Raw genomic sequence first — 98,794 nt, 5'->3', positions numbered from 1 at the left:
GGATATCCCCTAAGTTGAAAGCCGGTGAGGCAAAAACAAGCGGCCATTGTAGCGACCAGACGCCGACTTATCCACACGTAGCGTGTTCACCACCCAAGAAGAATCAACGCTTTATACGGAAAAAAGACGACCAATGGTCTGTGCATAAGCTCTGTGGATAACCGGGTCTAAGGGCATTGCACAAGTGGGGGGTAAACTCGGTGGATAACTCGCCTGTGGATAACAAGGCCTTTCACACACAGCTTATCCGACAGCGCAGCACAGGGTTACCACCGTTTTCCACTGTAGTTGTCATTCTCTGTACAGCTTGTATTTCAAGGCCTTGAGGTAGTTATCCACAGATGATCGCTTCCCTAGCTTTTATAAGCTTTACAGAAAAGCTTTAAATAATTCCCTTCTTTATTTCTATATCTAACGAACGACGATGCTGCACAAAACGCCTGGAGATCTATTTATAAGGAAACGCTGGTTGGAAATTGACCTAGAGGCTTGCTTTCTCTAGAATCCCCGGTCTCTTAAAACGGGGGCCATTCCGGCCCGTTGTGGACGAACCAGGTAACACGACAATGAAACGTACTTTCCAACCAAGCACTATCAAACGCGCTCGTACCCACGGTTTCCGTGCTCGCATGGCTACCAAGAACGGTCGTGCCGTCCTGTCGCGTCGTCGCGCCAAAGGTCGTGCGCGTCTGGCAGTTTGATAATCCGGCACTGGAGGTGAGTCAGGACTTCAGTCGGGAAAAGCGTCTGCTTACTCCCCGGCATTTCAAGGCAGTCTTTGACTCCCCTACCGGCAAGGTTCCGGGGAAAAATCTCCTGCTCCTTGCGCGCAACAACGATCTTGATCACCCCCGTCTTGGGCTGGTTATCGGGAAAAAGAGCGTAAAGCTCTCCGTCGAGCGCAATCGCCTCAAACGTCTGATGCGCGAATCGTTCCGTCTGCACCAGGATTCACTGGTCGGCTGGGACATCGTTATCGTCGCGCGCAAAGGTTTGGGTGACGTAGAAAACCCCGAATTGATTCAGCATTTCGGCAAACTCTGGAAGCGTCTGGCACGCAGCACGCCAGTACCAGCAGTCAAAGCCGAAACTGTAGGGGTAGACAGTCCCGATGCGTAAACTGGCACTCGTTCCGATCCAGTTTTATCGCTATGCCATTAGTCCCCTGATGGCCAGTCACTGTCGTTTCTACCCCAGTTGTTCCTGCTACGCGTATGAAGCCATAGAAAATCATGGCCTTCTGCGCGGTGGCTGGCTGGCCTTTCGTCGTTTAGGTCGCTGTCATCCGTGGAATCCCGGTGGTTTTGACCCGGTTCCATCTATCCCTACCTCCCGTTCTTCTTCGATGGCCGAGTAATCATGGATATCAAACGCACGATCCTGATCGTCGCCCTGGCAATCGTGTCCTACGTTATGGTTCTTAAATGGAACCAGGACTATGGCCAGGCTGCCCTGCCGACTCAGAATGTTGCTTCCAGTACTACCGCACCGGGCCTACCGGACACGGCGACTGGCAATAATGCTTCTGTCAGTGACGACATTCCACGCGCCGCAAGCGACACCAGTGCAACTGCACCTGCTGAAACGCCAGTAGCTGCAAGCAAAGACCTCATCCAGATCAAAACGGATGTGCTCAACCTGGCCATCGATCCACAAGGTGGCGATGTTGCCCAGTTGACGCTGCCGCTGTATCCACGTCGCCAGGACCATCCGGAAATCCCTTTCCAGCTGTTCGATAACGGCAACGAGCGGACTTATCTGGCTCAGAGCGGTTTGATCGGCACCGACGGTCCGGACGCAAGTCCTGCCGGTCGTCCGGTTTACTCCTCGGAGAAGAAGATCTACCAACTGGCTGACGGTCAGGACCAATTGGTCGTGGACCTGAAGTTCAGTAAGGACGGCGTCAACTACATCAAGCGTTTCACACTGAAACGCGGCCTGTATGACGTAACCGTTTCTTACTTGATCGATAACGAAAGCGCCAAGCCTTGGTCTGGTGCGATGTTTGCGCAATTGAAGCGTGACGCCAGCTCCGATCCTTCTTCCAGCACTGCCACCGGCACCGCGACTTACCTGGGCGCCGCCCTGTGGACAAGTAACGAGCCGTACAAGAAAGTGTCGATGAAGGACATGGACAAGGCTCAGCTGAAAGAAACCGTCAACGGTGGTTGGGTTGCCTGGTTGCAACACTACTTCGTGACCGCGTGGATTCCGGCGAAGGGCGAAAACAACGTCGTCCAGACCCGTAAAGACAGCAAAGGCAACTACATCATCGGCTACACCGCTCCGGCATTGACCGTTGCTCCAGGTGCTAAAGCCGAAGTCAGCGCTGTTCTGTATGCCGGTCCGAAAAGCCAGGCGGTGCTGAAAGAGTTGTCCCCAGGTCTGGAACTGACTGTCGACTACGGCATCTTGTGGTTCATAGCCCAGCCAATCTTCTGGCTGCTGCAACACATCCACGCGATTGTTGGTAACTGGGGCTGGTCGATCATCTTCCTGACCATGCTGATCAAAGGGCTTTTCTTCCCTCTGTCGGCAGCCAGCTACAAATCCATGGCGCGTATGCGTGCAGTGGCACCGAAACTGGCCGCGCTGAAAGAGCAACATGGCGACGACCGGCAGAAAATGTCGCAATCCATGATGGAGCTGTACAAGAAAGAGAAGATCAATCCGCTGGGTGGTTGCTTGCCAATCCTCGTGCAGATGCCGGTATTCCTTTCGCTGTACTGGGTTCTGCTGGAAAGCGTTGAAATGCGCCAAGCGCCGTTCATGCTGTGGATTACTGACCTGTCGATCAAGGATCCGTTCTTCATTCTGCCGATCATCATGGGCGCAACCATGTTCATCCAGCAGCAGCTGAACCCGACACCTCCGGACCCGATGCAGGCCAAGGTGATGAAGCTGATGCCAATCATCTTCACCTTCTTCTTCCTGTGGTTCCCGGCTGGTCTGGTGCTGTACTGGGTTGTGAACAACTGCCTGTCCATCACCCAACAGTGGTACATCACTCGTAAAATCGAACGAGCTACCAAAGCAGCCGCTTGATTTACACTGTGGATAACCACTCAAAACGCCCCCTAGTGGGGCGTTTTGCTATCTGTCACTTTTGTCTGGATACCGGTTTATGAGCGTTCCTCGTGAAACCATCGCCGCCGTTGCCACCGCTCAAGGTCGTGGCGGTGTGGGCATCGTCCGTATTTCCGGGCCGTTGGCGAGCGTCGCAGCCAAGGCCTTCAGCGGTCGTGAACTCAAGCCAAGGTTTGCCCATTACGGCCCGTTCCTCAGTGAACACGATGAGGTACTGGACCAAGGCATCGCGCTTTATTTCCCGGGGCCGAACTCGTTCACCGGCGAAGATGTGCTGGAACTCCAGGGGCATGGCGGCCCGGTCGTGTTGGATATGCTGCTCAAGCGTTGCCTGGAGCTCGGCTGTCGGCTCGCCCGGCCAGGGGAATTCAGCGAACGCGCCTTCCTCAATGACAAGCTCGACCTTGCCCAGGCCGAGGCAATCGCTGATTTGATTGAGGCAAGTTCTGCACAGGCTGCACGAAATGCACTGCGTTCCCTGCAGGGCGCATTCTCCGCGCGTGTACATAACCTCACCGAGCAGTTGATCGGGCTGCGGATCTATGTCGAAGCGGCCATCGACTTTCCGGAAGAAGAAATCGACTTTCTCGCCGATGGCCATGTGTTGAGCATGCTCGATAAAGTGCGCGACGAGTTATCCACCGTGTTGCGGGAAGCCGGGCAGGGCGCCTTGTTGCGAGACGGCATGACTGTGGTTATCGCCGGTCGGCCAAATGCCGGCAAATCCAGCTTGCTGAATGCCTTGGCCGGTCGAGAGGCGGCGATTGTGACCGAGATTGCCGGCACGACCCGGGACATTCTTCGTGAACATATCCACATTGACGGGATGCCACTGCACGTCGTCGACACCGCAGGCCTTCGCGATACCGATGACCATGTGGAGAAAATCGGCGTTGAAAGGGCATTGAAAGCCATCGGCGAGGCTGATCGTGTGTTGTTGGTGGTCGATGCAACCGCACCCGAGGCGCTTGATCCGTTCGCGTTGTGGCCGGAATTTCTGGAAACTCGCCCGGACCCCGCGAAAGTCACACTGATCCGTAACAAGGCAGATCTCACGGGTGAGCCGATTGCCCTGGAAGTCAGCGACGATGGCCATGTCACCATCAGCCTCAGTGCGAAGTCTGCCGGCACCGGTCTGGAATTGCTGCGCGACCATCTCAAGGGCTGCATGGGCTACGAACAGACTTCGGAGAGCAGCTTCAGTGCCCGCAGGCGTCACCTGGAAGCGTTGCGACATGCCAGTGCGTCCCTCGAGCACGGCCGTGCGCAATTGACCTTGGCGGGGGCCGGTGAACTGTTGGCCGAAGATCTACGTCAGGCTCAGCATTCTTTGGGTGAAATCACCGGTGCCTTCAGCTCCGATGACCTGCTTGGACGAATCTTTTCCAGCTTCTGCATCGGTAAATAATCCAAAACGATGTCCACAGACAGGCCATTCGTGCCTGTCTGCCCCCCTCCTTTTCTAAAATTCCCCCCAATGCCGAGCAGATTCTTACTGCTTGCTCGGATTTTCTACGCCCGAAATTTGCTCAACGAGCATTTTTCTGTGGATTAAGCCCTGTGAATAACTGCCGCTAAGGGCAGTTGATAACAGGGCCTGAAAACTGAAGATAACCGCCTCTGTGGATAACCACCCCTTTCATCCACAGGCTTAAACTGGTTATCCAAGGGCCTCATTGGCACATGACCACAGGGTTTTGAATCTCTGTACATATTGAATTTAAAGGCCTGCATCAATCTATCCACAGAAAGCAGGCTCAGTAGAAATAAACATAAAAACAAAGATTTAATAAATTTCTCTCTTTTTAATTTCTATAACCCCGACTTCTCCACAGCTGGTTAAATTTTGTGCAAAGGGTTCTTTAGGAAGGGCGAAGTCCCTATACTTGCCGACCTGGTCCAGAAACCCGGGCTCAAACTATTCCTGAATTACCTACTTAAGCAGGCACGAGGTGCGTGGTGGATTTCCCTTCCCGTTTTGAAGTGATCGTCATCGGCGGCGGTCATGCCGGTACCGAGGCAGCACTGGCGTCAGCACGCATGGGGGCAAAAACCCTGTTGCTGACGCATAACGTGGAAACCCTCGGGGCCATGAGCTGCAACCCCGCCATTGGCGGCATCGGCAAAAGCCATCTGGTCAAGGAAATCGATGCCCTGGGCGGCGCGATGGCCATGGCGACCGATAAAGGTGGTATCCAGTTTCGCGTGTTGAACAGCCGCAAAGGCCCGGCCGTACGAGCGACTCGTGCTCAGGCAGATCGGGTTTTGTACAAGGCCGCTGTCCGCGAAGCATTGGAAAACCAGCCGAACCTGTGGATATTTCAGCAAGCGGCAGATGATCTGATCGTCGAGCAGGAACAAGTGCGCGGTGTTGTCACCCAAATGGGCCTGCGTTTCTTCGCAGACTCAGTGGTGTTGACCACTGGTACGTTCCTCGGTGGACTTATCCACATCGGAATGCAGAATTATTCCGGCGGTCGCGCCGGTGATCCGCCCTCTATCGCACTGGCTCACCGTTTGCGTGAATTGCCATTGCGGGTGGGCCGTCTGAAAACCGGTACGCCGCCGCGTATCGATGGGCGTTCCGTGGATTTCTCGGTGATGACCGAGCAGGCAGGCGATACCCCGATTCCCGTGATGTCGTTCATGGGTTCCAAAGAGCAGCATCCGAAACAGGTCAGCTGCTGGATTACCCACACGAACGCCCGCACCCACGAAATCATTGCCGCCAACCTTGATCGCTCGCCGATGTATTCCGATGCAGGGTTGATCGAAGGCATCGGTCCACGGTATTGCCCGTCGATCGAAGACAAGATTCACCGGTTTGCCGACAAGGACAGCCACCAGGTCTTTATCGAACCGGAAGGCCTGACCACTCACGAGCTGTACCCGAACGGGATATCCACATCCCTGCCGTTCGACGTGCAATTGCAGATCGTGCAATCGATCCGCGGCATGGAAAACGCGCACATCGTTCGCCCGGGCTACGCCATCGAGTACGACTACTTCGATCCGCGCGACCTGAAATACAGCCTCGAAACCAAAGTCATTGGCGGCCTGTTCTTCGCCGGACAAATCAACGGCACTACCGGTTACGAAGAGGCCGGCGCCCAGGGTTTGCTGGCCGGGGCCAACGCGGCACTGCGTGCACAGGGCAAAGATGCCTGGTGCCCACGCCGCGACGAAGCCTACATCGGGGTGTTGGTCGACGACCTGATTACGCTCGGAACTCAAGAGCCGTACCGGATGTTCACATCCCGTGCCGAGTACCGTTTGATCCTGCGAGAAGATAACGCTGACCTGCGCTTGACCGAAAAAGGCCGCGAATTGGGTCTGGTCGATGACGCGCGTTGGGCGGCTTTCTGCAAGAAACGCGAAAGTATCGACCTCGAAGAACAACGCCTGAAAAGTTTCTGGGTTCGCCCGGGCACCCAGCAGGGCGATGCCATTTCAGAGAAATTCGGTACGCCGCTGACCCACGAATACAACTTGCTCAACCTGCTGAGCCGTCCGGAAATCGACTACGCTGGCCTGATCGCCGTGACCGGCGGGGGCGCAGAAGATCCACAGGTTGCCGAGCAGGTCGAAATCAAGACCAAGTACGCCGGTTACATCGATCGTCAGCAAGATGAAATCGCGCGTTTGCGGGCCAGTGAAGACACAAAACTGCCTGTGGATATCGATTACACGAACATTTCGGGTCTCTCCAAAGAGATTCAGAGCAAGCTCGGTGCGACCCGCCCAGAGACTTTGGGCCAGGCGTCACGCATTCCGGGTGTCACGCCGGCAGCGATTTCGCTGTTGATGATTCATTTGAAAAAACGCGGCGCGGGCCGTCAGTTGGAGCAAAGCGCTTGAGTTCGTTGGTCACCTCGCAACACGCCGAAGAGTTATCCACAGGTGCGCGCCAGCTCGGTGTCACTCTGACAGAAGCCCAGCACGGTCAGTTGCTGGGTTATCTGGCCCTGTTGATCAAATGGAACAAGGCTTACAACCTGACCGCGGTGCGCGATCCGGACGAAATGGTGTCGCGTCACCTGCTCGATAGTCTGAGCGTGATGTCGTTTGTGGAAAACGGCCGCTGGCTGGACGTTGGCAGTGGCGGCGGCATGCCCGGTATTCCGTTGGCGATCCTGTTTCCAGAGTCTCAAGTGACCTGCCTGGACAGCAACGGCAAGAAAACCCGCTTCCTGACCCAGGTCAAACTCGAACTCAAACTGGATAACCTGCAAGTTATCCACAGCCGCGTCGAAGCTTTCCAGCCTGCAGAGCCGTTCAGCGGGATTATTTCCCGGGCGTTCAGCAGCATGGAGAACTTCAGCAACTGGACTCGCCACCTGGGGGATGCCGATACACGTTGGTTGGCAATGAAGGGCGTTCATCCGGCCGATGAGCTGGTAGCATTGCCGGCAGACTTCCACCTCGATAGCGAACACGCCCTGGCCGTACCTGGTTGCCAAGGCCAACGCCATCTGCTGATACTGCGCCGCACGGCATGATTGGGAACACAAGCAAGAATGGCTAAGGTATTCGCGATTGCGAACCAAAAGGGTGGTGTGGGTAAAACCACCACCTGTATCAACCTCGCAGCTTCCCTGGTCGCCACCAAGCGTCGGGTGCTGCTGATCGATCTCGATCCACAGGGCAACGCCACCATGGGTAGCGGTGTAGATAAACACGGGCTGGAAAACTCGGTCTACGACCTGCTGATCGGCGAATGCGATCTGGCCCAGGCCATGCACTACTCCGAGCATGGTGGTTACCAGCTGTTGCCGGCCAACCGCGATTTGACCGCGGCTGAAGTGGTCCTGCTGGAAATGCAGATGAAGGAAAGTCGGCTGCGCAGTGCGTTGGCGCCGATCCGTGAAAACTACGATTACATTTTGATCGACTGCCCGCCGTCGCTGTCGATGTTGACGCTGAACGCATTGGTCGCCGCCGATGGGGTGATTATCCCCATGCAGTGCGAGTACTTCGCGCTCGAAGGCTTGAGCGATCTTGTGGATAACATCAAGCGCATCGCCGAATTGCTGAACCCGAACCTGAAAGTCGAAGGCCTGTTGCGGACCATGTATGACCCGCGACTGAGCCTGATGAACGATGTTTCGGCGCAGCTCAAGGAGCACTTCGGCGAGCAACTCTACGACACCGTGATTCCACGCAACATTCGCCTGGCCGAAGCGCCAAGCTATGGCATGCCGGCATTGGCCTACGACAAAACCTCGCGGGGCGCGATTGCCTATCTGGCATTGGCGGGCGAGATGGTTCGCCGTCAACGCAAAAACTCACGCACCGCCGCTGCTCAGGCAACTTAAGGAATCCCCATGGCCGTCAAGAAACGAGGTCTCGGACGTGGACTGGATGCACTGCTGAGCGGTCCGACTGTCAGCTCGCTGGAAGAACAAGCCGTACAAGCCGATCAGCGTGAACTGCAACACTTGCCCCTGGACCTGATCCAGCGCGGCAAGTACCAGCCACGCCGGGACATGGATCCTCAAGCACTGGAAGAACTGGCGCAGTCGATCAAGGCCCAGGGCGTGATGCAGCCGATCGTGGTTCGCCCGATCGGCAGCGGTCGCTTCGAAATCATCGCTGGCGAACGTCGCTGGCGTGCCAGCCAGCAGGCTGGCCAGGAAACCATCCCGGCGATGGTTCGCGATGTACCGGATGAAACCGCCATCGCCATGGCGCTGATCGAGAATATCCAGCGCGAAGATCTGAATCCGATTGAGGAAGCGGTGGCGCTGCAGCGTTTGCAGCAAGAATTCCAGCTGACTCAGCAACAAGTGGCCGAAGCGGTGGGCAAGTCCCGCGTAACCGTGGCCAACCTGCTACGCTTGATCGCGTTGCCGGAAGTTATCAAAACCATGCTCTCCCACGGCGATCTGGAAATGGGTCATGCGCGTGCTTTGCTGGGTTTACCGGAAAATCAACAGGTTGAAGGGGCGCGACATGTTGTCGCACGGGGGCTGACGGTGCGCCAAACTGAAGCACTGGTTCGCCAGTGGTTGAGTGGTAAACCGGCACCTGCTGAACCGGTAAAGCCGGACCCGGATATCGCAAGGCTCGAACAGCGTCTGGCCGAGCGCCTAGGCTCTGCGGTGCAGATTCGCCACGGTAAAAAGGGGAAGGGGCAGTTGGTGATCGGCTATAACTCGCTCGATGAGCTTCAAGGTGTGCTCGCACACATCCGCTGAAACATTTCCTCATGTAGCGTGCAGTCGGAAATCACTACCTGACAGTTGAATAGGGGCAGAACCGCCCCTATACTCTGCGCGCATTTTGTCGGCACAAATTATGCCAAGTTATTGAATTCTGGCAGCCGATCATTGGGGAGCAAAAACGATGGAGAGCCGCACGCCAAACCGCTTGCCGTTCCATCGCCTGGCAGTTTTTCCGGTGTTACTGGCTCAATTTGTCGTTTTGGTACTGGCCGCTTTGGCGCTCTGGTACTGGCATGGAGTCGTTGCCGGGTACTCAGGACTTTGCGGAGGCCTGATAGCCTTGCTGCCTAATGTTTATTTCGCTCACAGGGCATTTCGGTTTTCCGGCGCCCGAGCAGCTCAAGCCATCGTCCGGTCTTTTTATGCCGGCGAGGCGGGCAAACTGATTTTGACGGCAGTGCTCTTTGCATTGACGTTTGCAGGTGTGAAGCCATTGGCGCCGCTAGCTGTATTCGGCGTCTTCGTGTTGACCCAACTGGTCAGCTGGTTTTCGCCCCTGCTGATGAGAACAAGACTTTCGAGACCTTAGGGCGTTTGAGGCAACCATGGCAGAAACAACCGCTTCGGGCTATATCCAGCACCACTTGCAGAACCTGACCTTCGGGCATCTTCCTAACGGCGGATGGGGCTTTGCTCACACCGCAGCAGAGGCCAAAGAAATGGGCTTCTGGGCTTTCCACGTCGATACCCTCGGCTGGTCGGTCGCGTTGGGTCTGATCTTCGTTCTGATTTTCCGCATGGCGGCAAAGAAGGCGACTTCGGGTCAACCTGGTGCTTTGCAGAACTTCGTTGAAGTATTGGTCGAATTCGTCGATGGAAGCGTGAAAGACAGCTTCCATGGCCGTAGTCCGGTGATTGCACCGCTGGCACTGACCATCTTCGTCTGGGTCTTCCTGATGAACGCCATCGACCTGATCCCGGTCGACTGGATTCCTCACTTGGCCATGTTTGTCTCCGGTGATGCGCACATTCCGTTCCGTGCCGTATCGACCACTGACCCGAACGCTACCCTGGGCATGGCCCTGTCGGTGTTCGCGTTGATCATTTTCTACAGCATCAAGGTCAAGGGTATCGGCGGCTTCATCGGCGAACTGACCCTGCACCCGTTCGGCAGCAAGAACATCTTCGTTCAAGCCCTGCTGATTCCGGTGAACTTCCTGCTGGAGTTCGTGACGCTGATCGCCAAGCCAATTTCGCTGGCACTGCGTCTGTTCGGCAACATGTACGCCGGCGAACTGGTCTTCATTCTGATTGCTGTGATGTTCGGCAGTGGTCTGCTCTGGCTTAGCGGCCTGGGCGTAGTTCTGCAGTGGGCGTGGGCTGTGTTCCACATCCTGATCATCACCCTGCAGGCGTTTATCTTCATGATGCTGACCATCGTTTACCTGTCGATGGCGCACGAAGAGAACCATTAAGACCAGTCTCGACTAGTCTGATGTCCCACTCGGTCAAACGAGTGGGTGCCCGAACAGGGCTATGAAACGATTTGTTTTACCGCTTTAAAATCTAAAAAACCTAAACCATACGACGTAAAAGTCGGGAGGAAAGATGGAAACTGTAGTTGGTCTAACCGCTATCGCTGTTGCACTGTTGATCGGCCTGGGCGCACTGGGTACCGCAATTGGTTTCGGCCTGCTGGGCGGCAAGTTCCTGGAAGGCGCAGCGCGTCAGCCAGAAATGGTTCCAATGCTGCAAGTTAAAATGTTCATCGTTGCCGGTCTGCTCGACGCCGTAACCATGATCGGTGTTGGTATCGCTCTGTTCTTCACTTTCGCGAACCCATTCGTTGGTCAACTCGCTGGCTAATTACTCGAATCGTCGAGTAATTGGTGTGATGTGTAACGAACGAGCGAGGTGTTGGCGTGAACATTAATGCAACCCTGATTGGCCAGTCCGTTGCGTTCTTCATTTTTGTACTGTTTTGCATGAAGTTCGTGTGGCCTCCGGTCATCGCGGCTTTGCACGAACGTCAGAAGAAGATCGCGGATGGACTGGACGCTGCCGCCCGAGCAGCTCGCGACCTGGAATTGGCCCAAGATAAAGCGGGTCAACAACTGCGCGAAGCAAAAACTCAGGCAGCTGAAATCATTGAGCAAGCCAAGAAACGCGGTAATCAGATCGTTGAAGAGGCTGTTGAAAAAGCCCGTATCGACGCTGACCGTGTGAAGGTTCAGGCTCAGGCCGAGATCGAGCAGGAACTGAACAGTGTCAAAGACGCGCTGCGTGCCCAACTGGGTAGCCTGGCAGTCTCTGGCGCCGAGAAGATCCTGGGTTCCACAATCGATCAAAACGCGCACGCGGAGCTGGTAAACAAACTGGCTGCTGAAATTTAAGCGAGGGCGATCATGGCAGAATTGACCACGTTGGCCCGACCTTACGCTAAGGCAGCCTTCGAGCACGCCCAGGCCCACCAGCAACTGGCCTCTTGGTCAGCCATGCTCGGCCTGGCTGCAGCAGTGTCGCAAGACGACACGATGCAGCGCGTGCTCAAGGCCCCGCGACTGACGAGCGCAGACAAGGCCACCACGTTTATTGACGTGTGTGGCGACAAGTTTGATGCCAAGGCACAGAACTTCATTCACGTCGTTGCCGAAAACGACCGTCTCCCGCTTTTGCCGGAGATATCCGCTCTGTTCGACCTGTACAAGGCCGAACAAGAGAAGTCGGTAGACGTTGAAGTGACCAGTGCTTTTGCATTGAACCAAGAACAGCAAGACAAACTCGCCAAGGTTCTCAGTGCACGACTCAACCGGGAAGTGCGCCTGCAAGTCGAGGAAGACAAATCCCTTATTGGGGGCATTGTCATCCGCGCCGGCGACCTGGTTATCGATGGCTCGGTTCGCGGCAAACTCGCGAACCTTGCCGAAGCATTGAAATCTTGAGTTTGAAGGGGCAGCAGAGCAATGCAGCAACTCAATCCTTCCGAAATAAGTGAAATTATCAAGGGCCGCATCGACAAGCTCGATGTGACCTCCCAAGCCCGTAACGAAGGCACTGTCGTCAGCGTGTCTGACGGTATCGTGCGGATTCACGGTCTGGCCGACGTCATGTACGGCGAGATGATCGAGTTTCCGGGCGGCGTCTTCGGTATGGCTCTCAACCTGGAGCAAGACTCCGTAGGTGCCGTTGTATTGGGCTCCTACCAGTCTCTGGCTGAAGGCATGAGCGCCAAGTGCACTGGCCGCATCCTCGAAGTTCCGGTGGGTAAGGAACTGCTGGGTCGCGTAGTCGACGCACTGGGTAATCCGGTTGACGGCAAAGGTCCACTGAACAACACCGAGACCGATGCGGTCGAGAAAGTTGCTCCAGGCGTGATCTGGCGTAAGTCGGTAGACCAGCCTGTACAGACTGGCTACAAGGCTGTCGATGCCATGATCCCTGTCGGCCGTGGCCAGCGTGAGCTGATCATCGGTGACCGTCAGATCGGTAAAACCGCTCTGGCGATCGACGCGATCATCAATCAGAAAGACAGCGGCATTTTCTGCGTCTACGTAGCGATCGGTCAGAAACAATCGACCATCGCCAACGTGGTTCGCAAGCTGGAAGAAAACGGCGCACTGGCTAACACCATCGTCGTTGCAGCGAGCGCTTCGGAATCTGCAGCACTGCAATTCCTGGCACCGTACTCCGGTTGCACCATGGGTGAATTCTTCCGCGACCGCGGTGAAGACGCGCTGATCGTTTATGACGATCTGTCCAAGCAAGCAGTGGCTTACCGCCAGATTTCCCTGCTGCTGCGCCGTCCACCAGGCCGTGAAGCTTACCCAGGCGACGTGTTCTATCTCCACTCCCGTCTGCTGGAGCGCGCATCCCGCGTTTCGGAAGAATACGTAGAGAAGTTCACCAACGGCGCAGTGACCGGCAAAACCGGTTCCCTGACCGCACTGCCGATCATCGAAACCCAGGCTGGCGACGTTTCCGCGTTCGTTCCGACCAACGTGATTTCCATCACCGACGGTCAGATCTTCCTGGAATCGGCCATGTTCAACTCCGGGATCCGTCCTGCTGTGAACGCCGGTGTTTCGGTATCCCGTGTGGGTGGTGCCGCTCAGACCAAGATCATCAAGAAGCTCTCCGGTGGTATCCGTACCGCTCTGGCTCAGTACCGTGAACTGGCGGCATTCGCCCAGTTCGCTTCTGACCTGGACGAAGCGACCCGTAAGCAACTTGAGCATGGTCAGCGCGTTACCGAGCTGATGAAGCAGAAGCAATACGCACCAATGTCGATCGCTGACATGGCGCTGTCGCTGTATGCCGCTGAGCGTGGGTTCCTGACTGACGTTGAAATCGCCAAGATCGGCAGCTTCGAACAAGCGCTGATTGCTTTCTTCAACCGCGATCACGCCGATTTGATGGCGAAGATCAACGTGAAGGGTGACTTCAATGACGAAATCGACGCTGGCATGAAAGCCGGTATCGAGAAGTTCAAGGCCACCCAAACCTGGTAAGCCGCAGCGGGAGCCGCAAGGCTCCCGCTTGCTAACCTGATAGGTGTTACATGGCAGGCGCAAAAGAGATTCGCAGTAAGATTGCGAGCATCAAAAGCACGCAAAAGATTACCAGCGCCATGGAAAAAGTGGCGGTCAGCAAAATGCGCAAGGCACAAATGCGCATGTCGGCTAGCCGTCCTTATGCGGAGCGCATCCGCCAGGTTATTGGTCATTTGGCCAACGCTAACCCGGAATATCGCCACCCATTCATGATCGACCGTGAAGTAAAACGCGTCGGTTACGTTGTGGTGAGCAGTGACCGTGGTCTGTGTGGTGGCTTGAACACCAACCTGTTCAAGGCCTTGGTCAAGGACATGGCGAAAAACCGTGAAAACGGCGTCGAGATCGATCTGTGTGTAGTGGGTAGCAAGGGTGCGGCTTTCTTCCGCAACTTCGGCGGTAACGTCGTAGCAGCTATCAGCCACCTGGGTGAAGAACCGTCGATCAATGATCTGATTGGCAGCGTCAAGGTGATGCTGGATGCCTACCTGGACGGCCGTATCGACCGTCTGAGCGTTGTGTCCAACAAGTTCATCAACACCATGACGCAACAGCCTACCGTGGAGCAGTTGATTCCATTGGTGGCAACCCCGGATCAAGAACTCAAGCACCACTGGGATTATCTGTACGAACCGGACGCCAAAGAGCTGCTTGACGGCTTGATGGTCCGCTACGTGGAGTCGCAGGTCTACCAGGCGGTGGTCGAGAACAACGCGGCTGAACAGGCTGCGCGGATGATCGCGATGAAGAACGCTACCGACAACGCCGGTGATTTGATCAGCGATTTGCAGCTGGTCTACAACAAGGCGCGTCAGGCTGCGATCACCCAAGAGATCTCGGAAATCGTCGGCGGCGCTGCCGCGGTTTAACGGTTCAAATATTCAGAGGATCCAGCTATGAGTAGCGGACGTATCGTTCAAATCATCGGCGCCGTTATCGACGTGGAATTCCCACGCGACAGCGTACCGAGCATCTACAACGCTTTGAGTGTAAAAAGCGATGCAGGCACCACCCTGGAAGTTCAGCAGCAGCTGGGCGACGGCGTGGTTCGTACCATTGCGATGGGTTCCACCGAGGGCTTGAAGCGCGGTCTGGAAGTCACTGACTCTGGCGCAGCCATCTCCGTACCGGTCGGTAAAGCGACTCTGGGCCGGATCATGGACGTTCTGGGCAACCCGATCGACGAAGCTGGCCCGATCGACACCGAAGAGCGCTGGGGCATTCACCGTCCTGCGCCAACCTTCGCTGAACAAGCGGGCGGCAACGACCTGCTGGAAACCGGCATCAAGGTTATCGACCTGGTTTGCCCGTTCGCCAAGGGCGGTAAAGTCGGTCTGTTCGGTGGTGCCGGTGTAGGCAAAACCGTAAACATGATGGAATTGATCCGTAACATCGCCATCGAACACAGCGGTTATTCCGTGTTCGCCGGTGTGGGTGAGCGTACTCGTGAGGGTAACGACTTCTACCACGAGATGAAGGATTCCAACGTCCTGGACAAAGTGGCACTGGTTTACGGTCAGATGAACGAGCCGCCGGGTAACCGTCTGCGCGTAGCACTGACTGGCCTGACCATGGCCGAGAAGTTCCGTGACGAAGGTAACGACGTACTGCTGTTCGTCGACAACATCTATCGTTACACCCTGGCCGGTACTGAAGTATCCGCACTGCTGGGCCGTATGCCTTCCGCAGTAGGTTACCAGCCGACCCTGGCCGAAGAGATGGGTACTCTGCAAGAGCGTATCACTTCGACCAAAAACGGTTCGATCACCTCGATCCAAGCGGTATACGTACCTGCGGATGACTTGACTGACCCGTCGCCAGCGACCACTTTTGCCCACTTGGACGCCACCGTCGTTCTGTCCCGTGACATCGCTTCCCTGGGTATCTACCCAGCGGTCGATCCACTCGACTCGACTTCGCGCCAACTGGACCCGAACGTGATCGGCCAGGACCACTACGACACCGCTCGCGGTGTACAGTATGTTCTGCAACGTTACAAAGAACTGAAGGACATCATTGCGATCCTGGGTATGGACGAGCTGTCGGAAACCGACAAGCAGTTGGTAAACCGTGCTCGTAAGATCCAGCGTTTCTTGTCGCAGCCGTTCTTCGTGGCTGAAGTCTTCACCGGTGCTTCGGGTAAATACGTTTCCCTGAAAGACACCATTGCTGGCTTCAAAGGCATCCTCAACGGTGACTACGACCACCTGCCAGAACAAGCGTTCTACATGGTCGGCGGCATCGAAGAAGCGATCGAGAAAGCCAAGAAACTGTAATCCCGGCGCCCGGCAACGGGCGCTAATTTAGGTTGAGGCAATCAGATGGCTATGACAGTCCATTGCGATATCGTCAGCGCGGAAGGGGAAATCTTTTCCGGCCTGGTCGAGATGGTGATTGCGCACGGTGCACTGGGTGATCTTGGTATCGCCCTGGGTCACGCGCCGCTGATCACTAATCTCAAGCCGGGTCCGATCCGCCTGGTCAAGCAGGGCGGGGTAGAGGAGGTGTTTTACATCTCCGGTGGTTTCCTCGAGGTTCAGCCGAACATGGTCAAGGTTCTTGCCGACACCGTGCAACGTGCTGCCGACCTGGATGAAGCCTCCGCTCAGGAAGCCGTTAAGGCTGCCGAGAAGGCCTTGCATGAACGTGGCGCAGAATTCGATTACGGTTCTGCTGCTGCACGTCTGGCCGAAGCTGCAGCTCAGCTGCGCACCGTCCAGGCGATCCGCAAGAAGTTTGGTCACTAACAGGCCGCTTGTTGCGCGATTGATTAAAAAGGGTAGCCTCGGCTACCCTTTTTTCTTTTCCGACGTTTATAACCTTGGTCGCAGCCGTTGACCATCCAGGATTGGTAGCCTGTCATGTCTCTTGAAATCGTTATTCTCGCTGCTGGCCAAGGCACACGCATGCGTTCGGCGTTGCCGAAAGTGCTGCACCCGATTGCCGGCAACTCGATGCTCGGCCATGTTATCCACAGCGCCCGGCAACTTGATCCACAACGCATCCACGTGGTGATTGGACATGGTGCGCAGACAGTGCGTGAGCGTCTGGCGGCCGATGATCTGAATTTCGTCCTGCAGGACAAACAACTGGGGACCGGTCATGCGGTAGCGCAGGCCGTTCCGTTCATCAAGTCCGACACCGTGCTGATTCTCTACGGTGACGTGCCTTTGATTGAAGTGGAAACCTTGCAACGTCTGCTCAAAAAAGTGGCGCCGCGACAATTGGGACTGCTTACCGTTGAACTGGATGACCCGACCGGCTACGGCCGTATCGTCCGTGATGCCTCTGGCAAAGTGACCGCTATCGTTGAGCAAAAAGACGCCAACGAAACCGAGCGCGCCATCACCGAGGGCAACACCGGTATCTTGGCGATGCCTGTTGAAGGACTGGCCGGCTGGATGAGTCGACTGTCCAATCACAATGCCCAAGGCGAGTATTACCTGACCGATGTGATCGCCATGGCGGTCAGCGATGGCTTGGTGGTTGCGACCGAGCAGCCTCACGACGCCATGGAAGTGCAAGGCGCCAATGACCGCAAACAACTGGCCGAGCTTGAGCGTCACTACCAATTGCGCGCCGGCCGTCGTTTGATGGCTCAGGGCGTGACCTTGCGTGACCCGGCCCGTTTTGATGTTCGCGGTGAAGTCACCGCCGGTCGTGATGTACTGATCGACATCAACGTGATCCTCGAAGGCAAAGTTGTCATCGAAGATGACGTGGTGATCGGTCCGAACTGCGTGATCAAGGACAGCACCCTGCGTAAAGGCGTGGTAATCAAGGCCAACAGCCACATCGAAGGCGCGATACTCGGTGAAGGCAGCGATGCAGGCCCATTCGCGCGTTTGCGTCCGGGGACTGTGTTGGAGGCTCGCGCCCATGTGGGTAACTTCGTTGAATTGAAAAATGCTCATTTGGGCGAAGGCGCCAAGGCCGGCCATCTGACTTACCTTGGCGATGCCGAGGTCGGTGCACGGACCAACATCGGTGCCGGCACCATCACCTGCAATTACGATGGCGCCAACAAGTGGAAAACCGTGCTGGGTGAAGATGTGTTCATCGGCTCCAATAATTCGTTGGTAGCGCCTGTGGATATCTCTAACGGCGCAACTACAGCGGCCGGATCGACGATTACCCAGAATGTGGATAACGCACAATTGGCTGTTGGCCGTGCGCGTCAGAAGAACATCGACGGCTGGAAGCGGCCGGCGAAGATCAAAAAGACCTGAGTTATCCACAGCGTCCAAGATCAAAAGATCGCAGCCTTCGGCAACTCCTACAGAATTCGCTGTAGAAGCTGCCGTAGGCTGCGATCTTTTTCTTGACGAAGTTTCGACAATAGGGTTTTATTGCTTTCGTTATCTTTCGAATCGAAACATACCTAGCCATGTCGAAACGCAATACACCCCAACGACGTCACAATATCCTCGCTTTGCTCACTGAGCAGGGCGAAGTGAGTGTGGATGAGCTGGCAAAGCACTTCGAAACGTCGGAAGTCACCATTCGCAAGGATCTGGCCGCACTCGAAAGCAACGGCTTGCTGCTGCGTCGCTATGGTGGCGCGATCACCCTGCCGCAGGAACTGGTAGCCGACCTCGGTCAACCGGTCTCCAAATATAAGCAAGCCATCGCTCGCGCCGCCGTCACGCGGATTCGTGAACATGCGCGGATCATCATCGACAGCGGCAGCACGACCGCGGCGATGATTCCTGAACTCGTCCAACAACCGGGTCTGGTAGTGATGACCAATTCCCTTCATGTCGCCAACGCCTTGAGCGAACTCGAACACGAGCCTGTCCTGTTGATGACCGGCGGTACCTGGGATCCGCACTCCGAGTCCTTTCAAGGGCAGGTGGCCGAGCAGGTACTACGCTCTTACGACTTTGACCAGTTGTTCATCGGCGCCGATGGTATCGACCTGGTGCGCGGCACAACCACCTTCAACGAATTGCTGGGACTCAGCCGGGTCATGGCTGAAGTCGCCCGTGAAGTCGTCGTGATGGTGGAGGCTGACAAGATCGGCCGCAAGATTCCCAACCTGGAGCTGCCATGGAGCAGCGTCCATACCCTTATTACCGATGATCGCCTGCCGCTCGAGGCACGGGATCAGATTCAGGCCCGCGGAATCACGTTGATTTGCGCGGCTGTCAGTCAGGAGAAATAGCATGTGTGGAATTGTTGGCGCGGTCGCAGAACGTAACATCACCGCCATCCTGCTCGAGGGCCTGAAGCGCCTGGAATACCGTGGTTACGACAGCGCCGGCGTGGCGGTTTTCACCAACGATGAAAAGCTTGAACGCGTGCGTCGTCCGGGCAAGGTCAGCGAGCTGGAACTGGCGCTCGCTGCCGAGCCGTTGGTCGGGCGCCTCGGTATCGCCCACACCCGCTGGGCCACTCACGGCGCGCCGTGTGAGCGTAACGCTCACCCGCATTTCTCCGGAGATCTGGCGGTGGTGCACAACGGCATCATCGAGAACCACGAAGCCCTGCGCGCACAACTGCAAGCCCTGGGTTACGTGTTCACGTCAGATACCGACACTGAAGTGATCGCCCACCTGTTGAACCACAAACTCAAGGACCTGCATGATTTGACCGTGGCCCTCAAGGCTACCGTTAAAGAACTGCACGGTGCTTACGGTTTGGCCGTGATCAGTGCCCGGCAACCGGATCGCCTGGTCGCCGCCCGCAGTGGCAGCCCGCTGGTGATCGGCCTGGGCCTGGGGGAAAATTTCCTGGCTTCCGACCAGCTGGCGCTGCGTCAGGTCACGGACCGTTTCATGTACCTGGAAGAAGGCGATATCGCCGAAATTCGCCGCGACAGCGTGCAGATCTGGGACGTGCACGGTAAGAGTGTTGAACGTGAAGCGGTGCAGTACCGCGACGGTGCCGAAGCCGCCGACAAGGGCGAATTCCGCCACTTCATGCTCAAGGAAATCCACGAGCAACCTGCGGTTGTGCAGCGCACCCTGGAAGGTCGCCTGAGCGCGAACGGCGTGTTGGTGCAGGCCTTCGGTCCACAGGCTGCGGAGCTGTTTGCCAAGGTGCGCAATGTGCAGATCGTTGCGTGTGGCACCAGTTACCACGCTGGCATGGTCGCCCGTTACTGGCTCGAAGAGTTGGCTGGCATCCCTTGCCAGGTCGAAGTCGCCAGCGAATTCCGCTACCGCAAAGTGGTGGTGCAGCCCGACACCCTGTTCGTGACCATTTCCCAGTCGGGCGAAACCGCCGATACCCTGGCTGCGTTGCGCAATGCCAAAGAACTGGGCTTCCTCGCCAGCCTGGCAGTCTGCAACGTCGGCATCAGCTCGCTGGTGCGTGAGTCCGACCTGACCCTGCTGACCCAGGCCGGTCGCGAAATCGGCGTGGCCTCGACCAAAGCGTTCACCACGCAACTGGTCGGCCTCCTGTTGCTGACCCTGTCCCTGGGCCAGGTTCGCGGTACGTTGGCCAAAGGCATCGAAGCCACGCTGGTCGAGGAATTGCGTCGCCTGCCAACCCGCCTGGGTGAAGCCTTGGCGATGGACGGCACCGTCGAGAAAATCGCGGAACTGTTCGCCGAGAAGAACCACACCTTGTTCCTCGGTCGTGGCGCGCAATTCCCGGTGGCAATGGAAGGCGCGCTCAAGCTCAAGGAAATCTCCTACATCCACGCCGAAGCTTATCCGGCTGGCGAGTTGAAGCACGGTCCATTGGCACTTGTGGATAACGACATGCCAGTGGTGACCGTGGCGCCGAACAACGAACTGTTGGAGAAGTTGAAGTCCAACCTCCAGGAAGTCCGCGCCCGTGGCGGTCAGCTGGTCGTCTTCGCCGATGAACAAGCCGGCATGACCAACGGTGAAGGCACACATGTTGTGAACATGCCGCACATCCACGACATCCTGTCGCCGATTCTCTACACCATCCCGCTGCAACTGCTCTCGTACTACGTCGCCGTGTTGAAAGGCACTGACGTCGACCAGCCGCGTAATCTGGCGAAGTCGGTGACGGTGGAATAAGTTATCCACAGGTAGCCTAAAAGATCGCAGCCTGCGGCAGCTCCTACAGGGATCGACGTTCACCTGTAGGAGCTGCCGCAGGCTGCGATCTTTTGATTTCAAATGAGGACATGGCCCATGGACCGCTTCCAGGAAATGCAGGTATTCGCTGCCGTCGCCCAAGAGCAGGGTTTTTCGGCGGCGGCGCGGCGTTTAGGCATGTCGGCGGCCAGTGTCACTCGGGCGGTGGCGGCGTTGGAGAAACGCATTGGCACCCAGTTGCTGACGCGCACTACCCGCAGCGTGCATTTGAGCGAAGCGGGTCAGCGTTATCTTGAAGACTGTCGGCGGATTCTTTCTGAGGTGCAGGAAGCGGAGGATTCGGCCGCAGGCAGCCACGCTCATCCTCGTGGGCAACTGACGGTCACCGCACCAGTATTGTTTGGCGAATTGTTCGTCACACCGTTGATGGTGAGTTACCTGACTCAATTTCCTGAGGTTTGCATCAACGGGCTATTGGTCGACCGAGTGGTGAGCATGGTCGAGGAGGGCATTGATGTAGCGGTGCGCATCGGTGAGCTGCCCGATAGCAATCAGCATGCGATTCATGTCGGTGAAGTGCGGCGGGTCGTCGTTGGATCGCCGGGGTTTCTGGCGGCCCATGGGCGGCCTCGGCATCCGCAGGACCTGGCGCAGGCGCCGATTATTGCGACATCTTCCATCGGTCAGTTGAAAACCTGGCCTTTTCTTGAATCGGGCGAGCCACTGGGCGTTCGTACTGAGCCGCGACTGGTGCTGACAGCGAATCAAGCCGCCATTACCGCGGCGTGCATGGGGCTGGGGTTCACCCGGGTCCTGTCTTATCAGGTGGCAAAAAAAGTCGCGACTGGCGAGTTAGAAATCATCCTGGCTGACTTCGAATTGCCGCCATTGCCCATCCATGTGGTGTATCAGGGCGGGCGCAAGGCCCCGGCGCGGGTTCGCAGCTTTGTGGACTTCGCGGTGAATGCGCTGCGGGAACATCCAGATTTGTAGCGCTGCCGGGTTATTGCGCTGGTTGAAATAATGGATTGCGTTTACTGGTCATTCTGTTGTTTTGGGGATGGGTGGATGATAGCCCTCATCGGCGCCGCTCCCTCTTGAACGGCGCCACCCCCAGCGGAGTCGACCATGCAAGCGATCAAACTCTACAACTTCCCACGTTCTGGCCATGCTCATCGTGTGGAGCTGATGCTGTCTTTGCTGCAGCTGCCGACCGAACTGATTTTTGTCGACCTGGCCAAAGGCGCGCACAAACAGCCGGATTTCCTTGCGGTGAATCCGTTCGGACAGGTTCCGGCCATTGATGATCAAGGCATGGTGCTGGCCGATTCCAACGCGATTCTGGTGTATCTGGCGCAAAAATACGGTAACGGTCGCTGGCTGCCAACCGACCCGGTGGGCGCGGCGAAGGTTCAGCGGTGGTTGTCTGTTGCCGCCGGCCCCATTGCCTTTGGTCCAGGCCGGGCGAGGCTGATCACGGTGTTTGGCGCACCTTATAACGCTGAAGAGGTGATCGCTTACGCCCACGTCTGGCTCAAATTGATCGATCAGGAACTGGCCAATTCGGCTTATCTGGCCGGCAGCGAACCGACCATCGCCGACGTCGCGGCCTACAGCTACATCGCCCATGCACCAGAAGGCAATGTGTCGCTTGAGGACTACGCCAACATTCAAGCGTGGCTGGCGCGCATTGAAGCCTTGCCAGGGTTTGTCGGCATGCCGCGCACCGTGGCTGGCCTGCAAAAAACAGCCTGATAATGACAGCCCGATTCTATCGGGCCGTTCACACTGCGCCATCGGCGCGGGGAGAAGCCGTGATGGATCGTTCACCGTGGCACGCGGGTGAGAAACAGTTGCAGGCACATGTGGGCGTTGCTGAGCGAATGGAGGTGCTGGGTCGTAGGGTGGTTCGTAGCGAAATGCCGGATCAGCACCGGTCGTTCTATCAGCAACTGCCGTTCATGCTCTATGGCGCTGTGGATGCCGATGGCAGTCCATGGGCGAGCATTCTTGAAGGGTCGCCGGGCTTTGCTCACTCGCCCGAACCGGGTCTGCTGCAGTTCAACAGCCTGCCTGGCGCGGACGATCCTGCGCAATTGACCGATGGCGCGGCGATCGGCCTGCTGGGCATCGAGCTTCACACCCGGCGCCGCAACCGCATCAATGGTCGGGTCGGTGCAGTGACGGCGGGTGGCTTCGGTGTGGCGGTGGAACAGTCCTACGGTAATTGCCCGCAGTACATTCAATTGCGCCAGTTCCGCTCAGTGCCGTTGGCTGACCCGTCGACTCGCATTGCCCAACACCTGAATGAGCTGGATGATTCGGCCAAAGCCATGATCGCGTTCGCCGATACTTTCTTTGTCGCCAGCTATGTAGACGTCGATGGCCAACGTTCGGTGGATGTTTCTCACCGTGGCGGGCAGGCCGGTTTTGTTCAAGTAGAAGGCAATCGCCTGACCATTCCGGATTTCGCTGGCAACCTGTTTTTCAACACGCTGGGCAACCTGCTGCTCAATCCCCGAGCCGGCCTGCTGTTTATCGATTTCAATTCGGGAGACTTGCTGCACCTCAGTGGCCGCACCGACGTCATTCTTGAAGGCCCGCAAGTCGAAGCGTTTCAAGGGGCTGAGCGCCTGTGGACATTCGACGTGGAGCAGGTGGTTCGTCGACCGGCGGCACTGGCTCTGCGCTGGCGCTTTGATGGAGTGTCGCCCACCAGTTTGCTGACCGGGACGTGGCAGCAGGCCAACGCTCGTCTGCAAGCCCAGGCATTGGGTGATCGTTGGCGACCACTGCGTGTGGTGCGCATCGAAGCCGAAAGCCACAACATCCGCTCGATCTATCTGGAGCCGGCCGATGGCGCCGGGTTGCCGGTATTTCAGGCCGGGCAGCATTTGCCATTGCGGTTCAATATTGGCGGTGAGGTACATATCCGCACTTACAGCCTGTCGAGTGCGCCGTCGGATGATTTTTTCCGTATCAGTGTGAAGCGCGAGGGGTTGGTGTCTTCGCACCTGCATGAACAGATTCGCGTGGGTGATCTGTTGGAGGCCCGCGCACCTCAAGGGCACTTCACCGTGGCGCCCCATGAACGTCGACCGCTGGTGTTGTTGTCGGCCGGGGTCGGCATTACGCCGCTGCTGTCGATGGTGCGGGAGGTGGTGTATCAAGGCTTGCGCACTCGGTCCATTCGGCCGACCTGGTTTTTCCAGAGTTCGCGAACGCTGGCCGATCAAGCCTTTCGTCCTGAACTGAATCGCCTGATCGAGGGCGCTGGTGGCGCAGTGAGAGTGCTGCGTTTGCTCAGTCAGCCGGAGCCCGGGGTGTTGGAGGGCGAAGATTTCGACCTGACCGGACGCATCGACACCGAATTGCTCAAGACCATTGTTGATGTCGAGGACTACGATCAGCTGGATTTTGTTCTCTGTGGCCCAGGCAGCTTTACCCAAGGGCTGTACGACAGCCTACGGAGCCTGGACATTCATGACTCAAGGATTCACGCTGAAACCTTCGGCCCATCTACCTTGCATCGCCAGCCTGATTCCGATGCGGTGGTCATCGAGCAACCTCCGGCGGCCACCACGTCTGTGCCGGTGGTATTCGAGCGCTCGGCCAAGGAAGCTCGCTGGCAACCCGACGGCGGCAGTTTGCTGGAGTTGGCGGAAAGCCGGGGTTTACGCCCGGAGTTCAGTTGCCGGGGCGGTTCTTGTGGGACCTGTAAAACGCGCTTGATCAGCGGCCAGGTGAATTATCCACAGCCTCCAGCGGAAGTACCGGACGACGGACATGTCCTGATTTGTTGTGCGATTCCGGCACAGGGCGCGCAGCCTTTGGTGCTTGACCTGTAGGACCGGTCCGCACTTGACTTGTAGCAGCTGCCGAGCTTGCGAGGCTGCGTCCGGCTGCGAAGCAGTCGTAAAATAATACGCCGCGGTGATTCAGAAAAACCGTGCGTACATTATTTACGACTGCTACGCAGCCGGTCGCAGCCTCGCAGGCTCGGCAGCTGCTGCAAGGGAGTTGATTCGACCCTAGGAGCGTTATGGTTTTTCTCGCTCGTCTTTCGGCCTTGTTGGCGGTGTTGGTGCTGCTCAATGCGTGCGAACGGCAGGACACACCGCCCCTCGATCAGCAACTGTATGTCTGGCAACGGCAATGGACACCCGTCCACGAAGCTGCGCTCAAGGACAGTCACGCCGACTTTTCGACCCTGCGGGTGCTGGCCTTGCAGGCTTTTCCTCAGGCCGGTTGGAGCCGGGCGCGGATCGACCCGACATTACTCAAGCGTGATGGTCGCCCACTGATCGCGGTGATTCGCCTCGATGGCCAGCTCAAGTCGCTGGATCAGGACGAAGTCACTGCGCAGATTCAGCAGGTGCTCAGTGATTGGCAAGGACGGGGACTGGTGCTCTCCGGAATGGAAATCGACCACGATGCGGGTAATGCTCGCCTACCGGTCTATCGCGACTTTCTCTCGCATCTGCGCGCCGTTCTATCAGCCTCCATACCGCTGAGTATTACTGCGTTGCCGGCCTGGCTCGACAGTCCAGAATTGCCAGCGCTGTTATCCACAGTCGACAGCAGCGTGTTGCAGGTGCACGCGGTGAGCGATCCGCATCGCGGCTTGTTTGATGTGGATCAGGCGAGAAAATGGGTGAAAGCCTGGAGCCGAATCACTTCGAAACCCTTTTATTTGGCGTTGCCGGCTTATGGCGTGGCGTTGTTTTCGGGGGCCGGCGACGCCCCCATTGTGGAAAGCGAAACACCCCTCGAACGGGGTGGTCAGCGCCGGGAATTAATGGCTGACCCGCAGCAATTGAGCAAGCTCGGCACCGAGTTGCGCAATGATCCGCCGGCTCATCTGGCCGGCCTGATCTGGTTTCGGTTGCCGTTGACCAATGATCGCAGGGCCTGGAGCCTGACGACGTTGCGCGCGGTCGCGCGGGGCGATGCGCTCGACAGTCGCCTGATATTGAAGCTCACGGCGAAGGACGGCCTGTTTGATATCAGTCTCAGCAACCAGGGCAATCTCGACACTGCCTGGCCCGAACGGCTGACGCTCTCGGTCCGTGGCTGTGATGGCGCCGATGCCCTGGCCGGTTATGCATTGCAACAGAGCCCCGATCTGCTTACCTTCACCCGCCTGCGCGATGGTCGACTGCCGGCCGGCGGGCGGCGCGCCATCGGTTGGGCCCGCTGCGCAACGATTGACCAAGGAGCTTTGAATGTTCATCCATAACTGGCCCCGCCATTTGCTTTGCCTAAGCCTCAGCTTGCCGCTGGGTTCGGCGTTGGCCTGCGGGCCGGACTTCCCCATGCGTCTGCTCGACAATCGAGACCAGTCGCTGGCGGAGCTGCCGGAAGGTAACTTCAACTTCGAGATCAATCGCCTCGGGCATGCCATCGCCGGATTGAAAAACATCAACCAGGCCGCTGCTTACGGCATGGAGGCTCCCGACTACGCAGAACAGCGGGACATTGCCGAGCAGGCCGGTTTGACCGCTGAGCAACAAGGGCTGGTGAAGCAACTGCGCACGTTGACCGATGTTCGTCAGGTTGAAGAGCAGGGCGCGCTTTTACCCGCTGAACTCAAGTTCTATCTGGCCGGCGCCGTGGCGTTCAATGCCGGTGACCATGGGCTGGCGGCCGAGTACTTCCGGAAGGTGCTGGCGCTGCCAGAGGATCAACGGGCATTGCGCAGCACGTGGGCCGCTTACTCATTGGGACGGGCGCTGTTTGCCATGAGTGCCGAAGCGGGTGCTGGCGCCGACTTGCTGGCTCAGTCCCGTCAGGCCTTCGAGCAAAGCCGTCAGCTGAGCGTCGACGGCTTCAGCGACCCACTGGAACTGGGCGTTGCCAGCCTTGGCGAAGAAGCTCGCGTGGCCCGCACCGCTGGGGATTGGGACAGCGCCATTGAGCTGTACGCCACACAAAACCTTCATGGTTCGGCGGTGGGGTACACCTCTCTGAAGCTGTTGATGGCCGATCTGGCCGCGATGCCTGAGGACCAACTGGCCGTGTTGCTCAAGGGCAAACCGGTTCAACAATTGGTGACAGCGTCGTTGATCAGCCGGCTGGGCTGGTCATTTGGTGATCAACCGCCAAACGAACAGAAACTAATCAAACTCCTGCAAAACAGCACTCGCGGCAACCTCGACAACGCTGATCGGCTGGCTGCGGTGAATTATCAACAGGGCGATTACGCCAGCGCCAAGTCCTTCCTCGAGCAGGCTGGCGACGGTGGTCTGGCGTGGTGGCTGCGGGCAAAACTGGCGATGCGCGATGGCGATAAAGCGGCCGCCGCCGCCGCGTATGCCAAGGCTGCGCAGGCTTTCCCGCAGAACGAATCGTGGGGTGAGCGACGGACGCCAGAGTGGAATTTCGAAACGCTTCAACCCAAATGCCGGGTCGAGGGCGAAAGCGCCATTCTCGCCCTGCAGCGTGGGGATTACCTGCGAGCGTTCGATCAGCTGTATCGCAGCAATGGCATTTACTGGTTCGACGCCGCCACCGTCGCCGAGCGGGTGCTGACGGTCGATGAGCTCAAGCATTACGTCGACACCCAAGTGCCGGCACCGCCAGCGCTGACTCAGCAGGATCGCGATAACTATGTGCCGTTGCCGGTGGCGGCAAAGTTGCGCGACTTGCTCGGGCGGCGTTTGCTGCGCGAAGAGCGCTACGAAGAAGCGCCGGCGTACTTCGACAACTCCACGTTGCAACAAAAGGCCCGGTGGTATGGGGAGTTGCGCCACGACGCTGAATCGAAATGGTGGCCGAGCAAACGTGCATTTGCGTACTACCACGCGGCGACACTGGCTCGTTTCGACGGAATGGAGCTGTTGGGTTACGAGATGTCCCCGGATTACGCCACCTTCGGTGGCAATTACAGTCTGGAAAGCAACGAACTCAAGGTCGGTCCGTTAGTGGCAGAAGAGGAAGTCAAACGCCAACAGGCCAGCACTGCTCAACCCGATCAGCGTTACCACTATCGCTATGTCGCCAATGCATTGGCCAGCCGCGCCGCTGATTACTTGCCTCATACCAGTCAGGCCTTTGCAGCCGTGCTGTGTGCGGCGACTGGGTGGAATACTGGTCAGGAAGAAAAAAGCGCCTTCTATCAACGCTACGTCAAAGAAGGCCCTTACGTGGATTGGGCACTATTCTTCGGCGAGCGCTGCCCTTATCCGGATTTTCAGAATGCAGACAAACGCTACGCAACCCAGGCTGTGGCTCCGCTCCGAACTGCGCTTCGGCCATACAAAAAGTGGCTGGAAATGGGCGGCGTCGTGGTGTTTACGGCAGCCGTCCTGTTGTTGATCAATCGTCGCAAGCGCAACGCACGAGCGTAATCACGCTTGTTGAACAAAGGTCAGCCGCACCGCAAAACCAATCAACAGGCTGCCAAACAGCCATTGCTGCAAACGTTGAGCCGATGGGCTGCGTTGCAGCCAACGGCCTAACGCAGCACCGGCCAAGGCATACGCGCTGTCGAACAACAAACCGACGCCGACCAGCACCACGCCCAGGGTCGCAAATTGCGTGAGCACTGGGCCGGTGCGAGGATCGATGAACTGTGGCAGCAGTACCGAGCAGAACAGCAGCGCCTTTGGATTGAGCAGGTTGGTCAGCAAACCGCGCTGGATCGCTTCGCGCCAGTGAGGGTTTTCGACGGTTGTTTGTGCACTGTTCAGCGTCGGCAGCATCGTGTTTCGCAGGCACTGAATGCCGATCCAAAACAGGTACGCGGCACCGGCCAGCCGAACGACGTCGAAGGTCCAGGGTGCCGCTTTGAACAACGCCGCGAGCCCTAGCGCCGCGAGTGCCACATGACAGCCACGCGCCACGCCCAAACCCACCGCAGTCGCCAGCGCCGCACCTTTGCCCTGACGTGCGCCAGTCTGCAACAGCAGGATCATGTCCGGGCCCGGCAACAAATAAACCACCGCCAATGCCATGAAAAACAGCCAGAGACCTGCCACGTTGCACCCCCTTCGTTGTCGATTTGGTAGGGTCAGTCTAGGTCTGAAGGGCAGGGCAGATGGTTGCGTAGTTTGCTTCTAAATCGTTCGTGGTTGGCATAACCTGCTACGTCATTGCGCATCAATCATCAGGATCTGCCAACTCATGAAACTGGACGCCTACGACCGCAAAATTCTCGCAGCGCTGCAACGGGACGGTCGCCTGAGCAACGTGCAATTGGCTGAGGAGATTGGCTTGTCCGCGTCGCCGTGTTTGCGCCGGGTGCGGATGCTTGAAGACGCCGGGGTGATCCGGGGTTACCAGGCTAATCTGGACCGCGATGAGGTAGGGCTTGGGTTGACGGTGTTTGTCGGGGTCAAGGTCGAGCGCCACAACGATGAGCAGGCGGAATCCTTCCGATTGGCGGTGACGGCGTTGCCGGAAGTGATTTCGGCGTTTCTGGTGTCAGGGGAATCGGATTTTCTGCTGCAAGTGGTGGTGCCGGATCTGCGCGCCTATGACCGCTTTCTCACGGGACGCTTGCTGAAGCTGCCAGGCGTTAGTGACATTCGCAGTAACTTTGCGATTCACACGGTGAAGACGCCCGGGGCTTTGCCACTCGAGCATTTACCGGATTGAACAGCGAAAAGATCGCAGCCTTCGGCAGCTCCTACAAGGGTTATGTGAACACCTGTAGGAGCTGCCGAAGGCTGCGATCTTTTGATCTTTCCCGACACGGATCTACATCTGCGTCGCCATCCCTTCCACATTCATCGCCGCCTGGCGCAAAGCCTCGGAGCGGGTCGGGTGTGGATGACACGTCAGGGCGATGTCTTCGGCGGAGGCGCTGAATTCCATGGCCACGCAATATTCGCCAATCATTTCACTGACGCTCGGGCCCACCAGGTGTACCCCGAGAATTTCATCGGTGCGCTCATCGGCCAAGACTTTGGCGAAGCCTTCGGTTTCGTGATTGATCTTTGCCCGGCTGTTGGCGGTGAAGGGAAACTTGCCGACCTTGTATGCGCGTCCTTCGGCCTTGAGCTGTTCTTCAGTTTTGCCGACGCTGGCCAGTTCCGGTTTGGTGTAGATCACGTTAGGAATCAGGTCGTAATTGACTTCACCGGCCTTGCCGACGATTTGCTCGACGCAGGCCATCGCTTCGTCTTCGGCCTTGTGCGCGAGCATAGGCCCCGAGGTCACGTCACCGATCACCCAGACGCCGGCCGCCTCAGTGCGGTGCCCCTTGTTGGCTAGCATGCCGCGTTTGTCTGTCGCGAGACCTACGTTTTCCAACCCCAGTCCCTGGGTATAAGGCCGACGCCCGATGGAGACCAGCACGTAATCGGCTTCAAGGATCTCGGCGGTGCCACCGGCAGCCGGTTCGACACTGAGCTGAACCCCGGTGGCGGACGTTGTGGCAGTGGTGACTTTAGCGCTCAACTTGAAGCTGATGCCCTGTTTGCTCAGAGAGCGTTGCAGGGTTTTTCCAGCTTCGCCATCGACACCCGGGCAGATCCGGTCGAGAAACTCGACGACAGTCACCTGGGCACCCAAGCGCCGCCATACCGAACCTAACTCCAGACCGATCACGCCGGCGCCAATCACCACCAGGTGCTTCGGCACTTCAGCCAGCGACAGTGCGCCCGTGGAATCGAGGATGCGTTGGTTATCAATCTCCACGCCGGGCAGGGGAGTGGGCTCGGAACCGGTGGCAATAATGATGTCCTTGGCGCTGAGCTCAGTCTTGCCGCCCTGATTGTCGGTCACCGTGACTTTGCCTGGCCCGTCGATGTGGCCCCAACCCTTGATCCAGTCGACTTTGTTTTTGCGAAACAGAAATTCGATGCCCTTGGTCAGCCCGGTGACGCTTTCATCCTTCTGTTTCATCATCTGCGCGAGATTGAGTGTGGGTTTGACTTCAATCCCCAGGTTGGCGAATTCCGCACCCATGGCTGCGTCGTAGAGTTCGGAGGCATGCAGCAACGCCTTCGACGGCATGCAGCCCACGTTCAGGCAGGTACCGCCGAGTGTGGCGCGTCCTTCTACGCAAGCCGCTTTCAAGCCCAGTTGGCCAGCGCGAATGGCCGCGTTATATCCGCCCGGACCTCCGCCCAGAATCACGACGTCATAAGTGCTCATGGATGTACTCCTGCGTGGGAACAGACTGGATGGGTAAAAGTAGTTCCTAGTGAAAATTACGAACGTAATATGTGCGTTGCAGGACATTTCGGTCAAGGCTTCAGGTAAGCGACAGGTTGAGCGCCTTTAGATAGAGCATTTACGAACGGAACTTTCACGACTTTCGTTATACCGTAACGAATTGCACTGTGAGCAACGATAATCCCTGGGGTGGTATGCAAGTCGATCTCGATGTCGATGGAACGCAGGTAGCCGGGCTGCCGCGTTTTCAGCAGGCGGTTTTTCAAGGGCGACGATTACGTCAGCTCGCCATTGGCCTGGGTGCTCTGGCGGCCTCTGGATGGGTGCTGGCGTTGTTTGTAGGGCTGTTTGCGCCGCAGTCGCTGTGGCCTGCTTTGTTGGTCAATCAGAGCGCCGGGTTGCTGGTGCTGATTGCCGGTTTGCAATCCGCAGGGTGGATTACCCAGTGGCGTGCACGGGCGATGAACCCGGTTGTGCAGGAAGTCGTTGCAGACGAAATGCTCATCCCCGTGGGCTGGTACGAACAGTTGCTGGACCGGCTCAGCCAACGCTGCCTGCGCATGCTGGGCCAGATTGGCGCGGCGACGCTATGGCTTGGCGGTTGGGCGCTTCTGACATTGCTCAGCATCGAACAAGTTTGGAACCTTGCACTGCCGCCCGCCGTGTTGGGTGTGTCGGCCAGTGTCGGCGCGGCAATTTCGTTATTAGTGGCGTTTGGATTGCTGGTGCTGGAACGTCAACTGGCCCAGGAAAACAATGCGCAATGGCCTGAAGCCGGGGCGCTGGCACAGCTGACCCGAGTGGCGATCATTTGCCTTGTGCTCAGCGCTCTGTGCCTGTTGTTCGCTAACGAAGCCTCGGTATGGCCGGTGCGCCTGGCCGTGGTGATTGGCGTGCTGCCCGGTTTGGTCGCCGTTGAGTTGTTGATGCGCGCGGTGCTGTCATTGTTCACACCTCGCCGTGAACACCTTGAACCGGTGTTGCTGGCGCGAAGTTTTGTCGCCGATATGCTGCGCTGGCCACCGCAGCCATTGCTGGCGTTACAGCACGAATTGCATAACCGCTTCGGCATCGACTTGCGGCAGATCTGGGCCTTCACGTACATACGGCGCGCGTTTTTGCCGGTGATGGCGGTGGTGTCGATTGTCGGCTGGTCGTTAACCGGGATCCACGAAATACCCTTGCAAGGGCGAGGGATCTACGAGCGTTTCAGTAAACCGGTGGAAGTGTTCGGCCCAGGGTTACACGCGGGTTTGCCGTGGCCGTTGGGGCGAGTGCTGAGTGTCGAGAATGGTGTGGTCCATGAGTTGGCCACCAGTGTTGGCGAAGCAGCGACGCCAACCGCTGTCGAACCGGCAGAAGGGCCGGCGCCGGCGATTGCCAATCGGTTGTGGGACGCGAGCCATGTGAATGATAAATCGCAAGTCATCGCCAGCAGCCGTTCCGACAAGCAGAGCTTCCAGATCGTCAACATGGATGTGCGCTTCGTCTACCGCATCGGCCTGACTGATCAGGAGGCGCTGGCCGCGACTTACAACAGTGCCGACGTGCCAACGCTGATTCGCAGCACCGCCAGCCGCATTCTGGTCCACGACTTCGCCTCGCGAACCCTCGATGGTTTGCTTGGAGAGGACAGGGTAGGGCTGGCTGAAGAGATTGGCCGCGCAGTGCAGGCGGACCTGAAAAAACTCGACAGCGGTGTGGAAATTCTCGCCACTGTGGTTGAGGCGATTCACCCGCCGGCGGGTGCGGCCAATGCGTATCACGGCGTGCAAGCAGCGCAGATTGGCGCCCAAGCGTTGATCTCCCGTGAGCGCGGTGCGGCGGCGGAAGCGACCAATCAGGCGCAATTGCAGGCCAGCATTGCTCGCGATCAAGCGACGGCCACTGCTCGGGAAATCAACGCCACGGCCCAGGCGGCAGACTTGAAATTCAGCGCCGAACAAAAGGCCTACGCCAGCGCCGGCCAGGCCTTTGTGCTCGAGCAGTACCTCAGTCAACTTTCCCAGGGCCTGGCCAACGCCAGGTTGCTGGTTCTCGACCATCGACTGGGAGGCAACAGCAACGCGCCGACCATCGACCTCCGTACGTTCACGCTGCCGGCTGATCCTGCCTCGGCGCGCAAAACTGCTCAGCCAGGAGCTGCCAATTGAGCCAGTCGCACACTCACGATCACGACGACCACACTGGCCATGATCACGGCCATGGTGGGCATCACCACGGACATCACCATCATCACCACGGCGATCCACAAGCGGCGGGTCCATTTCCGTGGAGGCGCATGGGCTGGGCGGCATTGCTGGTGGCGTTCGCCATCGCGGCGGCAAGTCTGGTTCAGGTTCGATCAGGGGAAGCCACGGTGATCACACGCTTCGGCAATCCGTCGCGGGTATTGCTTGAACCAGGTCTTGGCTGGCGTTGGCCTGCACCTTTTGAAGCGGCAATACCCGTCGATCTGAGACTGCGCACTACCTCCAGTGGATTGCAGGATGTGGGCACGCGGGACGGTTTGCGCATTATCGTTCAGGCCTATGTGGCCTGGCAGGTGCAGGGCGATCCGGACAATGTGCAGCGCTTTATGCGCGCAGTGCAAAATCAACCGGATGAAGCGGCACGGCAAATTCGCACGTTTGTGGGCTCGGCGCTGGAAACTACAGCCAGTAGTTTTGATCTGGCCAATCTGGTGAACACCGATGCCAATCAGGTGCACATCGCCGACTTTGAAGCGCAGCTGCGCCAGCAAATCGATCAGCAGTTGCTGACCACGTATGGCGTGCGCGTGCTGCAAGTGGGCATTGAACGCCTGACGTTGCCGTCAGTTACCCTGACGGCCACTGTCGATCGCATGCGCGCCGAGCGCGAAACAATCGCTACTGAACGTACCGCGATCGGCAAACGCGAAGCCGCGCAGATACGTTCCGCCGCCGAGCGCGACGCACGAATCGTACAAGCGGATGCGACGGTCAAAGCGGCAGACATCGAAGCGCAGTCACGGGTCGAAGCTGCACAAATTTACGGCCGCGCCTATGCCGGTTCACCGCAGCTTTACAACTTACTGCGCTCGCTCGACACCTTGGGCACCATCGTTACGCCTGGTACAAAATTGATTTTGCGCACCGATGCGGCACCGTTCCGGGTGCTGGTGGAAGGTCCGCCGTCCTTGGATAACAAGCCCGGGTCGCAGCCATGAATTTGGTTCCACGTGGAACAAATGAGTTAAGTAGCCCCTGGATTCAAGCCGGGCGCTTGGCTTTTCTTGCGTTGTACGCGGTGACAGTGCTGGCCGCGTTGGCTTGGGTGTTCTCTAATGTCCGGCAGATTGATCCGCAAAATCGTGCGTTGGTTTTTCACTTCGGCGCGCTGGATCGCATCCAGAATGCCGGTTTGCTATTGGCTTGGCCGCGGCCGTTTGAGCAGGTGATTTTGTTACCTGCGGCGGATCGGGTGATTGAGCGCCGGGTAGAAAACCTGCTGCGCACGGATGCGGCGGTGCAGGCCGATCGAGTGGCGAGTTTTGCTACGCCGATCAGTGATGCGCTCGCCGGTTCCGGTTATCTGCTGACGGGTGATGCGGGCGTGGTGCAACTCGATGTGCGAGTGTTCTACAAGGTGACTGAGCCGTATGCCTTCGTTCTCCAAGGCGAGCATGTGCTGCCGGCGTTGGATCGACTAGTGACGCGCAGCGCGGTGGCGCTCACGGCCGCGCGCGATCTCGACACTATCCTGGTCGCGCGTCCGGAACTGATTGGCGCCGATAACCAAGCGGCGGAACGACGCGAACGGCTGCGCGGCGATTTAGTGCAAGGTATCAATCAACGTCTGGCCGAACTGACGGCAACCGGCCAGGGGCTCGGGATCGAAGTGGCGAGGGTCGACGTGCAATCGAGTCTGCCCGGACCTGCGGTCAATGCGTTCAATGCTGTTCTGACGGCGAGCCAGCAGGCCGATAAAGCCGTGGCCAACGCGCGCACCGAGGCCGAGAAACTGACACAGACGGCCAACGAGCAAGCCGACCGTGCGCTGCAGGTCGCCCATGCTCAGGCGAGCGAACGACTGGCCAAAGCCTCTGCCGACACGGCGACCGTGTTGAGTCTGGCCAAGGCGCAACAGCAGGGCACCGACCCGCAAATGCTATTGCGCATTTACCGCGAGCGAATGCCGAAAATTCTCGGTCAGGCCGGTTCGGTCACCACGGTCGATCCGAAAGATGATTCCCGCCTGATCATTCAGGGAGCTGCCCAATGACCGCGCAAACCGCCGCTGCACCGAGCATGTTGTCCTCCGCTGAGCAGCGCAGCGCCGCCCGCCAACTGACCCTCGCGATGCTCGCACTGGGCTTGCTCGCGTTAGGTTTGATCTGGCGCTGGCTGTCGCCGGAGCAGAACGGTGTCAGCCAATTGCTGCTGGGTTTTGCTTCCGTGTTGGTGGCCTTACCGGTCATGCGTTCGGCCTGGTACAGCCTGCGCTTTCCGAGTTTGCACGGGATAACCGATCAATTGATCGCCCTCGCGATGCTCGGTGCATGGGCCACGGGGGATTTGCTTACGGCGGCATTGCTGCCGATCATCATGATCTTCGGCCACGTGCTGGAAGAGCGTAGCGTGATCGGTTCACAGGAGGCGATTCACGCGTTGGGCAAATTGACCCGCAGCCATGCGCGCAAAATTCAGGCGGATGGCACCATCGTCGAAGTCGACAACGGCACCCTCAAGGCGGGTGACCGTGTTGAAGTGCGAGCGGGTGATCGAGTGCCGGCGGATGGTCGAGTGTTGTCCGGTCAGGCGAGCCTGGACACCGCTTCAATTACCGGTGAGTCGGTGCCGATGGAGGCGGGCGTCGGCATGCCGGTGTTCGGTGGGGCGATCAACCTCGACGGTCTGTTGCGCATCGAAGTGACGCGCACCGGCAACGAATCGACCCTCGGCAAAGTCATCGCGCTGATGCAAAGCGCCGAACGTTCCAAACCGCCGATCACGCGTTTGCTGGAACGCTACGCAGGCAGCTACATGGTGCTGGTTTTGCTATTGGCTGCAGTGACCTGGTTTGTCACCAACGACGCTCAAGCGATGCTTGCGGTATTAGTGGCCGCCTGTCCTTGTGCGCTGGTGTTGTCCGCTCCAGCCACGGCGATTGCCGGTGTGGCAGTGGCCGCTCGTCACGGGATTCTGATTCGCAGCTCGGCGTTCCTCGAGGAGTTGGCGGACCTGACTTCACTGGTGGTCGACAAGACGGGAACCCTGACATTCGGCACCTTGCGTTTGCAGTCCATCGACAGTCCGCTGGAGGACCGTAGTCACTTGCTGAAACTCGCCGCGAGCCTCGGTTCGGCCAGTAGTCATCCCGTCAGTCGCGCACTCGCCGGGCTGGTCAATCAGGAGCATTTTTTGCTGCTCTCGGACATACACGAGCGTCAGGGTTTGGGCGTGGTTGCAATGACTGAGCAGGGTGAGGCCGCACTCGGTCGACCGGAGTTGTTCGCGCAACTGGGTATCATCACGTCGAGCATTCCCGATCACGACGGGCCAATTGCCGGGCTGGCACTCAATGGCGAGTTTCTGGCCTGGCTGCTGCTGGCCGACAGCGTCAAACCTGAAGCGCGATTTGCCCTGGACGAGTTGCGTGAACTTGGCTTGGGTCGGCAGTTGTTGCTCACCGGAGACCGGCAAAGTGTCGCGCGCACCTTGGCCCTGGATGTCGGCATCAGCGACGTCGAAGCGCAGGCTTTACCTGAGGACAAGCTCAATCGCGTGCTGAAGGAAATCGGCAGCGGCTTCCGGCCGATGGTGGTGGGCGATGGCATCAACGATTCACTGGCACTCAAGGCCGGTGTGGTGGGCGTGGCCATGGGCGCGGGTGGTGCGGATATCGCATTGGCTTCGGCCGACATCGTGCTGATTGGCAGCGACTTGCGTCGGCTCGGTACCTGCGTGCGTTTGAGTCGCCAATGCCGACAGACATTGCAGGTCAACGTGATCATCGGCCTGGGCTGGACGCTGGCCATTGTTGCCTTTGCTGCGTTTGGCTGGCTCGGTGCGGCGGGTGCCATGATCGCTGCGCTATTGCACAACTTCAGCACGTTGTTGGTGTTGGGTAATGCCGGGCGGTTGCTGCGGTTCCAGGAGCCATTGCTCAAACTGCAGGATGAAATCTGAATGAATTCAAATATTCAGAACTGTGCGTCCTGTTTGTAGTCATCTAGTGTGAGGGCATGTCATTTCCGTGGGTTCGCCGTGGTTTTTTTTAACGCTACGAATCATAGAAAACGGCTATCAAATCGATAGCCGACTATTTTTCAAATGATGGTCTACCCTCTCACCAGACGTCTGAAACAAGGGGGACTATCCATGCTCGCGCAAATTCCACCGGCCTTACAGAATCTGCAACTACCGCTTCGCTTGAGACTCTGGGACGGCCACGAATTCAATCTGGGGCCGACGCCCAGCGTCACCATAGTGGTCAAGGACCCACAAATGGTTTCCCAGTTCACCCATCCCAGCCTCGACTTGTTGGGGGCAGCGTTTGTCGAGGGCAAACTGGAACTTGAAGGCTCTATCAGCGACGTGATCCGCGTCTGCGATGAATGGAGCCAGGCGTTGCTCGGTGATGCCGACAGCCAGCCGGTGCGGACTCTCCATGACAAGGAAACCGACGCCAAAGCGATTTCCTACCACTACGATCTCTCCAACGCCTTCTATCAATTGTGGCTCGACAGCGACATGGCGTATTCCTGCGCTTATTTCGAGACCGGCAGCGAAACGCTTGAGCAAGCCCAGCAGGCCAAGTTCCGCCACCTGTGCCGCAAGTTGCGGCTGCAACCCGGCGAGTATTTGCTGGATGTCGGTTGTGGTTGGGGCGGTTTGGCGCGGTACGCAGCCCGAGAGTTCGGCGCAAAGGTGTTCGGGATTACGCTCAGTAAAGAGCAATTGGCCCTCGCCCGCGAGCGGGTGTCGGAGGAAGGCCTGGACGATCTGGTGGAACTGCAACTGCTCGACTATCGCGACCTCCCGCAGGACGGTCGTTTCGACAAGGTGGTGAGCGTCGGCATGTTCGAACACGTCGGCCACGCCAACCTGGCCGAATATTGCAAAACGCTGTTCGGCGCGGTGAAAGAAGGCGGCCTTGTGATGAACCACGGGATCACCGCGAAGCACACCGACGGCCGTCCAGTGGGCCGTGGTGCTGGTGATTTCATCGAAAAGTACGTGTTCCCCAACGGCGAACTGCCGCACTTGTCGATGATCTCCGCCGAGATCAGTGAAGCGGGACTGGAGATCGTCGATGTCGAGAGTCTGCGCCTGCATTACGCACGGACCCTGGACCACTGGAGTGAACGTCTTGAAGACAATCTGGAAGCCGCCGGCAGGCAGGTGCCAGAGCAGGCGCTGCGGATCTGGCGGTTATATCTCGCGGGCTGCGCTTATGCGTTCGCCAAGGGCTGGATCAATCTGCACCAGATCCTTGCAGTGAAAACCCACCCGGATGGCAGCCACGAATTACCCTGGACGCGGGACGACATTTACAACCCTTAGAGAATCGGAGAAATAAGCCGGGCGATCCGCATGCCGACCTGTTGCAGTCGGTGCGTCTCCCGGCTTTCTTCTTTAGCGATTTCGTGAGACTGGGCAAAGTCGTCGTTAAGCATCTGTTCTACTTCGGCGGCAAACGCGCTGTCGACGGTCAGCAACATCACTTCGAAATTCAGCCGGAACGATCGGTTGTCCATGTTGGCGCTGCCGATGGCGCTGATTTCGCTGTCGATCAACACCACTTTCTGATGCAGGAAACCCGGTTGGTATCGGAATACCCGCACGCCGGCGCGCACGGCTTCAAACGCATAAAGGCTGGACGCGGCGTAGACGATCCGGTGATCGGGCCGGGAAGGCAGCAGTAGTCGCACATCCACACCGCGCAATACCGCCAGTCTTAACGCCGCGAATACCGCCTCATCTGGAATGAAATAGGGGCTGGTAATCCACACCCGTTCCGTCGCCGCGTGAATCGCTTCGACGAAGAACAGTGAGCAGGTTTCGTAGGAATCTGCCGGGCCGCTGGCGAGCAATTGACAGAGCACGCCGTCGTCCGGGTAAACGTCCGGCAGGATTAGCGGCGGTAGTGAACGGGCGGCCCAGAACCAGTCTTCGGCGAAGGATTCCTGCATGCAGGCCACCACCGGGCCACGTACTTGCACGTGGGTATCGCGCCACGGTGCCAGGGGCGGTTTCTCGCCCATGTATTCGTCGCCGACATTGTGCCCGCCAACGAAACCCAGCACTCCGTCCACCACCACAATCTTGCGGTGGTTGCGGAAATTGACCTGGAAGCGGTTGAGCCAGCCGCTACGGGTTGCAAAGGCTTTGACCTCGACGCCGGCATCTCGCAACGTTTGCACGTACCCGTGGGGCAGGGTATGACTGCCGATGCGGTCGTACAGCAAGTAAACGGCGACGCCTTCGGCGGCTTTTCTCAGGAGCAACGTTTGCAATCGTTGCCCGAGACGGTCGTCGTGAATGATGAAGAATTGAATCAGCACGGCCTCTTTCGCGCTGTTGATCGCTTCGAAAATGGCCTCGAAAGTGGCTTGGCCGTTGATCAGAAGCCGCACTTCGTTGTTCGCCAGGCACGGCATGCGCCCTAGCTTTGGCATGGCCCTTAAAGAGGCGTAGGCGTTGGAAGCGCGAGCCGTCAGCGCCTCTTCTACCCAAGGGCGCCAGTTCAGTTCGGAGATGGCCTTGCGCATGGCTTCGTTGGCGATTCGCCGGGCCTTGATGTAACCGTCGAAAGTGCTACGGCCGAAGACCAGGTACGGGATAAGTGTCAGGTAAGGAATGAACACCAACGAAAGGGCCCAGGCGATAGAACCCTGGGCGGTGCGGACGGTGAGCACAGCGTGGATGGCAGCGATCATGCCCAGCGAGTGAAGCAGTGCAATGGTGTAGCCGAAAATATGCGGTTCAAAGTAATCCATGGGGCAGCCTTGCTCCTGAAGATTCAGTGCTTAACAGACCATGTTCCGTGCAGAATGTCGCTATTTAATTGGCCCATGAACCGATGCTGATAGCTGACGTCTAACGGCCACTACTGATCAGGAGTTACTCGATGAACGTTCGTCTGCTGGGTTTGGCCTTGGCTTTTGGTTTAGCGCTTCCTGTGGCCGCTCAGGCTCAAATGCTGCAGCCGGGTTTGTGGGAATTGACCACCAGCAACATGAAAGTCGATGACCAGAATCTGCCGGACCTGCAACTGATCCTTGGTCAGTTACAAAGCCAGATGACACCCGCGCAGCGTGCGCAGCTGGAGAAGCAGGGCATCACCATGGGTGGCAAGGGGATTCGGGCGTGTTTGACGCCCGAGCAGGTCAAGTCGGACAACATTCCGCTGACGGACCCGCAATCAGGCTGCAAGCAGGAAATCACCGACCGCACTGGCAACCAGTGGAAATTCCGCTTCAGCTGCCCGAAAGCGCAAGGTGCGGGTGTCGCTACATTCCTCAGTGACCGTGAGTTCACCACCAAAGTAAACGGCACTTTCAACGCTACGGGCATCCAGCAGAAGGGCAGTCTTGAAAGCCGCGCCGTGTGGTTGGGTCAGGATTGCGGGACTGTTAAACCAAGAGCGTAACGTTCGACAGGGTTCATTTTGCCGCACCTTTGTCCTTGTCGATCATGGCTTGTTCAAGGCGTCATACAGGGTGTTGAGGTTGTACTCGAACAATCCGACGAAGGTGCTGGCCGGACCGGTGGCGGCCAGCGCATCGGAGTACAACGTACCGCCGATCTGCGCGCCGCTTTCGTCGGCGATCTGTTTAAGCAGGCGCGCATCCTTGATGTTTTCCATGAAGACCGCTTTGACGTTGGCTTGACGAATCTGCGTGATCAGCGCGGCCACTTCGGCGGCCGATGGTTCACGCTCAGTCGACAGCCCTTGAGGCGCCATGAAATCGATTCCGTAAGCCTGACCTAGATAACCGAACGCATCATGCGACGTCACGATCTTGCGGTTGCCGGGTGGCAGTGAACCGAGCTTGGCCTTGGCTTCGGCGAGCAGGGCGTAGATCTGCTTCAAGTAGGTCTGGCTGTTGCGTTCGTAGTCGGTTTTGTTCGCCGGGTCTGCGGCGATCAGCGCCTTGGTGATGTTGCTGATGTAGAGCTCAGTGTTCGCCAGATTGTGCCAGGCGTGAGGGTCGGGCACGGTCTCGCCGTCTTCATCCAGGGAGCGCGGGATGACACCGTGGCTCGCGCTGATGAGCGCTGCTTTGGTCTCCGTGCTGGTGACCAGGCGGTCCAGCCACGGCTCAAAACCTAACCCGTTTTTGATGATCAGCTTGGCCTTCAGTAATGCCTTGGCATCGTCCGGCGTCGGCTCGTAGGTGTGGGCATCGGCGTCGGGGCCGACCATGTTAGTGATCTGAATGTGGTCGCCTCCGACTTGATGGGTCATGTCAGAGAGGATGCTGAAGCTGGTGACTACTTGAAGTTTTTCCGCGGCGGACAGCGACATCGACAGCATCAAACTGAACAGCACGAGTAAAGCGCGCATCGGGAATCACCTCATTGGGATGTGAGCAAAGGCGGGCGGCGCAGTAAGCCGTGCACCGGTCCGAACACCACGGACAACAGATACAAACCCCCTGCGACTAGCACGATGGCCGGGCCACTGGGCAGCGAGTAGTAGAACGACAGCAGCAAACCTATCGACACCGAGAGGCAGCCGAGCAGCGCGGCGATGGCGATCAATACCGGTAGTCGACGACTCCAGAAGCGCGAGGCGGCGGCAGGCAACATCATCAAACCGACCACCATCAACGCGCCGATGGCCTGGAAACCGATCACCAGGTTCAGCACCACCAAGGTCAGGAAAACACCGTGTGCCAATGGGCCGAGCCGGCTGACTGTCTGCAGGAAGAGCGGGTCGAGGGTGTCGAGCAACAGAGGTTTGTAGATGAGTGCCATGGCGATCAGGCTGAACCCTGAAACCCACAGCATGCCGGTCAATGTGGGGCCATCGACCGCCAATGCCGAACCGAACAACAGGTGCAACAGGTCCAGGCGTTTGCCGGCGATACCGAGGATCAATACGCCACCGGCAAGAGAGATCGGATAAATCGCGGCGAGACTCGCATCTTCGCGCAGGCCGGTTCGACGGGTGATCCAGGCAGCGAGCCCGGCCATGCTCAGGCCTGCCCCAAGTCCACCAAGGGTCAGTGCGGGGAGGCTCAAACCGGCAAACCAGAAGCCTAACGCTGCGCCGGGCAAGATGCCGTGAGCCACTGCATCACCAATCAGACTCATACGCCGCAGGATCAAAAACACACCCAGTGGTGCAGTGCTGCACGCCAGGACCAGGCCTCCGAGCAGGGCTCGGCGCATAAACACGAACTCGTGGAACGGTAGCCAAAGATGAGTTGCAGCGATCATCAGGCCACCTGCGTTTGCGGTTGTTGATGGATCAAATCAACGCTCGCTCCGAGCATGCATCCTGTGCTTTTGATAAGCAGTGTTCGAGGAATGTGTTGGCGGACGGCAGACAAGTCATGGCACACGACAACCAGCGTGCGGCCTTCGGCGTGCCAGGTATGAATGTGTTTCCAAAGCAATGCCTGACCCGACTCATCAAGCGCAGCGTGGGGCTCGTCGAGCAAGAGTAGAGGTGCTTCGGCGAGACTCAGGCGGGCGAGTAGGGCTCGTTGTAACTCTCCGCCGGATAGCGCCATCAAGGGGCGCTGTTCCAAACCGGCCAGACGCCAGTCTTCCAGTACGGCTTGGAGGCGTTCGTTGCGTCTCTCTGTAGATTGCTTGTTGCCCCAGAAACCAGCGGCGACCAACTCTTGAAGGCTGATGGGGAACTGCCGGTCCAGGTGTTGCTGCTGGGGAAGGAAGGAGATAGATCCCTTGCGTTGGACTTCGAGCAGGATTTTTCCAGCCAGCGGTTTTTGTAGCCCGGCGATGACCTTCAGCAAGCTGCTTTTCCCCGAACCGTTGGCACCGACGACAGCGGTCAGACTGCCCTCGGGCAATTCGAAATCAACGGCCGGTGTAAGCGGTTGGCCGGGTGCACCCCAGCGCAAGGCTTTGCAACGGATCATGCGGCCTCCCAGTTCCATTGGCTCTCGGCGACGGCATCGTGGGCATGGAGGCTTTCTGAGTGAACGACTCGTATATGGAACGCGCTGATGTCGGAGGATTGTTTCAGGGTCCGGTTCAACCGTCGTGCAGCGTCCTCGCAGAACATCAAGTTCTGACCATTGGCCAAGGCGAAGGCCTGTTCGTCGGCGCGTTTAACGGCTGTTTGTACCGCCGTACCGAGGACGGCTTCGGCGTCGTTGATGATTGCGATTAGTGGAAAGTCATCCAGGGCGTCATTGAGTTGGAGGCTTAATCGAGCATGGCTGCGTTGGCTGTGAGGTGTCGCGACGATGCCTTTTGTTGAACCGAGCCACGCCAACACATCGGCGTGTTGCAGCGGGGTATTTGCGAAGTCGTTGATGAACTGCTGCTGAATTAGCTGCCGCGAAAGCGCCGCTGAACAGGGGCATGTAGAGGAATAAGGAACGTCGATTTTTAGTTCCACGTGGAACATCGCGTTTTTTATCCACGCTTCGATGCTCACCGGATAGGCTTTCCAGCCAGCCAATGGATTCACTAATGCTGACCTTTTAAGCAGGAAATCGACGTGAATTTTTAAGTAAGCATGGTTTGAGAGCCCTTCATGCGTTTTTAGAAAACTCTGCAGGACTCGCCGTAGAAGCATGGGCGTCAGGTTTTCCTGCGCAATAATTTCCAACGCCAAGTACAGCCGCGACATATGAATACCGCGCGCGTCTCCGTCGTCGACACTCACGCCGGCGTCGACTTTTGCGCTCATTCTTTGGCCATCGAATAAAACAGGCGACGCTATTCCGCACATGCCCACCCACTCAAGTGGCAGGGCTAGGCGTGAAGCCTGCGCGGCGATATCAGGCAGAGTCAGCGCATTCATGGAAGGGGCCCTCGTGGTAGTCGGTTTTAATGTTATGTTATAACGCACAACTCGACCGCACCTTTTTTTCATGACCGCGTACTTTCCATGAGGATTTCCTGATGTCCAATCGCCTCCCGGTAACTGTCTTGTCCGGTTTTCTCGGCGCCGGAAAAAGCACGTTGCTCAACTACGTGCTGCGTAATCGCGAAAACTTGCGGGTCGCTGTGATCGTCAACGATATGAGCGAGATCAACATCGATGGCAGCGAAGTCCAGCGCGACGTCAGCTTGAATCGCGCGGAAGAAAAACTCGTCGAGATGAGCAACGGCTGCATCTGCTGCACCTTGCGCGAAGACCTGCTCGAGGAAGTCAGCAAGCTGGCCAAGGAGGGTCGCTTCGATTACCTATTGATTGAATCGACGGGTATCTCCGAACCGCTGCCCGTGGCGGAGACCTTCACTTTCCGCGATGAGGAAGGGCAAAGCCTGGCCGACATCGCCAGGCTCGACACCCTGGTCACCGTGGTCGATGGCATCAACTTTCTGCTCGACTATCAGGCCGCCGACAGCCTCGCCTCCCGGGGTGAATCCTTGGGCGAAGAAGACGAACGTTCAATCACCGATCTGCTGATCGACCAAATCGAATTTGCCGACGTGATCCTGATCAGCAAAATCGACTTGATCAGCAGCAGCGAGCGACAGGAGCTTATTGCGATCCTTGAACGACTCAACTCTCAAGCTGAAATCATTCCGATGGTCATGGGCGAAATCCCGCTCGAAAAGATCCTCAATACCGGCCGCTTCGACTTCGAAAAGGCTGCCCAGGCGCCAGGATGGCTAAAGGAATTGCGCGGCGATCACGTGGCGGAAACTGAGGAGTACGGCATCGCTTCGATGGCCTACCGAGCCCGTCGACCGTTTCATCCAGAGCGCTTTTTCAACCTCATCGACCGCCCATGGGTGAACGGTAGATTGCTGCGCTCCAAAGGGTTTTTCTGGCTGGCAAGCAAGCACACGGATGCAGGAAGCTGGTCCCAGGCAGGCGGTTTGATGCGCCACGGTTTCGCCGGACGTTGGTGGCGTTTCGTGCCGAACACCCAGTGGCCGCAGGATGAAGAAAGCACCGCCGGGATCATGGAAAACTGGGACGCCAGCACGGGCGATTGCCGGCAGGAACTGGTGTTCATCGGGCAGAACATCGACTTCACCCGACTCACCGCAGAACTCGATGATTGCCTGTTGAACAATGATGAAATGACGCTGGGAGTCGAGGGTTGGCGGTTGCTGTCAGATCCGTTTGGCCCTTGGTTTGAAGAGTCGGCGGCCTGATCCACCGTTCGCCGCAACCCGTGCCATTCAAGGCTTGAGCCAGGTGCCTTGGCTCTGGGCTTCGCAAAACGGCTTTAAATACGCTGCATCCGTGGCTACGCCGTAATAGTGAATATCCTGCCGGTAAGGCATATTGGCGACTTGAGCGTTGCTGCACACACCGAATGCGCCGGCGGGGCATTGGTCGAAGTACTGCACATCGACCTTCTGCCCGGGAAGGTTCGGCTGGCAGAAACCATCGGCGAACAGTTTCTCCGGGATGTTGCGGTTCTGCTGGCAGACTTTCACGTCGAGTCGCTCAGCCGTGCTATGTACCACACACGCCTGAGCCAGCGCTTGACCCGAAACGAGCGCCAGAAGCAGCGACAATCCCATCAATCGCATTTTTTACCTCCTCAGAAAACGCCGACCATGTTGCAGAACATTCCTACTCACGTCATTGCTGGCCCTTTGGGCGCTGGCAAGACCAGTCTGATCAAGAACCTGCTGATACAGCGGCCGATTGGCGAGCGCTGGGCGGTGTTAATCAATGAGTTCGGGCAGATCGGCCTCGATGCAGCGCTACTGACCCAGGATGACGATGGTATCGCACTGGGTGAAGTGGCCGGGGGCTGTTTGTGTTGCGTGAATGGTGCGCCGTTTCAGATCGGGCTCGGGCGTCTATTGCGTAAGGCGCGGCCGGATAGATTGTTCATCGAACCCTCCGGGTTAGGTCATCCGGCGCAGTTGCTCAGGCAATTAAGTGAAGCTCCATGGGCAGGCGTGTTGGCGGTGCAGCCCTGCGTCCTGGTGCTGGATGCCCAAGCCCTTGCTGCCGGCAAAGCACTGCCCGAGCCGCAACAGGGGGTATTGGGCAGCGCTGGATTGTTGTTGCTTAACAAGTCTGAAGATCTCGACGAAGGTGATCGGCAACGAATTGTCGATCAGTTGCCATCGCGACGGTTGTACTGGACGCAGCAGGCCAAATTGCCTTTGAGCGAGTTGCCGGGCCTTCAAGTCCAGGCAGTGGCAGGTGTGGATAACTTCATCGCACCCCAAGGGTTAGGGCAGATGCCCGCCATCTGGACTGATCCAGCATTGCCGATTTGCTTGAGCCAGAGTCAGGAAGGCGGTTGGAGCATTGGCTGGCGCTGGCATCCGGGCCAGAAATTCGATACGGCGCTCATTGGGCATTGGCTTGAAAGCCTTGGCTGGCGGCGGGCGAAGATGGTTATCCACAGCACTGGTGGTTGGGTTTCGGCAAATGCGTTGGATAACTCGGCGCTGGAATGGCGAGTCAGCGAATGGCGCCAGGATTCGCGGATCGAGCTGATTTTCAGTGAGCCGCAGGATGTTGATTTGCTGCAAAAAAATCTGGGTGCCTGCCGAAGTTAAAGATCAAAAGATCGCAGCCTGCGGCAGCTCCTACAATGAGTAACCTGTAGGAGCTGCCGAAGGCTGCGATCTTTTGATTCACGGACGCCACTTGGTGTGTTCTTGCCGCCACTGACTCAACTCGATCACCTCTGCGCGCGGCTTCACCACATCGACCACCGCCGGAGTGTCGTCGAATGGCACCGGGTAGGGCGCCAGTTCGATCTGTGCGCTGTGGGCACCAAACTGGGTGATAGTCCCGGTGTGGCGGGTTTCACCGGTCACGGTAAATTCGAAGTTATACACACGGGCCAGCCGCCGTCGACCGTTGGCGTCTTTGATGAAGGCGATTTTCTTCAGCGCCACGTTGCCGTCCAGCAACTCGATCTCGAGCTTGCTGCAATGCTGCTTGACCCGCTCCAGCGCGCGCTCGCGCAAGCCATGGTTGTGCCAAAGCCACGCGCCACCAGTGGCGAGCAGCATCAGCACGAAGATATTTCCGAGGGTCAACATCAACAGGGTGCTCCAACAAGATAGTGTCAGCTTAACTGCGTCGCCGGTCTGTCGTACAGGCTGCTTTTCGTCGCATACTGCGCGGCTAGAATTTCAATCGTTTTACGGAAAACTCACCGCATGAAACGTACGCCCCATCTGCTCGCCATTCAGTCCCACGTGGTGTTCGGCCACGCTGGCAACAGCGCCGCGGTTTTCCCGATACAGCGGGTCGGGGTGAATGTCTGGCCGCTCAACACCGTGCAATTCTCCAACCACACCCAATACGGCCAGTGGACCGGTGAAGTGCTGTCTCCGCAGCAGATCCCCGAGTTGATCGAAGGCATCGCGGCGATTGGTGAGTTGGGTAACTGCGACGCCGTGTTGTCGGGCTACCTTGGCAGTGCGGCCCAAGGTCGGGCGATCCTGACGGGCGTGGCCCGGATCAAGTCGATGAATCCCAAAGCGCTGTATCTGTGCGATCCGGTAATGGGGCATCCGGAAAAGGGCTGCAGCGTGCCGGCAGAAGTCAGTGATTTCCTGTTGGAAGAAGCGTCTGCCGTGGCGGATTTCATGTGCCCGAACCAGCTGGAGCTGGACAGTTTTTCGGGGCGTAAGCCGCAATCGCTGTTCGACTGCCTGGCCATGGCGCGAGCACTGCTGGCACGCGGTCCGAAGGCCGTACTGGTCAAGCACCTGGCCTATCCCGGCAAACCGGCGGACGTCTTTGAGATGTTGCTGGTGACGGCCGAGGCGAGCTGGCATCTGCGCCGCCCGCTGTTGGCGTTTCCGCGTCAGCCGGTAGGCGTTGGCGATCTGACGTCTGGGCTGTTCCTGGCACGTGTGCTGTTGGGCGATAGCCTGGTGGCGGCTTTCGAGTTCGCTGCGTCGGCGGTGCATGAAGTGCTGTTGGAGACTCAGGCTTGCGCCAGTTATGAGCTGGAACTGGTGCGGGCGCAGGACCGGATTGCGCATCCGCGGGTGCGGTTCGAGGCGACGCCGATCAGTTTGTAACCGAGTCGTGGCGAAAAGATCGCAGCCTGCGGCAGCTCCTACAGAGATCGGGGTAGGAGCTGCCGCAGGCTGCGATCTTTTGCTTTAGGCGTCGCCCTTGATTTCCTGATAACGCTTTTCCAGTTCCTGACGAATCTGCCGACGCTGCTGGGCCTGCATGAAACGGCGTTTGTCTTCACTGTTCTGCGGTTGCAGAGGCGGCACCGGGGCCGGTTTGCGGTCGTCATCCACCGCAACCATGGTGAAGAAACAGCTATTGGTGTGGCGCACCGAGCGCTCCCGAATGTTTTCGGTCACCACTTTGATGCCCACCTCCATCGAGGTGTTACCGGTGTAGTTGACCGAGGCCAGGAAGGTCACCAGTTCGCCGACATGAATCGGCTCACGGAAAATCACCTGGTCCACTGACAGGGTCACCACATAGCGGCCGGCATAACGGCTGGCGCAGGCGTAGGCCACTTCGTCGAGGTACTTGAGCAGGGTCCCGCCGTGAACATTGCCAGAGAAGTTGGCCATGTCGGGGGTCATCAGTACTGTCATCGACAGCTGGGCATTTCCGGGTTCCATAGCGTTCTCACGGTTCAAGGCAGGATTTCAGGGGCGCACCTCTGCGGGTGCCTCGTCAGCTTTTTCAAACCAACAGTTATCGGGACGCCGGGCAGGCGGCTGCCGTCACGCGTTGATCTATCTGTTTCCATATATTGCACCGGCTTTTTGCCGGAAGTCGCGATGTTACCCTCCGAAAGCCCACTTTAAGGAGCCCTACACCATGCATGCCATCAGTTTTATTCAGGACCTGGCAGTGATCATGTTGGTCGCAGGTGTAGTGACCGTGCTCTTTCACCGCTTCAAGCAGCCCGTGGTCCTGGGCTATATCGTTGCCGGCTTTATCATCGGGCCGCATACGCCACCCTTCGGCTTGATCCACGACGAAGAAACCATCAGGACCCTGGCCGAGCTCGGGGTGATTTTCCTGATGTTCTGCCTGGGCCTGGAGTTCAGCCTGCGCAAGCTGTTCAAGGTAGGCGCCACGGCGTTTATCGCGGCGTTTCTGGAAATCGTGCTGATGATCTGGATCGGTTACGAAATCGGTCGCTGGTTTGACTGGAACACCATGGACTCGCTGTTCCTCGGCGCGATCCTGGCGATTTCCTCCACCACCATTATCGTCAAGGCACTCAACGACCTGAAGATGAAGAACGAGCGCTTTGCGCAGTTGATCTTCGGTGTGCTGATCGTCGAGGACATTCTGGGCATCGGCATCATCGCCTTGCTGTCGAGCATTGCTGTCAGCGGTACGGTCAGTTCCGGCGAAGTGTTTTCGACAGTCGGCAAGCTTTCGCTGTTCATGATCGTCGCGCTGGTGATCGGCATCCTGCTCGTGCCGCGCTTGCTGGCCTACGTGGCGAAGTTTGAAAGTAATGAAATGCTGCTGATTACCGTGCTAGGCCTGTGTTTTGGTTTCTGTCTGCTGGTGGTCAAGCTCGAATACAGCATGGTGCTCGGCGCGTTCCTGATTGGCGCGATCATGGCTGAATCCCGACAGTTGCTGAAAATTGAACGCCTGATCGAGCCGGTTCGTGACCTGTTCAGTGCAATCTTCTTCGTCGCCATTGGACTGATGCTCGATCCGATGATCCTGCTGCAATACGCCTGGCCAATCGCGGTGATCACCGTGGCCGTGGTGCTTGGCAAGATGCTTTCCTGCGGACTTGGGGCCTTTATAGCTGGCAATGACGGACGCACCTCACTGCGCGTGGGGATGGGCCTTTCGCAGATTGGCGAATTCTCCTTCATCATCGCCGCGCTGGGCATGACGCTGCAGGTCACCAGCAACTTCCTGTACCCGGTCGCCGTGGCCGTCTCGGTGATCACCACGCTGCTGACGCCCTACCTGATTCGTGCCGCCGACCCGCTGTCAATCAAACTGGCCTCCGTGATGCCGAAGCGTCTGGGGCGGGTATTGGGGATGTACGGCGAATGGCTGCGCAGCATTCAGCCCCAGGGCGAGGGTGCGCTGCTGGCGTCGATGATTCGGCGGATTCTGCTACAGGTGGGGGTCAATCTGGCGCTGGTGATTGCCATCTTCTTTTCAAGCGCGTTTTTCGCCGAGCGCATGTCTGCGTATTTGCAAGACTGGATCAGCGATCCGAGCTGGCAGAAAGCGTTGATCTGGGGTGGGGCGCTGCTGGTGTCGCTGCCATTCCTGATCGCCGCCTATCGCAAGCTCAAGGCGCTGTCGATGCTGCTGGCGGAAATGGGCGTGAAGCCAGATATGGCTGGCCGCCACACACAGCGAGTGCGGCGGGTCATCGCTGAAGTCATCCCGATCCTCTCGCTGCTGGTGATTTTCCTGCTGCTGGCAGCGTTGTCGGCCAGTATTCTACCGACCAACAAATTGCTGATGCTCATCGCCGTGGTCGCGGCCGGCGTGGCGGCGCTGCTCTGGCGCTGGTTCATCCGCGTGCATACGCGCATGCAAGTGGCCTTGCTTGAAACCCTGGACAACCACAAGGAATCGTCCGGACATTGAACTCAGACCTGTAGCAGCTGGCGCAGCCTGCGTCCGGCTGCGAAGCAGTCGTAAAATCAGTCAGCGAGGTGTTTCAGGTCAACCGGGTCAGCAGAGTTTACGACTGCTGCGCAGCCGGACGCAGGCTGCGCCAGCTGCTACAACGTCGGCGTCAGCTTTCCAGCCAGACGTCCCGCGCCCAGTGCCATACCGACTCCCAGGTTTCTTCAGCAATCAGCTCTTCCTCGGCCTGCCACAGCACCACGGTGCCGTCTTCTTCGACCAGGTAGTAGTCGTCGCCGTCCTGGCAAATCGGGATCATGCTGCGATCAACACCGGCATCCCAAGCGTTAGCGGCAACGTCCGGCAGGTAGGTGTGGGATTGTGGGTCAGTGACAGTCACTGGCTCCAGGCTGCCGTAGACCACATCGCTGACGGTCAGCAAAAATTCTCTGAAGACAAACGGAATGTCGATGAACAGCTGTTCTTCGATTTCCACGATCTGATCTTCGTCAGGCAACTCCAAGGGGACCGGTACCGGTTCGTTGGCTTCACGCAGTTGTTCGATGATTTCTTCCACGTCCGGGATCCTCTTGCTGATGGCGCGGTTTAGTTGGGGCGGTTTATACAGTAGCTCGCTATAGATGCAACCGCGAAATAGAAAACCCCGGCAAGCCGGGGTTTTCATTACAGCATGCTTAACGCAGGAGGGATCAGCCGTTCTGGCGGATACCGGCAACCAGCCAAGGCTGGTTCTCGCCCTGTGGACGTTCCATGTTCCAGCTTTCGCTGAAGATTTCGCCCTGGTCGAAACGTGAAGTCTTCGACACGCCGCTGAACGTCAGGGTAGCGATGGTCTTGTCCGCACGGTCATCAACGCCGTCCAGTTGAACCTGAAGGTTATCGATGTAGGTCGACTGGAAGCCGTCGCCCAGATCGGCACGTTCGCGCTTGAGGAACTCCAGCATTTGCGGGGTTACGAACTCGGCGATCTTGTCCATTTCGTTGGCGTCCCAATGCTGTTGCAGGGACTGGAAGTGGTTACGGGCCGCTTCAATGAAGTTCTTCTCATTGAACCAGGCCGGCGCATTGATGACCGGACGAGCGGCAACCGGTGCAGCAGAGCCACCGAAGATCGAACCGCCAGCAGGCTTCTGCTCAAACACTTCACGCTGCATCGGCGCGTGACCTGCCGGAGCCATATGCTCCTGCTGCTTGCGACGACGCGCTGCGATGAAGCGGAAGACCAGGAAGGCAATGACGGCCATGATCAGGATGTCGAATATCTGCATGCCCTGGAATCCGCCGCCCATGAACATGGAGGCCAGCAGGCCACCAGCCGCGATACCGGCCAGAGGGCCGAGCCAGCGCGAAGCACCGCCGGCCTTGGCCGCAGCGCCAGCGGCACCGGCTGCACCAGCGGTCGCCGCAGCGCCACCCATGCCTGGAGAAGAAGGAGCCATTTGGCTGGTCTGGTGGGTCGGCGCGGCGCCGACACTTTTGCCGCCACCAAAGCGCTTGGCGTTGGCGTCGAGGCTCATCGTCAGGCCGATGCACAACGCCATGGCGATGCTAAGAAAACGTTTCATAAAGGGAATTCCCATTTGTGGATGGCACGCGCGCCATGTTGCACAGCTGAAGTGATACTGGCTAGCGGCAGAGTGTTTCGGGCTTTTGCCTGACAGGTTGTGTTCAGCTTCAATCAGCGCAATAAGGCCTGTTAACTTTGGGCTGTAGGATCAGTGGATAAGTTCTGTAGGAGGGATGCCTAGCGTCGCAGCGCCAGCATGAGGCAGAGTCGATCCTAATTACTGATATTGGCCCGTCGCGTACAAAATCAAGGCCAGGCTGACCAAAACCACCACGGTGCGCAGCAGAGTCGCGAAGTCCGAATTGACGTTTTCAATGCCGATTTTCGCGAAAATGGCGGTCATGGCCGCGAAGGCCGCCGATAACAGGGCCCAGAATGTCCAGGAAGAAAAGAAGCCTGAGCCCATTGAGTATTGCCTTCCATCTGAGCTGAAGGGGTAGCGGTATAAAACGATCGCATCCTTCGGCAGCTCCTACAGATGCACGGGAATTCTATGTAGGAGCTGGCGAAGCCTGCGATCTTTTCAGCCGTTAGATCGCTTCCAGCTTCGCATAGCCGAGCATCAGCCATTTGCTGCCTTCACTAAAGTTCACCTGCACCCGAGCCTGGGCCCCGGCGCCTTCGAAGTTCAGGATCACGCCGTCACCGAACACCGAATGCCGCACGGTCTGGCCAAGACTGAAACCGGTATCCGGAATCTCGCTGCCGCCAAACAGACTGCTGGAGCTCTGCTGCTGGCCGCCGCCGAACGGACGGCTGACACTGTTGGACAGACGCACTTCCTGGATCAGGCCTTTCGGCACCTCACGTACGAAACGCGACACCTTGTTGTAGGTCTCGCTGCCGTACAGGCGTCGGGTTTCAGCATAGGTCATCACCAGGTTCTGCATCGCCCGGGTAATGCCCACGTAGGCCAGACGGCGCTCTTCCTCGAGACGACCCGGTTCTTCCAGGCTCATCTTATGGGGGAACAGACCTTCTTCCATGCCCACCAGAAAGACGTAAGGGAATTCCAGGCCTTTGGCGCTGTGCAAGGTCATCAACTGAATGCTGTCTTCGTGCTCGTCGGCCTGGGTATCCCCGGCCTCCAGCGACGCATGACCGAGGAACGCCGCCAATGGCGTCAGGTCCTCGTCTTCTTCAGTGTTTTCGAAGTTGCGCGCGGCGCTGACCAGTTCCTCAAGGTTTTCTACCCGTGCCTGGCCTTTCTCGCCTTTTTCAGCTTCGTGATAAGCGATCAGGCCTGACTGCTCGATGACGGTCTGGGTCATCAAGTGCAATGGCATTTCCATGCATTTGGCGGCCAGGTTTTCGATCAGCTCGATAAACGCGCCAAGGGCACCGGCGGCACGACCGGTCAGGCCTTTGTTGGCTACCAGCAGGCGCATGGCTTCCCACATCGACACATCGCTGTGGCGCGCGTGGTCGCGAATCGCTTCGACGGTTTTCTCGCCGATGCCACGGGCCGGAACGTTGATTACGCGCTCCAGCGCCGCATCGTTGCCACGGCCTTCCAGCAAGCGAAGGTAAGCCATGGCGTTCTTGATTTCAGCCCGCTCGAAGAAGCGCTGGCCGCCATAGATTCGGTACGGAATGCGCTCACGCAACAGCGCTTCTTCCAGAACGCGCGATTGGGCGTTCGAGCGGTACAAAATCGCGATATCGCTACGAGCAAGGCCGGTTTTCAGCGCGCTTTCGATGGTTTCGACAACGTAGCGTGCCTCGTCGTGCTCGTTGAAGGCCGCGTACAGATTGATCGCTTCGCCTTCACCGCCATCGGTCCACAGCTCTTTGCCCATGCGCCCGGTGTTGTTCGCGATCAGGGCATTGGCAGCCTTGAGGATCCCGGCGGTGGAGCGGTAGTTTTGCTCCAGGCGAATGGTCTCGGCATCCGGGAAGTCGTCGGAGTACTGATAAATGTTCTCGATTTTCGCGCCGCGCCAGCCATAGATTGACTGATCGTCGTCGCCGACCACCATCAGGCTGTCGCCGCCCTTGGCTAGCAGGCGCAACCAGGCGTACTGCACGGCGTTGGTGTCCTGGAACTCGTCCACCAGAATATGGCGGAAACGCTTCTGGTAGTGGGCGAGTAGGCCCGGATGGTCGCGCCACAGGTCGAGGGCGCGCAGCAGCAGCTCGGAGAAGTCGATGACACCGGCGCGCAGGCACGCGGCCTCATACGCTTCATAAATGCTGCGCATGGTCGCCAGGAACAGGTCGCCGCTGGCTTGAATGTGTTTTGGACGCAGGCCTTCGTCTTTCTGTCCGTTGATGAACCACTGGGCCTGGCGGGCCGGCCAGCGCTGTTCGTCCAGCCCCAGTTCGCGGATCACCCGCTTGACCAGCCGTTGCTGGTCGTCGCTGTCGAGAATCTGGAATGTCTGGCTCAGGCCTGCTTCCTGCCAGTGCGCCCGCAGCAAGCGGTGCGCCAGGCCGTGGAAGGTGCCGACCCACATGCCGGCCGGGTTGATACCCATGAGCTGCTCGATGCGATGACGCATCTCGGCAGCGGCCTTGTTGGTGAAGGTCACCGACAGGATTGAGTGAGGCGAGGCGTTTTCGACCTGGATCAACCAGGCGATACGGTGCACCAGCACTCGGGTTTTACCGGAACCAGCACCGGCCAGGACCAACTGACGACCCACGGAGGCAGCTACGGCCTGGCGTTGGGCATCGTTGAGGGAGTTCAGCAGAAGGGAGAGATCATCGCGCATCGGGGCATTCTAGGGGGCCACGTCACACCGGGCAAACCCTGCATTGCTTCAACCGATGAAAGATAGGCGCAGGACGACCGGTCAGTCACCTGCTGGAAGCGTTGACGGGGCGCGCTTGGGTGCTTTTACACCCCTGTGAACGGTGAATATTTTTGTCTGTTTTATGATCCAGAGCAGTTTGGTCCGGCCACTTGCTTGTGTATGCTCCTTCGACGTTTCGGGCTCATGCTCATCATTATAAGAACAAGAACATTGCCTATGACCCTCAGCTCCGACCTGTCGGGCCCCACTGTGGAGCCCCGGGTTATCCGGAAACAGTACGCCATGGAAATGGCGGTCGAACGCACGCGTCTGCTTTATCAGGGCTCGCTGCTGCCCACGCTCTTCATGCTGATTAATGGTCTGGTCTGCGCCGGGTTGCTCTGGAGCCCGCAACGTTACTTCCTGGTCAGCTTCTGGCTGGTGTGGCTGTTATCGCTGGTGGCGTTGCGGGTCATTCAAGTGGCGGCCTTCGATTCGGCCATTCCCAACCGGCAGGCGCATCCCATCTGGTGGCGCATGTTTTTACTGGGTTCGGCGATGACCGGCCTGACACTGGCCAGTGCGGGCATTGCGCTGGTGCCTGCTGACAACTTTATCCAGCAAGCCTGGGTCTTTGGTTTGATCGGTGCCGCCGCGCTATCGGCCAGTGTCGCTTACGCAGTCAGTCTGCCGGCGTTCCTGTCCTTTACCTTGCCCTGCCTGTTACCGGCCATCGGGTATCTGTTCTGGGGCGGTGATGAGCAGGAGCAGGGCTGGGGCTGGTTCGGCCTGATTTTGCTCGGCGCGCTGAGCGTGGTCGCCTGGCAGGTCAATCGACTGATCGATCGTGGGCTGTTGCGACGCTTCCAGAACGAGGCGTTGATCGAGCATTTGCAGCAGGCTCAAAGCCGCAGCGACCAGCTCAATCTCGAACTGGCCAGGGAAATCGAGCAGCGCCGTCGTGCCGAAGACGAATTGCGTGAAATTCAGACCGGGCTGGAAAGCCGCGTGGTTCAACGCAGCCTGGAGCTGGATGCGGCAAACCAGGCCCTGAGCAAGAGTGAAGCGCGCCTGGCGATGGCGTTGAAGGCCAGTGAGTTGGGGTTGTGGGACTGGAACCTGCAAACCGACGAAGTCCATCACACACAGCTTCAAGAGTTGTTCGGCCTGGCACCGGAACATGTGACGGCGATGCTGCGTCACCTCAAGCCACGGCTGCACCCTGATGACCTGCCGTCACTCAAACGTGCACTGGTCGAGCATTTGAAGGGCCGCAGCGAGGATTACCAGATCGAATACCGCGTGCGCCACGGTGACGGCCACTGGGTCTGGATCGAGGATCGCGGGCGAGCGGTAGAGCGCAGCGAATCCGGCCGGGTGATCCGCATGGTCGGCACTCGTCGCGACATTAGCGTCAGCAAGGGCCTTGAAGAGCAGCGGCAACTGGCGGCGACCGTGTTCGAGGCGGCCAGTGAAGGCATCGTGATTTTTGACCCGAATTACACACTGATCGCAATCAATCAGGCCTTCAGCCGTGTCACCGGCTACGACATCGACGACATGATCGGGCGCAATGTCGTGGAGTTGCCATGCAGTCGCGATGCCCGTCGCCACTACGGCGCGATTCACCAGGCGTTGGAACAGCACGGCAGCTGGCAGGGCGAGTTGGTCGAAACCCGCAAAAACGGCGAGTTGTACCCGCAATGGCTGCATCTGAATGCAGTACGCGATGCCCGGGGAAATGTGAGTCATATCGTCGGCTTCTTCGCCGATCTGTCGGCTCGGCGCGAATCCGAAGAACGCATGCGTTATCTGACTCATTACGACGAACTCACTGGCCTGGCCAACCGTTCCCTGTTCCGTGAACGACTCAGCGAAGCTCACCAGCGGGTGCGGCAAGGCACTCACCGCAATCTGGCGCTGCTGCACATCAATCTGGATCGATTCAAATTGCTCAACGATAGCCTTGGCCATGAAATCGCTGACCAACTGCTGCAGAAGATGGCTCGGCGGCTGGTCAACGCGTTGCCTGAGGCGGACACCATCGCGCGGTTGTCCGGTGACGAATTCGCGGTGCTCTTCAACGCCTACGGCAGCCTCTCGAGCCTTGCGCGGGTGGCGACACGTTTGTCGACCAAGTTACGCGTACCGGTGACCATCGACGGTCATGAATTGGTGGTCAGCGCCTCCATGGGCATCAGCATGCTGCCAGACAACGCCAGGGAGATTTCCGCGTTGGTCAGCCAGTCGAACATGGCCATGCAGCATGCCAAACACCTGGGCGGCAACAATTTCCAGTTCTACACCGACAGCCTTCAGGCCAGCACGCTGGAGCGCTTGCAGCTGGAAAACCAGCTACGTAAAGCCATCGAAGAAAAACAATTGAAGGTGTTCTACCAGCCGAAGTTATGCCTCGCCTCGGGCAAATTGAACGCCGCAGAGGCACTGGTGCGCTGGGATCACCCGACCATGGGCCGCGTGCCGCCGGGGGATTTCATCGGCCTGGCCGAAGAAACCGGGCTGATCGGCCCGATTGGCGAGTTCGTGCTGCGTCAGGCCTGCTGGCAAGCCTGCGAGTGGCAGCGGCAAGGGCTGGAACCGATTCGGGTGTCGGTCAACCTGTCGGTGCATCAGTTGCGTCAGGGCAAACTGGTCAGCCTGGTGCGCCAGGTGCTGGAAGAAACCGGGCTGGCGCCGCACTACCTGGAACTGGAACTCACCGAGAGCCAATTGCTGGACAGCGTCGAGCACATCATCGCGACCTTCCAGCAGTTGCGCGATCTGGGCGTGAAACTGGCGATCGATGATTTCGGCACCGGCTATTCGTCCCTCAGTTACCTCAAGCGCATTCCTGTGGATTACGTGAAGATCGATCAGGCGTTTATTCGCGGGTTAGGACAGGGCACAGAAGACGCGGCGATTACGCGGGCGATTATTGCCATGGCTCACGGTCTGTCGTTGAAAGTGGTGGCCGAGGGCGTGGAACGGCCGGAGCAGCTAGAATTTTTGAAAGCCGAACGCTGCGATGAAGTGCAGGGCTACTTGATCAGTCGCCCGATTGAGGCCGAAAATCTGGCGAGTTTGCTGCGCGACCAAGTTATCGCTGGATGAAGAAGTGCCCCGTCAGGCACATGGCGTGTCTGACGGGGCACCCTTAAATATTTTAGTTGTTAACTTTTAGTTAGTAATTAGCACGTCATCAATGTGGTGCAGTAACTCGCCCTCAAAGAAGATGCTGACGCCGGATACATTGGAATTACCCAGGGTCTTATATTCAACGTACTTCTCTGTTTCGACCTGCAGCGAAATGTCATCGGACTTTTCAAGTTTCAATTCCAGTCGCAGATCAAAAGACTTGTCCTGCATCGCAGTCATCACCAGTGTTGGCGTAATGCCTGTGTGCGCGACGGTTACGGTGCCAAAGGTGCGGAAAGAAGCGGCGCCTGGCATACGGTCGATTTGTGCGCTCCAGTCTTTGGTTTTAATGCTCATAGTTGTAACTCCTTTGATTAAGTTTGATTGCTTCCTGCCCGAGCAATATAACTAACTAGACTTGGTCGCGGGAGTTAAAAATAAGTTGCATTTGTAAGGTTGTATGTTGGGCGTTTTAATTGACTGGGGACTGGCGGCAAACATCTGGTGAAAGTGACGCGGCTCAAGTTCTGGAAAAGATCGGGAGAAACTTGAGCGCGCTGCAGCGTCGGAGTGTATTTAAGACAGCTCCCCACATAGATCCAGCTCGACAAGCCGCCGAACCTCATCCACTTCAAGTCCCGCCCCAAGCAACCCATGCAACTTGCCGAACGCCGCTTCACGGGTCATGCCACCACCCGAAAGCACACCGGCGCCACGCAAGCGGCTGCCCGCCTCGTAAACATCCAGCTCGACGCCACCTTCATGGCACTGCGTGACCGCCACCACCACAACCCCTTTGTCCCGCGCCCGTTCCAGGCTGGCGAGAAACTCGGGGTTATCACTCGGTCCGGTGCCGCTGCCGTAGCACTCCAGCACCAAGCCCTGAATGCCGCTGTTCAGCAACGCATCAAGCTGCTCGGCACCAATCCCGGGAAACAACGGCAGCACAGCGACTTTCGCCCGTTGCTTGTTCTGGTTGTAATTCAGTTCTGCCGGCAGCGAAGTCGCCTTCACGCCACCGCCCTGACGTTGCAATCGGGCAAACGGATGACGACCGAAACTGCGCACCTTCGCGCAACGGGTCGGGTCCAGCAGTTCGCCGTGGAAGTACAGATGAACGCCCGGCGCCAGGCCATGGCCGAGGGCGACCAGCGCGCCACTGAGGTTTTCCCAGGCGTCGCTGTCGGTCACGCCGGCCGGCAACATTGAACCGGTGAACACCACGCGGGCATGCAGGCCGAGTAGTTGAAAGCTCATGGCCGCCGCACTGTAGGCCAAGGTGTCGGTGCCGTGCAGGATCAGCACGCTGTCGCAGCCTTGCACATCTACTGCGTCGACCACTGCTTCGCGCAGTTGCTGCCAGTACGCCGGGGTCATGTTGGCGCTGTCGATCAGCGGTGACATCTCGCGAAAGCGCCATTGCGGCACCACCAGTTCGGGCTGGTTGTGCAGGTACTCGCGCATCCGCGCTTCGAAACCGGACGCCGGCGCCAGGCCATGGGCGCTGGCTTGCATACCAATGGTGCCACCTGTGTAGAGCACCATGACGTGTTGGGCGGCAGGGTAGGTCGAGGAATTCATGGAGGCTCTCCGAGAACGATGACTTCCTGTGGGAGTGAGCCTGCTCGCGAGAGCGGCGTGTCAGTCGACATCAATGTTGGATGTCAGTCCGCATTCGCGAGCGGGCTCGCTCCCACATGGGATTTCGCACTTTAACCGATCAGCGTTGCGCTGCGGGTATGCCTTGCGGCTCAGCTTCTGCCTTGACGGCGGCTGGCGGGTTGGCTGGCCAGGCTTTCAGGTCCAGGTCCAGATCCGGGAACTTGCTCGAATCGAACACTGGCGTCTTGATCCCGGCAGCGCGCTGGTCATCGTAGTCACGCAGGATGCGCATGCCGACCTTGAACAGCAGGAACAGCGCGATCAGGTTCACGAACGCCAGCATCGTCATGGTGATGTCGGCGAAGGCGAACACTGTGCCGAGGTTCTCGATGGCGCCCCAGAAGATCAACACCAGCACCAGTGCGCGGTAGCCGATCAGCGCCTTGCGGTTTTCACCGATCAAAAAGCGCAGGTTGCTCTCGCCCAGGTAGTAGTTGTAGAGGATCGAGGTGAACACGAACAACGCCAGTGCCACGGAGATGAACATCCGGCCCCAGTCACCGACCACAGCGGCCAGCGAGTTCTGGGTCAGGGCAATGCCATCGCCTTCGAAGCCAGGGGTGTAGAAGCCGGACAGCAGAATCAGCAACGCGGTGCAGGTGCAGATCACGAAGGTGTCGAGAAACACGCTGAACGCCTGGACCACGCCTTGCGCCACCGGGTGCTCGACCGATGCCACAGCGGCCACGTTCGGCGCACTGCCCAGACCTGCTTCGTTGGCGAACACGCCACGCTTTACGCCCATGACGATGGCGCTGCCGATCAGGCCGCCGAACGCCTGGTCCAGACCGAAAGCACTTTTGACGATGGTCATCAGCATCGCTGGAACGTGATCGAATTGCAGCACGATCACGTAAATCGTTACGCCGATGTAGACCAGGGTTTTCACCGGCACCAGCAGGTCGGCAACCTTGGCGATGCGCTTGATGCCACCGATGAACACCAAGCCTAGCAACACCGCCAGGGCCAGGCCGGTCCAGGTGGTGTCGAGGCCGAATGCGTTGTTCAGCGAGTGCGTCACGGCGTGGGATTGCAGGCCGTTGAAGGCAAACCCGAAGGTCACCAACAACAGAAACGCCATGATCATGCCCAACCAGCGTTTCTGCAGGCCGTGCTGGATGTAATAGGACGGGCCGCCACGGAAAGTGCCGTCGCAATCGCAGCGCTTGTAGAGCTGGCCGAGGGAGCATTCGAAAAAGCTGCTGGACATGCCGACCAGCGCGGTCACCCACATCCAGAACACCGCACCTGGCCCGCCGAGCGTCACGGCGATGCCGACACCGGCGATGTTGCCTGCACCGACGCGGCCGGCGAGGCTGAGCATCAGGGCCTGGAAGGAACTGAGTTGACCGGCGCTGCTTTTGAGGCTGTCGCGGAACACCGCGAACATGTGGAAGAAGTGACGCAGTTGTACGAAACGCGAGCGGATCGTGAAGTAGCTACCGAGCCCGACAATGAGCACGATCAGTACTTTCCCTGAGAGGAAGTCGTTAATGACTTCGAGCATGGAGTATTCCTCGCTGTTTTTTGTGTAGGCAAATGCTGGGCGGATCGAAATATCGCGTTACACCAGCTTGCGCACGGCAAAGCAGGCGAGGCGAAGGTTCGTCCCGGTTCCAAATCGCGGGTTTGTTATTAGTTCGGGGTTTCGCATGGGTTTGGGCCTCGTAACCGACGACCGCTCACGCGAAGAGGGGCGGCACTATACCGATGAGTGTGGCGCCCGTCTGCACGGTTGTGGTGCAACATCAAAAGATCGCAGCCTGCGGCAGCTCCTACAGTCATCCCATGTAGGCGCTGCCGAAGGCTGCGATCTTTTGATCTTCGAATAAAAAAAAAGGGCTTGGAGAGTGATCCCCAAGCCCTCAAAAGGTGAGAGGTGTCTAGTCCCTCAGCCTGGTGAGCGGTACTACAAACGTCAGGCCTTCAGAGGCACCAGACGCGGAGCAATCATGTTTTCCGGGCGCAGGATGTCGGCGAGCATTTCGTCGTCGAGCAAGCCTTCTTCGCGCACCAGTTCCAGCACGCCGCGGCCGCTTTCAAGAGCGATGCGGGCGATGCGGGTGGCGTTTTCATAGCCGATGTACGGGTTCAGTGCGGTGACCAGGCCGATCGAATGCTCGACCAGTTCACGGCAGCGCTCTTCGTTGGCGGTGATGCCGACGATGCAGTGCTCGCGCAGCATGTCCATGGCCCGTTGCAACAGGCGGATCGAGTCGAAGATCTTGAACGCGATCAGCGGCTCCATCACGTTCAGTTGCAGTTGGCCGCCTTCGGCCGCGATGGTCAGGGCCAGGTCGTTGCCGATGATCTGGAACGCAACCTGGTTCACGGCTTCCGGGATAACCGGGTTGACCTTGCCGGGCATGATCGAGCTGCCTGGCTGACGTGCCGGCAGGTTGATTTCGTTGATGCCGGTGCGTGGGCCGCTGGACAGCAGGCGCAGGTCGTTGCAAATCTTCGACAGCTTGACTGCGGTGCGCTTGAGCATGCCGGAGAACAGCACGAAGGCGCCCATGTCGGAAGTGGCTTCGATCAAATCGGCGGCCGGAACCAGCGGTTGACCACTGATCAGTGCCAGACGCTGAACGGCCAGGTGCTGATAACGCGGGTCGGCGTTGATGCCGGTACCAATCGCGGTGCCGCCCAGGTTTACTTCGGTCAACAGCTCAGGTGCCAGTGTTTTCAGGCGCGCCAGGTCTTCGCCCAGGGTCGTGGCGAACGCACGGAATTCCTGGCCGAGGGTCATTGGCACAGCGTCTTGCAGCTGGGTACGGCCCATCTTCAATACGTGGCTGAACTCTACGCCTTTGGCAGCGAACGCCTGGATCAGGCTGTCGAGACTGGCCAGCAGCGCGTCGTGACCCAACAGCAGACCCAGGCGGATCGCGGTCGGATAGGCATCGTTGGTCGACTGCGCCATGTTCACGTCGTTGTTCGGGTGCAGGTATTGGTATTCGCCCTTGCTGTGGCCCATGGCCTCCAGCGCGATGTTGGCGATGACTTCGTTGGCATTCATGTTGGTTGAAGTACCAGCGCCGCCTTGAATCATGTCGACCACGAACTCTTCGTGGAAGTCGCCGCGGATCAATCGTGCACAGGCTTCGCTGATGGCAGCGTGCTTGGCTTCGCTCAGGTGACCCAGTTCGCGGTTGGCGTCAGCAGCGGCTTGCTTGACCATTGCCAGGCCGACCACCAGCTTCGGGTAATGCGAAATCGGAACGCCGGAGAGACGGAAGTTGTTCACCGCTCGCAGGGTCTGGATACCGTAATACGCTTGAGCCGGTACTTCGAGTACGCCAAGCAGGTCTTTTTCTGTGCGGAAAGATGCAGCGGAGGACATGATAGAAATCATCTCGATATGGACCCGGTCTGTGCCGGAACACTGCAAATGCTAGGCTTGTGCAGGATTTTCGGCCAATGCTGTTAAGCACTGGCCTATGCACATTCGGCATAATGCCCATGTGACGTCGCGTGTGCGGCGAGCGTGTGACCTAAATTGGTGCGTGTCCGGGAGGACGTGATGAATCTGGAAAGTAAATGGCTTGAGGACTTCAGCGCCCTGGCCGCCACCCGCAGCTTCTCCCAGGCTGCCGAACGACGTTTCGTGACACAGCCGGCGTTCAGTCGACGGATTCGCAGCCTGGAAGCCGCATTGGGCCTGCAATTGGTCAATCGTTCACGCACGCCAATCGAGCTGACGGCGGCGGGGCAATTGTTTCTGGTCACCGCGCGGACGGTTGTCGAGCAGCTCGGCGAAGTGCTGCGCCATCTGCATCATCTGGAGGGCGGGCAGGGTGAGGTGATGCAGGTCGCGGCGGCTCACTCGCTGGCGTTGGGTTTTTTCCCGCGCTGGATCGCCCAGTTGCGCAACGAAGGCTTGAACATTGCCACGCGGTTGGTGGCGACTAACGTCGGCGATGCTGTGCACGCCCTGCGTGAGGGTGGCTGCGATCTGATGCTGGCGTTCTATGACCCTGACGCCGCGATGCAGATGGATCCGGAAATCTTTCCGTCCCTGCACCTCGGCCACACCGAAATGCTTCCAGTCTGTGCGGCGGACGCCGATGGCAAGCCGTTGTTCGATCTGGAAGGCGAGGGCAGCGTGCCGCTATTGGCCTACAGCGCCGGGGCGTTTCTCGGGCGTTCGGTGAACATGCTGTTGCGCCAGCGGGCACTGCGCTTCACCACCATTTATGAAACCGCGATGGCCGACAGCCTGAAAAGCATGGCACTGGAAGGGTTGGGGATTGCCTGGGTCCCGCAACTCAGTGTGCGCGCGGAACTGGCCCGCGGTGAGCTGGTGGTCTGCGGCGGCCCGCAATGGCATGTACCGTTGGAGATTCGCCTGTACCGCTGCGCGCTGGTGCGCAAGGCGAACGTGCGGTTGCTGTGGCGCAAACTCGAAGGCGGCGCCGCGCAAAATACTTAAATGACGGTGTCTGTTCGGGCGCCAAGATCGCAGCCTTCGGCAGCTCCTGCAGAGGCCAGTGTAGGAGCTGCCGAAGGCTGCGATCTTTTGATCTTTTTGATTGACCTTCGAGTCAATAAAACCGGCACTTTGCGCCGTATGACAGATGGTCGTAACAGGGGCTGTTTATCTGCTTCATTGAGGTATACTGCGCGGCCTTCGGCCGGTTCGTCCGGCCATTTTTCGTACAATCAAGCCACGCATTTTGCGTGGCTTGTTGTTTTTTGACGCGCCTGCGGGCGCCCAGAGAGAAGAGGCACGACGATGAGTGCACTGGTTGGCGTGATCATGGGCTCCAAGTCCGATTGGTCCACCCTTAGCCACACCGCCGATATGCTGGAAAAGCTCGGCATTCCTTACGAGGTGAAAGTGGTTTCCGCCCACCGCACCCCGGACCTGCTGTTCCAGTACGCCGAAGAGGCCGAGGCGCGTGGCATCGAGGTGATCATTGCCGGTGCCGGTGGCGCGGCCCACTTGCCTGGCATGTGTGCGGCCAAGACCCACCTGCCGGTGCTCGGCGTGCCGGTGCAGTCGTCGATGCTCTCGGGCGTCGATTCGCTGCTCTCTATCGTGCAGATGCCAGCAGGCATTCCGGTAGCCACCCTGGCCATCGGCAAGGCTGGCGCGATTAACGCCGCCCTGCTCTCGGCGAGTATCCTCGGCGCCAAGCACCCGCAATTCCACGAAGTGCTGAAAACTTTCCGTGCTGAGCAGACAGACAGCGTCCTGGAAAATCCAGACCCACGCATCGCCTGAGGTTGTTGACGATGAAGATCGGTGTAATCGGTGGCGGCCAGTTGGGTCGCATGTTGGCGCTGGCGGGTACTCCGCTGGGCATGAACTTCGCTTTTCTGGACCCGGCGCCGGATGCCTGCGCAGCCGCGTTGGGCGAACACCTGCGGGCCGATTACGGCGATCAGGATCACCTGCGCCAGCTGGCCGATGAAGTCGATCTGGTGACTTTCGAGTTCGAAAGCGTCCCGGCCGAAACCGTGGCCTTCCTGTCGCAATTCGTCCCGGTCTACCCGAGCGCCGAAGCCCTGCGCATTGCGCGTGATCGTTGGTTCGAGAAGAGCATGTTCAAGGACCTGGGGATTCCGACCCCGGCGTTCGCCGACATTCAATCGCAAGCCGATCTCGACGCTGCCGTGGCTTCGATCGGTCTGCCGGCCGTGCTGAAAACCCGCACGTTGGGTTATGACGGCAAGGGCCAGAAAGTGCTCCGCAAACCCGAAGACGTGGTCGGCACATTCGCTGAGTTGGGTAGCGTGGCCTGTCTGTTGGAAGGCTTCGTGCCGTTCACCGGTGAAGTTTCGCTGATCGCCGTGCGTGCTCGCGATGGCGAAACCCGGTTCTATCCGTTGGTTCACAACACCCACGACAGCGGCATTCTCAAGTTGTCCGTGGCCAGCACCGATCACCCTTTGCAGGCCTTGGCGCAAGACTATTCCAGCCGCGTGCTCAAGCAGCTGAATTATGTCGGTGTGATGGCGTTCGAGTTCTTTGAAGTCGACGGTGGCCTGAAGGCCAACGAGATTGCCCCGCGCGTGCACAACTCCGGGCACTGGACCACTGAAGGCGCCGAGTGCAGCCAGTTCGAAAACCACCTGCGGGCGGTGGCCGGTCTGCCGCTGGGTTCGACCGCCAAAGTCGGCGAAAGCGCGATGCTCAACTTCATCGGCAAAGTCCCGGAGACCGAGAAAGTCCTGGCCATTGCCGATTGCCATCTGCATCACTATGGCAAGGCGTTCAAGTCCGGTCGCAAGGTCGGCCACGCCAACCTGCGCTGCGCCGACAAGGCCACGCTGGAGCAGCAGATCCTCAAGGTCGAAGCGCTCATCGCCGAATAGTTTCATGTGGCAGCGGCGGAACCATTCAGGTGCCGCCGTTCTCTGATGGCAGGATGCCAAAGTCTGACTAGGCTTTGGCTAGGTGTCCTGTCTCACCAATGTGAGACAGGACTCAGCCAACCAATCAAAGGGAAATGTCATGGGAATTATTGGAACCATCTTTATCGGCTTGATCGTCGGCCTGCTGGCTCGGTTCCTGAAACCGGGCGATGACAGCATGGGCTGGATCATGACCATCTTGCTCGGTATCGGCGGTTCGCTGGCGGCCACCTACGGTGGCCAGGCCCTGGGCATTTACCAGGTCGGCCAAGGGGCTGGCTTCATCGGCGCACTGGTTGGCGCCGTGGTGTTGCTGGTGATCTACGGCTTGATCAGAAAGAACTGATCCAGGCGACAAAGCCCTCTCTGCGCCGCACGCAGAGAGGGCTAGAATGCTCGGCGACTAATTGTCCTTCCTGACCGAGCACCTTCATGCGCCGTTTTCTACTGACGTTCCTTTTACTGGGCGCAGGCCTTGCCCACGCCGGCGAACTGCCGGAAACCGATTGGCTCGACCTGATGCCCAAGTCGGATCAGAAAGCCCTCGAGGCCATGCCCGAAATCGACCATAACTCCCCCGAAGGCGATGGCACCTTTACCGCAAAGGGAGGCATGAAGCAGAGCAAGGGCTTGCCGGCGGTGATGTACTCAACCAAAACCGTGCCGTCGATGAACGACAAGAACATCCGCATCGGCGGTTATCCGGTGCCGCTGGAGTCCGACGCCAAGGGCCGCAGTACGCTGTTCTTTCTCGTGCCCTATCCGGGCGCCTGCATTCACGTGCCGCCACCGCCGCCTAATCAACTGGTGCTGGTGCGTTATCCCAAAGGCTTGAAGCTGAATGACATCTACACACCGCTGTGGGTCACCGGCACGCTGAAGATCGAGCAGGTCAACAACGACCTGGCCGATGCGGCATATGCATTGGATGCGGCGAAAGTCAGAGTGGTGAAAGAGTCGGATTTGTAATTAGGGATACCGCAAAAAGATCGCAGCCTTCGGCAGCTCCTACAGAGATCGATGTAGGAGCTGCCGAAGGCTGCGATCTTTTGATCTTAAAGCGGTTTGCTGCCAATGCTGACGCCAAGCGTGTGGCTTGCACCCGGCGCCAACGTCACCACATCACCCAACACATTCGCCGTTTCAATGCACAGCATGCGCTGCCAGCCATCGTCGGCCATATCACTGAATGCCGCTGCGCGGTCGATCCACGGATTCCAGATCACCGCCGAGCGTGAGCCGCTGCTGGTCAGCTCGATACGCCGTTCCCAGGTCGGGTCGACAATGCTCAGCTTCGCCGGAGTATCGAGGTAGATGCGATCGGTCTCGCCGGTAAAGCGCAGGTCACCGGCCTGGTTCACGGTTTTCCAGTCGTCCAGCGTCTCGATGTAACTCAAGCCATTGAGCCCTTCAACGTGCACATTGCGCACATCGCTCACCGCGAAGTAGCTATGCAGCGCCTGGCTGATGGTGACTGTTTCCGAGCCCGGATTGTGGCTGGTCAGGCTGATGTGCAGTTGCTCATCCAGACGAATGCACAACTTCAAACCCACCTGATGTGGCCAGCCCGGAAAGCCGCCCTCGGGGTAAGGCAGGACGAATTCCACCTTCAGGCTTTCGCCCTCGGTTTCGATGCCGCCCAGTTCCCAATCCATCGCCCGTACAAATCCGTGGGCGGTCGGCGGTTCGTTGCTGACACGCATGGCCTGAACGCTTTGCGGGTTGCGCGCAAAATTGCCGAACCACGGCCAGCACACCGGAACGCCTGCGCGGATGCTCTTGCCGGTCTTGAACACCGCTTCGTCGTTGAGCCAGATCAGCGGCGGTTGGCCAGCCAATTGGTAACTGAGGATGTGCGCGCCTTGCTGGGCGACCAGCAATTCGGCCTGACCGTGGCGGATGCGCCAGCAGTTCAGGTCATCCAGTTTCACGGCTTCGACGTTGGGGGTGGTCATGGGACAGCTCTCGATCAGGAACAATGACTGCAATGGACCGCAAAACGGTCGCCGCGTTTAACGCGCGCGTGGCGGAACCGAACGCGTGCGGCCGCTACCGTCGATGGCGACAAAGACAAACACCGCTTCGGTCACTTTGCGCCACTCGCTGGACAGCGGATCGTCGCTCCAGACTTCAACCATCATCTTGATCGAGCTGCGACCAATTTCCAGCGCCTGGGTATAGAAGGAAAGCTGAGCACCCACCGCGACCGGAACCAGGAACGCCATGCGATCGATCGCAACGGTGGCTACACGACCACCCGCGACTTTGCTGGCCATCGCGGTGCCGGCCAAATCCATCTGCGCCACCAGCCAGCCGCCGAAAATATCGCCAAAGCCGTTGGTTTCACGCGGAAGCGCGGTGATTTGCAGGGCCAGGTCGCCTTGCGGAATTGGATCTTCTTGTTCGAGCTCTATCATGCCGGGGGTGCCTCTGACCCGTGACTCTTCATAAGTACTTCAGGTTGAATAGCCGTCTCAAGGAAAAACGATTCATCCCCGAACATACTACGTTCGTCACGTTTTTCGTAAGGCGCCTAAAGGGAAACTCTGCGAAATCGACTGGTAGAGCCAGCAGCGTCTTCGCACAGCAACCCTTTCAACTGGCCGCAAGATTGCGAGTATATCGGTCGGTAGACTCCGAGACGACCGTCCGGTTCTCATTTTGACCGTCAAATACGCGCTTCTATGTGCTTTTTCGAACAATTTGCTATCGTGCCGGACCTGCCCAAGCCTCCGCCAGCGTTGTTGGGGTTGCAGATCCGACTATAAGAGAAGCCCTTGCCATGACCACAGCGCCCTCGAGCATCGCGCAGCCAACACAACCCGCACGTCCGCTGACTCGCAACGACTACAAGACTTTATCGCTGTCTGCCCTGGGCGGTGCGCTGGAGTTCTACGACTTCATCATCTTCGTGTTCTTCGCCACGGTAGTCGGCAAGCTGTTCTTCCCGGCCGACATGCCCGAGTGGCTGCGGCTGATGCAGACCTTCGGCATTTTTGCCGCCGGCTACCTGGCGCGGCCGCTGGGCGGCATTGTCATGGCGCACTTCGGTGACCTGCTGGGTCGCAAGAAGATGTTCACCCTGAGCATTTTCATGATGGCCGTGCCGACCCTGATCATGGGCCTGCTGCCGACGTACGCGCAGATTGGCATGTGGGCGCCGATTCTGTTGCTGCTGATGCGGGTAATCCAGGGCGCGGCAATTGGCGGTGAAGTGCCGGGCGCGTGGGTCTTCGTTTCCGAACACGTGCCTGCGCGGCATATCGGCTACGCCTGCGGCACCCTGACCAGCGGTCTGACGGCGGGCATCCTGCTTGGCTCGTTGGTGGCGACCGCCATCAACAGTATTTACACCCCGGTGGAGGTGGCGGATTACGCCTGGCGGATTCCGTTCCTGCTCGGTGGTGTGTTTGGTCTGTTCTCGGTGTACCTGCGCCGCTGGCTGCACGAAACCCCGGTGTTCGCCGAGCTGCAACTGCGCAAGGCCCTGGCCGAAGAAGTGCCGCTGCGCGCCGTGTTGCGCGACCATCGCGGGGCGATCCTGATTTCCATGCTGCTGACCTGGTTGCTGTCCGCCGGCATCATCGTCGTCATCCTGATGACGCCGACCGTGCTGCAGACCGTCTACCACTTCTCGCCGACCACCGCGTTGCAGGCCAACAGCCTGGCGATCGTGTTCCTGAGCCTGGGCTGCGTGGCGTCCGGTGCTTTGGCTGACCGTTTTGGCGCGGGCCGGGTGTTTGTGTTCGGCAGCGGTTTGCTGCTGCTGAGTTCGTGGACTTTCTACCACAGCCTGTTCAACCATCCGGACTGGCTGTTCCCGATGTACGCCCTGACCGGCCTGCTGGTCGGCACCATTGGTGCGGTGCCGTACGTAATGGTCAAAGCCTTCCCGGCGGTGGTGCGTTTCAGCGGGTTGTCGTTCTCCTATAACCTGGCCTACGCGATTTTCGGTGGCCTGACGCCGATGGTGGTGACGTTGCTGCTCAAGGAAAGCCCGATGGGGCCGGCCTATTACGTGGCGATCATTTGTGGGGTCGGGGTGTTGGTGGGTGGGTATCTCTGGAAGAAGGGACGCTAAGGCGACTGACGCCTTCGCGGGCAAGCCTCGCTCCTACAGATCACGTTGACCTGCAGGAGCGAGCGCGAAGAACGATAACGCGGTAGACCTGCAAAAACCCGAATGCTGGCCTTTCATCCAATTGTCATATTTCAGCCATAGAGTGTTCACACGGCCCGCTGATACTTGGCCCCGACTTAACACACCCTATCTGCTAGGAGTAAGGCATGAAACTGAAGCGTTTGATGGCGGCAATGACTTTTGTCGCTGCTGGCGTTGCGACTGCCAACGCGTTCGCCGCTGTTGACCCTGCTATCCCGAGCTACACCAAGACCACTGGTGTGTCGGGCAACCTGTCCAGCGTCGGCTCCGATACCCTGGCCAACCTCATGACCCTCTGGGCTGAGAACTACAAAAAAGAATACCCGAACGTAAACATCCAGATTCAGGCCGCTGGCTCCGCCACTGCGCCACCTGCGCTGACTGAAGGCACCGCTAACCTGGGCCCGATGAGCCGCAAGATGAAGGACACCGAACTGGCTGCCTTCGAGCAGAAGTACGGCTACAAGCCAACCGCTATCCCGGTTGCCGTAGACGCCCTGGCTGTCTTCGTACACAAAGACAACCCGATCCAGCACCTGACCATGGAACAAGTCGACGCGATCTTCTCGTCCACTCGTCTGTGCGGCGCTAAAACCGAAGTCAAAACCTGGGGCGACCTGGGTGTGACCGGCGACCTGGCCAGCAAGCCAGTTCAACTGTTCGGTCGTAACTCGGTATCCGGCACTTATGGCTACTTCAAGGAAGAAGCCTTGTGCAAAGGCGACTACAAGCCAAACGTCAACGAACAACCAGGTTCGGCTTCGGTCGTGCAGTCGATCAGCTCCTCGCTGAACGGCATCGGTTACTCGGGCATCGGCTACAAGACCGCTAGCGTGAAGACTGTGGCCCTGGCCAAGAAAGGCAGCACTGACTACATCGAAGACACCGAAGAAAACGCCCTGAACGGCAAGTATCCGCTGTCGCGCTTCCTCTACGTTTACGTCAACAAAGCCCCGAACAAGCCTCTGGCTCCGCTGGAAGCCGAGTTCGTGAAACTGGTTCTGTCCAAACAGGGCCAGGAAGTTGTAGTCAAAGACGGCTACATCCCACTGCCAGCCAAAGTTGCTGCAAAAGCACTGGCTGACCTGGGTCTGGCGGAAGGCGGCGCTGAAGTCGCAAAAAAGTAACACCCTAGGTCCGAGGTTCGCCTCGGACCTGTGTAGGAGCTGTGTAGGAGCTGTCGAGTGAAACGAGGCTGCGATCTTTTGATCTGGCTTTATTATCAGCAAGATCAAAAGATCGCAGCCTCGTTTCACTCGACAGCTCCTACAGGGTTTCCTACACCCCCAAATTTTCGGTCCGCTGCCAGTTCCTACAGGCGGCGGATTTGTTGCGTCACTGCACTGTCATCTTTCTGTCATACAGGATCGCTAGGGTGTGCGAATGAATGATCTGGCCAATTCCACCATGACTAATAATCCCCCCAAGCGAATTGATTTCAATACGCCTGAGCTGCAACGCAAGCGTCGCATCCGCGCGCTCAAAGATCGCCTGACCCGCTGGTACGTCCTCGTTGGCGGCCTTGCCGTTCTTGGCGCGATCACACTGATCTTCTTCTTCCTTGCCTACGTCGTCCTGCCCCTGTTCCAGGGTGCCGACCTGACCGCCAAGGACGCCATCACGCCCGCCTGGATGCAAGACGCCGGCAAGCCGCTGATGATTTCCCTGGAAGAGCAGAACCAGGTCGCCATGCGGGTTTCCGACAAAGGCCAGGCGTTGTTCTTCGACATCGACAGTGGCGCCGAACTCAAGCGCGTCGATCTGCCAATCCCGGTCGGTACCACCGTGACGTCCATCGGCGAAGACCAGCCCGGTCATCCGCTGGTAGCGGTGGGCTTGTCCAACGGTCAGGCACTGGTGTTCCGTCATACCTATAAAGTCAGCTACCCGGAAGGCAAGAAAACCATTTCACCGGCCGTTGAATACCCGTACGGCGAAACCCCGATTGCGTTGAACGAAGCGGGCGGTGCGCTGGAACACATCAGCCTTAACGCCAGCGACACCACCCTGATGCTGGTGGGTGCCACCGGTTCGCAACTCAATGTGCTCTCGCTGACCAGCGAAGAAAACATGATGACCGGCGAAATCACCAACGAGCAGAAGCGCATTGATCTGCCGCAGATGAGCGAGCCGGTGAAGAACATCTTCGTCGACCCGCGCCAGCAATGGCTTTACGTGATTAACGGTCGCGCCCAGGCCGACGTGTTCAGCCTGCGCGACAAGAGCCTCAACGGTCGCTACAAACTGCTTGAGGACGGCGAAGCGCAAATCACTGCCAGTACTCAATTGGTGGGCGGTATCTCGCTGATCCTCGGCGACTCCAAGGGTGGCCTGGCCCAGTGGTTCATGGCTCGTGACCCGGATGGCGAACTGCGCCTGAAGCAGATCCGTACCTTCCAGATGGGCACCACGCCGATCGTTGAAATTACCGCTGAAGAACGTCGCAAAGGCTTCATCGCCCTCGACGCCTCCGGCAAGCTTGGCGTGTTCCACAGCACCGCCCACCGCACCTTGCTGGTGGATCAGGTGGTGGAAGGCCAGGGCATTTTCGGCCTGTCGCCACGCGCCAACCGCGTGATCGTGGAGGCGGGCGGCAAGATTCAACCGTTGCTGCTCGACAACCCGCACCCGGAAGTTTCCTGGAGCGCGTTGTGGAGCAAGGTCTGGTACGAGAACTACGACGAGCCTAAATACGTCTGGCAATCGACCGCCGCCAACACCGATTTCGAACCCAAGCTGAGCTTGTCTCCGCTAACCTTCGGCACCCTGAAAGCCGCGTTCTACGCCATGCTGCTGGCTGCACCCCTGGCCGTTGCCGCTGCAATCTACACCGCTTACTTCATGGCCCCGGGCATGCGCCGCAAGGTCAAGCCGGTGATCGAGCTGATGGAAGCGATGCCGACGGTGATCCTCGGTTTCTTCGCCGGCCTGTTCCTCGCGCCGTATGTGGAAGGGCACTTGCCGGGCATCTTCAGCCTGCTGATGCTCCTGCCGATCGGCATCCTGGTGGCCGGCTTCGTCTTCAGCCGCCTGCCTGAGTCCATCCGCCTGAAAGTGCCGGACGGTTGGGAAAGCGCGATTCTGATCCCGGTGATTCTGTTTGTGGGCTGGTTGTCGCTGTACATGAGCCCGTACATGGAAACCTGGTTCTTCGGCGGCGACATGCGCATGTGGATCTCCCACGACCTGGGCATCACCTACGACCAGCGCAACGCATTGGTAGTCGGTCTGGCCATGGGTTTCGCGGTCATCCCGAACATCTATTCCATTGCCGAAGACGCCGTGTTCAGCGTGCCGCGCGGCCTGACGCTGGGTTCCCTGGCCCTCGGTGCCACGCCGTGGCAGACCATGACCCGCGTGGTGATCCTCACTGCCAGCCCGGGCATCTTCTCGGCACTGATGATCGGCATGGGCCGTGCAGTCGGTGAAACGATGATCGTGCTGATGGCCACCGGTAACACCCCGGTCATGGAAATGAACCTGTTCGAAGGCCTGCGCACCCTGGCGGCCAACGTTGCAGTGGAAATGCCCGAATCGGAAGTCGGCGGCAGCCACTACCGCGTGCTGTTCCTCTCGGCGCTGGTGCTGCTGTTGTTCACCTTCATCATGAACACCCTCGCGGAACTGATTCGTCAGCGTCTGCGCAAGAAATACTCGTCGCTTTAAGAAAGGTAGAAGTCTGTGAAACAGAACTCCCTGAATGGATGGTTCAAGAGCGGCGCCCCCGGCGTCTGGATCAGCGGTGGCGCGGTGTCCATCGCGGTCATCATGACCATTGGCTTGCTCGCGGTGATTGCCGTGCGCGGTCTGGGTCACTTTTGGCCGGCGGATTTGATTCACGCCAGCTACGACGTGCCGGGCCAGGCCAATCACCTCGTGATCGGCGAAGTGGTGCAGAAAGAAGAAGTACCGCGCGAGCGCCTGAAAAGCGCTGGCCTGCCGGTGCCCGATCAGGGCCCGGAGTTCATGACCCGCGAGCTGATAAAGGTCGGCAACCGTGACCTGAACGGCAACGACTTCACCTGGGTCGTCGGCGAGTGGTTGACCAACCAGAAGACCCCACCTGAGCTGATGACCATCGAGCGTCGCGAGTGGGGCAACTTCTACGGTTACCTGGTCAACGTCAAACAGGACGGCAAGGTCATCGCCGAAGGCGAAGCCGCGTGGCCTGAGTTGCAGGCGCGTGTTGCTCGCGTCAACCAGCTGGCCGCACAGCTCAAGAGCCTGGAAAAAACCGATATCGGTGCGATCAACTCAGGTCTGGAGCGCATCCGTCTGCACGGGCGCAAACTGGAATTGGCCGGCACCCTCGACGCCACCGCGCAAGCGGACATGGAATCCGAGCGCGCCGAGCTTAACGCGCGTTATCAGGACATCGAAGCACGCCTGAACGACCTGCACGCCCAGTTCAACCGCGACAGCCTGACGGCCCGCGATGCGAACGGCAAAGAGATCGAAATCGGCATCGGCAAAGTGGTTCACGCCTACCAGCCGAACGCCATGGGCACGATGACCAAGATCGGCTTCTACTTCAGCAAGGTCTGGGAATTCCTCAGCGACGACCCGCGCGAAGCGAACACCGAAGGCGGGATCTTCCCGGCAATTTTCGGCACCGTGATGATGACCCTGATCATGGCAATGATCGTGACCCCGTTCGGCGTACTGGCAGCGGTTTACCTGCGTGAATACGCCAAGCAAAACGTGCTGACGCGTATTATCCGCATCGCCGTGAACAACCTGGCGGGCGTTCCGGCCATCGTTTACGGCGTATTCGGTCTGGGCTTCTTCGTCTATGTACTGGGCGGCTCGGTCGACCGGCTGTTCTTCCCTGAAGCATTGCCGGCGCCGACCTTCGGCACGCCGGGCCTACTTTGGGCCTCGTTGACCCTGGCGCTGCTGGCGGTGCCGGTGGTGATCGTGGCCACCGAAGAGGGCCTGGCGCGGATTCCTCGCACCGTGCGTGAAGGCTCGTTGGCCCTTGGCGCGACCAAGGCTGAAACCTTGTGGAAGATCGTGCTGCCGATGGCCAGCCCGGCGATGATGACCGGCATGATCCTCGCCGTGGCCCGTGCCGCCGGTGAAGTAGCGCCGCTGATGCTGGTAGGCGTGGTGAAACTGGCACCGTCGCTGCCGCTGGATGGCAACTACCCGTACCTTCACCTCGACCAGAAGATCATGCACTTGGGCTTCCACATTTACGACGTCGGCTTCCAGAGCCCGAACGTCGAAGCCGCACGGCCGCTGGTGTACGCCACCGCGCTGTTGCTGGTAATGGTGATTGCGACGTTGAACCTGTCGGCCGTGTGGATTCGAAACCACCTGCGCGAGAAATACAAAGCACTGGATAGTTAAATTTACAGGTCGGCGCGGGCCCTTGTGGGAGCGGGCTTGCTCGCGAAAGCGGTGGGTCAGGCAACATTGATGTTGAATGTGATGGCCTCTTCGCGAGCAAGCCCGCTCCCACATTGATCGGCGTTTACCGGAATATTGAAGGGAATTGCCAAAGGGCATTCCGAACCGAATTTGTTAGCACAGGGAGCCTCCCATGCAGCACGAAACACATACCCACGGCATCAACATGTCGGCCTTGGGCCGCGACAAACAGAGCCTGAACCTGGCGCAGGAAACCGTGGCCATTGAAGTGCCGGGCCTGAGCCTGTTCTACGGCGAGAAACAAGCGCTGTACGACGTCAGCATGAACATCCCGAAACAGCGCGTGACGGCCTTCATCGGTCCGTCCGGCTGTGGCAAGTCCACGCTGCTGCGGACCTTCAACCGCATGAACGACCTGGTCGACGGCTGTCGCGTAGAAGGCGAAATCAACCTGTACGGCAACAACATCTACCGCAAGGGCGAAGACGTGGCTGAGCTGCGTCGTCGCGTCGGCATGGTGTTCCAGAAGCCGAACCCGTTCCCGAAAACCATCTACGAAAACGTGGTTTACGGCCTGCGCATCCAGGGCATCAACAAGAAGCGCATCCTCGACGAAGCCGTCGAATGGGCGTTGAAAGGCGCGGCGCTGTGGGACGAAGTCAAAGACCGTCTGCACGAGTCGGCACTCGGCCTGTCCGGTGGCCAGCAGCAACGCCTGGTGATCGCGCGTACCATCGCCGTGGAACCGGAAGTGCTGTTGCTCGACGAACCCTGCTCTGCACTCGACCCGATCTCGACGCTGAAAGTCGAAGAGCTGATCTACGAACTGAAATCGAAGTTCACCATCGTCATCGTGACCCACAACATGCAACAGGCCGCGCGGGTTTCCGACTACACGGCGTTCATGTACATGGGAAAACTGGTGGAATTCGGCGACACCGACACCCTGTTCACCAATCCGGCGAAGAAGCAGACCGAAGACTACATCACGGGGCGCTATGGCTAGTTGAGGCAGCTGCGAGCCGCAAGCTTCAAGCGGCAAGTTAAGGCGGTTCAGCGTAACGACACAAATTGGCTTGCAGCTTGTAGCTTGCGGCTTACAGCTTTTGCGGAGCAATCGCATGATTAGTAAAGAAGGCCTTACCCACCACATTTCCGCGCAATTCAACGCCGAACTGGAGGAAGTGCGCAGCCACCTCCTGGCCATGGGCGGGCTGGTCGAGAAGCAGGTCAACGATGCGGTCACCGCGCTGATCGAGGCCGACTCCGGCCTGGCCCAGCAGGTGCGTGATATCGACGACCAGATCAACCAGATGGAACGCAACATCGACGAAGAATGCCTGCGCATTCTGGCCCGTCGTCAGCCGGCGGCGTCCGACTTGCGTCTGATCATCAGCATCTCCAAATCGGTGATCGACCTGGAGCGCATCGGCGACGAATCCACCAAGATTGCCCGTCGCGCCATCCAGCTGTGCGAAGAAGGCGAAGCCCCGCGCGGTTACGTCGAGGTTCGCCACATCGGTGACCAGGTGCGCAACATGGTGCGTGATGCACTGGACGCCTTTGCCCGTTTCGATGCCGACCTGGCGTTGTCGGTCGCCCAGTACGACAAAATCATCGACCGCGAATACAAGACCGCCCTGCGTGAGCTGGCGACCTACATGATGGAAGACCCACGCTCTATCTCGCGGGTCTTGAGCATCATTTGGGTGCTGCGTTCGCTGGAGCGGATCGGCGATCACGCGCGCAACATCTCGGAACTGGTGATTTACCTGGTGCGAGGCACCGACGTGCGTCACCTGGGCCTCAAGCGCATGAAAGAAGAAGTTGAAGGCACAAGTGCCGAAAACGCTAATGTTCCGGGCAACGCTGACGATAAGTAAGATTGCCCAAGAAAAACGCCCGGTCCTTTGGCCGGGCGTTTTTGTGTGTGGTGTTCGACGTTAGAAGCAGCACCCGCGAACGAAAAGTCCCGGCGTGACTGAAGGTTTTTGGCAATGTGCCATCAGCAAGACGGTATGCTTGCCGGGATTTTTTCGAGGGGTGGTGGATGAGCAAGATCAGTGTGTTGGTGGTGGACGATGCGGCGTTTATTCGTGACCTGGTGAAGAAGTGCCTGCGCAATTACTTCCCGGGGATCCGGACCGAAGATGCCATCAACGGCAGAAAGGCTCAGGCCATGCTCGCCAAGGAAGCGTTCGACCTGGTCCTGTGCGACTGGGAAATGCCGGAAATGTCTGGCCTGGAACTGCTGACCTGGTGCCGCCAGCAAGACAATCTCAAGGCCATGCCCTTCGTGATGGTGACCAGCCGTGGCGACAAGGAAAACGTCGTCCAGGCCATTCAGGCCGGGGTTTCCGGCTACGTCAGCAAGCCATTCACCAACGAGCAGCTGCTGACCAAGGTCAAGCAAGCGTTGAACAAGGTCGGCAAGCTCGACGCCTTGATGAGCGGCGCGCCGGTCAAGATGAACTCGGCGTTCGCTAACGACTCGCTGAACGCATTGACCGGTGGCAAGACGACCGTGGTCGCGCCAACAGCGCCTTCTGCATCTGCTCCGGCCCCGGCGGCTGCACCGTCTCGCGGTCTGCTCAACAGCCCACCGGTTAAAGCCCCCGCCAGCGCTGCGGTATCCAGTGGTCGTGGCCAAGGCCAGTTGCGCCTGCCGAGCGGCATTCAGCAGTGCGTCATCAAGGCCTTGAGCCTCAAGGAAGCGCTGTTGGTCGTGAAACGCACCGATACCTTGCCGCAAGTGCTCGACAGCGCCGTACTCGACCTGGAGCAGGGCGAAAACGCCGAAGTCGCGCGCCTCAACGGCTACCTCCACGCCGTCGTCGCCCACGAACCGAAACCCGACAGCGACTGGCTGCAACTGACCTTCCGCTTTGTCGATCAGGACGCGCAGAAGCTCGACTACATCTCCCGCCTGATTGCGCGTGGTACGGCGCAGAAGCATTTCATTCCAGGCGCGTAAGCGTCGTTGCTGAAAGATCGCAGCCTGCGGCAGCTCCTACAGGAGATCGCATTCCCCTGTAGGAGCTGCCGAAGGCTGCGATCTTTTGATCTTGCTTGAAACATCTGCCGACTCCCCGGGTCCATTGCAGCTGCTAGGCTCCTATGCAGACCTCCTCGACAGATTATTTGCCCATGCTCGCGCGCTTGCTGTTTTTCTGCGGTCTTTTCATGGCCTCCACCGCGGCGGTAGCCATGACGATCTACAAGTCCACCGACGCCAATGGCGTGGTCTCCTACAGCGACCGCCCCACGAAGGGCTCCCAGGTGTTCACTTTTCGCGATCGCATGGTCGAGCACCTTGAGCGCCAGGTGTACCTCGTCATCACGAAAAAGAAAGGCGTGGACAGCGTCTACGTCCGCAATGACCTGTATGCGCCAGTAGAAATCGAGTTGAGTTTCGCCGGGCTGGACAACGTCAGTGGGGCGCCAAGCCGACCGATTCGCCGGGTGATGCCGGCCCGCAGCAGTATTCGTCTGGCGCTGCTCACGGCCACGCAGCCCGAACGCCCGCTCGCGTATGTTCCAAAGTTCGAATACTCCCTGGGCGACCCCTCAGGCGCTGCCATGGCCTATCAATACCCGTTTCCGTGGCGTGGTGGTCCGTTCCGGTTGAGTCAGGGCGCCAACGGTCAGTACAGCCACTTCGGGCCCAAGAACCGCTACGCGTTGGACATCGCCATGCCCGAAGGCACGCCGATCATCGCCGCGCGTGCCGGGGTGGTGGTGAAAACCGAGAATGCCCAGACCGGGCGCGGCACTGATCCGTCGGGCAACTTTGTGCGGGTACTGCACGACGACGGGACCATGGGCGTGTATTTGCACCTCAAGCGAGGCTCCGTGGGCGTTCGGGAAGGCCAGCGGGTGGTGGTGGGCAGTCCATTGGCGCTGTCGGGCAATACCGGGAACAGCAGCGGACCGCACCTGCACTTCGTGGTGCAGCGCAATACCGGGTTGGGGCTGGTGTCGATTCCGTACCAGTTCAATCAACCGGTGGGGGCATTGCCCAACTTTGCGTTGGGCAAGCAGTAAAGGTGATGGCGATCCATTGTGGCCAGGGGATTTAACTGTGGCGAGGGGATTTATCCCCGTTGGGTTGCGAAGCGACCCCGCTTTACTGAAGGGCTTTGGGACGACTTCGTCGTCCAACGGGGATAAATCCCCTCACCACAAAAGCCCGCCATCTCCTGATCAATCCAGCATCAACACCTTGGCCAGGATGATCTTCGGCCCTTTCATCTTCTTGATGATGATCCGCAAACCTTCCACTTCCAGCACTTCTTCCTCTTCCGGCACCCGTTTCAGGGTTTCATAGACCAGCCCGGCAAGGGTTTCGGCTTCGATGTGATCCAGGTCGATCCCCAACAGCCGTTCAACCTTGAACAGCGGTGTATCGCCCCGCACCAGCAACTTGCCCGGCTGATAGGCGAGGATGCCGCGTTCCGCCTTGCGGTGTTCGTCCTGAATGTCGCCGACCAGCACTTCCAGCACGTCTTCCATGGTCAGGTAGCCGATGATGTTGCCGTCGGCTTCCTCCACCAGCGCGAAGTGCGAGCCGCCCTTGCGGAACTGCTCCAGCAACTGCGACAGCGGCATGTGCCGCGAGATGCGTTCCAGCGGACGGGTCAGTTCGGCCAGGTTGAACGACTCGGGAATGTGGTCCAGGGCCGCCAGTTCCAGCAGCAGGTCCTTGATGTGCAGCAGGCCGACGAACTCCTGGCGGTCGCTGTCGTACACCGGGTAGCGGCTGAATTTGTGGCGACGGAACATCGCGAGGATTTCCTTGAGCGGCGCGTTGAACTCCAGCGTCACCAGGTCTTCCCGGGAGTTGGCCCAGTCGACCACTTCCAGTTCACCCATCTCCACGGCGGACGCCAAAACACGCATGCCTTGGTCGCTCGGGTCCTGGCCACGGCTGGAGTGCAGGATCAGTTTCAGTTCTTCACGGCTGTAATGGTGCTCGTGATGAGGGCCGGGTTCACCTTGGCCGGCGATCCGCAGGATCGTGTTGGCGCTGGCGTTGAGCAGGTATATCGCCGGGTACATCGCCCAGTAGAACAGGTACAGCGGCACTGCCGTCCAGAGCGACAGCAACTCGGGTTTGCGGATGGCCCAGGATTTCGGGGCCAATTCGCCGACCACGATGTGCAGGTACGAAATGACGAAGAACGCAGCGAAGAACGACACGCCCTTGATCACTTCGGCCGACTGCACGCCGACGGCTTCAAGCAGCGGCTCCAGGATGTGCGCGAACGCCGGTTCACCGACCCAGCCGAGACCGAGGGAGGCGAGGGTGATACCCAATTGGCACGCCGACAGGTAAGCATCGAGCTGACTGTGCACGGTGCGCAGGATGTGTCCGCGCCAGCCGTTTTTATCAGCGATGGCCTCGACCCGGGTCGAGCGCAGTTTGACCATGGCAAATTCCGCCGCAACGAAAAATCCGTTGAGCAACACCAGGATCAAAGCAAAAAGAATCATGCCGAAGTCGGCGAATAGTGTTGCGAGGGTCAAGCCAGGGGAAGGGTCCATGATGGAGTTTTGCGGGTTCCGTGTATTCGAAGGGAAAGAAAAAAGTGCACCTGAAAGGCAGGCACAAGTCAGCCAATGTAGCGGCTGACTTGACGATTGCCTAGTGGCGAGTGCCGGTCGGTATCAGTCAGTGGTGCTGATGACCAGGGATTTGGTGACTTGGGCCGGCGCAAAATGGCAGGTAAATGTACTGCCGTGGCCCGGCACACTGCTGATTTCCATCCGCGCCCGGTGACGCAGCAGCACGTGTTTGACAATCGCCAGCCCAAGCCCGGTGCCACCGGTGTTGGAATTGCGACTGGAGTCGACGCGGTAGAAACGTTCGGTCAGGCGCGGCAAGTGTTTGCTGTCGATGCCGATCCCGGAATCCTGCACGCTCAGGTGCGCACCTTGCTCATCGCCCCACCAGCGAATGCGGATGTTGCCTTCGGCCGGGGTGTATTTCACGGCGTTGAACACCAGGTTCGAGAACGCGCTGCGCAATTCGGCTTCGCTGCCCTTGAGCAGAATCGTCGGGTCGGCCTCCAGCGTAATGTGCTGATTGCGTTGACCGGACAATTGATGAGCGTCGCCCTTGATCGATTGCAGCAGGCCGTCGATGGCCACCGGCTGATTGTCCGACGGGTAATCGGTGGCTTCCAGCTTGGCCAACAGCAGCAAGTCGTTGAGCAACGTTTGCATGCGCCCGCCTTGCTGTTGCATTTGCTGCAAGGCGCGGGTCCAGCGCGGGTTCACTTCCTCGACGTTGTCGAGCAGGGTTTCCAGGTAGCCGCAGATCACCGTCAGCGGCGTGCGCAGTTCATGGGAAACGTTGGCGATGAAGTCTTTGCGCATCTGCTCCAGCTGATGGATGCGCGTGACGTCGCGCACCAGCATCAAGTGCTCGTTGTTGCCGTAGCGGGTGATGTACAGCTGAATGCGCACGCGGTCGTTGGTTGGCGAGGGAATTTCCAGCGGCTCGGCGTAGTTGTCCTGCTCGAAGTATTCCTTGAAGCGCGGATGACGAACCAGGTTGGTCACCGGCTGGCCGCTGTCTTGTGGCGTCTTTAGGCCGAGCAAGGTTTCGGCGGCGCGGTTCCACCATTCGAGGTTGCCGTCGGTGTCGAGCATGATCACCGCGTCTTTCAGCGCGGCGGTGGATTCCTGGACCCGGTCGATCACCGCTTGCAGGCGCCCGCGCACGCGTTGATCGCGGCGTTGCAGGTGGTAGATGCTGTCGAATACTTCGCCCCACAAGCCATAGCCGTCGGGCGGCGCTTCATCGGGTTTGTGCAGCCGCAGCCACTCGTGCAGGCGCAGCAATTGCTTGAGGGTCCAGGCCAGGTAAAGGCCTAGGCCCGCGGCGAGGCTCCAGCCGTAGTAACCGGTAATCAGGCCGATCACCAAACAGCCGGTCACCAGCAACAGCATGTGGCGAATCAGGGTGCCATGCCAGTTTTGGTTCAATTGAACACGCGTCCTTGTCAGCTTGTCGGGCGGAAACGGGCTGGGTCAGGCTTTGGTAGAAAAGCGGTAACCGGTGCCGCGCACGGTTTGTACCAGATTCTCGTAGGCATCGCCGAGGGCTTTGCGCAGGCGACGGATGTGCACGTCGACAGTGCGTTCTTCGACATAAACGTTGCCGCCCCACACCTGATCCAGCAACTGGCCACGGGTATAGGCGCGTTCCTGGTGAGTCATGAAGAATTGCAGCAAGCGATATTCAGTCGGGCCCATTTCGGCCGGTTTGCCGTCGATGGTCACGCGGTGGCTGATCGGGTCCAGCAGCAGGCCGCCGACTTCGATCGGCGCTTCGCCATCGGTAGGACCGGCACGGCGCAACACGGCTTTCAGGCGCGCGACCAGCTCACGTGGGGAAAACGGTTTGGTGATGTAATCATCGGCGCCCACTTCCAGGCCCTGGATCTTGTTGTCCTCTTCGCCCTTGGCGGTGAGCATGATGATCGGGATGTCCCCGGTCAGTTCATCACGCTTCAAACGGCGGGCCAGTTCGATACCGGACGTGCCGGGCAGCATCCAGTCGAGCAGGATCAGGTCCGGTTTGCGGTCGACGATAATGGCATGGGCCTGCTGCGAGTTCTCAGCCTCCAGGCAGTCATAGCCGGCCATTTCCAACGCAACGGCGATCATTTCGCGAATGGGCGCTTCGTCGTCGACGATCAGAATGCTCCTGCCAACCATGCCTTTAATCCTCTTGTCATTTAACTGTCTTGCGCCGCATTAGATAACGGAATTATTGCAGTCGTGTGACAGTATTTTAGTCGCCCTGTGATTGTCATGATCCTGAACTAAGCTCTAAGTCCGAACCCTGACAACCACAAAAGGAAGGTTTCCATGAGTCAATACCCGCATTCCTTTAAAGCTCTGCTGTTGGCCGCTGCCCTGGCGCTGCCAGCAATGGCCTTCGCGGCTGACCCTGTGATGATGAAAGACGGTGTGATGGCGGACCACAAGGGCATGACCCTGTATACCTTCGACAAGGACACGGGCGGCAAATCGGTGTGCACGGGCGAGTGTGCAGACCACTGGCCGCCATTCAAGGCGGATGCGAATGCCAAGGCCGAAGGCAAATGGTCGATCGTCAAGCGTGACGATGGCACGATGCAATGGGCCTACGACGGCAAGCCGCTGTACTACTTCATGAAGGACAAGAAACCGGGTGACAAGGAAGGCGACAAGATGAAGGACGTCTGGCACGTCATCACCAATTCCGGACCGAAAATGTAAGCCTGTAGCAGCTGGCGCAGCCTGCGTTCGGCTGCGCAGCAGTCGTAAAGTCTGCTCACGCGGTGTATCAGATGAACCGCGTATTCAGAATTTACGACTGCTGCGCAGCCGAACGCCGCCTTCGGCAGCTGCTACATCAAAGCGTGCTCATCAGCGCAGCGCGTAATCCAGCACAATCCCCACAAAAATCGCCAACCCTGCCCAGTGGTTGTGCAAAAACGCCTTGAAGCAACGCATCCGGTCCTTGCCGCGGGTGTACCAGAACTCCCACGCAAAACAGCCCGCCGCCGCCATCAACCCCAAGTGGAACCAGCCACCGAGCTCGAATTTCGACCCGGCCAAGAGCAGACAACCCAGCGCCACCCCCTGCAGCGTCAGGATGGTCACCCGGTCTGCCTCGCCAAACAGAATCGCTGTCGATTTCACGCCGATCTTCAAATCATCATCGCGATCAGTCATCGCGTAATACGTGTCGTAGCCCACCGTCCACAACAGGTTGGCGATCCACAGCAACCACGCCGCCGCGGGCAGCTCGCCGGTCTCGGCAGTGAACGCCATCGGCATCCCCCAGGAAAACGCCGCGCCCAGCACCACTTGCGGGTAATAGGTGTAACGCTTCATGAACGGATAACTGAACGCCAATGCCAAACCACCGAACGATAGCCAGACGGTGGTGGTGTTGGTGCACAACACCAGCAGAAAACTGATGCCCATCAGCAGGGCGAAAAACGCCAGGGCTTCTTTGGAACTGATCTTGCCGCTGACCAAGGGCCGTTGCTCGGTGCGTTTTACGTGACCATCAACGTTGCGATCCGCCCAGTCGTTGATCACGCAGCCACCAGCCCGCGTCAGTACCACGCCAAGGACGAAGATCACGATGTTGGCCAAGGACGGCGAACCTTTGCCGGCAATCCACAGCGCCCACAGCGTTGGCCACAGCAGCAGATAAATGCCGATCGGCTTGTCCATGCGCGTCAGCTGAATGAAATCCCAGGCCCGTGGGTTCAAGCGATTCAGGGACTTCAGCAAGCTTTGGTACATCAGCAGTTCTCCGGATGGGCGCGGGTGGCGCTCCACAGGGTCGGCAGGAAAATTTCAGCTACCAGCACGCTCAAGGCGCCGCGGTCGAAGCGCGAACGACGTCCCCACAGCTCAGGTTTGCGGCTTTCTGACGGCAGCCATGCTTGAGGATAGTGACAAACCTCGATGGCCCGGCGCTTGAACGCCTGATCGCAAAACAGCAACTCGCCCAGCGAGCGGCTGCCGAGTTCATCCATGTGCAAACCATCGCCCTGCAACGCGCTGCGGGCCGCCACGCTGCGAGCAAACACCCACGCTTCGCCGTGACCGCGCAAATACACCTCGCGCACCCAGCCTTCGCTGCCTTCGGCCAGGTCCAGCGCCGCACATTCGTCGGCGCGCAGCGGTTGCCAGCCTTCGAACAGCGGCGTGACGCTGAAACCGTCATTCGATAAACGGATCAACCGGCGCGTCAGCGAACCTTCGTCGAACAACCAGTCGAGGGTAGACGTGTCGGGGAGGGGCGTCAGTTGGCTTTGAGGAAGCCAGAGCGGGGTCGCGGAGGGGGCTTTTGAGTGCGGCACAGTGAGTCATTATTGGCAGCAAATGAGGCGGCGAGCTTACCATGTCAGCTAATTATTTTGAGTGATATGGCCACCCGTTGCGCCGAACAGACTTGCATCTGCCGGGCCCGGTCAGTACAAAACGCCCTGAGCCGGACGGCAGCGCTTTATCCATCGACCGTTTGCGCCAGTAAAAGCCTGAATCCTGAGGATGTACCTGAATGAAAAAGTGGCAATGTGTGGTCTGCGGCCTGATCTATAACGAAGCCGACGGCTGGCCGGATGACGGCATTGCGCCTGGCACCCTGTGGCAGGACGTACCCGAAGACTGGCTGTGCCCGGACTGCGGCGTGGGCAAGATGGATTTCGAAATGATTGAAATCAACTAAGACATTGAGAGGAGTAAGGAATGAACGCACCTGTCGTGATCATCGGTACCGGGCTCGCTGGCTACAACCTGGCCCGGGAGTTTCGCAAACTCGATAGCGAAACCCCGCTGCTGCTGATTACCGCGGATGACGGTCGCTCCTACTCCAAGCCGATGCTCTCCACCGGCTTCGGCAAGAACAAAGACGCCGACGGCCTGAGCATGGCCGAACCCGGTGCCATGGCCGAGCAGTTGAAGGCCGAAGTGCGCACCCACACCCGGATCAGCGGCATCGATCCGGGCCACAAGCGTTTGTGGATCGGTGAGGAAGCGGTGATCTACCGCGACCTGATCCTGGCGTGGGGCGCGGAAACCGTGCGAGTGCCGATCGAAGGTGACGCGGCGGATGCGGTGTTCCCGATCAACGATCTGGAAGACTACGCACGCTTTCGCGCCGCTGCGGCCGGCAAGCGCCGGGTATTGCTGCTGGGCGCCGGCCTGATCGGCTGTGAATTTGCCAACGACCTGATCCTCGGCGGCTACGAGGTGCAACTGGTGGCGCCGTGCGAACAGGTCATGCCGACCTTGCTGCACCCGGCAGCCGCCGCAGCGGTCCAGGCCGGACTGGAAAGCCTCGGTGCACGCTTCCACCTCGGTCCGGTGCTCAATCGCTTGCAGCGAGTTGACGGTGGGCTGGAAGCGCATTTGTCCGATGGCCAAGTGATCCCGTGCGATGTGGTGGTGTCGGCCATCGGCCTGCGTCCACGCATCGACCTGGCCGCCGCGGCCGGCGTGCAGGTCAATCGCGGCGTGGTGGTCGACCGTCACCTGAAAACCTCCCACGCCAACATCTACGCCCTGGGCGATTGCGCCGAGGTCGATGGGCTGAATCTGTTGTACGTCATGCCCCTCATGAGCTGTGCGAGAGCGCTGGCGCAAACCCTCGCCGGCAATCCTGTGGCGGTGAACTATGGCCCGATGCCCATCACCGTGAAAACGCCGGTTTGCCCACTGGTGGTTTCGCCGCCGCCACGGGGCCTGGAAGGCGTCTGGACGGTGGAAGGGCAGGGTGCGGACATCAAGGTTTTATGCCGTGACGCCAGCGGAAAGCTGCTCGGTTATGCCCTGACAGGCGCTGCCGTAATGGAAAAACTGGCCTTGAACAAAGAGCTTCCAGCCCTGCTGGCGTAAATACCGGTCGTTCTGTCGGAATCACCCCTGTTTTGCCCCTACAAAGGCCCCGCCGAGACTGGCGCGGCTCTTCGGTGCGTGCCATCCTCACTCCCGTCTGCCGCAGAGTAGAGCACCTGCGGCGCTTTGGGCGCTGTTCCAACGAGAACAGCACGGACATAACAACAAAAAACCGTCAAAGGGGCTTCACTAACATGCGTAAACCAGAACTCGCCGCAGCAATTGCTGAAAAAGCAGACCTCACCAAAGAGCAGGCCAACCGCGTTCTCAACGCCGTTCTCGAAGAAATCACCGGCGCCCTGCACCGCAAAGACAGCGTCACGCTGGTGGGCTTCGGTACCTTCCTGCAACGCCACCGTGGTGCCCGCACCGGCAAAAATCCGCAAACCGGTGAGCCCGTGAAAATCAAGGCCAGCAACACCGTTGCCTTCAAGCCAGGCAAGTCGTTGAAAGACAGCGTCAATCCGTAACACGCACCGACTTCCCGTTTAGCGGGTGAGCGGAACAAAAAATGGGCACGCCAATCAGGTTGGGTGCCCATTTTTTTGTGCCTGAAAACCACATCTTTTAGGAGCACGGCTTGCCGGCGAAGACTCTCGGTGAGAGCGCCAGAGTAATTGCTTTCATGAAGTAACTTTGAGTCGGTTAAAAAGGATTCTCGGGCGCCGTTCAATCAACAGATGTTCGCCTGCTTAATTATGTAACTGATGAATATCGTCTCAATAAACAGAAACCCGCCTCTCTTTTTACTTCAAACCTTCCGCCAGTGGCTGACTGACTATTTCCGTGACGCCTTTCAATGCTAAGCGCAAGGTATGTGGTTCTGTACGATACTGCAACGGTGTGTAGCCGTAGTCGTTACCAGAAGTGAACGGCGTAACACCATCACCCTGTTGCCACAGTTGTTCGTCGCCGCGCTTCATCACGGCGACCACGTTGATTACCGGATAGACCACACTGCTAAAACCTTGCGTCAGGCTAAATCCCCAGCGATCCACCGTGAGTTGAATTTGCGCATCAGCCACTTCGTCATCACCTACTACCTTGAGAGATGAGTTCTTGTTCAGCTCAGTGACGAAGTTCTGTTTCAACAACTCACCCAAGTCAATTTTTTCCGTCTCCATGACATAAAGGATAGCCTCTACCGTCGACATCGATGCCAAGTCGGCAGTCTTCAGTCCGACCGCAAATCCAGCACCGGATAATGCGCTGGTACCCAAGCGGGACGCACCGCTCGCTATTCCAATACCAGCACCCAGGCCCGCACCCAACGCAGCTCCCCAGGCCTGCTCGCGCCCCATGTAACTCATCTGTTTGGATTCCCACTTCACAGGCAAAACCTTTACCGTCTTGATCTGCGCCCGATGCTCCGGGGTGAGCTTTTGGCTGGCGCAACCGCTCATCAGTAGCGCCATCAGTACAACAAATAGAAATTTGTTCATGTCAGTCCTTTTATGTTTAGCAAGATTAGTTATCCACAGCGAAAGTTTGTCGAATAGGTACAATCGTTATCTCCCCAGCGACATCCAATCGATCGAGCTCTCTAACAAAGTTTTCACTTTAAACGTTAAATAACAATTAAACTTTCATAGCGCTGTTTCGCGAACAAGCTAAATATCAACTAGACTTAGCTATCTCTTGATCCTTCAAGCTGTAGTGCTTTCACCTCAGATATCAGTTTTTTTGCACACGTCGAGCACATGCCCCTTGCAGCCTTAATGAGAAAACTCCCTAGTTCAGTTCGGACTCAGTACGTAGAAAATACTCTGAAAATTTAATCTCTCTCAATGTAATTTAACTAATGAGGAGTCGGCGTAAAAAACAGCGTCTTCGTATTTTTCGAGATTTTTATCCAGCCATGACTCCCCGGCTCTTAAAAGATGCAATTTAACTACAGCTCCATATTCATCGCTTGATACGATTGCAACTAATTTTCCATCGTTTTTATTAAAAGATCTCCATGATTGAAAGCACGCCTCTATGAATAACAAAGCATGCATAAGATAGTCGGACTTCACGTAGTCATCAATATGAATGGAGTTGACAAAGCACTCAAATCCGGTTTTGTCTGGGAAGTCGGTATCTGATACGTTTAAACACCGCCCTGAAAGTGATTGTAAGAAAAATCGACCATCTATTTCTAAAAAACTTTGAGCAAGAAGGGCAAGTAGCTTTGGGGGAATAATTTTCCCTTCAAGACATACTCCTTCGAGTTCAATATGCATTTTTTCATTCATGGTAACCACAATCACTCTCCTAGGTACTTTTTCATGCCTTTATCAATTGCTTTTTGAAATCTAGTGTCACTTAGAAGGTTGTTCACTGATTTAGGTGCCGTTGGGAAAGACTTAGAACCTGCGTCGTACAAATACTTATTTCCGTTATTGTCTTGATAGTGGATTTGGCCTGGACGTTGGCCTGGGTTCGGATTTTCAACGTCAATACGCTCTTTTCCATTCCCTTTCCAAATAGTTTTGCTTGCTGTTTGAACGCCCGTCTTGCCCAGCATTCCTACTTTTGAGGCGTCAACCCCGCTAGGTTTCATGCCACCTAAAACAGAACCAAGCAGAGCCCCAGCGAAAGCCGCTCCAAACCTGGAATCCTCTCCATCTCGAGAGGCTGCCAGCTCAGAGGTGATGCTAGCCTGAGCTTGGGAATTGCTGCTAGTTACCAGAAAACCAACGATGACTGCTTGATTGGACTCCCCGCGGGCTCTCAAATCGACCGCTAACGCTCGCAGCTTTGGATCGTCTTCCATGAGCCGATTCGACAGAGCCTCACAACTTGTCGGATCGCTTTGACATATGGAGGTTAGCTCTCTATTTCTGCTTTCATCCAGCTCAGCGTACCGCTCCCGAATCTTATTCTTGTCTTCTTCAGTTGCCCGAGCATCGACCTCGCGCAGCATTTCTACCACCTCTCGATGATTGAGGTAGTTGTACTGCGTTGAGTTCTCGGCCACCCAAGCCCCTGTTTGGAGGCTTTCCCCGTCGATGTCACTTTGTGTCGCCGCCGCCAACATGCCGACCAGTTGTGAAGTCATGTTCAGAAGGTTTTTGTCGCCATCGACCCAGTTATTGAGCTGGTCCACCAGCGCTTCGTTGGCACCTGCTGCCAGCGCGCCCGTCTTGAAGTCACTGCCGCTGACTTGTGCTAGTAGGCCACCGACCATGGCGTGGATCATGATTTTTTGCAGGCTGCCGTCGGCGTAAACGTCTTTGGTGTAGTCGCCCACCGCATTAAAGCTGGCGGCCGCCAGAGTATTGAACAACGTACTTTGCAGGGCATCGCCCAGATTGCCGCCTTGGCCCATGATCTTGCCCAACGCAGCGGAGGTCCCGTTTTGCAGGCCCTGACTGGCAGCGAATTGGCCGACACCTTTCCAGGTGCCGAGATTCGTACTGATCTTGCCGGTGACGGGGTCTGTTGTGGTGCCGGTCCAGTCGTTGAAGTAACCAGCAGTCATGCCTGCCGTAAGACCGGAAATGGCGTATCCCTTCAGGGCATCGCTAGACGTGACATCCTTGAGCACCGCTCCCAGGTTGCCACCGTTATTAATGACGCTGACCGTGGCAGTGGTCGCTGCGCCCGTGGCAATGGCTGCGCCACCGGCGGCGACGGCACCCGCACTCGCACCTCCCAATGCTGTCAGAGCCGCTGGTCCTACAAACGCTGCCATAACAATGGCGATCACCAATTGCGCGCCAGTCCCTAAGCCCGAGCTGCTGTAGCTATAGGAGTCATGGATTTCTTTTACGAGTTGCCAATCCACATCCCCACGCTGCTCCGCCTCTTTCAGCCACGTTAAATTCGGATCGGCTTTCACCATCGCATCGATGGTCTGGCTGACCGACTTTTGGTCGATGTGTTTAAGGTCGATGTGCAAGCCATCGGCAGCTTTGATCACCAACTGTCCTTGAGCCACCAGTTCACTCTGGTGCAGGGTTTCATCGGTGTTTCCCTTGCCAGATTCGGACCGCCAAGCCAAGTCGCCCTTGCTCTTCTCGTGGCTTTCCTGATGCAGATCCTTGACGGCTTCGAAGGTGATGCTGCCGCCACTGTCGAGGGTAATGTCTTTGCCGCTTTCAAGCTTGGCGCCCTGATAGCGTTGGTCACCACCGCTGACCAGCGTCAGGTCACCGCCCGTCTTGATTTCGCTGCCAATGTTTTTTAAGTAGGTGACTTCATCACGCCGGGTTTCCTTGCTACCCCAGCCGCCTTTTTTCTCTTTGTCGTACAGCGAGTAGTCGCTGTCTTGTGCGGCCAACAATTCAAGATTGCCACCGGCGACCAGATAAGCCTCTTTGCCTGCGCTGACCTTGCTCGAGACCAAAGTCAGATCCTGGCCAGCAGTGAGCACGACGTTGCCGCCAGCATTGAGGCCGGTGCCGATCTGGCTGACGTGATCTTCCTGCGCCTCGACCTTTTTGGTTTTGCTGTAGCTGTGTTCCTCATCCGCCGCCGAGGCCAACGTGAGGTTTTTGCCAGCGTCTAAAGCAATGTCGCGGCCTGCTTCGATTTGGCTGGCAACGACACTGAGGTCACGTCCGGCGCTGATCGACATGTCGCGACCGGTGTCGAGGCTGGCGCCGTTTTGGCTGATGGTCAGGTCACGGTTATTACTGCCGTGTTTGTTGCTGTTGACCTGCTCGGCAGAACCGATGGTGACGTCGCGCCCGGCGCTGATGCTGGTGTCGCGACCGCTTTGCAGTACGCCGCCGATGTTGTTCACATCGCGCCCGGCCGAGATAGTCAGGTCGTTGGCCGCTTCAATGCGAGCGGCGTTGTCGGCAAAGTCTCGGTGCTGGTTGTTGTAGCCGTTGCCGCTGGTATACCCCGTCACCGTGCGTTCGTTGATCACGTCGCCGCTGATGCTGGTCAAGCTTACGTCACGCCCGGCGATGAGCCCGCCGGCCTTGTTGCTCAAGTCATTTCCAGCCAGCAGATCGAGGCGGTTGCCAGCGTTCACCAGTCCACTGTTGACCAGCTTGTTGCCGGCCATGGCAGCCAGATTGTCGTTGGCTTTAAGAGTGCCGGCGTTTTTCAGGTCTTTGCCGGCGATCAGGCTTACGTCCTGGCCTTCAATCAGTGCGCCGTTGGCGGCCAGGCGGTTGTTCGAGTTGGCCAAGTACAACACCGGCACCAAAACGTTTTCGCCATTGACCACCACGGCTTCCATCCAGACGATATCGTGGGTCAGCGCGGCAACCTGTTCGGCGGAGAGGGTCACGCCCAGCGACAGGTTGAGTTCGTCCTTGCTGGCGATGGCGTTATCCATCAAGTAACGGAACATGGCCTCATCCGAGGTCAGGCCGTCGATGAAACGCTGACCCGTACGGGCCACCACCGCTCGCTGGATTAGCTTCTGTTCATAGAAACCGTCACCCAGACGCTTGGCACTGTCGTTAGGGTTGTAGCCGAGTTTACCCAGCAGGTAATCCGAACCCATGAACTGCTTGAGGTCAGTGAGCGTCGGGTTGGTTTCAATCAGGTATTTGTGCGGATTGGACTTTCCGTGACTGCTCGGCAGGCCCTGAACTTTACCGATCGAGCCCACACCGGCGCCCGCTACGCTCCAACTCAGCGGGCCGTTGTCGGTGGTGCTGCCCTGACCGCTAAGGCGGAACAGGCCGTTTTGCCCTATAGGCAGCTCAAATCCAGGCACTGTCAGGGGGTTGACTTGCTGTTTTGCCAGGTCCGGCGGTAGTTGCTTGTTCAGGGTGATACGCGTGGAGAAATTGCTCCCCGGGGAGTCGGTATTGGTGCGCGGGCCACTGCCGACATAATCGAAACCACCGCGGACCACGCTGTTGTCGAAGTTGTTCTGGGTGCTGATGCTGATGTTGCCTGCGGCCTGAATGATGGCGGCATAGGTTTGGTCACCCGTGGCAAGTTGGGTCGTCCATCCAAACGCTGGCAACTCAGCATCGGTTGTACCGACAAATCGGCTCATAGCCTCGACCAAACCACTCAGTTTGTTGACGTCATAGCCACTGCTTTGAAACCAGTAGCGCTCAGTGAAGTCGTCGGCGGCGTTGCTCCAGCTGCTGCCGTTACGGGCGCGTTTGGTACGAAACACGCGCACGGTTTCGGTGTCGGAGGTTTCCACGCCGGTGTTGGTCAGGTTATTGAGCGTGGCGATGAAGTTGCCGCTGGTGGCGATGTTGCTGCTGTGGTTGAGCAGGTCGCCGCCCTTGATGTTCAGGTTGCCACCGGTGGTGATGCTGGACGCGGCACTGGCGGCGATCACTTCCAGCTTGTCGCGTTGCGTAATCTCCCAAACACGGTTTTTCTTGCCGCTGCAGTCACCGGCGTTGACGCCTTCAATGCACTGGATTTGCTCAATCTTGGCGGTGTAGATACCGCTGTCGCTGATGGTCAAAAGCGCACGGACATTCTGTATCGTGCTGGCCGCCAGGCTCATGCTGCCGTCGCTCTGGATCAAGCCGGAGCTGTTGACGATGCTCGTCGCCCAACCACCGTTACCATCACGATCGATGTCGAGGTCGCCGAGGCTGTAAATGCTCGCGTATTTGTTGCTCAACGACGTCACTCGCAACCCCATGTCCCAGCCACTGAAGATCAGTCCGTGATCGTTGAGCAGTGCGTTGGTCGCGAGGGTCAGGTTTTGCCCGCTGCCGAGAGTGCCGTAGTTGTAAACATTGCCCGCGTCCACCGTCAGGTCGCCAGCAGAGGTCAATCGACCTTGATTGTTCAGCAGCCCGGCCACGTTGATCAGTCCGTCCCCACCACTGGCGATGCTTGCAGTTTCGGCCAGGGTCAGTTGCCCGGCTTGCAGATTCAGGTCACCCCGGCTGGTCAGTCGTCCGGTGCCGCTGTAAGCGCCAGACAATCCCAGGTAAAGATCACCGTCGCTGGCGATCAGGCCGTCGTTGCTCCAGTTCACGCCAGTGGCGTACAGGCTGTCGGAAGCCAGCAACTGGCCAGCGGCGGTCTGGGCAAAGTTGTCGATGTTCAGGGTCAGACGCCCGGCCTGGATGATGCTGGTATTGGTCCAGCTGTCAGCGTTGAGCGTCAAACCGCCCCGGGTGATCAATGAACCTCCGGCGTTAAGGACGTTCGCCGTGGCTATGTCGAAACTGCCGCTGCCAACATGTAACGCGGTGCCACCGGAGTTCATGAAATTCCCGGCAGCGAGGTGCAGGTCGGTGTTGGCGCTTTCCAGAATGCCGTTGCGGTTGTCGAATAGTCCGCCAATCTGAACGCGCGAAGCGCCGCTGGTGCCCAAGGCACGGAGTTGACCGAACTGGTTGTCTACGCTGGCGGCGTTTAGCGTCAGGACGTTGCCGCTTTCGATGATGCCCTCACGGTTGCTCAGTGCACCGGCCAGGCTCAAGTCAATCTGCTGGCCCGCGATCTGACCGGCGCTGTTATTCAGCGCACCACCGGTAACGCCGACAACGTTGGCGGCATACAGGCCACCTTCCCGATTATCGAAGTAAGCAGTGTTAATGATGACATCGCCCGATTGCGCGGCGAGACGTCCACCCTGGTTGTCGATGCCCCCCAGTGCGGTCAGGTTCAGGTGTTCAGCCTGAGTGTTGCCGCCCTGGTGGTTAAGCAGCTCGTAACCATTTTTTAACCAGCCACGGAGAAAACCGGAGAGAGTTGCTTGCTGACTGGCTAGCACGCCACCGCGGTTATCGACGTTCGCGGCCGCCAGGTTCAGATCACCGCTTTGGGCGAGAAGCCGACCGTTCTGGTTTTCGATATCTCCGACAACGTCAAGGTTCATTTCGCCCTGGCTTTGCAGCGTACCCTGGCTGTTGGCGAGGCTGGCTGCGTGCAGGCGCAGGTCACCATGTTGACTGTAGATCAAGCCGTTGTCGCTGTTCTGCACGGCGTCGCTGGCGGTCAAGATGAGATGGTCGTTGGCCGCAACGGTGCCGCCATTGCGGTTATCCAGGCCACCGATGAGCAGGGTCATCAAGCCTTGACTCGCCAATTGGCCGCCCTGGTTATTGACCTGGCTGGCACGCTGCAACAGCAAGGGGCCGGTGCTGGCCAGTTTGCCATTGATGTTGGTCAATACCCCGAGCAGATTGAGGGTGATGGCAGCGTTGCCGATCAGGTTGCCGTGGCTGTTATCCAGCGAGGTGCCGGTGATGCTGACTGCCTGCTGAGCGCTAATGGCGCCGAAGGTGTTGTCGAGGGCCATCGTCTGCAAGGTCAAGACGCCGCCGCTGTCGATCAGTCCGCCTTGTGCGTTAGTCAGCAATCCTTGCACCGTCAGGGCTTGATCGTCGGCACTGGAGATAATGCCGCCAGCGCTGTTATCGAGATTGCCAGCGTTGACCGTCAGACGCTGCTGGCTGACTAGCGCACCGGCACCGCTGTTGAGCAAGTCACCGCTTACACTGACGGCCGCGTCGCCGTTGCGACTGGATAGCGTTCCGTGATTGCGGTTGTCGAGATTGTCGGTAGTGACACTCAATCCCTCCCAGCCTGAGATCAAGCCGTTCTGGTTGAGAATGCTGCTGGTATCAAGGTGCAGTTGCTGGCTGCTGATGAGTTTGCCGGCGCTGTTGTCGAGTAAACGGCCGGCCAGGGTGTAACTTTGATTGCTGGAGATCTCGCCGTTGGCGTTGTTGAGATCACGCAGGTGGCGGATGCTCAACTGTCCGTCGGTGGTGATCAGGCCGCCAGCGTTGTTCAGGTCACCAGTAGCGCTACCAAAATCGATGCTGATCGCACTGCCGAACAACGTGCCGTTGTTGTGGTTGTTCAGTGCGGCGCTGCTGATGTTCAAACCGGTCCCCGCTTTGATCAGCCCTTGATTTTGGTTATCCAGCGGGCCGCTGACGTTCAGGTCGAGATTGCTGTGGCTGGTCAGGGTGCCGCCGCTGTTCGCCAGGCTGGACAAATTGGCAGTAAGGGCATTTTCACTGGCGATCAGGCCTTTGTCCTGGTTGTTCACCTGCGCAGCAGTGAGGGTGAGGTTGGCGCCACTGGTCAAACGGCCGCCTTGACTGTTTTCAAATGTGCCGGTGTTTACCTGCACCGCGCCTTTGCCGCTGATGCTGCCTTGTTGACGGTTATCGAGGCTGGCGCTGCGCAGGTCGAGACCGGCATCGGCCACCAGGCGACCACCCTGATTGTCGATCCCGCCACTGCTGGTGAAGCTCAATTGACCGGCACTAGACAGGCTGCCCAGGCGGTTCACCAGAATGGCGGCACTGGCCGTGAGCAGGCCTTCACTGCCGACCGACCCACCACTGTTGTCGAATGTCTGGCTCACGCGAGCGTCAAGGTTTCGGCTGGCTACCACGTTGCCGGTGTTGCGCAGGTTCTGAGCAGCCAGACTGATGTCGCCGCGAGCATTACGGCTGTTGTCGGCGTTAACGCCCGCCTCGATGATGCCGTGGTTGCTCAGTTGGCCACCGCTGCTCAGGCTGATGCGATCACGTGCGGCCAGACTTCGCTGATTGCTCAGTGCGCCGCTGGTTTGCACGTCCAGTGTCGAACCCGCATAGACCGGTCCTTGTGAATCAAGACTGGCCGTCTTGATGTTGATGGCATTGGAGGATGCGGCCTGCGCGAGGCTCAAATTGCCGTTAGCATCGATCTGAATATCGCCGCCGCTGGCCGCCAGATTACCGGCCAATCGAACACCGACACCGGCTTCGGTAGCCACCAGTTTGATCGCTCCAGCGTACATACCGCCGAGCGCGGAACTGTCAATGGCAAGTTCCGGTGTAGCGCTGCCGTCAGTGGTGCGAGCGACGAAATTAAGGGTTTGTGCGTCGACATCATTGCGACCAGCAACGATGCTCAGCTTGTTCGTCTGAATCTCGGCGTTGATCTTTGCTGAGCGAGTGATGATTTCGAAGCTATCGACGTTGTTGGCGTTCAGCCCCGCGCCGTCGATAGAGATGCTGCCACCGTCGACCTTGTAATGGTCAAGCTGACCGTTGTTCAGTACCGGCTTGCCGGTGGTCAGTGTCACCCGTGGGGTGTTGATAAACCCGCAGCCATTGCAGCTGATGCCATAGGGGTTGGCGACGATGACCCGCGCCGATTGCCCTGCCAATTCGGTATAGCCGCGCAGTTGGCTCGGGTTGCCGCCGTTGACTTCATTGAGGATTATGCTGGCCGCCCTGCCGCCTAGGTTCGGGTTGCCCAGAATGATCCCGCCCAACTGGGTCGCCTGCGTGCGGCCCGTGGCGTTATTCAGGATCACCCCTTGGCTGCCGACGTTGTAGTCATGGAACTGGTTGTGCGACAGCCCGCTGGCATTGGGTGCGGCGATGTTCACGATAGGTACGCCATTGCCAGCGTGTTCCAGTCCCGTCCCCGGAGCATGGACGACGATGCCGTCGGCTTGTGCCCACAGCGGTTGCCAGAACATGGCGTTGGCCAGCAAAAAGGCCAGGCCACGCTTGGGCATGCCCCAGAAATGCTCACGGGTCAAAAGAGCGGCAGACGGCTGGTGAATCAGGAAAGAAAACTGACGGACATCCATGTTGGAACTCTCGAAAAGTGCAGCAATTAATCGCCTAGGACTACAGGAAGAAACTCAGGCTGAAATAGATCGGCGCTTTGTGTTCTGTCAGCGCATCGGGGCGTTCGAGCGAACGGGCAAAGGTCACGCTGGTAGCCAGGTAACCGCCTCTGGCAAACAGCTCGAGTGAGTTGCTGGACACGCGTCCGTGCTGGTCACCGTTGTAGCGATCGTTTTGAATCACACCCTGGTCATATCCCAAACTGGTGCCGTATTCAGTCAGTACCTGTCTTAGCCAGGGCCAAGTGACCTGACGGCTCCAGCGCAGGTCGTTGCGCCAGTAACCGCCACTGTCACCAGACAGCAATTGTTCCTTATAGCCGCGTACGGAGCCTTGCCCGCCAAGGCTCATTCGCTGTGAGCTAAACAGCACATCCTCGCTGCGTTGACCGGTGACGAGACTGTTGAAACTGAAGTATTCGCCCCACAGGGTGAAGGGCTGCAAATAGCTCATTGTCGCGGTGTACTTGCGGTAGCGAGCAGTGGGTTCGCCGCGGGCCGGATCGTGATCACCTTGAGCATCAAAGGCATCGATGCCGTTTTGCATGCCGAGGTCCAGGTTGACGAAAGCGCTGCCGATGCGTCGGCCATGGTTGAAACCGAACTGCGCTTCGCTGATGCGGTTGCTGCTTTGCTCAAGCTTGGTGTCTTCGATGAAGTTGTTCGTGCGCAGATAGGCCAGACCGGCATTGAGTGAGGTCTTGCTGACGGCATCGCGATGGACTACTCGCTCGGCGCGCAGTTGATGGTTCTGGCTGTCGCCGGTCTGCTTGAAGCCAAAACCATAGGCCTTGGCTTGTGAGCGGTAGTCGCTCTGGCTGTAGCTGTAGTTGAAGCTCCACCAGCCCCACGGCAGGTTGTAATTCATAAACGCGCTGCTGGAGCCGCGTTGATGATCGCTGACGGCGTCATGACCACCGCGCAGCATCAACTGGTCGGCCAATCCCAGCGGGCTGTCCCAATCCAGCGAGGCGTCCCATTGCTGTTCGCCTGTGCTGTCCTGGCCACCGTTATTGTGTGACAACGAAGCGCGCCACGGCTTTTGCGGAGTGTTTTTCACCACCACATCACTGCCGCCCGGAGCTTGACCGGGAGTTAACTCCATCTGCGCCTGATTGGACGGCAGGCGGTTAAGCTGGTCGACCATCTGCTCGATTTCACGCAGGTTCAACAACTCACCTTCACGGCCGGGAAAGCTCATGGCCAGTTCACGCGCCGACAAATCGCCTTGCGCTGCGACTCGC

At 58.4% G+C, this 98,794-nt stretch carries 83 protein-coding genes and 1 pseudogene (1 of these 84 cut by a window edge); 55 read left to right on the top strand and 29 right to left on the bottom strand.

Going from position 1 to position 98,794, the window contains the following annotated elements; all coding sequences use genetic code 11:
- Positions 1-566: 566 nt before the first annotated feature.
- From rpmH to ACA052_RS28770, 26 genes are all read left to right on the top strand, one after another.
- A complete protein-coding gene (gene rpmH / locus ACA052_RS28895) occupies positions 567-701 on the top strand; it encodes a 50S ribosomal protein L34 (protein WP_003213577.1) in 135 nt (44 codons plus the stop codon).
- A gap of 16 nt (positions 702-717) precedes the next feature.
- A complete protein-coding gene (gene rnpA, locus ACA052_RS28890) occupies positions 718-1,119 on the top strand; it encodes a ribonuclease P protein component (protein ID WP_201116479.1) in 402 nt (133 codons plus the stop codon).
- Positions 1,112-1,357 (top strand): membrane protein insertion efficiency factor YidD, encoded by a 246-nt coding sequence (gene yidD / locus ACA052_RS28885; RefSeq protein ID WP_497647836.1) that lies wholly within the window; start codon positions 1,112-1,114, stop codon positions 1,355-1,357. Before rnpA ends, yidD begins: the two co-directional genes overlap by 8 nt.
- Before the next feature lie 2 nt (positions 1,358-1,359).
- The gene (gene yidC, locus ACA052_RS28880) at positions 1,360-3,045 is read left to right on the top strand and encodes a membrane protein insertase YidC (RefSeq protein ID WP_497647835.1); all 1,686 of its coding nucleotides are present in this window, start codon (positions 1,360-1,362) and stop codon (positions 3,043-3,045) included.
- A gap of 79 nt (positions 3,046-3,124) precedes the next feature.
- Positions 3,125-4,495 (top strand): tRNA uridine-5-carboxymethylaminomethyl(34) synthesis GTPase MnmE, encoded by a 1,371-nt coding sequence (mnmE, locus tag ACA052_RS28875; RefSeq protein WP_497647834.1) that lies wholly within the window; start codon positions 3,125-3,127, stop codon positions 4,493-4,495.
- 551 nt (positions 4,496-5,046) lie between these two features.
- Positions 5,047-6,945, top strand: coding sequence for a tRNA uridine-5-carboxymethylaminomethyl(34) synthesis enzyme MnmG (gene mnmG, locus ACA052_RS28870; protein ID WP_497647833.1), 1,899 nt, complete (start codon positions 5,047-5,049; stop codon positions 6,943-6,945).
- A complete protein-coding gene (gene rsmG, locus ACA052_RS28865; RefSeq protein WP_497647832.1) occupies positions 6,942-7,586 on the top strand; it encodes a 16S rRNA (guanine(527)-N(7))-methyltransferase RsmG in 645 nt (214 codons plus the stop codon). Before mnmG ends, rsmG begins: the two co-directional genes overlap by 4 nt.
- Positions 7,587-7,604: 18 nt before the next feature.
- Positions 7,605-8,402 (top strand): ParA family protein, encoded by a 798-nt coding sequence (locus ACA052_RS28860; protein WP_027926208.1) that lies wholly within the window; start codon positions 7,605-7,607, stop codon positions 8,400-8,402.
- A 9-nt stretch (positions 8,403-8,411) separates the two neighbouring features.
- Positions 8,412-9,284, top strand: a complete 873-nt coding sequence (locus ACA052_RS28855; RefSeq protein ID WP_497647831.1) for a ParB/RepB/Spo0J family partition protein — start codon at positions 8,412-8,414, stop codon at positions 9,282-9,284.
- Between the two features lie 148 nt (positions 9,285-9,432).
- Positions 9,433-9,840 carry a F0F1 ATP synthase subunit I gene (locus tag ACA052_RS28850; protein WP_497647830.1) on the top strand — a complete coding sequence of 136 codons (408 nt, stop codon included), beginning with the start codon at positions 9,433-9,435 and terminating at the stop codon, positions 9,838-9,840.
- Between the two features lie 16 nt (positions 9,841-9,856).
- Entirely contained in the window at positions 9,857-10,726 is an 870-nt protein-coding gene (gene atpB / locus ACA052_RS28845) for a F0F1 ATP synthase subunit A (RefSeq protein ID WP_497647829.1), read from the top strand.
- Positions 10,727-10,859: 133 nt separating this feature from the next.
- Positions 10,860-11,117: a F0F1 ATP synthase subunit C gene (gene atpE, locus ACA052_RS28840; protein ID WP_002555987.1), complete on the top strand. Its 258-nt coding sequence runs from the start codon at positions 10,860-10,862 to the stop codon at positions 11,115-11,117.
- A gap of 56 nt (positions 11,118-11,173) precedes the next feature.
- Complete coding sequence (locus ACA052_RS28835; protein ID WP_223521375.1) at positions 11,174-11,644, top strand: F0F1 ATP synthase subunit B; 471 nt, start codon at positions 11,174-11,176, stop codon at positions 11,642-11,644.
- 12 nt (positions 11,645-11,656) lie between these two features.
- On the top strand, positions 11,657-12,193 hold the full coding sequence (locus ACA052_RS28830; RefSeq protein WP_497647828.1) for a F0F1 ATP synthase subunit delta: 537 nt from the start codon (positions 11,657-11,659) through the stop codon (positions 12,191-12,193).
- A 21-nt stretch (positions 12,194-12,214) separates the two neighbouring features.
- Positions 12,215-13,759, top strand: a complete 1,545-nt coding sequence (gene atpA / locus ACA052_RS28825) for a F0F1 ATP synthase subunit alpha (RefSeq protein WP_008007884.1) — start codon at positions 12,215-12,217, stop codon at positions 13,757-13,759.
- 50 nt (positions 13,760-13,809) lie between these two features.
- On the top strand, positions 13,810-14,670 hold the full coding sequence (atpG, locus tag ACA052_RS28820; RefSeq protein WP_497647827.1) for a F0F1 ATP synthase subunit gamma: 861 nt from the start codon (positions 13,810-13,812) through the stop codon (positions 14,668-14,670).
- Positions 14,671-14,697: 27 nt separating this feature from the next.
- Complete coding sequence (gene atpD, locus ACA052_RS28815) at positions 14,698-16,077, top strand: F0F1 ATP synthase subunit beta (RefSeq protein ID WP_150630634.1); 1,380 nt, start codon at positions 14,698-14,700, stop codon at positions 16,075-16,077.
- A gap of 45 nt (positions 16,078-16,122) precedes the next feature.
- Positions 16,123-16,548: a F0F1 ATP synthase subunit epsilon gene (locus ACA052_RS28810; RefSeq protein WP_497647826.1), complete on the top strand. Its 426-nt coding sequence runs from the start codon at positions 16,123-16,125 to the stop codon at positions 16,546-16,548.
- Positions 16,549-16,662: 114 nt separating this feature from the next.
- Positions 16,663-18,030 carry a bifunctional UDP-N-acetylglucosamine diphosphorylase/glucosamine-1-phosphate N-acetyltransferase GlmU gene (glmU, locus tag ACA052_RS28805; protein WP_497647825.1) on the top strand — a complete coding sequence of 456 codons (1,368 nt, stop codon included), beginning with the start codon at positions 16,663-16,665 and terminating at the stop codon, positions 18,028-18,030.
- Positions 18,031-18,188: 158 nt separating this feature from the next.
- Positions 18,189-18,965, top strand: a complete 777-nt coding sequence (locus ACA052_RS28800; protein WP_497647824.1) for a DeoR/GlpR family DNA-binding transcription regulator — start codon at positions 18,189-18,191, stop codon at positions 18,963-18,965.
- A gap of 1 nt (position 18,966) precedes the next feature.
- Entirely contained in the window at positions 18,967-20,799 is a 1,833-nt protein-coding gene (gene glmS / locus ACA052_RS28795) for a glutamine--fructose-6-phosphate transaminase (isomerizing) (RefSeq protein WP_497647823.1), read from the top strand.
- 117 nt (positions 20,800-20,916) lie between these two features.
- Positions 20,917-21,813 carry a LysR family transcriptional regulator gene (locus ACA052_RS28790; protein WP_497647822.1) on the top strand — a complete coding sequence of 299 codons (897 nt, stop codon included), beginning with the start codon at positions 20,917-20,919 and terminating at the stop codon, positions 21,811-21,813.
- Between the two features lie 135 nt (positions 21,814-21,948).
- Positions 21,949-22,575, top strand: coding sequence for a glutathione S-transferase family protein (locus tag ACA052_RS28785; protein ID WP_497647821.1), 627 nt, complete (start codon positions 21,949-21,951; stop codon positions 22,573-22,575).
- Between the two features lie 62 nt (positions 22,576-22,637).
- A complete protein-coding gene (locus tag ACA052_RS28780; protein ID WP_497647820.1) occupies positions 22,638-24,668 on the top strand; it encodes a 2Fe-2S iron-sulfur cluster-binding protein in 2,031 nt (676 codons plus the stop codon).
- Positions 24,669-24,862: 194 nt separating this feature from the next.
- Positions 24,863-26,059 (top strand): DUF3142 domain-containing protein, encoded by a 1,197-nt coding sequence (locus tag ACA052_RS28775; protein ID WP_497647819.1) that lies wholly within the window; start codon positions 24,863-24,865, stop codon positions 26,057-26,059.
- Entirely contained in the window at positions 26,046-28,169 is a 2,124-nt protein-coding gene (locus ACA052_RS28770) for a hypothetical protein (protein ID WP_497647818.1), read from the top strand. The genes ACA052_RS28775 and ACA052_RS28770 overlap by 14 nt, the downstream gene beginning before the upstream one ends.
- On the opposite strand, the gene ACA052_RS28765 is transcribed toward ACA052_RS28770, so the two are convergent.
- Positions 28,170-28,799, bottom strand: a complete 630-nt coding sequence (locus ACA052_RS28765) for a LysE family translocator (protein ID WP_497647817.1) — start codon at positions 28,797-28,799, stop codon at positions 28,170-28,172.
- Positions 28,800-28,944: 145 nt separating this feature from the next.
- Here ACA052_RS28765 and ACA052_RS28760 point away from each other — a divergent pair, with 145 nt between their 5' ends.
- Positions 28,945-29,418, top strand: coding sequence for an Lrp/AsnC family transcriptional regulator (locus tag ACA052_RS28760; RefSeq protein ID WP_497647816.1), 474 nt, complete (start codon positions 28,945-28,947; stop codon positions 29,416-29,418).
- Positions 29,419-29,520: 102 nt separating this feature from the next.
- Here ACA052_RS28760 and lpdA read toward each other — a convergent pair whose 3' ends face one another.
- Positions 29,521-30,921, bottom strand: coding sequence for a dihydrolipoyl dehydrogenase (lpdA, locus tag ACA052_RS28755; protein ID WP_497647815.1), 1,401 nt, complete (start codon positions 30,919-30,921; stop codon positions 29,521-29,523).
- Positions 30,922-31,136: 215 nt separating this feature from the next.
- Between lpdA and hflK (ACA052_RS28750) the strand changes: the two genes are divergently transcribed.
- The 5 genes from hflK (ACA052_RS28750) to cfaB all read left to right on the top strand — a co-directional run bounded on the left by hflK (ACA052_RS28750) (position 31,137) and on the right by cfaB (position 38,471).
- Positions 31,137-33,095 carry a protease modulator HflK gene (gene hflK / locus ACA052_RS28750; protein ID WP_497650413.1) on the top strand — a complete coding sequence of 653 codons (1,959 nt, stop codon included), beginning with the start codon at positions 31,137-31,139 and terminating at the stop codon, positions 33,093-33,095.
- Positions 33,092-34,132, top strand: a complete 1,041-nt coding sequence (gene hflC / locus ACA052_RS28745; RefSeq protein ID WP_497647814.1) for a protease modulator HflC — start codon at positions 33,092-33,094, stop codon at positions 34,130-34,132. The genes hflK (ACA052_RS28750) and hflC overlap by 4 nt, the downstream gene beginning before the upstream one ends.
- Complete coding sequence (gene hflK, locus ACA052_RS28740) at positions 34,129-35,187, top strand: protease modulator HflK (RefSeq protein ID WP_497647813.1); 1,059 nt, start codon at positions 34,129-34,131, stop codon at positions 35,185-35,187. Before hflC ends, hflK (ACA052_RS28740) begins: the two co-directional genes overlap by 4 nt.
- Positions 35,184-37,094 (top strand): heavy metal translocating P-type ATPase, encoded by a 1,911-nt coding sequence (locus ACA052_RS28735; protein WP_497647812.1) that lies wholly within the window; start codon positions 35,184-35,186, stop codon positions 37,092-37,094. The genes hflK (ACA052_RS28740) and ACA052_RS28735 overlap by 4 nt, the downstream gene beginning before the upstream one ends.
- A 192-nt stretch (positions 37,095-37,286) precedes the next feature.
- Complete coding sequence (cfaB, locus tag ACA052_RS28730; protein WP_497647811.1) at positions 37,287-38,471, top strand: C17 cyclopropane fatty acid synthase CfaB; 1,185 nt, start codon at positions 37,287-37,289, stop codon at positions 38,469-38,471.
- Here the strand turns inward: cfaB and cls are convergent.
- Entirely contained in the window at positions 38,468-39,907 is a 1,440-nt protein-coding gene (gene cls, locus ACA052_RS28725; protein WP_497647810.1) for a cardiolipin synthase, read from the bottom strand. The genes cfaB and cls overlap by 4 nt on opposite strands.
- Before the next feature lie 131 nt (positions 39,908-40,038).
- Between cls and ACA052_RS28720 the strand changes: the two genes are divergently transcribed.
- Positions 40,039-40,560: a DUF3617 domain-containing protein gene (locus ACA052_RS28720; RefSeq protein WP_497647809.1), complete on the top strand. Its 522-nt coding sequence runs from the start codon at positions 40,039-40,041 to the stop codon at positions 40,558-40,560.
- A gap of 42 nt (positions 40,561-40,602) precedes the next feature.
- Here the strand turns inward: ACA052_RS28720 and ACA052_RS28715 are convergent, their stop codons facing one another.
- The 4 genes from ACA052_RS28715 to folE2 are packed head-to-tail and all read right to left on the bottom strand — an operon-like array spanning position 40,603 to position 43,917.
- On the bottom strand, positions 40,603-41,478 hold the full coding sequence (locus ACA052_RS28715) for a metal ABC transporter substrate-binding protein (protein WP_497647808.1): 876 nt from the start codon (positions 41,476-41,478) through the stop codon (positions 40,603-40,605).
- 11 nt (positions 41,479-41,489) lie between these two features.
- Positions 41,490-42,356, bottom strand: a complete 867-nt coding sequence (locus ACA052_RS28710; RefSeq protein ID WP_497647807.1) for a metal ABC transporter permease — start codon at positions 42,354-42,356, stop codon at positions 41,490-41,492.
- Positions 42,356-43,024: a metal ABC transporter ATP-binding protein gene (locus ACA052_RS28705; RefSeq protein ID WP_497647806.1), complete on the bottom strand. Its 669-nt coding sequence runs from the start codon at positions 43,022-43,024 to the stop codon at positions 42,356-42,358. The genes ACA052_RS28710 and ACA052_RS28705 overlap by 1 nt, the downstream gene beginning before the upstream one ends.
- A complete protein-coding gene (gene folE2, locus ACA052_RS28700; protein WP_497647805.1) occupies positions 43,021-43,917 on the bottom strand; it encodes a GTP cyclohydrolase FolE2 in 897 nt (298 codons plus the stop codon). Before folE2 ends, ACA052_RS28705 begins: the two co-directional genes overlap by 4 nt.
- 101 nt (positions 43,918-44,018) lie before the next feature.
- On the opposite strand from folE2, the gene zigA reads away from it, so the two are divergent.
- Positions 44,019-45,227 (top strand): zinc metallochaperone GTPase ZigA, encoded by a 1,209-nt coding sequence (zigA, locus tag ACA052_RS28695; protein ID WP_497647804.1) that lies wholly within the window; start codon positions 44,019-44,021, stop codon positions 45,225-45,227.
- A gap of 27 nt (positions 45,228-45,254) precedes the next feature.
- Here the strand turns inward: zigA and ACA052_RS28690 are convergent, their stop codons facing one another.
- Positions 45,255-45,611 carry an NADH:ubiquinone oxidoreductase gene (locus ACA052_RS28690; protein ID WP_497647803.1) on the bottom strand — a complete coding sequence of 119 codons (357 nt, stop codon included), beginning with the start codon at positions 45,609-45,611 and terminating at the stop codon, positions 45,255-45,257.
- Positions 45,612-45,638: 27 nt separating this feature from the next.
- On the opposite strand from ACA052_RS28690, the gene ACA052_RS28685 reads away from it, so the two are divergent.
- Complete coding sequence (locus ACA052_RS28685) at positions 45,639-46,601, top strand: CobW family GTP-binding protein (protein ID WP_497647802.1); 963 nt, start codon at positions 45,639-45,641, stop codon at positions 46,599-46,601.
- 78 nt (positions 46,602-46,679) lie between these two features.
- Here ACA052_RS28685 and ACA052_RS28680 read toward each other — a convergent pair whose 3' ends face one another.
- The gene (locus ACA052_RS28680; protein WP_497647801.1) at positions 46,680-47,093 is read right to left on the bottom strand and encodes a DUF3301 domain-containing protein; all 414 of its coding nucleotides are present in this window, start codon (positions 47,091-47,093) and stop codon (positions 46,680-46,682) included.
- A gap of 120 nt (positions 47,094-47,213) precedes the next feature.
- On the opposite strand from ACA052_RS28680, the gene pdxY reads away from it, so the two are divergent.
- Positions 47,214-48,086 (top strand): pyridoxal kinase PdxY, encoded by an 873-nt coding sequence (gene pdxY, locus ACA052_RS28675; RefSeq protein WP_497647800.1) that lies wholly within the window; start codon positions 47,214-47,216, stop codon positions 48,084-48,086.
- Positions 48,087-48,170: 84 nt separating this feature from the next.
- Here pdxY and ACA052_RS28670 read toward each other — a convergent pair whose 3' ends face one another.
- Positions 48,171-48,653 carry an acyl-CoA thioesterase gene (locus ACA052_RS28670; RefSeq protein WP_497647799.1) on the bottom strand — a complete coding sequence of 161 codons (483 nt, stop codon included), beginning with the start codon at positions 48,651-48,653 and terminating at the stop codon, positions 48,171-48,173.
- Positions 48,654-48,855: 202 nt separating this feature from the next.
- Here ACA052_RS28670 and ACA052_RS28665 point away from each other — a divergent pair, with 202 nt between their 5' ends.
- Positions 48,856-50,619 carry a cation:proton antiporter gene (locus tag ACA052_RS28665; protein ID WP_497647798.1) on the top strand — a complete coding sequence of 588 codons (1,764 nt, stop codon included), beginning with the start codon at positions 48,856-48,858 and terminating at the stop codon, positions 50,617-50,619.
- Positions 50,620-50,770: 151 nt separating this feature from the next.
- Here ACA052_RS28665 and ACA052_RS28660 read toward each other — a convergent pair whose 3' ends face one another.
- The 4 genes and pseudogenes from ACA052_RS28660 to uvrD all read right to left on the bottom strand — a co-directional run bounded on the left by ACA052_RS28660 (position 50,771) and on the right by uvrD (position 54,903).
- Entirely contained in the window at positions 50,771-51,178 is a 408-nt protein-coding gene (locus tag ACA052_RS28660) for an SMI1/KNR4 family protein (protein ID WP_007943369.1), read from the bottom strand.
- A 133-nt stretch (positions 51,179-51,311) separates the two neighbouring features.
- Positions 51,312-52,187 (bottom strand): Tim44 domain-containing protein, encoded by an 876-nt coding sequence (locus ACA052_RS28655; RefSeq protein WP_497647797.1) that lies wholly within the window; start codon positions 52,185-52,187, stop codon positions 51,312-51,314.
- 222 nt (positions 52,188-52,409) lie between these two features.
- Positions 52,410-52,595, bottom strand: a pseudogene (locus tag ACA052_RS28650) (DMT family transporter); the annotation flags it as partial.
- 124 nt (positions 52,596-52,719) lie between these two features.
- Positions 52,720-54,903, bottom strand: coding sequence for a DNA helicase II (gene uvrD, locus ACA052_RS28645; protein WP_497647796.1), 2,184 nt, complete (start codon positions 54,901-54,903; stop codon positions 52,720-52,722).
- 258 nt (positions 54,904-55,161) lie between these two features.
- Between uvrD and ACA052_RS28640 the strand changes: the two genes are divergently transcribed.
- Positions 55,162-58,035 carry an EAL domain-containing protein gene (locus ACA052_RS28640; protein ID WP_497647795.1) on the top strand — a complete coding sequence of 958 codons (2,874 nt, stop codon included), beginning with the start codon at positions 55,162-55,164 and terminating at the stop codon, positions 58,033-58,035.
- Positions 58,036-58,101: 66 nt separating this feature from the next.
- Here ACA052_RS28640 and ACA052_RS28635 read toward each other — a convergent pair whose 3' ends face one another.
- The 4 genes from ACA052_RS28635 to aspA form a co-directional block, all read right to left on the bottom strand.
- Positions 58,102-58,416, bottom strand: a complete 315-nt coding sequence (locus ACA052_RS28635; protein ID WP_497647794.1) for a hypothetical protein — start codon at positions 58,414-58,416, stop codon at positions 58,102-58,104.
- Positions 58,417-58,635: 219 nt separating this feature from the next.
- Positions 58,636-59,640, bottom strand: coding sequence for an asparaginase (locus tag ACA052_RS28630; RefSeq protein ID WP_497647793.1), 1,005 nt, complete (start codon positions 59,638-59,640; stop codon positions 58,636-58,638).
- A gap of 139 nt (positions 59,641-59,779) precedes the next feature.
- Positions 59,780-61,228 (bottom strand): alanine/glycine:cation symporter family protein, encoded by a 1,449-nt coding sequence (locus ACA052_RS28625; RefSeq protein ID WP_497647792.1) that lies wholly within the window; start codon positions 61,226-61,228, stop codon positions 59,780-59,782.
- A 411-nt stretch (positions 61,229-61,639) separates the two neighbouring features.
- A complete protein-coding gene (gene aspA / locus ACA052_RS28620; protein WP_497647791.1) occupies positions 61,640-63,064 on the bottom strand; it encodes an aspartate ammonia-lyase in 1,425 nt (474 codons plus the stop codon).
- 180 nt (positions 63,065-63,244) lie between these two features.
- On the opposite strand from aspA, the gene ACA052_RS28615 reads away from it, so the two are divergent.
- The 5 genes from ACA052_RS28615 to ACA052_RS28595 all read left to right on the top strand — a co-directional run bounded on the left by ACA052_RS28615 (position 63,245) and on the right by ACA052_RS28595 (position 67,050).
- Positions 63,245-64,153, top strand: a complete 909-nt coding sequence (locus ACA052_RS28615; RefSeq protein WP_497647790.1) for a LysR substrate-binding domain-containing protein — start codon at positions 63,245-63,247, stop codon at positions 64,151-64,153.
- 303 nt (positions 64,154-64,456) lie between these two features.
- Positions 64,457-64,948, top strand: a complete 492-nt coding sequence (purE, locus tag ACA052_RS28610) for a 5-(carboxyamino)imidazole ribonucleotide mutase (protein ID WP_150634558.1) — start codon at positions 64,457-64,459, stop codon at positions 64,946-64,948.
- Between the two features lie 11 nt (positions 64,949-64,959).
- The gene (locus ACA052_RS28605; protein ID WP_497647789.1) at positions 64,960-66,042 is read left to right on the top strand and encodes a 5-(carboxyamino)imidazole ribonucleotide synthase; all 1,083 of its coding nucleotides are present in this window, start codon (positions 64,960-64,962) and stop codon (positions 66,040-66,042) included.
- 139 nt (positions 66,043-66,181) lie between these two features.
- Positions 66,182-66,427 carry a GlsB/YeaQ/YmgE family stress response membrane protein gene (locus ACA052_RS28600; RefSeq protein WP_497647788.1) on the top strand — a complete coding sequence of 82 codons (246 nt, stop codon included), beginning with the start codon at positions 66,182-66,184 and terminating at the stop codon, positions 66,425-66,427.
- An 86-nt stretch (positions 66,428-66,513) separates the two neighbouring features.
- On the top strand, positions 66,514-67,050 hold the full coding sequence (locus tag ACA052_RS28595) for a DUF3299 domain-containing protein (RefSeq protein ID WP_497647787.1): 537 nt from the start codon (positions 66,514-66,516) through the stop codon (positions 67,048-67,050).
- Positions 67,051-67,136: 86 nt separating this feature from the next.
- On the opposite strand, the gene ACA052_RS28590 is transcribed toward ACA052_RS28595, so the two are convergent.
- Both ACA052_RS28590 and ACA052_RS28585 read right to left on the bottom strand, forming a co-directional pair.
- Positions 67,137-68,036, bottom strand: coding sequence for a D-hexose-6-phosphate mutarotase (locus ACA052_RS28590; protein WP_497647786.1), 900 nt, complete (start codon positions 68,034-68,036; stop codon positions 67,137-67,139).
- A 57-nt stretch (positions 68,037-68,093) separates the two neighbouring features.
- Positions 68,094-68,498, bottom strand: a complete 405-nt coding sequence (locus ACA052_RS28585; protein ID WP_007942704.1) for an acyl-CoA thioesterase — start codon at positions 68,496-68,498, stop codon at positions 68,094-68,096.
- A gap of 365 nt (positions 68,499-68,863) precedes the next feature.
- Between ACA052_RS28585 and ACA052_RS28580 the strand changes: the two genes are divergently transcribed.
- The 8 genes from ACA052_RS28580 (at position 68,864) to ACA052_RS28545 (ending at position 79,660) form a co-directional block, all read left to right on the top strand.
- On the top strand, positions 68,864-70,162 hold the full coding sequence (locus tag ACA052_RS28580) for an MFS transporter (protein ID WP_497647785.1): 1,299 nt from the start codon (positions 68,864-68,866) through the stop codon (positions 70,160-70,162).
- Positions 70,163-70,368: 206 nt separating this feature from the next.
- Positions 70,369-71,370: a phosphate ABC transporter substrate-binding protein PstS gene (locus ACA052_RS28575; protein ID WP_497647784.1), complete on the top strand. Its 1,002-nt coding sequence runs from the start codon at positions 70,369-70,371 to the stop codon at positions 71,368-71,370.
- A gap of 256 nt (positions 71,371-71,626) precedes the next feature.
- Positions 71,627-73,909, top strand: a complete 2,283-nt coding sequence (locus ACA052_RS28570; RefSeq protein WP_497647783.1) for an ABC transporter permease subunit — start codon at positions 71,627-71,629, stop codon at positions 73,907-73,909.
- 15 nt (positions 73,910-73,924) lie between these two features.
- Positions 73,925-75,595: a phosphate ABC transporter permease PstA gene (gene pstA, locus ACA052_RS28565; RefSeq protein WP_497647782.1), complete on the top strand. Its 1,671-nt coding sequence runs from the start codon at positions 73,925-73,927 to the stop codon at positions 75,593-75,595.
- 193 nt (positions 75,596-75,788) lie between these two features.
- Entirely contained in the window at positions 75,789-76,622 is an 834-nt protein-coding gene (gene pstB, locus ACA052_RS28560; RefSeq protein ID WP_497647781.1) for a phosphate ABC transporter ATP-binding protein PstB, read from the top strand.
- 115 nt (positions 76,623-76,737) lie between these two features.
- Positions 76,738-77,499 (top strand): phosphate signaling complex protein PhoU, encoded by a 762-nt coding sequence (phoU, locus tag ACA052_RS28555; RefSeq protein ID WP_497647780.1) that lies wholly within the window; start codon positions 76,738-76,740, stop codon positions 77,497-77,499.
- Positions 77,500-77,666: 167 nt separating this feature from the next.
- On the top strand, positions 77,667-78,590 hold the full coding sequence (locus ACA052_RS28550; protein ID WP_497647779.1) for a response regulator: 924 nt from the start codon (positions 77,667-77,669) through the stop codon (positions 78,588-78,590).
- A gap of 173 nt (positions 78,591-78,763) precedes the next feature.
- Positions 78,764-79,660, top strand: coding sequence for a peptidoglycan DD-metalloendopeptidase family protein (locus ACA052_RS28545; protein ID WP_497647778.1), 897 nt, complete (start codon positions 78,764-78,766; stop codon positions 79,658-79,660).
- Between the two features lie 159 nt (positions 79,661-79,819).
- On the opposite strand, the gene ACA052_RS28540 is transcribed toward ACA052_RS28545, so the two are convergent.
- The 3 genes from ACA052_RS28540 to phoB form a co-directional block, all read right to left on the bottom strand.
- Positions 79,820-81,160, bottom strand: a complete 1,341-nt coding sequence (locus ACA052_RS28540; protein ID WP_497647777.1) for a hemolysin family protein — start codon at positions 81,158-81,160, stop codon at positions 79,820-79,822.
- 123 nt (positions 81,161-81,283) lie between these two features.
- A complete protein-coding gene (gene phoR, locus ACA052_RS28535; RefSeq protein WP_497647776.1) occupies positions 81,284-82,606 on the bottom strand; it encodes a phosphate regulon sensor histidine kinase PhoR in 1,323 nt (440 codons plus the stop codon).
- 45 nt (positions 82,607-82,651) lie between these two features.
- Positions 82,652-83,341 (bottom strand): phosphate regulon transcriptional regulator PhoB, encoded by a 690-nt coding sequence (gene phoB, locus ACA052_RS28530; RefSeq protein ID WP_007896474.1) that lies wholly within the window; start codon positions 83,339-83,341, stop codon positions 82,652-82,654.
- A gap of 153 nt (positions 83,342-83,494) precedes the next feature.
- Between phoB and ACA052_RS28525 the strand changes: the two genes are divergently transcribed.
- A complete protein-coding gene (locus ACA052_RS28525) occupies positions 83,495-83,887 on the top strand; it encodes a COG4315 family predicted lipoprotein (RefSeq protein ID WP_497647775.1) in 393 nt (130 codons plus the stop codon).
- 150 nt (positions 83,888-84,037) lie between these two features.
- Here the strand turns inward: ACA052_RS28525 and ubiA are convergent, their stop codons facing one another.
- Together ubiA and ACA052_RS28515 are read right to left on the bottom strand one after the other, a co-directional pair.
- Positions 84,038-84,928, bottom strand: a complete 891-nt coding sequence (gene ubiA / locus ACA052_RS28520; protein ID WP_497647774.1) for a 4-hydroxybenzoate octaprenyltransferase — start codon at positions 84,926-84,928, stop codon at positions 84,038-84,040.
- Complete coding sequence (locus ACA052_RS28515) at positions 84,928-85,491, bottom strand: chorismate--pyruvate lyase family protein (protein ID WP_497647773.1); 564 nt, start codon at positions 85,489-85,491, stop codon at positions 84,928-84,930. Before ACA052_RS28515 ends, ubiA begins: the two co-directional genes overlap by 1 nt.
- A gap of 200 nt (positions 85,492-85,691) precedes the next feature.
- Here ACA052_RS28515 and ACA052_RS28510 point away from each other — a divergent pair, with 200 nt between their 5' ends.
- The 3 genes from ACA052_RS28510 (at position 85,692) to ACA052_RS28500 (ending at position 87,498) form a co-directional block, all read left to right on the top strand.
- The gene (locus ACA052_RS28510; RefSeq protein WP_007954349.1) at positions 85,692-85,859 is read left to right on the top strand and encodes a rubredoxin; all 168 of its coding nucleotides are present in this window, start codon (positions 85,692-85,694) and stop codon (positions 85,857-85,859) included.
- A gap of 20 nt (positions 85,860-85,879) precedes the next feature.
- Complete coding sequence (locus ACA052_RS28505; protein ID WP_497647772.1) at positions 85,880-87,028, top strand: NAD(P)/FAD-dependent oxidoreductase; 1,149 nt, start codon at positions 85,880-85,882, stop codon at positions 87,026-87,028.
- A gap of 194 nt (positions 87,029-87,222) precedes the next feature.
- Positions 87,223-87,498: an HU family DNA-binding protein gene (locus tag ACA052_RS28500; protein ID WP_003213368.1), complete on the top strand. Its 276-nt coding sequence runs from the start codon at positions 87,223-87,225 to the stop codon at positions 87,496-87,498.
- 276 nt (positions 87,499-87,774) lie between these two features.
- Here the strand turns inward: ACA052_RS28500 and ACA052_RS28495 are convergent, their stop codons facing one another.
- From ACA052_RS28495 to ACA052_RS28480, 4 genes are all read right to left on the bottom strand, one after another.
- On the bottom strand, positions 87,775-88,470 hold the full coding sequence (locus ACA052_RS28495) for a hypothetical protein (protein WP_497647771.1): 696 nt from the start codon (positions 88,468-88,470) through the stop codon (positions 87,775-87,777).
- Between the two features lie 342 nt (positions 88,471-88,812).
- Positions 88,813-89,265 carry a PM0498 family protein gene (locus ACA052_RS28490; RefSeq protein ID WP_497647770.1) on the bottom strand — a complete coding sequence of 151 codons (453 nt, stop codon included), beginning with the start codon at positions 89,263-89,265 and terminating at the stop codon, positions 88,813-88,815.
- A gap of 11 nt (positions 89,266-89,276) precedes the next feature.
- Complete coding sequence (locus ACA052_RS28485) at positions 89,277-97,511, bottom strand: two-partner secretion domain-containing protein (protein WP_497647769.1); 8,235 nt, start codon at positions 97,509-97,511, stop codon at positions 89,277-89,279.
- A 40-nt stretch (positions 97,512-97,551) separates the two neighbouring features.
- A protein-coding gene (locus ACA052_RS28480; RefSeq protein ID WP_497647768.1) for a ShlB/FhaC/HecB family hemolysin secretion/activation protein crosses the window boundary here: on the bottom strand, positions 97,552-98,794 show its 3' portion. It continues 476 nt past the right edge of the window; only the last 1,243 of its 1,719 coding nucleotides appear in the window; its start codon lies off the right edge, out of view — the gene reads right to left on this strand; the stop codon is at positions 97,552-97,554.

This window comes from Pseudomonas sp. LBUM1644, from assembly GCF_059716195.1.
Note: the sequence above shows the minus strand (reverse complement) of the source record. Positions and strands in the feature narration are given on the sequence as shown.

Bases quoted from the DNA above. Each gene is read 5' to 3' on its own strand.
- rpmH (WP_003213577.1), top strand. From the start codon at position 567: ATGAAACGTACTTTCCAACCAAGCACTATCAAACGCGCTCGTACCCAC.
- yidD (WP_497647836.1), top strand. From the start codon at position 1,112: ATGCGTAAACTGGCACTCGTTCCGATCCAGTTTTATCGCTATGCCATT.
- yidC (WP_497647835.1), top strand. From the start codon at position 1,360: ATGGATATCAAACGCACGATCCTGATCGTCGCCCTGGCAATCGTGTCC.
- mnmE (WP_497647834.1), top strand. From the start codon at position 3,125: ATGAGCGTTCCTCGTGAAACCATCGCCGCCGTTGCCACCGCTCAAGGT.
- ACA052_RS28860 (WP_027926208.1), top strand. From the start codon at position 7,605: ATGGCTAAGGTATTCGCGATTGCGAACCAAAAGGGTGGTGTGGGTAAA.
- ACA052_RS28855 (WP_497647831.1), top strand. From the start codon at position 8,412: ATGGCCGTCAAGAAACGAGGTCTCGGACGTGGACTGGATGCACTGCTG.
- ACA052_RS28850 (WP_497647830.1), top strand. From the start codon at position 9,433: ATGGAGAGCCGCACGCCAAACCGCTTGCCGTTCCATCGCCTGGCAGTT.
- atpB (WP_497647829.1), top strand. From the start codon at position 9,857: ATGGCAGAAACAACCGCTTCGGGCTATATCCAGCACCACTTGCAGAAC.
- atpE (WP_002555987.1), top strand. From the start codon at position 10,860: ATGGAAACTGTAGTTGGTCTAACCGCTATCGCTGTTGCACTGTTGATC.
- ACA052_RS28830 (WP_497647828.1), top strand. From the start codon at position 11,657: ATGGCAGAATTGACCACGTTGGCCCGACCTTACGCTAAGGCAGCCTTC.
- atpA (WP_008007884.1), top strand. From the start codon at position 12,215: ATGCAGCAACTCAATCCTTCCGAAATAAGTGAAATTATCAAGGGCCGC.
- atpG (WP_497647827.1), top strand. From the start codon at position 13,810: ATGGCAGGCGCAAAAGAGATTCGCAGTAAGATTGCGAGCATCAAAAGC.
- atpD (WP_150630634.1), top strand. From the start codon at position 14,698: ATGAGTAGCGGACGTATCGTTCAAATCATCGGCGCCGTTATCGACGTG.
- ACA052_RS28810 (WP_497647826.1), top strand. From the start codon at position 16,123: ATGGCTATGACAGTCCATTGCGATATCGTCAGCGCGGAAGGGGAAATC.
- glmU (WP_497647825.1), top strand. From the start codon at position 16,663: ATGTCTCTTGAAATCGTTATTCTCGCTGCTGGCCAAGGCACACGCATG.
- ACA052_RS28800 (WP_497647824.1), top strand. From the start codon at position 18,189: ATGTCGAAACGCAATACACCCCAACGACGTCACAATATCCTCGCTTTG.
- glmS (WP_497647823.1), top strand. From the start codon at position 18,967: ATGTGTGGAATTGTTGGCGCGGTCGCAGAACGTAACATCACCGCCATC.
- ACA052_RS28790 (WP_497647822.1), top strand. From the start codon at position 20,917: ATGGACCGCTTCCAGGAAATGCAGGTATTCGCTGCCGTCGCCCAAGAG.
- ACA052_RS28785 (WP_497647821.1), top strand. From the start codon at position 21,949: ATGCAAGCGATCAAACTCTACAACTTCCCACGTTCTGGCCATGCTCAT.
- ACA052_RS28780 (WP_497647820.1), top strand. From the start codon at position 22,638: ATGGATCGTTCACCGTGGCACGCGGGTGAGAAACAGTTGCAGGCACAT.
- ACA052_RS28775 (WP_497647819.1), top strand. From the start codon at position 24,863: ATGGTTTTTCTCGCTCGTCTTTCGGCCTTGTTGGCGGTGTTGGTGCTG.
- ACA052_RS28770 (WP_497647818.1), top strand. From the start codon at position 26,046: ATGTTCATCCATAACTGGCCCCGCCATTTGCTTTGCCTAAGCCTCAGC.
- ACA052_RS28760 (WP_497647816.1), top strand. From the start codon at position 28,945: ATGAAACTGGACGCCTACGACCGCAAAATTCTCGCAGCGCTGCAACGG.
- lpdA (WP_497647815.1), bottom strand. From the start codon at position 30,921: ATGAGCACTTATGACGTCGTGATTCTGGGCGGAGGTCCGGGCGGATAT.
- hflK (WP_497650413.1), top strand. From the start codon at position 31,137: ATGCAAGTCGATCTCGATGTCGATGGAACGCAGGTAGCCGGGCTGCCG.
- hflK (WP_497647813.1), top strand. From the start codon at position 34,129: ATGAATTTGGTTCCACGTGGAACAAATGAGTTAAGTAGCCCCTGGATT.
- ACA052_RS28735 (WP_497647812.1), top strand. From the start codon at position 35,184: ATGACCGCGCAAACCGCCGCTGCACCGAGCATGTTGTCCTCCGCTGAG.
- cfaB (WP_497647811.1), top strand. From the start codon at position 37,287: ATGCTCGCGCAAATTCCACCGGCCTTACAGAATCTGCAACTACCGCTT.
- cls (WP_497647810.1), bottom strand. From the start codon at position 39,907: ATGGATTACTTTGAACCGCATATTTTCGGCTACACCATTGCACTGCTT.
- ACA052_RS28720 (WP_497647809.1), top strand. From the start codon at position 40,039: ATGAACGTTCGTCTGCTGGGTTTGGCCTTGGCTTTTGGTTTAGCGCTT.
- ACA052_RS28715 (WP_497647808.1), bottom strand. From the start codon at position 41,478: ATGCGCGCTTTACTCGTGCTGTTCAGTTTGATGCTGTCGATGTCGCTG.
- ACA052_RS28710 (WP_497647807.1), bottom strand. From the start codon at position 42,356: ATGATCGCTGCAACTCATCTTTGGCTACCGTTCCACGAGTTCGTGTTT.
- ACA052_RS28705 (WP_497647806.1), bottom strand. From the start codon at position 43,024: ATGATCCGTTGCAAAGCCTTGCGCTGGGGTGCACCCGGCCAACCGCTT.
- folE2 (WP_497647805.1), bottom strand. From the start codon at position 43,917: ATGAATGCGCTGACTCTGCCTGATATCGCCGCGCAGGCTTCACGCCTA.
- zigA (WP_497647804.1), top strand. From the start codon at position 44,019: ATGTCCAATCGCCTCCCGGTAACTGTCTTGTCCGGTTTTCTCGGCGCC.
- ACA052_RS28690 (WP_497647803.1), bottom strand. From the start codon at position 45,611: ATGCGATTGATGGGATTGTCGCTGCTTCTGGCGCTCGTTTCGGGTCAA.
- ACA052_RS28685 (WP_497647802.1), top strand. From the start codon at position 45,639: ATGTTGCAGAACATTCCTACTCACGTCATTGCTGGCCCTTTGGGCGCT.
- ACA052_RS28680 (WP_497647801.1), bottom strand. From the start codon at position 47,093: ATGTTGACCCTCGGAAATATCTTCGTGCTGATGCTGCTCGCCACTGGT.
- pdxY (WP_497647800.1), top strand. From the start codon at position 47,214: ATGAAACGTACGCCCCATCTGCTCGCCATTCAGTCCCACGTGGTGTTC.
- ACA052_RS28670 (WP_497647799.1), bottom strand. From the start codon at position 48,653: ATGGAACCCGGAAATGCCCAGCTGTCGATGACAGTACTGATGACCCCC.
- ACA052_RS28665 (WP_497647798.1), top strand. From the start codon at position 48,856: ATGCATGCCATCAGTTTTATTCAGGACCTGGCAGTGATCATGTTGGTC.
- ACA052_RS28655 (WP_497647797.1), bottom strand. From the start codon at position 52,187: ATGAAACGTTTTCTTAGCATCGCCATGGCGTTGTGCATCGGCCTGACG.
- uvrD (WP_497647796.1), bottom strand. From the start codon at position 54,903: ATGCGCGATGATCTCTCCCTTCTGCTGAACTCCCTCAACGATGCCCAA.
- ACA052_RS28640 (WP_497647795.1), top strand. From the start codon at position 55,162: ATGACCCTCAGCTCCGACCTGTCGGGCCCCACTGTGGAGCCCCGGGTT.
- ACA052_RS28635 (WP_497647794.1), bottom strand. From the start codon at position 58,416: ATGAGCATTAAAACCAAAGACTGGAGCGCACAAATCGACCGTATGCCA.
- ACA052_RS28630 (WP_497647793.1), bottom strand. From the start codon at position 59,640: ATGAATTCCTCGACCTACCCTGCCGCCCAACACGTCATGGTGCTCTAC.
- ACA052_RS28625 (WP_497647792.1), bottom strand. From the start codon at position 61,228: ATGCTCGAAGTCATTAACGACTTCCTCTCAGGGAAAGTACTGATCGTG.
- aspA (WP_497647791.1), bottom strand. From the start codon at position 63,064: ATGTCCTCCGCTGCATCTTTCCGCACAGAAAAAGACCTGCTTGGCGTA.
- ACA052_RS28615 (WP_497647790.1), top strand. From the start codon at position 63,245: ATGAATCTGGAAAGTAAATGGCTTGAGGACTTCAGCGCCCTGGCCGCC.
- purE (WP_150634558.1), top strand. From the start codon at position 64,457: ATGAGTGCACTGGTTGGCGTGATCATGGGCTCCAAGTCCGATTGGTCC.
- ACA052_RS28605 (WP_497647789.1), top strand. From the start codon at position 64,960: ATGAAGATCGGTGTAATCGGTGGCGGCCAGTTGGGTCGCATGTTGGCG.
- ACA052_RS28600 (WP_497647788.1), top strand. From the start codon at position 66,182: ATGGGAATTATTGGAACCATCTTTATCGGCTTGATCGTCGGCCTGCTG.
- ACA052_RS28595 (WP_497647787.1), top strand. From the start codon at position 66,514: ATGCGCCGTTTTCTACTGACGTTCCTTTTACTGGGCGCAGGCCTTGCC.
- ACA052_RS28590 (WP_497647786.1), bottom strand. From the start codon at position 68,036: ATGACCACCCCCAACGTCGAAGCCGTGAAACTGGATGACCTGAACTGC.
- ACA052_RS28585 (WP_007942704.1), bottom strand. From the start codon at position 68,498: ATGATAGAGCTCGAACAAGAAGATCCAATTCCGCAAGGCGACCTGGCC.
- ACA052_RS28580 (WP_497647785.1), top strand. From the start codon at position 68,864: ATGACCACAGCGCCCTCGAGCATCGCGCAGCCAACACAACCCGCACGT.
- ACA052_RS28575 (WP_497647784.1), top strand. From the start codon at position 70,369: ATGAAACTGAAGCGTTTGATGGCGGCAATGACTTTTGTCGCTGCTGGC.
- ACA052_RS28570 (WP_497647783.1), top strand. From the start codon at position 71,627: ATGAATGATCTGGCCAATTCCACCATGACTAATAATCCCCCCAAGCGA.
- pstB (WP_497647781.1), top strand. From the start codon at position 75,789: ATGCAGCACGAAACACATACCCACGGCATCAACATGTCGGCCTTGGGC.
- phoU (WP_497647780.1), top strand. From the start codon at position 76,738: ATGATTAGTAAAGAAGGCCTTACCCACCACATTTCCGCGCAATTCAAC.
- ACA052_RS28550 (WP_497647779.1), top strand. From the start codon at position 77,667: ATGAGCAAGATCAGTGTGTTGGTGGTGGACGATGCGGCGTTTATTCGT.
- ACA052_RS28545 (WP_497647778.1), top strand. From the start codon at position 78,764: ATGCTCGCGCGCTTGCTGTTTTTCTGCGGTCTTTTCATGGCCTCCACC.
- ACA052_RS28540 (WP_497647777.1), bottom strand. From the start codon at position 81,160: ATGGACCCTTCCCCTGGCTTGACCCTCGCAACACTATTCGCCGACTTC.
- phoB (WP_007896474.1), bottom strand. From the start codon at position 83,341: ATGGTTGGCAGGAGCATTCTGATCGTCGACGACGAAGCGCCCATTCGC.
- ACA052_RS28525 (WP_497647775.1), top strand. From the start codon at position 83,495: ATGAGTCAATACCCGCATTCCTTTAAAGCTCTGCTGTTGGCCGCTGCC.
- ubiA (WP_497647774.1), bottom strand. From the start codon at position 84,928: ATGTACCAAAGCTTGCTGAAGTCCCTGAATCGCTTGAACCCACGGGCC.
- ACA052_RS28510 (WP_007954349.1), top strand. From the start codon at position 85,692: ATGAAAAAGTGGCAATGTGTGGTCTGCGGCCTGATCTATAACGAAGCC.
- ACA052_RS28505 (WP_497647772.1), top strand. From the start codon at position 85,880: ATGAACGCACCTGTCGTGATCATCGGTACCGGGCTCGCTGGCTACAAC.
- ACA052_RS28500 (WP_003213368.1), top strand. From the start codon at position 87,223: ATGCGTAAACCAGAACTCGCCGCAGCAATTGCTGAAAAAGCAGACCTC.
- ACA052_RS28495 (WP_497647771.1), bottom strand. From the start codon at position 88,470: ATGAACAAATTTCTATTTGTTGTACTGATGGCGCTACTGATGAGCGGT.
- ACA052_RS28490 (WP_497647770.1), bottom strand. From the start codon at position 89,265: ATGAATGAAAAAATGCATATTGAACTCGAAGGAGTATGTCTTGAAGGG.
- ACA052_RS28485 (WP_497647769.1), bottom strand. From the start codon at position 97,511: ATGGATGTCCGTCAGTTTTCTTTCCTGATTCACCAGCCGTCTGCCGCT.